Below are 92,643 nucleotides of genomic sequence, written 5' to 3'. Positions count from 1 at the left end.
GGGTGGGGGGGGTCGGCCACCCCCCCCCCCCCCCCCCACCGCCCCTCCCACTTCGAAGGGAAGACATCGATGGTCCATTCGGCCGAACGTCAGATCGCGACGTCGGTACTCGTGATCGGCACCGGCGGCGCGGGCCTGCGTGCGGCGATCGAGCTGGCCGAGCGAGGTGTGGACGTGCTCGTGCTCGGCAAGCGACCGAAGGCGGACGCGCACACCACGCTCGCCGCGGGCGGCATCAACGCCGCACTGTCGACGATCGATGCCGAGGACAGCTGGCAACAACACGCGGCGGACACGATCACGGAGAGCTATCTGCTGGCCCGCCCGGATATCGTGCAGGTCGTCACCGAGAATGCCGCTCGCGGAATCGAAGATCTGGAGCGGTGGGGAATGCCGTTCGCTCGCGAGTCCGACGGGCAGATCTCGCAGCGATTCTTCGGTGCGCACACCTACCCGCGCACCGCGTTCGCAGGCGACGGATGACGAACATCGGCGTGCATCCCGATCCCGCCGGATTCCAGGATCTGCCGCACGCGTTCGATCTGAAATCGTCGGCGATCGCGGCCCGTGCCACGTTGGAGGTTGCCCTGGAACGACGCGAAACACGCGGCTGCCACAACCGCTCCGACTCTACGTCACCGATAACGAACTGGTCGTGATCGCTGTGGGTGGGCACTACGACGACTGACTTCGGTCGTCGTCCCGTGTGTTCGAAGTCATTTGGAGCAATACCTCCAATTCCTTTGCGAGGCCGCCTCATCGGCGTCGTTCGGACTGGCCGGTCGACTCTCTTCAGTCCCCGCGCCTCGGTGCCGCGGCGAGTTCCGAGGCTGTCGAGTTCACCCTGCCTTGCGAAGGCCGAAGGCGTTCGGTGGCAACGATGTTCACTCGGCGGGATGCGCGATGGTAGCTGCTCGGGGAGGTGGGCGCGACATGAATCGTGCATCGTGAGTCTTCCGCATTGTGGGCAACCTAATTACGCAACGCGAAATGACTAAAGTCCATTAACTACCGGTAGGTTTGAAATACCGGAGGGTATTCTTTTCGCGTATCCGGGGGAAATGCGTTGTGTGCTGAGAAATTTCCCGTCGATAGCTGTACACAGCTCCCGGGCCGTGTGTAGCGTCGGGACTCGCTAAAACCCTCACAGACAAGCGGTGGCACGGTGATCGGTATCGAGGGCTGCTTGAAACGCATCATGGACATTCCGGGTGCGCGCAGCGTGACAATGGTGGACGGGGCGAGTGGTCTTGCGATCGCGGCGGCCGGGCAGCACGATCTGGTCGATCAGCACGAAGATGCTGCGGCCACAACGGATGTGGTTCGTACAGTGCTCGGCTGCTCGGCGCTGGCGACCGGTTGGGACGGTGACGATCTCACCGAGATCATCGTGTCCGGGTCCCGTGGATTTCACTTGCTGAATCTGGTGGACGGCGACTTCGACGGCCGGCTTTTCGTGCACGTGCTGTGTGAAGTCGACACCGGCAATCTGGCGATGGCTCGATATCAGCTTCGGGCGATTCTCGCGGAATTCGCCGAGGACGGTTATGGGCGTTGACCTCGCCGTCGAACTGCGGCGGCTGGAAAAGGAAGGGAGTACGGGTGTCTTACGCGCCGGTGATGGCGCATTTCATCTCACCGGTGGCGTGATCGCCTCCGCCGATTGCCGCAGAACGACCGGGCTGGACCGGCTGGTGGTGGAGGCGGGCGTGGCGACAGCGGAGGATTGGCGGCGGGCGGGTGCCGGGGATCCCGGGCAGGTGCTGGCGCGGCCGCGACTGGAAACCCTTGCGCTGCTATCGGTTTACGATGCGGCCTACTTCTTGTTCGCGTCGTCCGCCGTCCCCGAATTCCGGCCTGCGCCACCGCACTGGCTCGCGCCGGTCTGCCACATCACGCCGCGCGCGCTGGTGCAGGAATGCGAGCGGCGCGGCGATCCGGAGTCCGGGCCGTGGCCGGCGGACCTGGTGGACCGCGTCCCGGTGGTGCCGGTGCGCCGCGTCCGGCGCCGCCACGTGGTGCTCACCGCGGGTCAGGCCGAGGTGCTCGCGGCGGCGGATACCCAGCGCAGCATCACGGGTATCGCCCGTGACCTCGGCCGCACCACGTACGGATGTCTGGAGGCGGTGCGGGAATTGACCGCGGCGGGCTTGCTCGAGCCGCCCGGCCCGGCCGTCGTCGAGCCCGGCAGGCACGCCGCCCCGTGGGGCGCGGGATTCGCCCCCCACAGCGGACCGCGAGAGGTCGGGCCTCCCGCGCGCATCGAGTCGCGAAACGGCAAGCACTCCAAGCTGACCGGGCCGCGCGTCACCGAGCCCGCGATGTTCACCGAGCCGGGATCCGCCGACTCGGCCGAGGTGCAGGCCGCGGTGCTCGCCGCGCGCACCGACTCGAGGCTAGCGGAATCCGCTGCGCTCGCGGTGGCCGGACCTGCGGTAATCGCCGATCCCGATGCGCCACGCATGACGCCTGTAGCGCCAGGAGAGCCCACCGTCCCGCCCCTACGCCGTCGGGTGCGTACGGTCCCGCCGCCGTCGGCGGAACAGTGGGAGCCCGTGGACCGCGACGTGCTGGTTCGCCTGCGGGCGGCGTTGGAGGAGCTTGCGTGACCGCGCGAAAGAAATTGTTCGGCGAATGGATGGGAAGGTTGACCAAGGTGGCGATGTCCGGACCCGGACCGACCGCGGCGGTGCTGGCGGAACTGAAGATGCTGCGGGATCGGGTGCCACAGCTGACCGGCGCGCTGGTCGCGTCCGGCGACGGTCTATTGATCGCGCACGACCTGCCCGCACACATCGAACCCGACGGAATGGCAGCGCTGTCGGCTTCGCATCTCGCGCTGTCGTACCGGCTGTCCGCCACCGCCAACGGCGGCGGATTCCACGAGGTCGTGGTGCGCGGCACCGACGGGTACGTGGTGATCTACTCGGCGGGCTGGGCCTCGCTGACCGTACTGGCCGGATCCGAAGTGAACGTCGGCCGGCTCCATCTGGAGTCGCGCCCGGTGGCCCGCGCGATCGCCGACCATCTGGCGGCGATGGCGAACAAGCCCGGCAGGGACCGGGCAACGCACACCCATCGAAAGGAATGAAATGACGAATCTCGATCTGGCTCTGAAGGACATGATGGTGATCGACGGCGCGATCGGCGCCGCCGTCGTCGATTACAACAGCGGTATGGCCCTCGGAATGCTCGGCAGCTCCAAGGCTTTGGACCTCCAAATCGCCGCGGCGGGCAACACCGAGGTGGTGCGCGCCAAGCTTCGCACCATGGAACAACTCAACCTCAAAGAAGACATCGAGGACATCCTCATCACGCTGTCCGGCCAGTACCACATCATCCGGCCGATGACCGGCCGAAAATCCAAAGGCCTGTTCCTCTACCTCGCCTTGGACCGTGGCCGGGCGAACCTCGCGCTGGCCAGGCACCACCTCAGGGGTATCGAAGAGGAATTGGAGGTCTGATCGGCCGCCCAGGGCTCGCGCCGGCCTTGGGCGAGGTCGCGGTGCGGGGTGCAAGTGTCGTTTTCGCAGTTGTCAGCCGAGCATCAGGGGTGGCGGAGGTGTAACTGGCGACCGTACTTGCGCGGGCCCGGCGGGCGGCGAACGATTGACGGTGCGGCGGCGGCGTGTGTGGGCCGTGCGGTTTCACGCGCTCGGTGGACCACTACGCATAGACCCCGCGCCATTCGCGGAGTGATTGCTCCACGCGAGGAGGACCAGATGTTCATCCAGGTGATTCAAGGCAAAGTGTCCGACGCCGACCGGCTCAGTCGGTGCATGGATCGGTGGACAGCAGAACTGGAACCGGGGGCTGTCGGATACCTCGGCACAACGTACGGACTATGCGACGACGGCACATTCATCGCGCTTGCCCGTTTCGAATCCGAGGACGCGGCGCGACGAAACAGCGCGCGCCCGGAGCAGGGCGCCTGGTGGGCCGAGACCGAGCAGTGCTTCGACGGGCCGGTCACCTTCATGGACTGCCCGGAGGTGACGCAGTGGATGAGCGGCGGCTCTGACGAGGCAGGCTTCGTGCAGATCATGGAGGGCCATACAGCCGATGGGCGCCGGATGCGCGAACTGCACACGCAGACGGGTGATCGTCTGCACGAACTGCGCCCAGAGATTCTCGGTGGCACGTTGTCGACCTACGGCGCCGACGGGTACGTCGAGGCGGTGTATTTCAGGTCCGAAGCCGAGGCTCGCGAGCACGAGAAGATCGAGATTCCCGACGATCTTCGGCCGTTGCTCGAGGAGGAGCGCAGGCTCATGGGCGAGGTCACGTACTTCGACCTGCACGAGCCGATGCTGGTGTCGGCGCGGAAGTAGGACAGCTGCGCGACCGGCCATTGCCCAAGGAGCACTGGCTGGCCGCGGCGACCTTACTGATATGCGGACCTCAGCGTTGCTTCCTCGCCACCAGAACGGTGTCGTGAAGCTCGATCTGGTGACTGCCGTGGGTCATCGTGCGAGATCTCGTCTCCGCCACCGTGATTTCCCAGCGGTTGGGTTCCAGCGCTGCCGCCAGATCCTCCGCGCTGACGTGCACGCCCGTCGCGTGGGTGGCGGAGTGCGCGTCCGACGGATGGTGGCCGACGATGAGAAGCGTGCCGCCGGGGGCGACGGCAGGAGCCAGCCGGCGAAGCAAGGTTTCGGCTCCCGTGACGGGGTGGGCGTAATGCGAGCAAACGAGGACGTAGCCGTTCTCCTCGGGCGTCCACTCCGTCAGATCCGCTGCCAGCCAATCGATTCGGCCGGAGATCTCGGGCCCGCGGAGGTCGGCCAGCTCGCGGGCGTGATCCAGGGCGGCGGTGGCGAAATCGACTGCCGTCACACGCCAGCCGTGTGCGGCGAGCCAAACGGCTTCCGCGCCTTCGCCGCAGCCCGCGTCCAGGGCGCGGCCCGGGGTCAGGTTCGCCGCCTCCACCGTGAGGTGTGGATTGGGTTGCGGGTGCGGGGTCGTCGAGTGGGCGCGATAGCGGGCTTCCCAGAAGGCGTGGTCGAGTTGTTCTGGCACGGTGATCCTAATCAGTTCTGGGAGTGAGCCATCGGGCAAACTCCTGGTGGTAGCCGACCGGCAGGTGAGCACTCTGTGTTCCTTCGTGGTTCAGAGGCCGTGGCGGCCGTCGCCTGCCGCCTCGCACAGGAGTGCTTCGATGTCGAGTGCGAACGGATACGCGGCGACCGCGTTTCGGGTGTCCTCGGCGACCAGATCGGCGTTGATGTGCCCGGCCGCGGTGGCGCCCGCGGCGGCGGCCGTGCCGACTTGGGCGGCCAAGTCGGTGACGTTCCCCGCCGCCCACACGCCGGGAACCTCGGTGCGGCCGGTCGGGTCGGCGGCGATGAACTCGCCCATGGGATGTTCGGAGCGGCGCAGCCCGAGCGTCGCGAGGAAATCCGCCCGCGCCACCATCCGCGACCCGACCGCGACGACCTCGCGGTCGATCACCGTTCCGTCGCTCAGGCGCACGCCGGTGATGCGATCCTCGGCGATCTCCAGTCCCGTTACCTCGCCCTCGACCAGCCTGACGCCGCGGGCCGCCAGCTGCACCGTCTCCTCCCGCGTGGGTGACGTGGTGTGGGCGAAGAAGGTGATGTCGGCGCTGAGCTGCCGGAACAGCAGCGCCTGGTGCACCGACATCGGACCCGTGGCGAGCACGCCGATGGCCCGATCGCGCACCTCCCAGCCGTGGCAGTAGGGGCAGTGCACCACGTCCCGGCCCCAGCGTTCGCGCAGGCCGGGAATGTCGGGCAGTTCGTCGACCAAGCCGGTGGTGACCAGCAGCCTGCGGGCGTGAACGGTCCGGCCGTCGGCCAGAGTCGCGACGAAACCGTCGCCGTCGCGGTCCGCGCCGCGCACTTCGCCGGACGCGAGCTGAACGCCATACGCGCGCACCTCGGCGCGGCCGCGTTCCAGCAATTCGGCGGGCGGCGTGCCGTCCCTGGCCAGCAGGCCGTGCACGCCCTCGGCCGGAGCGTTGCGCGGCGCGCCAGCGTCGACCACCAGCACCGAGCGGCGCGATCGGCCGAGCATCAGCGCGCCGCTCAACCCCGCGGCGCCGCCGCCGATCACCACCACGTCGTAGCTGTCTTTCCGCTGATCGGTCACCATGACCACCTCCTGGCGACGACTATGCGAGTACATCCGCGGAGACGGCAACATTCTTTGCCAATCTGGCAAGCTGGTCGCATGGACGACGATCTCGACCAAGCACTCGACGCGGTCGGTCCCCGACTGCGTGCCCTGCGGCGGCAGCGCGAAACCACGCTGGCCGATCTCTCGGCGACCACCGGGATATCCGTGAGCACCCTCTCCCGGCTGGAGTCCGGTGACCGCCGCCCGACGCTGGAACTCCTGCTGCCCCTCGCCAGGGCGCACGGCGTCACACTGGACGAACTCGTGGACGCACCACCCACCGGTGATCCGCGCGTCCACTTGCGGCCGCTCACCCGGCAAGGCATGACCATGGTTCCGCTGACCCGTCGCGCGGGCGGCATCCAGGCCTACAAGATCGTCCTCCAGCCCGCCGACCCCGGCGCGGAACCCCGCCTCCAGACCCACGAGGGCTACGAATGGCTCTACGTGCTGAACGGGCGCCTCCGCGCCATCATCGGCGAGCACGATCTGGTGCTGGTACCCGGCGAAGCGGCCGAATTCGACACCCACATACCCCACTGGTTCGGCGCCGCCGACCGCGAACCCGTCGAATTCCTCAGCCTCTTCGGCAAACAGGGCGAACGCGCCCACCTCCGCGCCCGCTCGAAATCGAAACGCGAGGGGTAACGCTCGGCCGTCGCTCAGTGCGCGGGCCGGCTCGGTCCATGCGACGAATCCACTTCGCCCGCTGCCACGTTGGAACCGGGCAGGGGTGAGTCGAACTCGGCCGGGACCAGTTCGGTTGCCAAGGCCGAATCGACAGCTGGTCGGGTGCCGTTGGCTGCGGCTCGGACGGATTCGGCCCGTGCGTCGACATCGGCTGCGGCAGCGTCGAAAATCGCGGCGGTATCCCTCGATTCGAGCACCGGGCTGCCGGATGCGACCGCTGACGGTGCGGAATCCGTCGCCAACGGAGCGGGATCTGCGGGCATCGGCCCCGAATCGTCCACCGCGAGACGCGTATTCATCCACGCTCCGACCAGCATCAACCCCGCTCCGATCCCTTGCAGTGGTGAGATGGATTCACCGAGGAGCACCCATGCGCACGTCAATCCGAAGGCCGGGACGAGGAACATGGCGGACGTCGCCATGGTGGGGCCGACCTGGCCGACCGCGTGGTAATACAGCACGTAGGCGAGCGCGGTCGGCAGCGCGCCGAGATAGGCCTGGTTGAGCCAGAATTCGGGGCCGAGCTCCGACCAGCGGACGTCGGCGAGCGCGGGGACGGCGAGCAGTCCGAGGGCGGTGGCGCCCGCGGCGGTCGCGTAGACGGTGACGGTGGCTGCGGGCAACCGGCTCAGCAGCGGCGAGCCGAGCAGGGTGTAGGCCGACCAGCAGGCCGCGGCGCCGAGGAAGAGGAGGTCACCGAGCAGGCGGGTGTCGCCGGAGTCGGGAATGCCGAGGAAGAAGACCACACCGCCGACCGCGGCGAGCGTCAGCCCGAGCAGTCGCGCACCGGACAACCGCACGCGCCCGAGCAGGACGCTCACCGCGACCGTGCAGACCGGAGCGGCCATCGGCACGATCACGCTGCCGTCCGCGGCGGGCGCGAGGGAGAGCGCGAGGAAGAACAGCGCGTTGTAGCCGAACACGCCGACCATGCCGAGACCGGCCACGCGCGGCGCTTCCGCGGCGGGCAGCCGGGGCGCGCGCAACACCACGAGCAAGACGAGGGCGCCGATGAGGAAGCGCAGGAAGCCCGCCACCTCGTGTGGGACATCGCCGACGGCCGCCTTGGACGAGGCGAACGCGCTGCCCCACAGGGCCATGACCAGGATCAACAGCAAACGGATACGCACGGTTCGATACTCCGCGCGGGCCGCCCCGAGGTATTGAACGCTGGTGCGGTGAGAATGGAGCCGTGAGCGAATGGGTCGAATATCGGCGGATGCCGGATCGCCCGGTGGAGGTGATGCGCGCCCATTTCGAGCGGCACGTCTATCACCCGCACGCGCACGAGACCTACTCGTTCGGGCTCACCGATTTCGGTGCGCAGAGTTTCGACTGCCGCGGCGCGGCCAGGGTCAGCTCAGCGGGCATGGTGATGGCGTTCAATCCGGACGAACCGCACGACGGGCACAGCGCGACCGAGGCGGGCTTCACCTACCGGATCGTGCACATCGGCACGGAGCTGATCACCGACCTGCTGTCCGACCGGGCGGGTCGTCCGGCGGGCCTGCCGCTCTTTGCCGAACCCGTGCTGCACGACCCGCTGCTGGCGGGCGCGCTCGGCAGGCTGTACGCGAGTCTCACCTCGCACGCCACCGAATTGGCAAGGGACGAGGCGCTATCCGCCACGGTCGCGGCGCTGGTGCAGCGCGGCGCGCGCACCCCGCGCGAGAGAACGGTGATCGGCGGCGGCAACGGCGCGATCGCGCGCCGCGTGCGCGATGTGCTGGACGAGCGCTATCTGGACACGCTGTCGATGGACGATCTCGTCACCTCGACGGGCGCCAGCCGCTTCGCGCTCTACCGGGCCTTTCGCGCGAATTACGGTCTGGCGCCGAGCGATTACCAGCGCATCCTGCGGCTGCGGGCGGCGCGACGGCTGATCGCGGCGGGCCGTCCGGTCGCCGAGGCGGCGGTGGCCGCGGGCTTCGCCGATCAGGCGCACCTGACCCGCTGGTTCCGTCGCTGCTACGGCATCACGCCTGGCGTGTACTCGCGCGCGGGCTGACCGGTCAGGCTGTGGCGCGCGCCCACCGCCGCTTCGCCCAGCGGCGCACGGTCGGGCTCACCAGCAGCGCGGGCAGCAGCAGGATCGAACCGAGCAGCATGCCGACCAGCAGCAGCCCCGCGAGTAGTTCGCCGATCGCCTGCACCGCGGCGGGCGTGGCGAACAGCACCGCGAACGCCGCGACCGCGATGGCGGGCGGATGGTGCCCCGCCTGGGCGAGGATCGCGGCCGCCGTGCCGAACGCGACGGCGAAGGCGAGGCCGACGACGCCGATCAGGTAGTTGTCCCAGGCGAACCAGCTCGGGCGGACCGTGCGGGGGCGCCGGGAATGCCGAAGTTCTCCCATCGTCGGGAGCTTAACGGCCACGCGGCGCCGTGCCGTGGATTCGGCGAAGTCGGTCCAGAAGTCAGCGTGCCGCGGGCGGTCGCGGCCACGGATTGTGCTCCATGTGTTCGATGGACTCGTTGAAGCGGGCGACCAGCACGCCGAGCTGATCGATGTCGTGCTCGGACCATTCGGCGACCACGGCCCCGATGCCGTCGTGGCTCTGGGCGCGGTCGGCGGCGAGCAGATCCATGCCCTTGGCGCTGGTGCGGATCTTGCGGGCGATGCCGCCGTCGGGGTCGGGAACCCGTTCCACCAAGCCTTGTTTCAGCATTGCGCCGACCTGCCGGTTGATGGTGGAGACGTCGAGTCGGAAGGCGTCGGCGAGTTCGCGCAGGCTGAGCGGGTGGTCGATTTCGAGCCTGGTGAGGATCAGGAAGGCCGAGCGGTCCAGCTGGAAGCCGGGGCGGCGCAGCACCGAGGCGGGGAAGTGCCGGGAGAGCAGCGTGAGCTCGAAGACGAGGCGCGTGAGCGCTGCGTGGTCGGCGGGTTCCCGGTCTGACATGGCACTCACTATGTCGCGCGGATCACTCTTCTACCAAATTGTGCAGCATACACACCATGTGTAGCGTACACATCCATGTCCTTAACTGCCGAGGCGTCCTCGATCGTCACGGGCGCCGAGACCCGGCGTCGCCCGACCTCCGCCCTGCTCATCGCGACGCTCGGCATGGTCGGCGTCGTGGTCTCGCTGATGCAGACGCTGGTCATCCCGATCATTCCCGCGCTGCCGACGCTGCTCAGCACCTCCGCGTCCAACGCGTCCTGGGTGATCACCGCGACCTTGCTGGCGGGCGCGGTGTTCACGCCGATCAGCGGCCGCCTCGGCGACATGTTCGGCAAGCGCCGTGTGCTGTTCGCGAACCTGCTCTCCCTCATCGCCGGTTCGGTGGTCTGCGCGAGCTTCTCCTCGCTGCTGCCGGAGATCATCGGTCGGTCGCTGCAAGGCGCCGCCGTCGGCGCGATTCCGTTGGGCATCAGCATCATGCGCGACGAACTGCCCGCCGAGCGGGTCGGCTCGGCCATGGCGATCATGAGCGCGACGCTCGGCGTCGGGGGCGCGGTGGGCCTGCCGGTGGCCGCGGCGATCGCGCAGAACGCGAACTGGCACGTACTGTTCTGGACCTCGGCGGCACTGGGCGTGCTGTGCGCGGCGCTGGTCTTCGTTTTCGTGCCGGAATCGCCGGTGCGCACCCCGGCTCGTTTCGATTTCGGTGGGGCCGTTGGACTGTCGATCGCCCTGTTGGCGCTGCTCGTGGCGATCACCAAGGGCGCGGACTGGGGTTGGTCCAGCGCCTCGATCCTCACGCTGTTCGCGGTCTCGCTGGTGGTCTTCCTCGGCTGGGGCTTCTTCGAATTGCGGCAGCGCGCACCACTGGTCGACCTGCGGGTCTCGGCGCGGCCGCGAGTGCTGTTCACCAACATGGCATCCATCGCCGTCGGCTTCGCGCTGTACGGGATGTCGCTGACCTTCCCGCAATTGCTGATGGCTCCGGAGGAGACCGGCTACGGCTTCGGGCTGTCCATGGTCAACGCCGGATTGGCCCTCGCGCCAACCGGTTTGGTGATGATGGCGCTCTCGCCCGTCTCGGCGCGGCTGTCGGCCGCGCGCGGGCCGAAGCTGACGCTGATGCTCGGATCGGCCGTGATCGCCGTCGGCTACCTGTGCGCGGTGCTGTTGATGAACAGCGTCTGGCAGATCATGCTCGCCGCCGTGATCGTCGCGGGCGGCGTCGGCCTGGCCTACGCGGCGATGCCCGCGCTGATCATGGGCGCCGTGCCGATCACGGAGACGGCCGCGGCCAACGGGCTCAACTCGCTCATGCGCTCGATCGGCACCTCCACCTCCTCGGCGGTGATGAGCGTGGTGCTCGCGCACATGACGATCTCGCTCGGCGCGCACCTGCTGCCTTCCCGCGACGGCTTCCACACCACGTTCTTCATCGCCATGGCGGCCGCGGTGGCGGGCATCGCGCTGACGGCCTGTATTCCGATGGGCAAGAAGGACTGACCCGTCAGACCGGCGCGTCCCGGACCGACTCGGTATAGCGGCGGGCGAGTGTCCGCAGGTGCGCGACGAGTTCCGGCGGGCCGTCGACGCGGAAGTCCATCATCAGCATGCTCAGATAGATGGCGATGGTCTCCAGCGCGTCCGCGCCGGTATGGAGAAGGCAGCTGTTCTCGTCGACCGGCTCGACCACCCCGACCGCGGGATTGATCCTCGCGAGCACGACCTCGGCCGGGGCGAACACCGTGACCTGGGCGTGCACCCGCCACCCGGTACTCGCGACATCGCGCATGACGAAGGCGACGAGGTCGTCGTCGGGCAGTGCGCGGGCGCCGAAACGGCGGCCGGTCGCGGCCGCCCGGCGCACCCCGGCGACGGGTATCGCGCGCCAGGTGTGGGTGTCGAGCACGTAGGCGACCAGGTACCAGCGGCGTTGCCAATTGATCAGCCGATACGGCTCGGCCTCGAGGGGGCCGTCGAATTCCGATGCGGCGGTGACGATGTCGAGCCGCACCGCCGCGCCGTCCCGGATCGCGCCCGCCAGGACGGTGAGCACCTCGGCGGGGACGGGTGCGTCGGGCTCGCGCGAGCCGGTGGTCGCCGGGCCGATCGCGGTGGCGCTGCGCAGCGCGGTCACCTTGCGCTGCAAGCGTTTCGGCAGGATCTGTTCGAGTTTGGCCAGCGCGCGGCCGACGTGCTCGGTGATGTCGGCGATGCCGGTCGCGCCGTCCTCGGCCAGCCCGACCGCCACGGCCACCGCCACGGCCTCGTCGTCGTCGAGCAGCAGCGGCGGCATGGTGGAGCCGCGTCCCAGCCGGTAGCCGCCGATCGCGCCGCGCTCGGCGTGCACGGGATAGCCCAGGTCGCGCAGCCTGCGAATGTCGTTGCGCAGCGTGCGATCCGTGACGCCGAGCCGGTCGGCCAGCTCCCGGCCGGAGTAGGCGCGGTCCTGGAGCAGCGCAAGCAGACGCAGAACACGGGTTGTGGTCTCGGTCACGATCGCCTCTCGAACTATTAGGAACGAAAGCAGCCTAATAGCCCCATAGGCTCGTAGTCAGTACCGAAGAGCACAACCGAAAGGCCCGCCATGCACACCGATATCGCTCTCACCACTGTCTGGCGCGAGACCCTCGCCGCCGCGCACCGCGCGCTCGCCGACGTCGTCGCCGGTATCCGCGACGACCAGTGGAGCCTGACCACGCCGTGCGCGGAATGGGATGTGACGCAGGTGATTCAGCACGCCGCGGGCGATCAGCTCGCCTTCGCCGAGCGCCTCGGCATCGGGAACGGCCCGGCGGCCAATCCCTTCGCCCCGTCGGGGACGATCGACGGCTCGCCCGTCGCCCTGGTGCGCGACGCGATCGAGCAGACCGCCGCCGCGTGGGCGACCGTCACCGACGAGACCCTCGAGGTGCCGACCCCGTTGCCGCACGGCGCACTCCCGACGCCGGTGGCGGCCGTGCTGTGCGCCTTGGACGCGGCGGTGCACGCGTGGGATCTCGCCATCGCCACCGGCCAGGACTCGCCGCTCGACGAGGAGCTGTCCCGTGCCCTGCTTGCCGCGGCGCGCACGACGAATCCCGCGCCGGGCGGTGGGCCGGTGATGGAGATCGTGGAACCGCTGCGTCAGTGGGGTGCTTACGCCGCGGTGGTCGACGGTGCTCCCGAGGACGACGCGGTCGCCGCACTGCTGCGTTATCTGGGGCGCGATCCGGGAACCGTTCGCGGCGGCCGTTCGTCCTAAGGATGAATGGTCGTACAGAATGATTGGGGGGACGGCGTGTCCGTACCGGAAAGAACCCGGGCGCGACTCGGTCTGCTGCTGGCGCTGGGGTCGGTCGTCGTGGCAGCCGTCGTCGCGGGCGCGCTCTGGTGGCGGACGAGCTCCGATCACCCCGCCGTGATCGGAGAGAGTCCCACCGTCTTCCCCGATATCGATCGGTCCGCCCTCGATCCGGCGCAGGCCAGGCTGGTCGAGGTACTGGAGCACGAGTTCGCAAATCCGGGTGGGGGACCGAAGTACGCCGAGGGGCTGGTCGAGCCATGGTGCGCCGATTTCGTGAGCTGGACGATGCGGGAGGCGGGGCGACCGCTGTCGAACCCGAACTCCGGGTCATGGCGGATTCCCGGCGTCTACACCCTCCAGGAGTACTACGAGGGATCCGACAGGTTCGCGCCCGCGGGCAGCGGGTATCGCCCGCGCACCGGTGACGTGCTGCTCTACGGCCCGGAAAGCCCATTCACCCAGCACACGAACATCGTGCTCACGGCGGCCGACGGCGAGGTGACCACGATCGGCGGCAACGAATTCGGCGAGGTGCGCATCCACCGGTTCCGGGTGGCCGACGCGGAGGACGTCGTCGGCTACGGTCGATTCTGAGAATCATTGCCGCTCAGACTGTCCCATTCGGCGCGTGCGATGCTCGGCGCGTCCGCCACCGAGCCTTAGTATGGAGACGGCAGCGCCCGGCAGCGCTGTCGCATAGGGCCCTGTCCTGCTACCCCCTCATCAGCAGGACAGGGTTCCCCGATCGTTCGGATATCCGGAAACTTTCGTCGCGTACCGTGTCGGTAGTCCGTTGAAAGGTGAGGGTTTCGGAATCTCTGATGCAGACGACCGAAGAAACGACGAACGACCCGTCCTGGATCGACTACGCCGACTTCGGCGAACGCTTCGTCACCCACGCGGTGACCGAGGAACGCATCGTGGCCGCGGTGGCCTCCATGGCCGGGCGGGGCGTGGCCATCGGGCCGTTCAACATCGGCCCTCCCGGACTCGCCGGATTCATCGCCGAGGGCAAGGTCGGCGACCCCACGGTGCTCCGTCACGATCCGCACGTTGTCTTCCAGGTGACGGTGCCGCTCACGCTCGCGGTGAAGGTGCGGCTCGGCGGAAGGAAACTGCGGTTGGAGGCGGTCGTCGAGATCGATCTGACGCTGCACGCCCGCACCGCCGACCCGCTGCTGATCGTCATCGACATCTCGCCCATCACCACCCGCGACGTGAGCTTCGTACTGCGCGCCCAGACCGTGGAATCGGCATGGGAATGGTTGCTCGACCCGATCGCGGGACTGGTGCAGCGGGAGGTCGCCAACCGGGTCAACGCCATGCTGGCCGAACCGCAGGCGAGGAGCGGGCGGGTCTTCGACGTCGAGGCCATGGTCGCGGGCACCCGGTCGCAGCACCGCGAGCAGGCGGAATTCGACTGGATCGATTACGGCGAGTTCGGCCACCGATTCTTCGACCGCGTCGTGACGCGGGATCGGGTCTTCGAGGTGGTCGACAAGATGGCCGGGCGCCCGATCGAGGTGGGGCCGCTGAAAACCGGGCCGAAGGACCGGGCCACTGTCACCGTGCAGGGTGCGATTCGGCAGCCGCGCTTGGCCGAGCGGGTCGCGGCGTCGGATGATCTCGTCGCGTTCGACCTGACGCTGCCCGTCGGCCTGGACATCACCGTGCAGGTCTTCAAGGCGAACAAGTACCGCGCCGACGTCGAGATCCCGCTGGTGCTGACCGCTCGGGCGGCCGATCCGCTGCTGATCGTCGTCGACGTGGCGCCGCCCGCGACCGAGGACATCCGGATGCATTTCAAGGCGCAGGGGGTGCGCGCGGCCACCCTCGGCGCGCTGGCCGGAATCAGGAAACAGGTGGTCGCGCAGGTGGAACGGGTGGTGCGCGAGCAACTAGGCGACACCGCTGGGCGAACCATCGACGTGGCGGCGCGGATCGACGGTCTGGCCTGACGCGTAACCCCTGTGGCGAGTGGGAATGCTGAGTCCGATGGGTCTAGCGGTTCACATGTGAAATATGATGAAATGAGTTCACGTTCGAGGCTCCCGGCGCGCGTGTGAACCTTGGGGAAGGTGCGCCGGGCACGCTGCCAGCCAATTGGGGGTTGCGCGAAGGAGTCCTGCGATGCGTTCTTTCGATCTGTCTCGACGCAAGTTGTTCGCCTACACCGCCGCGGCCGCCGCGCTCGGAGTGGCAAGCTCCGCCGGGCCCGCCTCCGCGACGGGCAACCTCGGCACGTTGATCGACTATTCCGGTGGCGTGCCCGCGGCCGAGGCCATTCTCGCGGCCGGGCACGTCGGCGTCATCCGCTACGTCTCCGATCGGCGGCCCGGCGCGGAATGGATGGTGGGCAAGCCGCTGCTCGCCCGCGAGGTCGAGGAACTCACCGCGGCCGGGCTGAAGATCGTGTCCTGCTACCAATTCGGCAAGGGGCCGACCGCCGACTGGCGCGGCGGACTGGAGGCGGGCAAGAGGCATGCCGAACGCGGGCTGGAACTGCACCTGGCCGCGGGCGGCCCCGAGGGCAGGCCCATCTACGCCTCCATCGACGACAACCCGACTCCGGTCGACTTCGCGACCATGATCGCGCCGTACCTGCTCGGCTGGGAAGCGGTGCTCGGCAAGGGGAACGTCGGCGTCTACGCCAACTCGCCGACCATCGACCTCGCACAGGTGGCGGGCTTGGGCTCCTGGTACTGGCAGCACAATTGGGGCACCCCGAAAGGTTTCGTCCACCCGTCCGCGCACCTGCACCAGTTCGAGATCGACAAGCGCGCCGTCGACGGAATCGGCGTCGACCTCAACGACATTCTGAAGCCCGAGTACGGGCAGTGGTGAGTGCGAGCCGAGGGCGCAGCGCCTAGCTCGCCGAGGCGGACGGCGTCGATCGATAGCCTCCGCGCATGGCTGGTACCTCGTTCGGTGGTTGGGCGGAGTCTCTCGGTAGACCCCGCGCATGGCCGGAGTGGAGGCGAAGCTTCTCCCATTGCGCGCAGGCGGACGGAGTGCGCTGATGCCCCGCACATGGCGGGCGGGAATGCGAAGGTACGCCTTGCTCACGCAGTCGGACGGCATCCATCGATAGCCTCCGCGTATGGGTGCTGTCTGGTTCGGGGGTGCGGACGGCGTCCATCGATAGCTGCCGCGCATGGCCGGAGCCTGGTTCAGGTCGTTGGGCGGAGTCCATGGATCGACCCTGCGTATGGCCGGAGCTCAGGGGAGGTACGCCGAGTTTCGCGTGGTCAGGCGGAGTCCGTCGATGCCCGGCGCAAGGCCAGAGCGAGTGCGCAGGGACGCCGAGTTCGCGCGGGCCGGGCGACGTCCGGCGACAGCCCCGCGCATGGATGGAACGAACGCGCAGATACGCCTAGGTCTGGCAGTGGCAGACGGGGGCGACGCGGAGGTCGGGTTCGTCGTCCGGGACGACGCGCAGGTTCGGACGGGTCTCCGGCGCCTCGTGATTGCCCATCCAGGACAGCAGCGACCAGCGTGACAGGCCGGAGAGGGCCGAGCCGATGCTGGCGAAAGAGCCGGAGGAGAGCGCCGAGCCGAACGATCCGACCGACCCGATCGAGAGCACCGAACCGACACTGCCGATCGAGAGAATCGAATAGGCCGATCCGATGGACAGGATCGAGCCCTCGGAACGGATGGACAGGATTGATCGGCGCGAGCGCCAGCTCCGGATCGAGCGGGGTCGTACCGTTCCTTCGGTAGTCGACATGCTTTCGGTCTACCACAACGGAGACAGGGCCGCGAAATATCGCCGCGATTGCGACGGTGTGTCGGTCCGGTCGCGGTCGGCCGAGTCGCGCCGACGTAGACGGCTGGGACGCCGGGCGGGCGGCTCCCGCAGGGTGAGCCGGTCGAGTGGAGCGCTAGTTCGTCGGGGTCGACCGGGTGAAGTGCCGGGCAGGCCGCTCCGGCTGGGTGTGTCGGTCCGGTGGAGCTGGTGGGTCGATCGGGTCCAGCGGCTCCGGACATGCCGAAGCCCGGCGGTCGCGAGCGACCCGCCGGGCTTCGAAACATCAAGCGACGGTGAAGAATCCGAGCGTCGGCAGGAAGGAGCAGGTGCGCGGCTCGGCGTCGGGGGCCTTGGTGGTGAGCGAGCCGCCGACCACCGCGACGATCCGGCCGCGGCCGGTGTTCACGATGGCGGACAGGGTCGCGGGGCCGTCCGGGTTGATCTTCGCCTCGTCGGTCAGCGCCTGCACGCCGGACTGACGGGTGTCGAGGTTCAGCCACTGCACGGTCATCGGCGGGTTCTGCTCCGCCGTCGGCGCCTTGGTGCCGAGCGCGGTGAACACGAAACCGGTCTGACCGGCCTCGGGGCCGGGCGGGGGCAGCGTGGCCGGGCCCGCGACGGCGAGCGCCGTGCCGATCGAGTCGGCGGTCGCGCTGATGCAGCCCTTGCCGATGGTCGGGTACAGGAACTGCGCGATGACCGGGCCGTCCTGCGGTAGCTCGGGACCGCCGCCGCCGCTGCCGTCGAGGAACGTGATGATCCGCTCCAGGGTCGACTTGATCTGCGGCGGCAGATTCAGGGTGTTGAGCAGGATGCGCGCCTGGTCGAGGATCGCGGACTGCGGTCCGGCGACATCGGCAGGGCGGGCGATGGCGCCGACGATGGCGGGGGTGAGCGCGGCGATCGCGTCCACCGGAACGCCCTCGGGCACCATTGGAACGCTGTTCGAAACCGCGGTGTGGGCGGGCGCCGGTGCCGCTACTGCGACCGGCGCGGCGAGCGAAGCGCTCGCCGCCATGGCGAGTGCGGTCAATGCGATCCGCGATCCTCGGGTGCGAAGCACTGGTCTAGCCGTCCTTAACCTCGGGTACATCTGGTCAACGGGTAAAAATCCGTTGTTTCGGGGGTCACTCTAAGGACACGACCGCCAAGTTGTACAGCGGTGGTCGTTATCACGTTGTGCCGTGGACGATCAGTGTTACCAGACGGTAGTGCGGCGGGGTGTTGCCGATGTGAAAGGTGATGCAAACGTTATGGGTGTTGCGTAGCGCGCACGGGATAGATCGGCGCTCCGGTTAATCTAGTCGCAGCCTTCGGCATTTGCCGCCGACACACCGGACACCGGCGGGTCGCGGCCCGTGACCGCATCCCCGACCCGAAAGCCCGCGACTTGAACCGAGACAGCGCTCGGTCGGACCAGCGTCCGGCCGCAGCCCACCTGCGACTGGCGGTGTTGCTGCTCGGTCTTTCCGTTCTGGCCCGGCTGCTGTGGATGCTGGTGTCGCGCAATGGGATGAATCTGGTCGACCTGCACGTCTACGTGGACGGTTCGGCGGCGCTGCTCACCGATCGGCTCTACGACTTCACCTACGCGGAGAAGACGCCGGATTTCCCGCTCCCGTTCACCTATCCGCCGTTCGCCGCGCTGGTTTTCTTCCCAATGCATTTCCTGCCGTTCAAGGTGATCGCGGTCGGCTGGCTGCTGGCCACCGTCGCGGCGCTGTACGGCGTGGTCTGGATCGCGCTGGAATTGATCGTCGGCGAACAGCGGTTGCGCGAACCGGGTTGGCGCGCAGCGGCGATCGGCTGGACGACGGTCGGCGTGTGGCTGGAGCCGGTGCGCACGACGATCGACTACGGACAGGTCAACGTCTTCCTGGTGCTCGGCGCCATGCTCGCGGTGCGCAGTTCGCGGTGGTGGTTGTCGGGCGGGCTGGTCGGCGTCATCGCGGGCATCAAGCTGACGCCCGCGATCACCGGGCTCTACTTCGTCGCGCGGCGGCGCTGGGGGACCGCGCTGTGGTCCGCTGTGGTCTTCGGCGCGACCGTCGGCATCAGCTACCTGATCAACAACCACGAGGCGACCCGCTACTTCGGCACGCTGCTCGGCGACGCGGACCGGATCGGCCCGGTCGGCTCGGTGTGGAATCAGTCGCTGCGCGGAACGCTGAGCCGCATCCTCGGCTACGACGTGGAATCCGGACCGGTGTGGATCGCGGCGGTGCTCGCGGTCGCGGCGCTGGCCTTCTTCGCCTGGCGGGCGCTGGAACCGGACGACCGGATGGGCACGCTGCTCATGGTGCAGCTGTTCGGGTTGTTGATCTCGCCGATCTCGTGGTCGCACCACTGGGTCTGGTTGCTGCCGACGGTGCTCTGGCTGGTCTACGGCCCGCTGCGCGGCGCGCCGGGCGCGCGGATCCTGGCCGGGTACTGGCTGGTGACCATGTTGATCGGCGTGCCGTGGGTGCTGTCGTTCTTCCAGCCGACGATCTGGGAGATCTCCCGGCCGGGCGTGCTGTCCTGGCTGGGCGCGGTGGATGTGCTCGGTGTACTCGTCCTGTTCGCGTGGATCATCTGGTGCGGAGCGCGGCGCGAGCGGTCGGCAGACGAGGCGACGAGCAAGATGGTCGCGGACTCCGCGCGAGCAGGGTAGCTCCGCGTCGTCGCTCACCCGCTCGTGGCGAAGCCGGGCGACCGCGTCGGTCCAACGCGGCGACTCGAAGTGATCGGCGGCTACTCGGACTGCGACGCGAGCAGGTCGATCTCGCGGGCCATGCCGAAGTCCAATGCGGTCAGGCCGCCCACGGCATGGGTGGACAGGGCGAAGGTCACATTCCGCCAGCGAATATCGATATCGGGGTGATGGTTCGCGGCCTCGGCCGCGTCGGCGACCCGGCGCACCAGATCGATGCCCGCCGGAAACGAGGCGGCCTTGACGGTGCGGGTGATGTTGTCGCCGGATCGGCTCCAGTTCGGCAGCCCGGCCAGCGCGTCGGCGATCTCGGCTTCGGTTAGCGGTGGGATGCTCATATACCGGTTGTACCCCGTTTGCCGAACGTGCACCGGAATCTGCGGAACTCAGGCTGCGCGAGCCTGTTTCAGCGCCTTTTTCAGATCCTTGCCGGAGAGGCCCGCGGCCTCGGCCTTCTTCATCCGCATGATGACGACGGGGCATTTGAAGCAGCGCGTCTTCTTTCGACAGCACTTCTTCTTGGGTTTCAGACTCGAAACCTTCTTCGCTTTTACCTTGCCCACGATGGTTAGCATACCCTTACTCGAGCGCCTGATACGTGGGGGTCGCTCGGTAGCCGGTAGTCTGTAGCTGGCCGCGATGCCCGGTGAGTTTTCATTCTCCACCTGTTTGCAGGGGTCGGCCGGTACCAACACCGAACAGCAGGAGGATTCTGGCGTGTCGTCTGCACGCGATTTTCGCAACGTGGCCATCGTGGCTCACGTCGACCACGGTAAGACGACACTGGTCGACGCCATGCTGCGCCAGTCCGGCGCCTTCGCCGAGCGGGCCGAGCCGGTCGACCGTGTGATGGACTCCGGTGACCTGGAGCGCGAGAAGGGCATCACCATTCTCGCCAAGAACACCGCGGTGCACCGGCACCACCAGGACGGTTCGGTCACCGTCATCAACGTCATCGACACCCCCGGCCACGCCGACTTCGGCGGTGAGGTCGAGCGCGGCCTCTCCATGGTCGACGGCGTCGTGCTGCTGGTGGACGCCTCCGAGGGCCCGCTGCCGCAGACCCGCTTCGTGCTGCGCAAGGCGCTGGCCGCGTCGCTGCCGGTGATCCTGGTCGTCAACAAGACCGACCGGCCCGACGCGCGCATCGAGGAGGTCGTCGAGGAGAGCCACGACCTGCTGCTGGACCTGGCCTCCGACCTGGACGACGCCGCGGCCGAGGCCGCCGAGCTGGCCCTCGACCTGCCGGTGCTCTACGCCTCCGGTCGTGAGGGCAAGGCCTCCAAGGAGCGCCCCGAGAACGGCAGCGCGCCCGACGCGGAGAACCTCGACGCGCTGTTCGACGTGCTGATGGAGTGCATCCCGGCGCCGAAGGGCGATCCCGCCGCGCCGCTGCAGGCCCACGTCACCAACCTGGACGCCTCGGCCTTCCTCGGCCGCCTCGCGCTGGTGCGCGTGCACAACGGCGAGCTGCGCAAGGGCCAGAACGTCGCGTGGATGCACGCCGACGGCGTCAAGCACGTCAAGATCACCGAGCTGCTCCAGACCATCGGCGTCGAGCGGCAGCCCGGCGAGGTGGCCGTGGCGGGTGACATCGTCGCCATCGCGGGCATCCCGGAGATCATGATCGGCGACACCCTCGCCGACATCGACAACCCGGTCGCACTGCCCCGCATCACCGTCGACGAGCCTGCGATCTCGGTCACCATCGGCACCAACACCTCGCCGCTGGTCGGCCGGGTGCAGGGCCACAAGCTGACCGCCCGCATGGTGAAGTCGCGCCTGGACCAGGAACTGGTCGGCAACGTCTCGCTGCGGGTGCTCGACATCGGCCGCCCGGACGCCTGGGAGGTGCAGGGCCGCGGTGAGCTGGCGCTGGCCATCCTGGTCGAGCAGATGCGCCGCGAAGGCTTCGAGCTGACCGTCGGCAAGCCGCAGGTGGTCACCAAGCAGGTCGACGGCAAGGTGCACGAGCCCTACGAGGAGCTGACCATCGACTGCCCCGAGGAGTACCTCGGCGCGATCACCCAGCTGCTCGCCGCCCGCAAGGGCAAGATGGTGCAGATGAACAACCACGCCGCGGGCTGGGTGCGGATGGAGTTCATCGTCCCCTCGCGCGGCCTGATCGGCTTCCGCACCGACTTCCTCACCGAGACCCGCGGCACCGGCATCGCCAACGCCGTCGCGCACGGCTACGCGCCGTGGGCGGGCGAGATCCGGGCGCGCCACACCGGTTCGCTGGTCTCCGACCGCGCGGGCAGCGTGACGCCGTTCGCGATGATCCAGCTCGCCGACCGCGGCCAGTTCTTCGTCGAGCCGGGCGCGGACACCTACGAGGGCCACGTGGTGGGCATCAACCCGCGCGCGGAGGATCTCGACATCAACGTCACCCGCGAGAAGAAGCTGACCAACATGCGCAGCTCCACCGCCGACGTGATCGAGACCCTGGCCAAGCCGCTGCAGCTGGACCTGGAGGGCGCGATGGAGTTCTGCGCCGCCGACGAGTGCGTCGAGGTCACCCCCGAGGTGGTCCGGGTGCGCAAGGTCGTCCTCGGCCAGAACGAGCGGGCCCGTGAGCTGTCCAGGCGGAAGGCGCGGGACCGGGCCGCGCTGTAGTGCGGAACCGGACCGGCGAGCGCGGAGCCTCGGCGCCGCCGTGCGAGAGCGCGGCGGCGCCGCGTAGGCGAACGGCGGCGTGGCGAAGTAGAGTGCCGGGCGTGAGCACGGGGGCAAGACGACGCGCGATGGCGCGCGCACTGATGGTTCTGATGGCGGCCTCCGTGACGGTGCTCGCCGGATGCACCGCGAACCCGCCCCCGCCCATCGAGAGCACGGACAGCCCGAAGACGACGCCGGCCAAGCCGGGCAAGAACACCGTCGTCGTCGGGATCGACGACATCGGCATCGGGTTCAACCCGCACCTGCGGTCCGATCAGTCGCCCGCCACCTCGGCGGTGAGCTCGATGGTGCTGCCGAGCCCGTTCCGTCCGGTGCCGAACCCGACGGTGCGCGGCGCCACCGACTGGGTGCCGGACACCGCGCTGGTGACCGCCGCCGAGGTCACCAGCCAGGAACCGTTCACCATCACCTACACGCTGCGCAACCAGGCCAACTGGTCCGACGGCGCGCCGATCGCCGCCGAGGATTTCCGTTTCCTGTGGCAGCAGATGCTGACTCAGCCCGGTGTCGCGGATTCGGCGGCCTACCGGCTGATCTCGGACGTCAACTCCTCCGGCGGCGGCAAGACGGTCACCGTCGTGCTGACCCAGCCGTACCCGGCCTGGCGCGAGCTGTTCGCGAATCTGCTTCCCTCGCACCTGATCAAGGATCAGCCCGGCGGTTTCGCCAACGGTCTCGCGGAGGGAATCCCGGTGTCCGGCGGCAACTTCGCGATCAAGTCGGTGGATCCCGGCCGCGACGAGATCCTGCTGGAACGCAACGACCGCTACTGGGGCACTCCGGCCGGTCCCGATCAGATTCTGTTGCGCCGCGGCGGAACTCCGGCGCAGCTGGCCGAATCGCTGCGCACCGGTGACGCGCAGATGGCGCTGGTGCACGGCGGTGTCGCGACCCAGGCGCAACTGGCCGCGATCCCCTCGGTGCGCACCGCGATCATGGCGCAGTCGCGCGAGCTCCAGTTCGTGTTGAACGGGCGCACCACCGAACTCGCCGATCATCGGGTCCGGCGCGGGGTACTCGCGCTGCTCGATCCCGCGCTGCTGGCCACCGTCGGCGCGCAAACGGGCGGATGGGTCGAGCCGGTGCGCGCGCAGATCCTGACGCCATCGGACCCCGGCTACGCGCCGACCGCGCCGCCGCGCCCCGCCCCGGAAGAAGCGTTCGCGCTGCTGGCCGAGGCTGGTTTCGCCCGCGCGCCCGAACCGCCGCCGGTGGTCTCGCCGACCTCGCCCGCGCCGCAGCCGCGGCCGGTCGCGAAGAACGGCAAGGCGCTCGCCCTTCGTATCGGCGCGGTCACCGGTGACGCGACCGCGCTCGCGGTGGCCAACACCGCCGCCGACCAATTGCGCAGCGCCGGAATCGATGCCAGCGTCCGCAGCGTCGCCGCCGACGCGCTGTACGGCAAGGAGCTGGTCGAGGGCGGCGTGGACGCCATCGTCGGCTGGGAGGTCGCGGGCGCGGATCCGGCCAACGTGCTGGCGTCCCGCTACAGCTGCCTGCCGCCCGAACCCAGCCCGGGCGACGGCGAGACGCAGACCGCGGTGGAGGCGGCCCGGCGCGCGCCGAGCAACCTGTCCGGCGTGTGCGATCCGGCGCTGCAGCCCGCGATCGACGCGGCGCTGCGCGGCATCGACGTCCCCAAGGCGCTCGCCGAGGCCGAGCCCGCGCTGTGGGGGCTTGCCACGGTGCTGCCGATCGTGCAGGACAACGTGGTCGCCGCCGCGGGCCCGCGAGTGGACGGCGTGTCGCTGAGCGGCGCCATCCAGGTGGGCATCTTCGGCGACGCCGCGATGTGGCGCAGGATTCCGTGACCGCCGCCGAAAGGCCGGGCGGCATCGTGCTGGTGCACGCGCACCCGGACGACGAATCCATCACCACCGGCGGCACGATCGCGCACTACCGTCGTCGGGGCGTCCCGGTCACCGTGGTGACCTGCACCCTCGGCGAGGAGGGCGAGGTGATCGGCGAGCAGTGGGCCCAGCTGACCGCGGACGGCGCCGATCAGCTCGGTGGCTACCGCATCGTCGAATTGACAAGGGCGCTGGCCGCTTTGGACGCCGCGCCGCCGCGCTTTCTGGGTGGGGCAGGGCGCTGGCGGGATTCCGGGATGGCGGGCACGCCGTCGGCCGAGCACCCGAGGGCGTTCGTGCGCTCCGGACCCGAGGCGGTGGAGGCGCTCGTCGAGATCCTGCTCGAGCTGCGGCCGCGGGTGGTGATCGGCTACGACCCGCGCGGCGGCTACGGCCACCCCGATCACATCAGGGCACACGAGGTCGCCACGGCCGCCGTGCACGAAGCGGCCGAGCGCGGCTGGGACGTGCCCAAGTTCTACTGGACCGTGACCGACGCCGACATGCTGCGGCTGCACACCGAGGCGCTGGCCCGGCGCACCGTCGAGGGCCTGCCGGGCGCGCTGCCGAAGGGCTGGCGGCTGCCCGCGGCGGGTGAGTTGGCGAGCGTGCCGAGTCAGACCGTCACCACCACCGTCGAGGTGTCCGACGCGCTGGCCGCCAAGCGGGCGGCGCTGCGGGCGCACGCCACCCAGGTGACGGTCGCGCCGTCCGGGCGGGAGTTCGCGCTCTCCAACGACATCGCCCAGCCGGTGCTGCCCGAGGAGCACTACGTGCTGGTCCGCGGCGCGCGGGGCCCGGTAGGGCCGGACGGGCGCGAACACGACTTGTTCGCCGGGATCGGCTGAATCGGACACGGTGCGCGATCCGCGGCCTCGGCCGCGGGGCATAGACTCCTGGACGTGTACAACTGGGATCTCCAGAACGCCATCTCGGCCTTCGTGGACAGCTTGCGGCCCGGCGCGCAGCAGCAACACGAGCTGTACATGTCGGTGCTGTACGCCTTCGTCGACATGCAGAGCCACCTGCTGACCCTCCTCGGCTACCCGCCGGTGCCGTGACGGCGCTCGACAAGCGCGCGGACGCGCCACAGACCGATGATCGAGGGTGGATCGCCGAACCCCTACGGCTGGCGCTGATGGCCGCGCTCGTCCTGAGCGGGTTGTTCACCCTGGCCTTCGAGGTCCTCTATCTGCCCGTCTATCTGGGCGCCTCGCATCTCCCGCCGCCGAAGGAGAACACCCTGGTGGCCGCACCGCTCGCCGCGGCAGCCGGCTCGGGCGCGATCGCCTTCCCGGTGACGGTCCTGCTCGCCGCCGCCCTCAACGTCGTGCTGATCGCGGCCATGCGCACCCTCACCGACAGCGTCCGCGTGGCCCTGCTCCCGGTCATCGTCTGGACCTTCGGTTTCCTGGCCTGCACCGTCGCAGGCCCCGGCGGCGACCTCGTGCTCCTCAGTGACTGGCCGACCCTCCTGCTGCTGCTCTGCGGCCTCGTCCCACCCCTCGTCTACCTCTACCTCCGCCCCGCCCAGCACTGACCTCGCAGAACCCTCCGTACGCCCCGCTGTGGTCGGAACCGCCGCGACGTGTGCGGAGTTGCTGCGAGGACCGCCGTCAGTCGACGCGGATCGGCAGCGTGGCGATGACGGCGTCGGTGCGGGCGCGCAGCGCGGCGGCGAGGACCGGGCCGCGCGGGTTGTGCAGCAGACGGTGGCGCCAGTGGCGGGCTTCGACGTGGGTGACCAGCACGGTGACGTCGCGGCCCCTGGCGGTTTGTTTGCGCACGTAGCCGACCAGGGTGGTGATCAGGTTGCGGTGCGGGCACGGCAGCACGGTGAGCGGGACGCCCGGGTCCCATTCTTTCCAGCGGGCGCTGAGGCGTTTGGTGGCGGCGGGGTCGATCTCGGCGGCGACGGCGACGATTTCGCCGCGCGTGCGCAGCGCGACGGCGAGCGCGCGGGCGGTCGCCTCGCTCACGGCGACCACCGGGATGATGACCAGAGCCCTTGTCGCGGGTGAGATCTCGGGGCGCGGCGGGATCTCACCGAGACGCAGTTCCGCGGCGACCGTGCGGTAGTAGTTCTCGGTCCTGGCGAACAGGATGATCAACAGCGGGATGATCACCAGCAGTAGCCAGGCGCCTTCGGTGAACTTCTCGGCCAGCAACACCACAGCGGCCACGGCGGTCAAGCACGCGCCGAACCCGTTCAGTGCGGCGCGCGGCCCCCACCCGGGGTCGCGCTGCCGTTGCCAGTGCCGGACCAGTCCCCACTGGCTGAGGGTGAAGCCGATGAAGACGCCGATCGCGTACAGCGGAAGCAGGCTGTGCGTCTCGGCGTCGACCAGCATCAGAATCGTGCCCGCGGCCACGGCGAGCGCGGTCACGCCGTACCGGAAAACCGGCCGCTCGGAGCGCAGCGTGAACAGCGAGGGCATCCGGCGGTCCTTCGCCAGCAGCGCGAGCAACACCGGCAGCCCGCCGAAACTCGTGTTGGCCGCCAACCCGAGCGTCACCGCGACGGCCACGTTCACGATGTAGAACGGCCACCCCGTGCCGAACGCGGCCGCGGCGAGCTGGGCCAGAATCGTCACTCCTTCGCGCGGCACCACGTGATGTATGCGGATGAGCAGCGCAAGGCCGAGCAGCATGACGCACAGCAGCATCCCGAGCGCGACCTCGGTGTGCTGGGCGCGGCGGACGGCGGGCGTGCGGAACGACGGCACCGCGTTCGCGATCGCCTCCACACCGGTCAGCGCCGAACAGCCCGCGGCGAAAGCCTTGAGCAGCAACCACACTCCGAGCGCCTCGATCGGGACCAGCGGCCCGGGATCGTCGCCGACCACGGCCACCGGCTCCGGCCGCAGCAAGCCGACGGCGATCACGCCGAGGACGCAGGCGACGAACACCAGCATCGGCGCCATCAGCACCCTGGCGGACTCGGCGACGCCGATCAGATTCACCACGGCGATGAGCGTGAGCGCCGCGAGCGCGACCTCCAGCTCGTGGTCGCGCAATGCGGGAAACGCGCTGGCCAGGCTCGCCGCGCCCGCCGAAAGGCTGACCGCGACCGTCAGCACGTAATCGACCACCAGGCTGGCCGCGGCCAGCAGGCTCGCGCCCCGGCCGAGATCCTTTTTCGCCACCGCGTACGCCCCGCCACCGTCCGGGTGCGCCGCGATCACCTGACGGTAGGAGAGGACGAGCACCAGCAACAGCGCCGCGATCGCCAGCGACACCGGGAGCGTCCACTGGACCGCCGCCGCGCCCGCGCCGACGAGCACGAGCACGATGGCCTCCGGCCCGTAGGCGACGCTGGACAACGCGTCCAGCGAGAGCGCGGCGAGCCCCCCGAACGCGGTGAGCCGGTAGGCATCGCCACGCTGCATCCGGCGCATCCGCCGATCGGCGATCCGGGACTCGTCGCGCGCTACGGTCTCGACCACATCTCCCATTCAACGCCGCCCCCGCACGCCCGCCCTCCAACGACACGTCACCGCTCCGCGCAGGGTCTGCCACAGACCCTCCCTACGCCTTGTGGGGTGTACCGAGGGTCTGCGGGGTATCAGCGGCGTCCGAGGGCGCCGGGAGTGACGGCTTCGATGACGGACCAGGCTTGCGGCAGCGGGATGTCGACGACGTGGTAGCGCTTCTTGCCCGCGGCGGTAGCGGCGACGACGGTGGCGACCCCGGAGCGGCGCTGCCAGAAGGATTGGCGGACGGTCCAGCCGATGACGCCGGGAGCTTCGAGGCAGTCGCGGTCGCGGTCGAGGGAGCCTGCGCGGGTGATGAGCCAGGCGGGGCTGGTCGCGGTGCGGGGGAGGACGGCGTGGCCGAGGCCACGGTAGCGGTCTTCGGCCAGGGCGATCGCGACGACCGCGGTGATGCCGGGCAACAGCCACCACCAAGGCGGAATGGGGCCGTCGAGGGAGAAGGCGAGCACCACGAAGGCGAGGAGGGCGACGGGAGTCAGGGCCCGGGTGTACCGGCGTCGGCGCGCGGCGGGCCCGTGCCTGGTGAGCCGGACGGTCATCTGCGCCACGGGTGCGAATTCGGTTGCGGCACTAGGGCTCGACGCGGAGGGGTGCGTCGGTGGCGGACTCAGCAGTTCCGCGAGCGTGCTTTCGATCGCGGTGCGCGGGGCCTGCGGCAGGATCTTCTGGCGCGGGTTCTCGCCGACCATGATGGCCTCGAGTTCGGCGGCGCCCGAAAGGCGAAGCAGCAGTGGCTCGTTGACGGTAGCGCCGCGGAAACGGGCCAGGTCGAGGGTGATCTGTCTGGTGGTGAACAGGCCGTGGCGCAGGTGCAGGGTGCGGCCGTCGTTCAGGACGCGGAGGCCGAAATACGTGGTCAGGTACCGCGTGCAGGCCGCGAGGCTGACCACGAGCACGATGGCGGCGATCAGGCCGAGCACGACGAGGACGATGGCGACGACCGCGCGATCCCCGATGTCCTGCGCGGCCTCGGATTCGAACAGCCACTGGCCCAGCCCGTACTGGAACGCCACGCCGACCACCGGCGCGATGACGGCGAATCCGGTCAGCGACAGCGGCGCGTATCGCACCCACTGCGGCTGCCAGTGCCCGATCTCGCGCGCCGTCGGTTGTGCTCGAGCCGCTTCGTCGTCGGCGACGCCCGCGGCCGGGATCTCCGGCCCGGCGGCCGGACGGGCCGTGTGCGCGAGCAGCTCGGCGCGCAACGCGGGCACCACCCGCGCGTCGAGCGAGTCGAGCTTGAACTTCTCCCCGGTGTCGGCCTGCTGACCGGTGCCGATGACCACCACGGCCAGCCCCAACGCCCGGTGCAACAGGTCGGATTCGATGTCCACGGATCTGATCCGGCTGCGCGGCACCGAAAGCTTTCTGCGCTGGACCAATCCGGTGCGCAGTTCGACGTGGGTCGGTCCGACCCGGTAGGTCGTGGTGAACCAGCGGGTGATCGCGAATCCGACGACCAGCACCAGCGGGATGACGCTCCACGCGGGATTGCCGCTGCTGGTGCCGAGGATGACGGAACCGATCAGCACCGGGATGAACTTGACCACCTCGGTGACGGGGTGCACCAACAGCATTCGCTGGTCAAGGCGCGCCCACGGCGGTCCGATATCGCCGGGTAGCGGCTCGGTCATGTCGCGTCTCCGCGATGCCGGGCGGCGATCTCGGTCAGCCGCGTCACGGTCTCTTCGGCGACCGGCAGGTCGAGCGCCGAGATCTGCACCGCGCCCGCCGACGAGGCGGTGGTGACCGTGACCGTGGCCAGGCCGAGCAGCCGCTCCAGCGGACCGCGTTCGGTGTCGACCGTCTGCACCCGCGAGATCGGCGCGACCCGGCTCTCCTGGGCCAGCCAGCCGACCCTGGTGTACACGGCCTCGTCGGTGACCTCCCAGCGGTGCACCGCGTAGCGCCACCACGGGACGACGGCGATGCTGAACATCGCGCAGAACAGCCCGATCACCAGCGCGATCAACTGCCAGCCGCGCCGTTGTGAGTCCACCGCGGCCCACACGAGCAGCGCGAGCAACGGCAGCGCCCACGACAACACCGCCTGCACGGTCCACAGCAGTTTCGCCTTGGGGCTCGGGCGCCAGGCCGGGTCGGCCATGATCGTGCGCGGCTGCGACATGCTTGTCATGGTTGCACGAACATTCGCCACCCGCCCCGCGCCGGCGGAATAACCGTGGCGCATGGTGAGGTTGTGAACGCTCACGACGGGTCCCGCGCGGCTCGCCGTGCCCGTGAGCTGTTTACGCTCACACACAAGCACTGGAGGGAGACAGTCCAGGATGGGTAGCGCATGATCGAGGGCGTGACCGAGCTAGCGACCCCGAGCGTCCCGCCCGCCCCGCCCAGCCCGTCGGCCATGCGCCGCGCGCTCCGCCGGGCCCGAGACGGTGTGACGCTGAACGTGGACGAGGCCGCGGTGCTGCTGCATGCGCGCGGTGAGGATCTGGTCGAGCTGTGTCGCAGCGCGGCGCGGGTGCGCGACGCCGGTCTGGAATCCGCGGGCAGGCCGAAGACGATCAGCTATTCGCGCAATGTGTTCATTCCGCTGACCCGGTTGTGCAGGGACAAGTGTCACTACTGCACGTTCGTCACGGTGCCGGGCAAGCTGCGTGCCGAGGGCAAGGGCATGTTCCTGGAGCCCGACGAGGTGCTCGACATCGCTCGCCGCGGCGCCGCGCTCGGCTGCAAGGAGGCGCTGTTCACCCTCGGCGACCGGCCCGAGGCGCGTTGGCCGGAGGCCGCGCAGTGGCTCGACGAGCGCGGTTACGACTCCACGCTGGACTACCTGCGCGCCGTCTCGATCATGGTGCTGGAGGAGACCGGCCTGCTGCCGCACCTGAATCCCGGCGTGATGAGCTGGGAGGAGATCGCGCGCCTCAAGCCGGTCGCCCAGTCCATGGGGATGATGCTGGAGACCACCTCGACGCGGCTGTTCACCGAGAAGGGCCAGTGCCACTACGGCAGTCCCGACAAGGACCCCGCGGTGCGGCTGCGCGCCATCACCGACGCCGGGCGGCTCTCGGTGCCGTACACCACCGGCATCCTGGTCGGCATCGGCGAGACGCTCACCGAGCGTGCCGAGTCCATCATGGCGATTCGCAAGCAGCACAAGGCGTTCGGGCACATCCAGGAAGTCATCATCCAGAACTTCCGCGCCAAGGACGACACCGCCATGCGGGACGCGCCCGACGCCGACCTGGCCGAGTTCCGCGCGACCATCGCGGTGACCCGCCTGCTGCTCGGCCCGGACGTGCCGGTGCAGGCCCCGCCGAACCTGGTGTCGCTGGAGGAATGCCTGGCGTTGATCGACGCGGGCATCGATGACTGGGGCGGCGTCTCGCCGGTGACCCCGGATCACGTGAATCCCGAACGGCCGTGGCCGAATCTGGACACGCTGCGCGAGATCACCGAGGCGGCGGGCTACCAGCTCGTCGAAAGGACCTCGGCGCACCCGAAATACGTGCGCGCGGGCAATCCGTGGGTGGATCCGCGTATAGGCGCGCACGTGGCCGCGCTGACCGATCCCGCGACCGGTCTGGCGAATCCGGACGCGATCCCGGCCGGCCTGCCGTGGCAGGAACCGGACGAATCGTGGGATTCCGCGGGCCGGATCGACCTCAACACGTCCATCGACACCGAGGGCCGCAACACCGAGAGCCGCAGCGACTCCGCGCTGGGCCAGGACGTGGTCGGCGCGTTCGGCGATTGGGACACCATCCGCGAACAGGCGCGCGACCTGGCCAGCTCGGCCCCCGAGCGGCTCGACGCCGACGTGCTGGCCGCGCTGCGCGCCGCCGAACGCGATCCCGCCGCGCTGTCCGACGCCGAGTACCTGGCGCTGGCCACCGCCGAGGGCACCGATCTCGAGGCCGTCGCGGCGTTGGCCGACCAGTTGCGCCGCGACACCGTCGGCGACGACGTCACCTACGTGGTGAACCGGAACATCAACTTCACCAACATCTGCTACACCGGCTGCCGCTTCTGCGCGTTCGCCCAGCGCAAGGGCGACGCCGACGCGTTCACGCTGAGCACCGACGAGGTCGCGGACCGGGCGTGGGAGGCGCATGTCGACGGCGCCACCGAGGTCTGCATGCAGGGCGGCATCGACCCGGATCTGCCGGTCACCGGCTACGCCGACCTGGTGCGCGCGGTGAAGCAGCGGGTGCCGTCCATGCACGTGCACGCCTTCAGCCCGATGGAGATCGTCAACGGCGCCTCGCGCGGCGGGCAGAGCATTCGCGACTGGCTGGTGGCGCTGAAGGAGGCCGGGCTCGACACCATTCCGGGCACCGCCGCGGAGATCCTGGACGACGAGGTGCGCTGGGTGCTCACCAAGGGCAAGCTGCCCACGTCGGCGTGGATCGAGGTGATCACCACCGCGCATCGGATCGGCCTGCGTTCCAGCTCGACGATGATGTACGGGCACGTGGACAGTCCGAAGCACTGGGTCGGACACCTGCGCGTGATTCGCGGAATCCAGGACGAGACAGGCGGTTTCACCGAATTCGTGCTGCTGCCCTTCGTGCACCAGAGCGCCCCGCTGTATCTGGCGGGCGCGGCCAGGCCCGGCCCGACGATCCGCGACAACCGCGCGGCGCACGCGCTGGCCAGGATCATGCTGCACGGTCGCATCGACAACATCCAGACCAGCTGGGTCAAGCTCGGCACGGCGGGCACCAGGATGATGCTCAACGGCGGCGCGAACGACCTCGGCGGCACGCTGATGGAAGAGACCATCTCCCGCATGGCCGGCTCGCAGCACGGCTCGGCGAAGACGGTCGCCGAGCTCGTCGAGATCGCCGACGGCATCGGTCGTCCCGCCAGGGAACGCACGACCACGTACGGCCGGGTGGACCGCAAGCCGGAGCCGTTGTCGCTGTCGGTGCACTAGTCCCGTGGCGCGCGGGCGCGACGTTCCCGCCCGCGCGCGGCGACGGCCGGTGATCGCGCGCGGGCTGTCGGCCGACTTCGCCCCGCTCCGTCCACTACGATCGTGCTTTGGGCCTCGACGTGGACGAGAGCCTCGGCATACCCGCCGCGAGCGGGGGCGGAGCCGGCGAAGTTAGGGCAGGCTGACCAGTAGTAACGTGGGGTGGTCGGGATAGGGTTTCGCGTGGGCGGACCATCCCCGCAGGTGAGGACAGACTAGGAGAGCGGCAGTGCCGTACATCATCGCTGAACCGTGCGTTGACGTGAAGGACAAGGCATGCATCGAGGAATGCCCCGTGGACTGCATCTACGAGGGTGGTCGCATGCTGTACATCCATCCCGACGAGTGCGTGGACTGTGGTGCATGTGAGCCGGTGTGCCCGGTGGAGGCGATCTTCTACGAAGACGACACGCCGGACCAGTGGGGCGGATACGTGAACGCCAACGTCGATTTCTTCGACGAGCTGGGTTCGCCGGGCGGCGCGACCAAGGTCGGCAAGGTCGACTACGACCCGCCGTTCATCAAAGAACTTCCCCCGATGGGCGAGTGAGACCCGAGTGAGTTCGCGCGGCCGGGTCAGCGCTCTGCTACCCGATTTTCCCTGGGACACCATCGCGGCGGTCAAGGCGAGAGCCGCGGCGCATCCCGACGGGATCGTCGATCTGTCGGTCGGCACTCCGGTGGACCCCGTCGCCCCGATCATCAGGGCGGCGCTCAACGCGGTCGCGGAGGTTCCCGGCTACCCGACCACGCACGGCACCCCCGAACTGCGCGCGGCCGCGGTCGACGCGCTGAAGCGCCGGTACGGGATCACGGGTCTGGACCCGGCGGCGGTGCTGCCCGTGATCGGCACCAAGGAGCTGATCGCGGGCCTGCCGAGGCTGCTGGGTCTCGGTTCCGGTGATCTGGTGGTCATTCCCGAGATCGCCTATCCGACCTACGAGGTCGGCGCGCTGCTCGCGGGCACGCAGGTGCTGCGGGCCGACGGGCTCACCCGGCTCGGCCCCCAGTCGCCCGCGCTGATCTACCTCAATTCGCCGTCCAACCCGACCGGCCGCGTGCTCGGCGTCGAGCACCTGCGCAAGGTCGTCGCGTTCGCGCGGGAGCGCGGCGCGATCGTCGCGTCCGACGAGTGCTACCTGGGTCTCTCCTGGGACAGCCGCCCCTTCTCGATCCTGGATCCCGAAGTGTGCGACGGTGACCACACCGGTCTGCTCGCGGTGCATTCGCTCTCGAAGACGTCGAACCTGGCCAGCTACCGCGCCGGTTTCGTGGCGGGCGATCCGGAACTGGTCGCCGAGCTGCTCGAGGTGCGCAAACACTCGGGCATGATGGTGCCCTACCCGATCCAGGCCGCGATGACGGCCGCGCTCGGCGACGACGCGCACGAGGCCAAGCAGCGTGAACGCTACCGCGCCCGGCGCGAGCAGCTGCGAAATGCGCTGCAGGGCGCTGGTTTCCGTATCGATCACTCGGAGGCCGGGCTGTACCTGTGGTCCACTCGCGGCGAGAACTGCCGGACCACGCTGGACTGGCTCGCCGACCGTGGCATCCTCGCCGCGCCCGGCGACTTCTACGGGCCGACCTCGGGCGAGCACGTGCGGATCGCGCTGACCGCGTCCGACGAACGCATCGCCGCCGCGGTGGAGCGCTTGCGCGCGAACTGATTTCGCGGATTTCGGCGACATTGCGCGTCGGCCATGACGGAAGTGCCGCCGTCGTCCGGCGGCGCGACGGGCCGGTCACGAGCTGCGCCGACAGGTGACCGGTTCGCCCGGGCGGACCGCGCTTCGTACACTCGTGACGCTCGATCGGCTCGGTGAAAGGTTGCTGCGATGCAGGGGGTGGGGCTCGCCGTCGGCGAGGTGTTCGCCGGATATCGGATCGAGCGGGTGCTCGGCCGCGGCGGAATGGGCACGGTCTATCTGGCCGGTCATCCGCGGCTGCCGCGCCTGATCGCGCTCAAGCTGCTCGATCGCGACCTCTACGCCGACGAGGAGGCGCGGCGGCGATTCGAACGCGAGGCCGATGTGGTTGCGCGGCTTGATCATCCGAACATCGTGTCGGTGCTGGATCGCGGCGCCGACGAGGGTGTGCTGTGGATTTCCATGCAGTACGTCGACGGCGGCGACGCGGCCGCGTTCCGCGGCGGACCGCTGGACCCGGCGCGCGCCGCCGGGATCGTCGCCCAGACCGCGGCCGCGCTGGACTACGCGCACGACCGCGGCGTGCTGCACCGCGACGTGAAACCGGCCAACATCCTGCTGAGCGCCGCGCACGGCGGCGGCGACCGGGTGCTGCTCAGCGACTTCGGCATCGCGCGCATGCGTGAGGACACCCACCAGCTGACCAGGACCGGCGAACTGCACGCCACCCTGGCTTACGCGGCGCCGGAACAGCTTTCGGGCGGGCCGGTCGACCATCGCGCGGACCAGTACGCGCTCGGCTGCACCCTGTTCGCCCTGTTGACCGGACAACCGCCGTTCACCGGGACGAATCCGGGCGCGATCGTCGCCGCGCACCTCACCCAGCCCGCGCCGCGTGCCGGTGCGTTCGTCCCGGGGCTGCCGTCCGCGGTGGACGAGGCGATCGTCCGCGCGATGGACAAGGACCCGGCCCGGCGCTTCGCCAGTTGCGGCGCCTTCGCCGATGCGGTGACGCGGGCCCTGGCCGGTCGCGCGATCCCGCCGAGTTCCGCGGATCAGGCGGGAGCGTCTGACGATCCGGGCAACTCGGCGCCGCTCACTCCACCGCGGATTCCGCTCTGGACGGACACGGTGGTCGATTCCGGGCCCAGGGCGGCCGGTGCGACCGATCCCCGTTCGGCGGCCGCACACGGCTGGGGAGGCGGTCCTGCCGCGTTCGCCGCGCCGCCCGCGCGGGTCGCAGGACGGCGGGTCTCCTCGGGGTGGCGGACGTTCTCCGTGCTGCTTCTGGTGTTCGCGCTGGTGCTCGGCGTGGGCGGGGTGGCCGCAGTCGGCGTCTACTGGAAGTTCATCCGCCCGAACCGGCCGCAGCCGCTGCCGTGGGGCGCGCAGCATTCCATCGCGATCGCCTTTCCCCAGCTCATCCCGGCGAGCCCGGACGGAACGGGCTGGCGGGGCGCGCGCTGTCACGGCGCCGCGACGGTGGTGACCGCGCCCGGTGACCCGCTGCCGCTGCGCCAGATCGTCTGCACCGACCCGGACGGCGTCACCGCGTGGTACACCGAGTACGAAGGGTTCCGCGAGGTGCAGGCTTACCTCGGCGCGCACGCCACGGTGACCGGCGAACGCGAATTCAGCAGGCCGGGTGGGCTCCAGGTGTTCCGGCCGACCGATCCGGCCGCGCCGTTCACGCTGGCGACGCACGGCTGGGTGAGCCCGTCCACCTCGTCGATCCTGGTCGAGGTCGCCTGGCCGGGGCACACGTTCGACGAGGTCCGCGACCGATGGTGGGCCGAGGCTCCGTTCTGATCCGTGGCCGACACGCGGCGGCGCGAGGGCTCCGTCCAGGCGTGGTTTTGGGGCTAGCCTGAGTTATGGACGCTGTCACGGTTGTCCCTACGCCGAGCAACGAGCCGGTGCATACGTATGCGCCGGGGAGTCGCGAGCGCGAGCTGCTGCTGGCCGAGCTGGCCCAGATCTCCGCCGAATCCGTCGACGTGCCGCTGGTGATCGGCGGCAAGCATCGGCCCGGGATCGGCGAGCGGCACGAGATCGTCGCACCGCACCGCCGTCGGCACGTGCTGGGGACCTACACCGATACCACTCATTCCGAAGCGCACGGCGCCATCGAGGCGGCCATCGCGGCCGCGCCGGGATGGCGCACCATGCCTTTCGACGACCGCGCCGCGGTCTTCCTGCGCGCGGCCGACCTGCTGGCCGGACCGTGGCGGGAGAAGGTGGCCGCCGCGACGATGCTCGGCCAGTCCAAGTCGGTGGCGCAGGCCGAGATCGACGCGCCCTGCGAGTTGGTCGATTTCTGGCGGTTCAACGTGGCGTTCGCGCGCGACATCCAGGCTCAGCAGCCGCAGTCGAGCCCCGGCGTGTGGAACCGGATGGACTACCGGCCGCTGGAGGGGTTCGTCTACGCGATCACGCCGTTCAACTTCACCGCCATCGCGGGCAACCTGCCGACCGCGCCCGCGCTGATGGGCAACACGGTGGTGTGGAAGCCGTCGCCGACGCAGACGCTCGCGGCGTTCCACACGATGCGGCTGCTCGAGGCGGCGGGCCTGCCGCCCGGCGTGATCAACATGGTCACCGGCGACGGTATCCAACTCTCGGAGGTGGCGCTCGCCGACCCGCGCCTGGCAGGCATCCACTTCACCGGCTCCACCCGCACCTTCCAGTCGCTGTGGCAGCAGGTCGGCGCGAATATCGGCCGCTACCATGGCTATCCGCGGCTGGTCGGGGAGACGGGCGGCAAGGATTTCATCGTCGCCCACACGTCGGCCGATCCGGATGCCTTGCGCACCGCGCTGATCCGTGGCGCTTACGAGTACCAGGGTCAGAAGTGCTCGGCCGCTTCGCGGGCCTACATCGCGCGGTCGGTCTGGCGCGCCATCGGCGACGATTTCCTCGCCGCGACCGCCGAGCTCAGCTACGGCGACGTGGCCGATCTGTCGAATTTCGGTGGGGCGCTGATCGATCGGCGCGCCTACGACAAGAACGTGGCGGCCATCGAACGAGCGAGGGACGCGGGCGTCACCATTCCGGTCGGCGGCGCCTACGACGACAGCGAAGGCTGGTTCGTACGCCCGACGGTACTGCTCTCCGACGATCCGCGCGACGAGTCCTTCACCACCGAGTACTTCGGCCCGATCCTCTCGGTGCACGTCTACGACGACGCCGAACCCGGTTCGTACGCCGCGATTCTGGCCGAAGTGGAAGCGGCCGCGCCGTACGCGCTGACCGGCGCGATCTTCGCCGACGATCGCAAGGCCGCCGAACAGGCCTCCGCCGCTCTGCGTTTCGCGGCGGGCAACTTCTACATCAACGACAAACCCACCGGCGCCGTCGTCGGTCAGCAGCCGTTCGGCGGTGCGCGCGCCTCGGGTACCGACGACAAGGCGGGCTCGCCGTTGAATCTGCTGCGCTGGACGGCGCCGCGCACCATCAAGGAGACATTCGTGCCGCCGGTACAGCACCGGTACCCGCACATGGACTCGTGAGACCGGCGGCGCCGCCGCGCCGGCCGGAAGAAGGAGGCGTGATGCGTGACATTCTCGAGGACCGATGAACCCGCTGCGTTTGGTGATTCTCGCGGCCGCCGCCTCGCCGCGGATGAAGCGTGCGCTCACCGGGACGCCGGTCGCCGCGGAGATCGTGCGCCGGTTCGTGCCGGGCGAGTCGCGGGCGGAACTGGCGCCGGTGGTGGACGAGCTGCTCGACAGCGGCAGGTTGGTCAGCGCCGACTTTCTCGGCGAGAACACCACCGACCGGGCCCGCGCCGACGCCACGGTGGCGGAATACCTTTCGCTGATCAACGAGCTCGCCGCCGCCGACCGGTCACCGCGGCCGGGCGGGGCGGCGGCGCGGGTGGAGGTCTCGGTCAAGCTGTCCGCCCTCGGTCAGGCCCTGCCGGGAGACGGTCCGGCCATCGCCACGGACAACCTGCGCACCGTGTGCACCAAGGCCGCCGAGGCGGGCGTGTGGGTGACGGTGGACGCGGAGGACCACACCACCACCGACGCGACCCTGGCCGCCGTGCGCGAGTTGCGCCCGGAATTCCCTTGGCTGGGTGCGGTTCTCCAGTCGTACCTGCACCGCACCCGTGACGACTGCGCCGAGTTCGCCGGTTCCGGTTCTCGAATCCGCCTGTGCAAGGGCGCCTATCGCGAGCCCGCAGCGGTGGCCTACCAGCGGGCGGTCGAGGTGACCGATTCCTACTTGCGCTGTCTGGAAATCCTGATGCGCGGCCATGGGTACCCGATGGTGGCCACCCACGACCCGGCGCTCGTGCTGGCCGCCGAGCGGATGGCCACCGAATCAGGACGCGGCGCAGGGGAATTCGAGCACCAGATGCTGTACGGCGTGCGCGACGCCGAGCAGCTGCGGCTGGCGCAGGCGGGTCACCCGATGCGGGTCTACGTTCCCTACGGCGACGATTGGTACGGCTACCTCACCCGCAGGCTGGCCGAGCGACCCGCGAACCTGGCGTTCTTCCTGCGCGCGCTGGCCGGCGATCGCGATCAGACCAGCGGCTTGCCGAGCCTGCGCCGCCTGCGCAGATCCCACAGGTAGAAGTTCATCGGAAAGAGCCGCAGCCGCTGGGGAAGCCTGCGCTGCACCGCGCCGACCGCGCGCAGCAGCAGGCGCAGCGCGCGGTCCTGGCGGGGCGTCCAGCGCATGCCCATCTCGTCCCGCAGGTACGGCGGCAGCAGGCCGGTGACGATGAAGCGCTGCACCGGCGCGAACAGGCGCAGCGGCGGCGCGACCATCCGCAGGTCGATGAGGCCGTCGAAGTAGGCGCGGGTGCGGGCGTCGATGGTCTTACGGGCCAGGTTGGTGTCCCAGTACTCGGCGAAGGCGGCGCGGTCGGCGGGCCACAGTTCACCGCGCATTTGCAGCGTCGTGCCGAGCCGGGCGGCGTACTGGTAGAACGCGTCCGCACTGGCCTCGTCGAGCGGGCCGTGCAGGCGCTCCTCCAGATCGACGATGCCCCAGTACAGGCAGGCGGCCACCCAGAGCTGGAGGTTCGGGTCGAAGGCGTTGTACTTCACGGGGCTTTCGGCGCCCGACCGAATGGTGCGATGCGAGGTGTTCACCGCATCGCGATAGGCGGCCCGCTCCTCCTCGGTGCCCATCAGAGCGACCGCGAGATAGGTGAGCGTGGTGCGCAGCCGCTTCCACGGGTGCACGGTGACCTTGCCGGATTCGACCGTGCTCTCCAGCACGCCGTAGGCGACCGGCATCAGGCTCAGCTGCATGATCACGTTCGCGGTGCCGCCGAGAATGGCGGCGACACCGCTCCAGAACTCCTCGATGTCGAAGTCCTCGGCGGTGCCGTAGCGGCTGCCGGGCACCGGCTCGGGCGTCGTTGCACGAAGGGGCGCGGTCATCGTCGTCCTCGTCTTTCCGTTCACCGGAGGTGAAGCGATGAGAAGGTTCTGTAGTCACCTTGTCATCTGAGGGCGGGTGCTGTCAAAGGTCACCGGCCGTCCCGGGTGAAGGTATGCGATGCTGACGGTGTCATCGTTTCGCCGACGAGAGGGTGGGAGACATGGCGAGCCTGACCAAATTGCTGCCGCTCGTGCGCAACTCCGGTCCGGAGGACCGCAACCAGGCGCGCGTGCTGGACGCCGCGCTGGTGGCGTTCCTGGATTTCGGCATCAAGCGCACCAGCATGGTCGAGGTGGCCCGGCGCTGCGGCCTGTCACTGGCCACCCTGTACCGGCGCTTCGCCAGCAAATCGGATCTGATCGAGGCGGTCGCGCTGCGCCAGACGCGCGATTTCATCGATGAGGTGGACGGCGTGCTGCAACGCCAAGTCGATCGGGACGCGGGCGCCGAAGAGCAGATCGTCGCGCTGTTCGTCGCGTTCGTGAACGGCCTGCGCGGCAACCAGCTGGTGCACCGGTTGCTGGCCACCGAACCCGAATTGGTGCTGCCGTTCCTCACGGTGAAGGGCGCGCCGATCATCGAGCTCGGGCGCGATTACGTGGCCGAGTTCATCACCCGGCTTCAGGGCGAGGGCAAACTGCCCGCGTACGACCCGGCGCCGCTGGCCGAAATGATCGCGCGCACCGCGCTGTCGCTGGCGCTGACCCCGCAGACGGTGATCCCGTTCGGCGACGACGCCGCCCTGCGCGAGTTCGCCCGCGACCATGTGGTGGTCTCGTTCCGGGTGCGCTGACCGCCGGCCGCCCGGGCGGGCGGGCGCTCAGCGGGGGTTCAACCAGGCGGACACCCCGAGCACGTCGATCACCACAGTGGGCAGCGCGCCGAGCACGTCGCCGGTCTGGTCGTCGGCCGTGCCCCAGGTGAATGCCGCCACGGTGAACCCGGTTCCGTAGGAGGCCGAGCCCACCTCGGGTGCACCGAGATCCGACCATCCCCATTTGGTGCCGAGAACCCCGGGCAGGCGGGCGGTTCCCCAGTCCTGCACGGTGCCGTCGGCGGCCGTGTTACTCGCCGCGGCCATCCATTGGAAGATCGGCGAACTCGGATCCTGAAGTTGCTTGGCGTGCAGGAAGTCGGCGACGTCGGCGCTGCTGGTGATCGCGGTGCTCCAGTCGCCCGTTCCGGACCGAGTGGCGGCGAGCCCGTACTCGGTGGCGATGGCGTCGATGGCCTGCGGGTATTTGCCTTCCATGGCGCTGGCCGCGCCGTCGTCGGAGAAGCGGATCATGCGCTCGCCCAGTTCCCGGTCGGTCGCCGAGCCGTCGCCGTGGCGCAGGGCGTAATCGACGAGGAAGAGCTTGGACAGGGAGAGGGCGCCGCGCGACTCGTACTGGTTCGCGGTTCCCCACGATGCGCCGACGCTCGACCGCATGGCGATCGAGGTGCGCGACGGCGTCTCCTCCGCGCTGGGCTCGGCGTTTGCGGGTGGTGCGCACAATGCGGTGAATCCCAGGGCGTAGAGCGCTCCTGCGGTCAGCGACGCGACGATCTTTCGACGGATCACGATGGCCTCCCGGGGTTTCTACCTCCGATTTTTGGCTGTCATCCAGAAGAAAAAGCGTACGCGGGCGCTAGGTGTCGGCGTGGCGGATTGCGGATGCTGTGAGTTAACTGATATAGGGCGAGCTAGGCGAGCGGGAGTCCGAGGCTGCGGCGAAGGCGCAGATCCCAGAGGAAGGCGTTCACCGGGAAAGCCTTGACGGCCTTGGGCATCCGGTTCTCCACCGCGCCGACGGCGGTGAGCAGCGCGGCCAGGCGGCGGTCGTCGCGTTCGGTCCAGGTCATGCCCATCTGATCGCGCAGTCGCTCGGGCAGCAGTCCGGCGGTCATCCAGCGGTGGAAGCCGCTGAAGGCGAGCTGGACGGGACGCGGGAACATGCGCAGGTTCACCAGGTCCCAGAAATAGTCGCGGACCGGCGGATCGATGACGGTCAGCGCCAGGTTCTCGCGCCAGTACCGGTCGAACGCGGCCCGGTCGGCGGGCCACTGGCCGGGCCGCATCTGCAGCGTGGTGCCGAGCCGTTCGGCGTTGCGGTAGAACGCGTCCGCGGTGGCCTCGTCCATCGGGCCGTGCATGCGCTCGTGCAGATCGCGCCCGCCCCAGTACAGGCAGGCCGCCACCCACAGTTGGAGTTTCGGGTCGAAGGCGTTGTACTTCACCGGGCTGGCCGGGCCGGATCGGACGGCGCGGTGCGAGCGATCGATCGCGGCGCGGTAGGCCGCGCGTTCGTCGTCGGTGCCGAGCAGGGCCACGGCCAGATAGGTCAGCGTGGTGCGGGTCCGCTTCACCGGGTGCAGCATGATCTTGCCGCTGTCGACCGTGCTCTCCAGCACGCCGTAGCCGACCGGGCGGGCGCTGAGCTGCATGATGACGTTCGCGGCGGCGCCGAAGAAGGCGGCGGATCCGTCGAGGTGGCCGCGGATGTCGAAAGCGTCGTCGGATGCCTTGGGCGCGGATGCGCGAAGGGGGCTGGTCATCGTCGACCCCGGTTCTCCTCGGTGAGAAAGATACGGTATGACCTTCTCACTGTGTCGTCGGTGTGTCAACGGTCACACCGTGTCGTCGCCGAGCTGTGACGCGCGGAACGCGCTGTCGGCGGCCGTCGCGCACGCAGTAGGTTGGGCGAATGTCGTTCGGTCCACACCTGCTGCTTCGTTCCCTGAATCCGGCCGCGGTCGCTGCGGGCGCGGACATTCCGGACGCGGTCACCATCGACGGCGTGACGCTCTCGCGCAGCGACCTGCTCGGCGCGGCGACCTCGGTGGCCGAGCGCATCGCACGCGCCGATCGGGTGGCGGTGCTGGCCAGGCCGACGGCGCGAACCGTCCTCGCCGTGGTCGGCTGCCTCATCGCGGGCGTCACGGTGGTGCCGGTGCCCCCGGATTCCGGTGCCGCCGAACTCGCGCACATCCTGGCCGATTCCGGCGCGCAGGCGTGGCTCGGTGACGCGCCGGAGGGCACCGAACTGCCGGTGGTCCCGGTCCGGCTGCACGCCAGGTCGTGGCACAGCTATCCCGAACCCGACTCGGCCACACCGGCTTTCGTGCTCTACACCTCCGGAACCACGGGTCCGCCGAAGGGTGTCGTGCTCACTCGCGGCGCGATCGCCGCCGGGCTGGACGCGCTCGCCGAGGCGTGGGACTGGACCGCGAACGACGTTCTGGTGCACGGGCTTCCGCTGTTCCACGTGCACGGGCTGATCCTCGGCGTGCTCGGCCCGCTGCGGGTGGGCAGCAGGCTGATCCACACCGGGAAGCCGACACCGCAGGCGTACGCCGAGGCGAACGGCACGCTGTACTTCGGCGTGCCGACCGTCTGGTCGCGCGTCGTCGACGACCCCGACGCGGCACGGAGACTGGCGGGTGCGCGGCTGCTGGTGTCCGGGAGCGCGCCGCTGCCGGTGCCGGTGTTCGAGCGGCTGCGCGAGCTCACCGGCCACGCCCCGATCGAGCGATACGGCATGAGCGAAACCATGATCACGCTGTCCACGCGCGCGGACGGCGAACGGCGCCCCGGCTGGGTCGGCACGCCGGTGCGTGGCGTGGAGACCAGGCTGCGGGACGAGACCGGAGCGCCGGTGCCGAACGACGGTGAGAGCATCGGCGGCTTGCAGGTGCGCGGGCCGATGCTGTTCGACGGCTACCTGAACCGGCCAGACGCCACCGCGCAGAGCTGGACCGAGGACGGGTGGTTCAAGACGGGTGACGTCGCGGCCATCGACGCCGAGGGCTTCCACCGCATCGTCGGCCGGGAATCGGTCGACCTGATCAAGTCCGGCGGCTACCGGATCGGTGCGGGGGAGATCGAAACGGCGCTGCTCGGGCATCCCGAGGTCGCCGAGGCGGCGGTCGTGGGCCTGCCCGACGACGACCTCGGACAGCGCGTGGTCGCTTTCGTCGTGCTGCGCGGCGAGGCGGGCGTCGCGATCGAGAAGGAGCTGATCGACCATGTCGCCGAACAGCTCTCGGTGCACAAGCGGCCGCGGGAGGTCCGCGTGGTCGCGGCGCTGCCACGCAACGCGATGGGCAAGGTGCAGAAGAAGCAGCTCGGCTGACGCCTCGGGCCCGCCGGGGGTTGACCTCGAGCTGACTCGAGGTTCTACCGTCGCAGCATGACCGCAACGTTGACCAAGGACCAGATCGACTATCTGCGCACCCAGCGCCTCGGCCGCCTCGCCACGGTGCGCCAGGACGGGTCGCCGCAGAACAATCCGGTCGGCTTCCGCTACAACGCCGAACTCGGCACCATCGACATCGCGGGCTGGAACATGGGCGCCTCCCACAAATTCCGCAACCTGGCCACGAACGATCGCGTGGCGTTCGTCGTCGACGACATCGCCTCGGTGCAGCCGTGGCGGGTGCGCTGCCTGGAAATCCGCGGCACCGCCGAGGCGCTGACGGATGTCGACCCCTACATCGCGGGCGTCTCGAGGGAGATGATCCGCATACACCCGGAACGGATCATCGCCTTCGGCATCGTGCCCGAGGCCGCGGCAACCGCCTGAGCGTTAGCTCCCTCAATCGTTCGCGTGCAGGTCCGCGTTGAGTTCGATGCCGGTGCCCTTGCGCGGGACGACCTCGACGGCGCCGGTCTGGGAGTTGCGGCGGAACAGCAGGTTGTTCTGACCGCTCAGCTGGGCGGCCTTCACGACGGTGCCGTCCGGGGTGGCGACCTTGGTGCCCGCGGTGAGGTACAGACCGGCCTCGAGCACGCAGTCGTCGCCGAGCGGGATGCCGAGGCCCGCGTTGGCGCCGAGCAGGGAGCGCTGGCCGATCGAGATGATGGTGGTGCCGCCGCCCGAGAGGGTGCCCATGGTGGAGGCGCCGCCGCCGATGTCGGAACCGTCGCCGACCACGACGCCGGCGGAGATCCGGCCCTCGACCATGGAGGCGCCGAGGGTGCCGGCGTTGAAGTTGACGAAGCCCTCGTGCATCACGGTGGTGCCGGAGGCCAGGTGTGCGCCGAGGCGGACCCGGTCGGCGTCGCCGATGCGCACGCCGGAGGGCACCACGTAGTCGACCATGCGCGGGAACTTGTCGATGCTGTACACGGTGACCGGACCGCGGGCGCGCAGCTTGGCGCGGGTGGCCTCGAAGCCCTCGACGGCGGCCGGGCCGTGGTTGGTCCACACGACATTGCTGAGCAGGCCGAACTGGCCGTCCAGGCTCACCTCGTGCGGCTTCACCAGCCGGTGCGAGAGCAGGTGCAGGCGCAGGTAGACGTCGTGCGCGTCGACCGGGGCGGCGGACAGGTCGGCGATGACGGTGCGCACCGCGACCACGTCGACACCGCGCGCCTCGTCGAAGCCGAGCAGCGCGGCGTATTCGGCGGGCGCCTCGTCCAGGCGTTTGGTGCCGGTGTCGCCGAACTCGCCGAGCTCCGGGTTCGGGTACCAGGTGTCCAGGACGGTTCCGTCCGCGGTCACGTTGGCGATACCGACTGCTGCTGCTCCCTGAATGCTCACGTCATTAGAGGTTACCGACCGATCGCCGCCAGCGGTGCGCCACCTCCGGCCTGCTCGTCCCACAGACCACGCACCGAGCTTCTGTGGTTCGCCGAAAGCAGGGCGCGAGGCTGTCGTGCTCTGCTGTCGGGCGCGAGGCTGTCGTGCTCCGCTTTCGGCCCGACGCTGCCGCTCCCAGCTCTCGGGCTCGCCGCTGTCGCCCCACGGACCGGCGCGGTGTCCGCGGTCGATGCGCCCCGCTCGTAGGCTGAGGGGCGTGACCATCGACCTGTCTGCCGATCCCATCGCTCTCACCGCCGCGCTCGTCGACATCCCGAGCGTGTCACTCGGCGAGAAGGCGATCGCCGACGTCGTCGAGCGTGCGCTGCGGGAGCAGACCAGCGGCTTCGAGGTGGTGCGGCGCGGGAATGTGGTGCTGGCCCGCACGAACCGGGGGCTGCCGACGCGGGTGGTCCTGGCCGGACACCTGGACACGGTGCCGATCGCGGACAACGTGCCGAGCCGGTTCGACGAGGACGAGGACGGGCAGGAGGTGCTCCACGGGTGCGGCACCGTCGACATGAAGTCGGGTGACGCGGTCTTCCTGCATCTCGCCGCGACGGTCGCCGATCCGGTCCACGACCTGACGCTGATCTTCTACGACGGCGAGGAGATCGCCGAAGAGCACAACGGCCTCGGTCACATCGAGCGCGACCTGCCCGAGTGGCTCGACGGCGACCTGGCGATCCTCGGCGAACCCTCGGGCGGCTGGATCGAGGCCGGTTGCCAGGGCACCCTGCGGGCCCGGCTCGCCACCAAGGGTGTGCGCGCGCATTCGGCGCGAGCGTGGATGGGCGACAACGCGATTCATCGGCTGGCCCCGGTGCTGCAACGGTTGGCCGACTACCGGCCGCGGCAGGTCGACATCGATGGGTGCGTCTACCGCGAGGGCCTCTCGGCGACCCGCCTCTCCGCGGGGGTGGCGGGCAATGTCATCCCCGACGCCGCGGAGCTGGAAGTGAATTTCCGCTTCGCCCCCGACCGCACCATCGACCAGGCCATCGCCCACGTGCGCGAGGTCTTCGACGGACTCGACCTCACGATCGACGTGGTCGACTCGGCGCCGGGAGCCCTGCCCGGTCTCACCGCGCCTGCCGCCGCCGACCTGATCGCCTCGGTGAACGGCCACGGCGGGGGCGGGGTGCGCGCCAAGTACGGCTGGACCGACGTGTCCCGCTTCGCCGCCCGCGGCATCCCCGCCGTCAACTTCGGCCCCGGCGACCCCAACCTCGCCCACAAGCGCGACGAGCACGTGCCGACCGCCCAGATCACCGCGGTCGCCGCCATGCTGCGCGACTATCTGACCGGCAAAGCCTGACCTCCGGCCGCGCAGCCGGCTCGTCGGAACCACCGGCGATCGACCACCCTCACCCGGCGAACTGCTCGTCGAGGAACTCCGCCCAGGTGCGCTTGCCGTGCTCCGCGGTGTCCAGGTTCAAGTTCGCCCCCGCGCGGTAGGCGCGGCCGACCTTGCCGGGGACGCGGACCGGCAGCAACGGACGGCGCTTGCCCGCGGCCCGCAGGTAGTCGCGGATCATGTCGCCCAGCGTGAGCACCTCCGGTCCGGCCAGGTCGGGGACGCGTCCGGCGGGCGCCGCGGTGGTCAGGTCGACCAGCCGAGCGGCCACCTCGCGCGAATCCACCGGCTGCCACCGCAGGCCGCCCGGCGCGGGGGCCACGGGCAGCTTGCCCATGGCGCGCACGGTTTTCAGCGCCAGGTCGTGGAACTGCGCCGCGCGCAGGATGGTGTGCGGCAGACCCGAATCGATGATGGCCCTTTCCGAGTCGGCCTTGGCGCGGAAGTAGCCGAGCGGCAGCTCTTCCGCGGCGATGACGCCGATGTAGACGATGTGCCGCGCCTCCGCGGCCGCGCGGACCAGATTGCGGGTTGCTACGTCGTCGCCCTTGGGTCCGCCCGCCAGGTGCAGGATGGTGTCCGCACCCGCGACGGCCGCTTCGATGCCCTCGCCGCGCAGCAGATCGCCGGTGACGTATTCGATGCCGTCGACGGCCGGGCGGGGCGAGCGGCTGAGCACCCGCAGATCGTGGCCCGCGGCCCGCAGCAGCGGGACTACGTGGTTGCCGAGGGTGCCGGTGCCGCCGGTGACGAGAACGGTCATGATGGTCTCCGATCGTCGGAATCGCTGCGCCGGTGTCGTTCCCGGCGTCTCGATCGGATGACGACGCCCGCGCCGGGAGTGTGACATCCCGGCCCGACACCGCGAGTGTGCCGCGAGTTCACCGCCTTGCGCCGCCCGCGCCGCCTACGGCCCGGTAGCGTGGAACGCATGTCCACCGACGCCGCCGACCACGAGATCGCAAGCAAGCCGAAGTCGACAGCCAAATTCCGCGGACCGATAATGTTCCGCCGCGATCGCAAACCAGGCGCCGGTACCGCCGACCGGAACCTCTTGGACCACCGCGGGGACAGCGACTGGGTGCACACCGACCCGTGGCGGGTGCTGCGCATTCAGGCCGAGTTCGTCGAGGGTTTCGGCGCGCTGGCCGAGGTGCCGCGCGCGGTCACGGTCTTCGGTTCCGCGCGGACGCCCGTCGACCACCCCGAATACCAGGCGGGCCTGGCCATCGGCGGCGCGCTGGCCAGGGCCGGGTTCGCGGTGATCACCGGCGGCGGCCCCGGCGCGATGGAGGCCGCCAACCGGGGCGCGTGCGAGGCGGGCGGCTACTCGATCGGCCTCGGCATCGAGCTGCCGTTCGAGCAGAGCCTCAACGATTGGGTCGATCTCGGCATCAACTTCCGCTACTTCTTCGTCCGCAAGACGATGTTCGTGAAGTACTCCGAGGCATTCCTCTGCCTGCCTGGCGGTTTCGGCACCCTGGACGAGCTGTTCGAGGCGCTCACCCTGGTGCAGACGCACAAGATCACCCGTTTCCCGATCATCCTGTTCGGCACCAGATACTGGGCGGGACTGGTGGATTGGCTGCGCGGTTCGTTGCAGGGCTTCGGCAAGATCTCGCCGGGTGACCTCGACCTGATCCACGTCACCGACGACGTGGAGGAGGTCGTCGAGATCATCATGCGGGCGGCCGCCGAGCGCGCCGACATCGACACCCTGGGCACGGAGGACCAGTGGTGACGGTGGATCCGGCCGACGTCACCGCCCCGTACGCCGTCTGCGTCTACTGCTCGGCGAGCACCGCCGACACCGACGCGCTGGGGCTGGCCGCCCGCGTCGGCACCGAGATCGCCCGGCGCGGCTGGCAATTGGTATCCGGCGGCGGCCACGTCTCGATGATGGGCGCGGTGGCCACGGCGGCTCGGGCCGGTGGCGCCAACACCATCGGCGTGATCCCGAAACACCTGGTGCACAAGGAAGTCGCCGACGTCGACGCCGACGAGCTGGTGGTCACCGACACCATGCGCCAGCGCAAACAGGTCATGGAGGATCGCGCCGACGCCTTCCTCACGCTGCCCGGCGGCATCGGCACGCTCGAGGAGTTCTTCGAGACCTGGACCGGCGGCTACCTCGGCCAGCACGACAAACCGGTGGTCGTGCTCGACCCGAACGGCTTCTACGACGGGCTGTTCCGTTGGGTCGACGAACTCTACGAGCGGAAGTTCGTCTCCCGATTCGCCATGGAGCGGATTACCGTGGTCAACGATCTGCACGCCGCGTTCGCCGCGCTGAAACCCGAACAGACACTCGGCGCGGCCCAAGGCTAGGAGAACCGCGTTGAGTACCGACACCCGCGCGACGGTGCGCCTCGTCGACCTGGCCAAAGCGCTGCCGGGAATGGCACTCGACGCGCCCGGCATAGTGCGCAACGCGCGTGGCTTGCTGGTGCGGCCCGGCGACAAGGCGTCGGTCGGCCTGTTCTTCCAGCGCAACGCGCACCGTCATCCGGACCGCGTGTTCCTGCGTTTCGAGGGCAGGGCCTACCGCTACGGCGAGGCCAACGCCGAGGTGAACCGCTACGCGAACGTTCTCGCCGAGCGCGGGGTGCGGCGCGGCGACGTGGTCGGCGTGCTGATGACCAACCGGCCCGAGACGCTGTTCACGGTGCTGGCCACCGTCAAGCTCGGCGCCACCGTCGGACTGCTCAACCACAACCAGCGCGACCAAGTGCTCGCGCACAGCTTCGGGCTGCTCGGCAGCGTGCTGAACGTGGTCGGCGAGGAATGCCGGGAGGCGCTGGATTCGCTCGCCGAACCGTTGCCGAACGTGTTGTACGGCAACGATCTCGCGCGGGCCGCCCGCACCGCCGACGCCGCCGATCCCGCCGTGTGCGCGCAGGTGACCGCCCGCGAACGCGCGTTCCTGATCTTCACCTCGGGCACCACCGGCCTGCCCAAGGCCAGCGTGATGACCCACCTGCGCTGGACCAAGAGCATGGCCGGGCTCGGCGGGCTCGGAATTCGCCTGCGCGGCAACGACACCCTGTACTGCTGCCTGCCGCTCTATCACAACAACGCGCTCACCGTCGCGCTGTCGTCGGTGCTGGCGGGCGGGTCCGCCTACGCGCTCGGCCGCAAGTTCTCCGCCTCGGGATTCTGGGACGAGATCATCCGGGAACAGGCCACCGCGTTCATCTACATCGGCGAGCTGTGCCGGTACCTGCTGAATCAGCCCGCGCGCCCGGCCGATCGGCAGCATCGGGTGCGGTTGGTCGTCGGCAACGGGCTGCGTCCCGAGCTGTGGAAGGAGTTCACCCGGCGGTTCGGGATCGGCCGGGTGGTGGAGTTCTACGGGGCGAGCGAGGCGCCGATCGCGTTCGTCAACGTGTTCGGGGTGGACCGTACCGCGGGGTTCGGGCCGCTGCCCTACGCGATCGTCGAGTTCGACGACGCCACCGGCAAGGCGAAGCGCGGCCCCGACGGCAGGCTGCGCCGGGTCGGCTCCGGCGGGGTCGGTCTGCTGCTGGCCAAGGTGGACAAGCGACAGCCGTTCGACGGTTACACCGACAGGGACGCCTCGGAGTCCAAGCTGATCCGCGACGCTTTCAAACCGTGCGACGTGTGGTTCGACACCGGTGATCTGGTGCGTGATCAGGGTTGGTGGCACATCGCGTTCGTGGACCGACTCGGCGACACCTTCCGCTGGAAGGGCGAGAACGTGGCCACCACAGAGGTCGAGGGCGCGCTCGGCGAGCACGAGACCGTGGCGCAGGCGGTGGTGTTCGGCGTCGACATCCCCGGCTCCGACGGCAAGGCGGGCATGGCGGCGATCACGCTGCACCCGGGCGCGGAATTCGACGGCGCCGAGCTGGCCGAAGTGGCCTACCGCCTGTTGCCGGGATACGCGGTGCCGCTGTTCGTGCGGGTGGTCGCCGAGCTGGAGCAGACCTCCACGTTCAAGAGCCGCAAGGTCGAACTGCGCAAGCAGGGATACGCGCCGGACGCCGGGAGCGCGCTCTACGTTCTCGCGGGCCGCGCCGAGGGGTACGTCCCCGCGTACGACGACTATGCCGCCGACGTCGCGGCGGGCCGCGCGCCGAGGAGCTGAGCCGCTACAGTCGAGGGCATGTTCAGCCCGATCACCGTGCCGTCTCCCACGCTGTGCGGCAAGCCGGTGGCGACCGATCGGGCGCTCGTGATGGCGATCGTGAATCGCACCCCCGACTCCTTCTACGACCGGGGCGCGACGTTCACCGACGCCGCGGCCATGGACGCGGTGTCGCGCGCGGTCGATCAGGGCGCCGATCTCGTCGACATCGGGGGAGTGAAGGCTGGGCCGGGCACGACGGTCGATGCCGCCGAGGAGACGCAGCGAGTGGTGCCGTTCGTCGCGGCGATCCGCGCGGCGTATCCCGAGCTGCTGATCAGCGTCGACACCTGGCGATCGGAAGTTGCGCGGGCCGCGGTGGCCGAAGGCGCCGACCTGATCAACGACACCTGGGCGGGCGCGGACCCGGACCTGGTCGCGGTGGCCGCGGAACTGGGCGTCGGCATCGTGTGCAGCCACACCGGGGGCGCGGTGCCGCGCACCCGGCCGCATCGGGTCAGGTACACCGACGTGGTGAGCGAGGTCACCGACACCGTGGTCAGGGCCGCCGAGGACGCGCTCGCCGCGGGCGTGCGCAAGGATTCGATCCTGATCGATCCCACCCACGATTTCGGCAAGAACACCTATCACGGGCTCGAACTGTTGCGGGGAATCGACGTTCTTGTAAATACCGGATGGCCGGTCTTGATGGCGCTGAGCAACAAGGATTTCATCGGGGAGACTCTTGGTGTCGGGCTCTCCGAACGGTTGGAGGGCACGTTGGCGGCAACAGCGTGGTCCGCCGCCGCGGGCGCCCGAGTCTTCCGCGTCCACGAGGTCGCCGAAACGCGGCGCGTCGTGGACATGATCGCCGCGATCCAGGGCATCCGGCCCCCCGCACGAACCCTGCGAGGTCTGGTATGAAAATCCAACACCGCGAGTCCGCCTGGGCAAGCACGAATACCTGGGACAACCCCGAATGGACGGTCGACGATCTCGTCGCCGCCAAGGACGGGCGCACCGTGTCGGTGGTGCTGCCCGCGCTGAACGAGGAACGCACCGTCGCCGAGGTGGTGGCCAGCATCCGGCCGCTGCTCGGAACCCTCGTCGACGAACTGGTTGTACTCGATTCCGGATCCACCGACGCTACCGCCGAACGAGCCCGCGCGGCGGGCGCCGAGGTCATCACCCGCGAGCAGGCGGTGCCTGAGCTGGAGCCGATACCGGGTAAGGGCGAGGTGCTGTGGCGCTCGCTCGCGGTCACCGGCGGTGACCTGATCGCGTTCGTCGACTCCGATCTCATCGACCCCGACCCGGCCTTCGTGCCGAAGCTGCTCGGCCCACTGCTGCTGAACGACGACATGCACCTGGTCAAGGCCTACTACCGCCGCCCGCTGCGGCAGGGCGGCACCGTGGACGCGCACGGCGGCGGGCGCGTCACGGAGCTGGTCGCGCGTCCGCTGCTCGCCGCGCTGCGCCCGGAACTGTGCGCGGTGCTGCAACCGCTCAGCGGCGAATACGCCGGCACCCGCGAACTGCTCACCTCGGTGCCCTTCGCGCCCGGCTACGGCGTGGAGATCGGCCTGCTCCTCGACACCTACGACCGCGTCGGCCTGTCCGCCATCGGCCAGGTCAATCTGGGCGTGCGCACCCACCGCAACCGCCCGCTCGGCGACCTCGGCGTGATGAGCCGCCAGATCCTCGGTACCGTTCTCGGCCGCAGCGGAGTCGCCGACTCCGGCGCCGCCCTCACCCAGTTCCCCCTCATCGGTGACGCTTTCACGGCACACAGCACGGAAGTCTCGCTCACCGACCGCCCGCCGATGAACACGTTGCGCCCGTCCCAGGCAGCGGCCTGACTCCGCAGACCTGCCACACGCTTCGCAGGGACCACACCCACTGCGAAGCGTGCATTGCCTGTGCGAGGTGCTTGGATCCGGTCGTGCCACACACGGTTTGGACGCTTCACAGCGCCGGTGCCTGTGTGTGGGGTGTGAGCGCTGTGTGGCGTGCGGTTACTTCGTTGCCCCGCGCCGCTAGGACTTCTCGCGCCCCTTCGGCTCACCGCTTGCCACTTCGGCGCTCGCCAACTCTCCATCCTCGCGCGACTCCGCATCCGCGTCGCCGGGCTGCCCGCTTCCCTCATCGGCGAGCCGTGCCTGGATCGCGGCGACGGTCAGCTGCCCCGACGAATTCGGCTTGCGCAGCACCCCGACCAGAACGCCGACGGTGATGGCGACGAAGACGATCCCGCCTACGACCACGATGGTGTTCATCGCGTCCTCCCCGAATGAGTGCTCGTCCCACCGTGATTCGTCGCGCGCATCACGAGCTGCCGGAATGCGCGGCTGTCGGACATGGAAGACATGGAGAACTCACCTACTCGAGAAATAGTTATCTACTAGCTATCTAAACATCGAGTGGGTATCTGTTACCCGCAGGGTCACGTGACATGTGACACACTGCGGAAATAGTCCGGGCATTTCGTACGAACCCGGCAGTGGTGAGAAGTGATGTGTCTCTCAGCTATCGATCCGCATCAGCGCCGCAGGCGAGTGCCGATGGGACGTGGGTCGGCGTCGTGCCGGTAGACGGGCGTGAGTAGATCGACGTCCACCGGCTCGCCGTTGGCGCGGTCGTAGCGGACCGCGATGAGTACCGAGAACAGGTGGTTGGCTGCCCGCTCGTGCAGCGTGGCCAAGCGGGTGGCGAGCAGGCGTACCGCGCCGAGCGACCCGGGTGGGTGCAGGCCGTCGATGATCAGGCAGGTGCCGCGGCCGTCGGGGCGGGGGAGGCGGGCCAGGTAGGCGATGTCGTGCGGTTCCGGGCCGCCCGGCCGGTACACGCGGCGCGCGGCCCTGTCCTCGATGCCGCGGCGCGCGTCGCCCGCTCTGGCCACCGCGCGCCGCAGCCGGGGATCGGCGGCGATGAGCTGGCGCACGCTGGGGGACAATTCGGGACCGCCGACCACGATCAGCCCGTCCCGGTTCAGGTCCACCGGTCTTCCTGGCAGGAATCTTTCGATCCCTGCGGCGAACCCGAGTTCGCGCAGCAGCTCGACGAGCCGGTGTGCGGCACCGGGATCCGGCGCGCCGAGCACGCGACCGGCGCGCACCTCGGGGACGAGCACCGTGAGCGTCCCGTGGCCGAAGAACAGTCCCTCCGGCGCCGGGCCCTGGGTGCTCACCTGATGGATGCGGGCGCGGGAAAGACCCGCCGCCGCACCGATTCTGGCGAAGGTCCAGCCCTCGGCATGAAGTTCCCGGATGACCGCCCTGCGGATCCTGGTGAGTTCGTTGATCGTCTGCTGCGCCGCCGCCACCCCGTCGGTGGCCGCCTTGAGTCTCTCGACCTTGTCCTCGATTGCGAAGACTCGCGCCACGTCATCGGCCGACATGTGCGAAGTTTAGACAGCTCGACAGCCTTACGGGTCTAGTCTGCTTGACATTGTGGACTTCCAGACAGCCCAGTCTGTTTCGGCTCGACGGCGTTTCTCGCCGACTCGCCGGGCGGAAGACGACGATTCGCCTGATCGCCGCCGAACGAAGTTCGTCCTCGAATCACCCATGGCCGGAGCGACGAGTTAGGTGTGGATGGTGGGTGCCGCCAATGGTTTTCGTCCCCGGCGCGGGCGCCCCGCCCGATCAGGTGGCGTCGAAATCGATCGGCGGACGTTCGTTGCGCTCCAACGGCTTTTCCAGCTTCGGCATCGGATAGTCCGGCATGCCGCTGCTCGTCCCGTACAGATCGTCCTTGGTGGGCACGACCTTCTCCAGGCTGCGCAGCATCGAATCGTCGCCGTTCAGAAGGTGCTTGGTGACCATCGAGCGCGGCGTCATTCCGCGCAGCTCGTTCAGCTCGGCCAGGGGCTTGCGGATGTCCTCGAAATCAGGACCCAGCTCTTCCTTCAGCTGGGCGGTGGCTCCGCTCGCGTAGTCGCGCAGCTGACGCAGGCTGTTCGTGGTCCAGCGCACGGCGCCGGGCAGACGCTCCGGACCGAGGATGACGAGGGCGGCGACGAGCAGGATCATCATCTCGCTCCAGCCGATGTTGCTGAACACGAATCCAGGCTACCCGTGCTTCCGACCAGCGGGTCAGTCGGATTCCAACGTCACAGGCACGTCCACCTGCCTGCCGTCCCGAATCAACTGCACGTTCACCGTCTCGCCGATCGCGCGGGACTGCACCGCGACGGTCAGCTCCTCCGGCCCGGTGACCTCCCGATCGCCGACCCGGACGATCACGTCGCCCTCGACGATCCCCGCCTTGGCCGCGGGACCGTTCGGCGCCACGTCGGCCACCGCCGCGCCGCTCATCACCTCGTTGGCGACGGTCTTGGTGCGGGCCGAGATGCCGATCATCGGGTGGTTCATCTTGCCGGTGTGGATCAGGCTCTGCGCGACCTCGGTCACGGTGTCGACCGGGATGGCGAAGCCGAGGCCGACCGAGCCGCCCGTCTCGCTGCGGATCGCGGTGTTGATGCCGATGACCCGCCCGTCCATGTCGACCAGCGCGCCACCGGAGTTACCCGGGTTGATCGAGGCATCGGTCTGCACGGCGTCGATCACCGCGTTGGTGTCGCTGCCCTCGCCGGAGAGCTTCACCGGGCGGTGCAGCGCGCTGACGATGCCGGAGGTGACGGTCTTGCTCAGGCCGAGCGGCGAACCGATGGCCAGCACGTCGTCGCCCACCTGCACATCGCCGGACTTGCCGAGCCTGGCCACCGTGAGATTCTTCACGTCGACCTTGAGCACCGCGAGGTCGGTCTTGGGATCGCGGCCGACGATGTTCGCGGGCACCCGGCTGCCGTCGGAGAAGGTGACCTGGATGGCGGCCCGGTTGCTCTTGTCCTGAGCGGCCATCGAGATGACGTGGTTGTTGGTCACCACGTAGCCCGCGCCGTCGATGACAACGCCCGAGCCGGTGGCGCCGTTGTCGCCCACGGTGACCCGGATGGAGACCACCGAGGGCAGCACCGCGTTGGCGACCTCGGCGATCAGACCGTGCGGACGCTCGATGCTGTCGGTCTGCTCCAGGGTCACCTTGCGCGAGGTGAGGTTGGTGGTCTGCTCGGCGGTGAGCCTGCCGATCAGGCCGCCGAGGACGCCGATACCGAGCGCGATCACGGCGAGCAGGGCCAGCGCCTTGGGCGCGATCCTGGATCCGAAGAGCACCTCGCGCACGCTCAGCTTGTGCGACTGGGGCAGCGGCGCGGGCTGCGGTGTCGGCACCGCGGGGGCGCCGAGGCGGGCGCCGGCGGTCGGATCGCGCCACGGGTCCGCCGGACCCGCGGCCACGGGGGCGGCTTCGGCCGCGTCGGGGTCGCGCTGGAGCAGCTCGTCGGAGCCTTCGGGCCTGCCGAACGCTTCGGCGAGCACCGCGTCGGGCGGCCGGTTGTGCAGCTCAGGGCCGAGCACGGGCGCGCCTGCGCCTGTGCTCGGCGGGGTGTCGTCGGCGAACGAACCGGAAATGCCCGACGGACGGCGGAAGGCGCGCGCGGTGTGGGTGTCGACGTGGGGTCTGACGACCGGTCGCGGCCCGAGCACGGGCGCGTCCGACGGCCTCAGGTTCCCCCTGTTGGCCGCCGAATCGGAGGTGTCACTGGCGGTGGGCCGCGAGTCCGACACAGATCCGGTGTTCGTCGATTCGGTGGTCACGCGCCAAACTCTACTTGCGCCACCACGTGGTCCACCGGGTCGCGGTGAACGAATCCGGCAGAAAACCGAAAACTGCCTCGCTGCGGGCGTTCCCGGACGGCTGACCCGGGTTGTTCGACGCGCCGCCGGGCAACTCGGCGAGCGGAATACGGGTCAGGCTGTCGTGCAAGCCGGTGGGGATGGAGATGGGGCCGGACTGGCGCAGCGCGATCCGCGCCTGCTGCTGCGCGTCCACCTCGGCCGCGCACTCCGGACAGACCGAAAGATGCTGGGCGGCGCGCAGATACGCGTTCATGCGCAGCTCGCCGTCGACGAAGGCGACGATCGCCTCGCTGGCCAGGTGTTCGGTGGGCGCGAAGCGCGGTGACCTGCCTGGCGTCCGGCGGTCCGCCCCATTCGTGGGACGACCGGACGTGCTGGACTCGCCACTCATGCGGTGCTCACCCTTCCAACGACATCCTCTGGCCCGGGCGTCGCCGGTGCCCGGCGAATCACCCGATGTTCGCGTCAGCGGCGAACCGCTGCTGAGATCCATTATGCGCAAGGTGCTCGCGCAGTGCCTGACGGCCGCGGTGGATCCGGCTGCGCACGGTGCCCAGCTTCACGCCGAGCGTAGCGCCGATCTCCTCGTACGACAGACCCTCGATGTCACACAGCACGACGGCGGCGCGGAACTCCGGCGCCAGCGCGTCGAGGGCGGATTGCAGGTCGGGATCGAGGCGCGCGTCGTGATAGGCCTGCTCGGGGCCGGGGCCCTCGGCGGGCACGCGGTCGTAGTCCTCCGGCAGCGACTCCATGCGGATGCGATTGCGACGGCGCACCATGTCCAGGAACAGGTTGGTCGTGATGCGGTGCAGCCAGCCCTCGAAGGTGCCCGGCTGGTAGTTCGACAGCGAACGGAACACGCGGATGAAGGTCTCCTGGGTGAGATCCTCGGCGTCCTGCGCGTCGCCGGACAGGCGGTAGGCCAGCCGGTAGACCCGGTCGGCGTGTTCGCGGACCAGCTCGTCCCAGGACGGCATCACCGAGCGATCGCCGGTCGCGTCGAACGCGGCGGTGCCGGTCAGCTCGATATCGAGGTCCTCGGCCTGCTCGGCCTCGAACGGCATGATGTGGTCGGGGAGGGTGGCGTACTCGGAGTGCCCATGCGGAGCCGCAAACGAACCTTTGACCATGTGGATGGGGCTACCTCCTGCTCGGGACCGTAAACTCGGGACTCCCGTTTCGGTTCGGGTCTCGAACCGTCGCGTACGGAATACAACCGACACCTGTATGTCGTTGTTCCCGCGTCCCGCGTATCGCGGTCGGCTGGTCTTGCGTGCCCTTACTCTTTCCTGTCCCGATATGGCGGGGATATGGAGATCCTGAGGGACACCTGAGAAAACGGATCCCTGGAGAAAGCGTGTTGTCGGAACGCCGAGACAACCCGCCCCGCATTAGCCTCTTAGGCGTGGCATCGAACCTGGAGCGAAATCTCTCCTACGTGGAAGAATCCGTCGTGGAGGACGAGATCCTCGTCAGCGCGCGCGAACGGGCCACCGAGCTGGGCGCGGCACCGGTGCCGCCGTCGGTCGGGGCCCTGCTGAGCATGTACGCCCAGCTGCTCGGTGCGCGCGCGGTGGTCGAGGTCGGGACCGGCGCGGGCATCAGCGGACTGTGGCTGCTCGACGGCATGCGCGAGGACGGCACGCTGACCACGATCGATTCCGAGCCGGAGCATCAGCGCGCGGCCAAGGACGCGTTCCGCGCCGCCGACATCCCGCCCGCGCGGACCAGGCTGATCAACGGGCGCGCGCTCGACGTGCTACCCCGCCTCGCCGACGGCGCCTACGATCTGGTCTTCATCGATGCCGCGCCGCTCGAGCATCCGCAGTACGTCGCCCAAGCCGTGCGGCTGCTGCGCGACGGCGGCGCCATCATCCTGCACAACGCGCTGCTCGGCGGCCGCGTCCCCGACCCGAGCCAGCGCGACCCGGCGACCCAGGCGGTGCGCGCGGCCACCCGCGCCATCGCGGAGGATCCGGAACTGACTTGTGTGCTGATCCCCGTCGGCGACGGATTGCTCTGCGCCTCACGCGGATAGCGCGCACGCGCGCGATGCCGTTCGCGGCGCGACGACAGAACAGCATGCCGCCGTGGCGAATCCGATCGACCACGAACGCCGCCTGATCCACCGGCATTCGATGATTCAGCGCGTCCGTCCCGGGTATCCGGAGATCAGCCGGGGTGCGGGCGACCCCGTGCGTCATCGCGCGACTCGCGTCCGAAAACCCCCGGCGCCGCAAGCGAATTCGGAGGTCTGGCGATGTGGGATCACGCCGCGGAAATCGTCCATTACGGCCATGTCGGACATGTGGTCAAGGAAAAGGGTTCGGTGAATTGGGTTCTGGCCGGGTTGGGCTTTTTCGCGGTCGCGATTCTGCTCGTCGTGCTGGTACTGCTCGTGGTGAGCAATGCCGATTTCGACACCGGTCCCGCGAAGGTGGTGCCGACCACCGGACCCTGTGAGCCATTCTGCCCGGCGACGCCGCCCCCGCCCGCGCCCTGACGCGCGGGCCCGAATGCTCTGACTCACAGCGCCGAATGCCCTGACGCGCAGCGTCGAATTCCGCGTGCTGTTCGCGATTTCGATAGCCGAGCGGCCCGCGGTGTGTTTGGGTGAGCCCGGGGCAGCGCGGAGGACGAGCCGATGTTCTGGAACGACGACGACGACCGACCGAGGAATCGCACGGAGGAGTGGGCGGGCGCGACGGTGGTGTTCGGCATCCTGCTCGTGCTGGCGATCGTGCTCGCGATCCTGGTCAACACCGCCGATTTCGGCGACCGGTCGCGGCCGACGACACCGCGCACGCCCGGTTCCTGTCAGCCGTTCTGCACCGCACCGCCCACGTCACCGTGAACCGGAGCCGCGCCGCGTGAACCGGAGCCGCGGGCCTCGCATCGCCGCCGGTCATCGCAAATCACCTGCGTTCGCAGGGAATCTCAGACCCAGACGCCCTTGCCGACGGTCACCACGCCGCGTTTGCTCACCGCGAAACGATCGCGGTCGCGGTCCAGATCGACGCCGATGATCTCGCCCTCGCCGACCACCACGTTCTTGTCGAGGATGGCGCGGCGCACCACCGCGCCACGGCCGATGCGCACGCCCGGCATCAGCACGCTGCCCTCGACGGTGGCGCCGTCGTCGACCATCACATTGGAGCTCAGCACGGAATTGCGCACCGTCGCGGCGGACAGGATGCTGCCCGAGCCGACGATGCACTCCTGGGCCAGCCCGCCCTGGGCGAACTTGGCGGGCGGCAGGTTCTCGGCGGCGCCGCGGATCGGCCAGTGCTTGTTGTAGAGGTTGAACACCGGGTGCACCGAGACCAGGTCCATGTGCGCGTCGTAGAAGGCGTCGATGGTCCCGACATCGCGCCAGTAGCCGCGGTCGCGTTGGGTGGCGCCGGGCACCTCGTTGTCGGCGAAGTCGTAGACCGCGGCCTGGCCCGCCGCGACCAGCGCGGGGATGATGTCGCCGCCCATGTCGTGATCGGAATCGGAGTTCTCGGCGTCCGCGCGGATCGAATCGACCAGCACCTTGGTGGTGAAGACGTAATTGCCCATCGACGCGAAGGTCACGTTCGGGTCGTCCGGCGTGCCGGGCGGATGGGCGGGCTTCTCCAGGAACTGGATGATGCGACCGGACTCGTCGGAATCGATGCAGCCGAACGCGCTGGCCTCGCTGCGCGGCACCCGGATGCCGGCCACGGTCACGCCAGCGCCGGAATCGATGTGGTGGGAGACCATCTGCTCCGGGTCCATCCGGTACACGTGGTCGGCGCCGAAGACCACGATGTAGTCCGGGTCCTCGTCGTAGATCAGGTTCAGCGACTGCATGATCGCGTCGGCGCTGCCGGTGTACCAGCGCGGGCCGAGGCGCTGCTGGGCGGGCACCGGGGTGATGTACTCGCCCGCGAATCCCGACAGTCGCCAGGTCTGGGAGATGTGCCGGTCCAGCGAATGCGATTTGTACTGGGTGAGCACGCACAGGCGCAGGTAACCCGCGTTCACCAGGTTGCTGAGTACGAAGTCGATCAGGCGGTAGGCGCCGCCGAAGGGGACCGCTGGCTTGGCGCGGTCCGCGGTGAGTGGAAACAGGCGCTTTCCCTCGCCACCGGCGAGCACGATCCCGAGTACGTGCGGCTGGCTCCTCACAGTGCCCAAACTACCGTGAAGTCATGGCGCGGGTGGCTCCCGCCGAGCCGAGCGTCTAGTTTGGATCGGTGAGTTTCGGCACGGACGACGGGCGCTCGGCGACGGGATCCGGCGAGCCGGAGGACATCCGGGACCGGTTGCGCGTCGCGATGTTGACCCGCGAATACCCACCCGAGGTGTACGGCGGCGCGGGCGTACACGTCACCCAGCTGACCGCCGAATTGCGCAGGCTCTGCGAGGTGACCGTGCACTGTATGGGCGCCGAGCGCACCGACGCCGTCGTGCACCAGCCGGACTCGACGCTCTACGCCGCCAACGCCGCGTTGCAGATGATGTCGGCGCAGCTGCGAATGGCCGACGCGGCGGGCGATGTGGACGTGGTGCACTCACACACCTGGTACACCGGTCTCGCCGGACACTTGGCCGCCACCTTGTACGGCGTTCCGCACGTGCTCACCGCGCACTCGCTCGAGCCGCGGCGGCCGTGGAAGGCCGAACAGCTCGGCGGCGGCTATCGGCTGTCCTCGTGGTCGGAGCGCAACGCCATGGAGCATGCCGACGCCGTCATCGCGGTGAGCGAGGGCATGCGCCAAGACGTGCTCGACGCCTACCCGGCGATCGACCCGAGCCGGGTGCACGTGGTGCACAACGGCATCGACGCGACGCTGTGGCGGCCGAGTCCGCCCGCCACCGGCGAACGTCCGATCCTCGACGAGCTCGGGGTGGCGGCCGACCGGCCGATCGTCGCCTTCGTCGGCCGCATCACCCGGCAGAAGGGCGTCGGCCACCTGCTCGCCGCCGCGCGCGAGTTCGCGTCGGAGATCCAGCTGGTGCTCTGCGCGGGCGCGCCCGACACCAAGGAACTGGAGGACGAGACGGCCGCCGCGGTCGCCGAGTTGCAGCGGCAGCGCGGGAACGTCTTCTGGGTGCGGGAAATGCTGCCCACCGAGCAGATCAGGCAGATACTCGCGGCCGCGACCGTGTTCGTCTGCCCGTCGGTGTACGAGCCGCTCGGCATCGTGAACCTGGAGGCCATGGCCTGCGCGACCGCGGTCGTCGCCTCCGACGTCGGCGGCATCCCCGAGGTCGTCGTCGACGGCGGCACCGGCAGGCTCGTGCACTACGACGCAGGCGCGGCCGAGGAGTACGAGCGGGGCTTGGCGGCCGCGGTCAACGAGGTCGCGGGCGACCCGATCCTCGCCGCCGAGTTCGGCGCGACCGGACGGGCAAGAGCCATCGCGGAATTCGACTGGTCGCGGATCGCGGAACGCACCGTCGAGGTGTACGAGCACGTGCTCAAGCCGTGAAACGGGCTGTGGCGCGTGGTCAGCGACGGCGACGATAGGTCGACACCGTGACCGAAGCGGTGACCTCCATGTGCTCCGGCAGCGCCGCGAGGCGGGGATCGCGGGCCTGTTCGGCGTGATGCGCCGAGGGACCCATTCCGACGACATCGGCCACCTCGGCGCGTTCGAGCTTCATCGAATACTCGACGACGGCCCGATCGACTTCTTCGAACAAGCCCGACATGGACTCGGTGATGCGGCGATCCTTGTCCGGGTCGACGGTGACCATCCCTAGCGGATCGATCAACTCGGCCAGATGACGGGCGGTCGGCGCGGCGACGACGAAGCGGCCGTCCGCGTCGAGCACCCTGGCCGCTTCCGCCGGATTGCGTGGCGCGAACACCGAAAGCACTCCTGCCAGCACACCGTCACGAACCGGTAGGCCGCGCCAGGCGTCGGCGAGCACCGCTGCGGCGCGAGGATGGGTGCGCGCACAGCGGCGGGCGGCGGGTTTGGCCACGTCCAGCGCGATGCCACGGGCCCCGGGTGCGGCGTCGAGCGCCGCGGCCAGGTAGTAGCCGGTGCCCGCGCCGACCTCCAGCAGGGTCGCGGCCCGATCGCCGACCGGGCCGACCGCGGTGGCCACCGCGGCGGCGATGGCCGCGAAATGCCCCTCGCCCTGGAAGGCGGCGCGGGCGTCCAGCATGGCCGCGGTGTCGCCCGACATCTTGGTCGACGCACCGGTCAGCAAGCTGACGTAGCCCTGTTTGGCGATGTCGAAACTGTGGCCGCGACCGCAGCGCAGCGCCCGGTCCACCGCCTCCAGCGGGAGACGGCATTCCGGGCAGGCCAGCAGACCTGCCACATCAGCGAGTGCCGAGGGACTAGCTGGTGACACTCTTCAATTCGTCACCAAGCGCCGCTGCTTCATCCGGCGTGAGTTCGACGACCAGACGCCCGCCACCCTCGAGTGGAACCCGCATAACGATTCCACGCCCTTCCTTGGTTGCCTCGAGGGGACCGTCCCCGGTGCGGGGCTTCATGGCCGCCATCCTCTGCTCCCTCCAGATCTGCGCGGTTTTCTGCGCACTTTCTTGGAACTACAGTTGTCACCAACCAGGTAGCTCACCGGCATTTGGCGAGCTACACCGGTCCTATTCTTCCCTATCGCCGTTGTGGACGGATACCTGAGTTCGAAATGTGACCGCTCGAGCGGTGTTGTGCGGGTCACTTCCGACCCAGCAATCGGCTAGGTGATCGTCGACCATTCCGGTTGCCTGCATCAGCGCATAGGCGGTCGTCGGCCCGACGAAACGGAACCCGCGCCGCTTCAATTCTTTTGCCAGAGCTATGGATTCGGGACTCGTCGCGGGCACGTCGGCGATGGTCCGCGGACGCGGGCGCGGCGGCGGCGCGAACGACCAGATCAACTCGTCGAGGCCGCGGTCGAGCGCCTGGGCTGCCCTCGCGTTGGCGATCGCCGCTTCGATCTTGGCGCGGTTGCGGACGATGCCTGCGTCGGCGAGCAGGCGGGCGACGTCCGCGTCGCCGAACGCGGCGACGCGGTCGATCGAGAATTCGGCGAACGCGGAACGGAAGGCCGGGCGCTTGCGCAGGATCGTGATCCAGGACAGGCCCGACTGGAACGCCTCGAGGCAGACCCGCTCGAACATGGCGTCGGGGCCGCGCAGCGGTTCGCCCCATTCGAAGTCGTGGTAGTCGCGATAGAGCTGAGACGATTCCGCCCACGGGCAGCGGATCATGCCGTCGTCGGCGAGCGGGGTGGTCACGGCTGTTCGGGGGTGCTCGGGGCGGGCCATGGCGACGCCGTGCGCCCGGTGTCGTGGCGAGGCGCCGCGGCGGTGTCCTGGCGCGCCGCGCTGTCCGCGCTTTTCTCGACGGTCAGGCCGCGGGCCGCCGCGTCACCGCGAGCATGGGCGAGTTCCAGCTGGAGCTCGTCGATCCGGGCGGCGAGCCTGGCCAGCGCCCAGTCCACCTCGCCGGCCTTGTAGCCACGCACCACCTGCTGGAAGCGCAAGGCGCGCACATCGGCTCCGGTGATGCCCTCGGCGGGCAGCACGGTGGCCGTCGTGCCCTCGGGCAGTGGGCCGAGTTCCTCGCCGCGCCCGAAGATCGCACTCGCGAGCAGGAACAGCACCGCGGCCACCAGGCCGACGATCAGCACGTACAACAGCAGCGTGAGCATGACACGAGCTTATTCCGCCCCTCCGACATGCTTGTTCACGACCGAGCACAGGCGATCGCCCGGGCGGGAACCGATTTCGCGAGGACGCTACAGATGCCGCGTGGTGTCGATGCCGAGCGACATGCCCGCCAGGCCGCGGCGGCGTACCGCGAGCTTGTCGGCCACCTCGACCAGCGCCTTGGCCGACGCGCTCGCCGGATCGCGCAGCACGATCGGCGTGCCCTCGTCGCCCGACTCGCGCACCGCCTGCTCGATCGGGATCTGACCGAGCAGCGGCACGGTCGCGCCGACCGCGCGGGTCAGGCTGTCGGCGACTCGCTGACCGCCGCCCGAGCCGTAGAGCTCCATCCGGCTGCCGTCGGGCAGGTCCAGCCAGGACATGTTCTCCACCACGCCCGCGATCCGCTGACGGGTCTGCAGCGCGATCGACCCCGCCCGCTCGGCCACCTCCGCGGCGGCGAGCTGCGGGGTGGTGACGACCAGGATCTCCGCATTGGGGATCAGCTGGGCGATGGAGATGGCCACATCGCCGGTGCCGGGCGGCAGGTCGAGCAGCAGGACGTCCAGATCGCCCCAGAACACGTCGGCGAGGAACTGCTGGAGCGCGCGGTGCAGCATCGGGCCGCGCCACACCACGGGCGTGTTGCCCTGGGTGAACATGGCGATCGAGATGACCTTCACCTCGTGCGCGACGGGCGGCATGATCATCCGCTCGACCTGGGTCGGCCTGGCCGCGGTGCCGAGCATGCGCGGCACCGAATGGCCGTAGATGTCGGCGTCGAGCACGCCGACGGACAGGCCGCGCGCGGCCATGGCGGCCGCGAGATTGACGGTGACCGAGGATTTTCCGACGCCGCCCTTGCCCGAGGCGACCGCGTACACGCGGGTCAGCGAGCCCGGCTGAGCGAAGGGGATCACCGGGTCGGCCGAGTCGCCGCGCAGCTGCTTGCGCAGGCTGGTGCGCTGCTCGTCGTTCATCACGTCGAGGTCGACGGAGATGGCGCCGACGCCGGGGACGTCCGCCACCGCCTTGGTGACCCGTTGGGTGATCTCGGTACGCAGCGGGCAGCCCGCCGTCGTCAGGTAGACCTCGATGTGGACATTGCTTCCGGCGTCGATCGCGACGCTTTTCACCATGCCCAGTTCGGTGATCGGCTTCCGGATCTCCGGGTCGTCGACCTTCGCGAGCGCACCCCGCACGTCCGATTCCGTTACCACTGGCATAACGGAAATTTTAGGCGGATCAGATCCGCGGCAGCTGCGCGGGCTTGGGTGCGACCCCGTTGCCGTAGGAATTCGACCATGCCATGACGTTCGCCACATAGGCCATGGAGTTGTTGTAGCGCAGAATGGCGCGCGACTGCTGAGCCAGGTCACGCATGTTCAATCCGCCGTCGCACAGATACTTACCGGCCGTCAGCGCGGCGTCGAAGAGGTTCTGCGGGTCGGCGATGCCGTCGCCGTTGCCGTCGGCGGCGTAGCGCTTCCAGGTCTGGGGCAGGAACTGCATCGGGCCGACGGCGCGGTCGTAGCCCGCGAGTCCGTCGAGCGCGCCGTCGTCGCTGTCGTTGATGACGTTGTTGCCCGCGAGCGAGCCGTCCAGGACCGGGCCGTAGACCGGGCTCAGCGGGTTGCCGTCGGCGTCGGCCTTGCCGCCGAAGGCATGCGTGGACTCGACGCGCCCGATGCCCGCCAGCAGCGTCCACGGCATCTCGCAGACCGGGTTCTCCGCGTCCAGCCTGCGCTCGGCGTTCTGATAGGCGGCGATCGCGACGCCGGGCACGCCGAGCTGTCCGGCGGGCAGGTCGGACTTCACCCGATCGGCGGGCAGCGCAACGGTTTTCACGACCGGCGGGACGGCCGTGCGCTGCTCGGCCATGGCGTGCGCGACGAACTCGATCGAATCGGCGGATCTGACGCCGAGCGCGTCCTGATCGTCGCCGGGGAGCAGTTGAACGGCGGCCTGATCGGAATCCAGATCGGACGCCGCGGCGCAGGCCACGAATCCGGCGGGAACCAATCCGGTCAGTGCGATTACGGAGCCGCGCTTGATAGGAGCAGGCGATTGCTTGCGGTGACGCCCCACGGTGTGGTGACCCTCCTCGTTGCACAAAGGCCCGCTGACGAGCCCTTCGTGGACGAAGGAGAGATTACCGCATTCGAGATCTTTTTGTTACTGCTTCGTGATCTGTCCCGAGGTTTGGTCTCAGCCTTGTGGCGGAGCAGGCGGCAACGGGATGACGATGCCGAACGGCAGTGTGATGCCGGGCTGTTGGGTCGGGGCGGGAGCGACGGTCGGCTGCTCGGCGGGCGCGGGTTCGGGGGTCTTGGCGACCTCCGGCTCCGGGTTCGGCTGCTCCTCGGCGGGAGCAGGCGCGGGCGCGGGCTGGCCCGCTTGGGGCGCGGGCTGACCCGCCTGGGGTTGACTCGCCTGGGGTGCGGGCTGGCCCTGCGCTTGCGGCGTGCACACCGGATTCGGCTGCGGTTTCTCGACGCGGACGGGATCGTTCGGGTCGAGCGGTTCCCTGGCCTCGGCCGGGGCGTTCGGGTCGCGAGGCTCCGCACCGAATTCCTGGCCAGGCCCGAGCGGGCGCCCTGGCTCGCCCGGCCGCGGCATCGGCGCGGGCACCGCGACCTGTTCGCACGGGTTGGCGGGCGGCGGCGGTGCCGGGCAGAAGATGCCGCACGGGATCGGCGGCAATCCGGGGATGGTGATCATCACCTGGGTCGGCGCCGGAGCCAGCGGAATCGGCGCCGACGGCCGATCCGCGGGCGACGTGGTGGTGGGCAGGGTCGTCTGCACCGCGGACACGTCCGGGCCCACCGTGATCATCGGCGCCGAGCCGGGCGGGATGAGTTCCGGGGAGATGTTGACCTGGCTCGGGCTGCCGCCGGTGCGGTAGGCCGCCGACCAACTCAACACGTTGGCCGCGTAGGACATCGAGTTGTTGTAACGCAGCACCGCGCGGAGCTCCTGCGCGGGATCGCGGAGGTTCAGGCCGCCCGAGCACAGGTATTTGCCCGCGGCCAGGGTGGCGTCGAAGACGTTGTGCGGATCGGCGACGCCGTCGCCGTTGCCGTCGGCGGCGTAGAGACCCCAGGTGCCGGGCAGGAACTGCATCGGGCCGATCGCCCGCACGTACCTGCCGTCCGCGGCCTTGATGATCTCGTTGCCGGGCAACGTGCCGTCCAGCGCGGGGCCGAAGATCGGGGTCACCGTCGTGCCCGCCGCGTCGGTGCGACCGTTGCCCGCGTGCGCGGACTCGATCCGCCCGATGCCCGCCAGCAGATTCCACGGCAAGCCGCACCCGGGCATCGAAGACTCCAGCGCCAGCTCCGCGTTCCGGTACGCGGCCAGCACGATCTCGGGAATGCCGAGCGCCCCGCCGACCGAGGGCAACGTGACGTCGTGCAGGGGGACCCTCCCGCCGAAAAGCGGCATCCCATCGGTTGGCGGAGTCATAGCTCGAAGTTTGCGGGGAGAGTCCGGCGCGACCGGTAGCAGCCCTACTGTCCGAGACAAAGTGTCTTCGGGTCCGGTGTCCGTGCCGTTGCCCGTGCCGCCGCGCCCGGCGGACGCGGCCAGCAGCGCTTCCGGGGCCTGTGGCGGCGCGCTCGAGGTAGTGCTGTGCGCCGCCGATCCGGTAGCGACCAGACCAGCGACAACGAGGGCCGACATGGTTATCGGAGCGGAAACTCGCATTCGGCCACACCAATCCTCTACGTCGTGGGAACGGTGTCCGGGACGTACTGAGCCCGGGCCCCGCTCAGGACAACGTTGTCCAGGTTACCCAGCGGTCAGTAGGTTGTTGAGCATTTCCGGTCAATCGTCAGCAACGGGCGGTGAAACCTGAAGGTGGGACTGCTTTCCACCGGAGGATTTCTTGCGATTCGCCTTGCCCGGCTTGACCTCACGCGGCGTGTCGACTTCCGGGCCTGTCGCCGCCTCGATGCGGTCGAGAACCTCACGCATCTCCTCCAATTCGCGGCGCAGATAGTCGCGAGTCGCCACCTCGCCGACCGCGAGGCGGAGCGCTGCGAGTTCGCGGGCCAGAAATTCGGTGTCGGCCTTGGTTTGTGCCGCGCGCATCCGATCCTCTTCCAGCGCCACCCGGTCGCGGTTGTCCTGACGGTTCTGCGCCAACAGGATCAGCGGCGCGGCGTACGCGGCCTGAGTGGAGAAAGCGAGGTTCAACAGGATGAACGGATACGGGTCCCAGCGCAGCGCCACCACGAAGACGTTGAGAAAGATCCAGACGATCACCAGAACCGTCTGCAGCGCGAGATACCTTCCGGTACCGAGGAATCGGGCCACCCGCTCCGAGCTGCGCGCCAATGCCTCTGCGTCCCAGTCGAATCGGAACCGGGACTCGACCGGCATCTCCAATCGCTGCCGGGCGGAGCTCATCCCGACCCTGCTGACGCCCGCCGCCGGATTCTTGTCAGTCATGCGCCGGAATCCCTTCGGGCTGCTCTTCTTCGCGCCAGTCCTCCGGCAGCAGATGGTCGAGCACGTCGTCGACGCTGACCGCGCCGAGTAGATGGTTCTCGTTGTCCACCACCGGCCCGCACACCAGGTTGTAGGTGGCGAAGTACCTGGTCACCGTGGACAGCGGCACCTCGGCCCGCAGCGGCGCGAGATCGGCATCGATGATGCCGCCGACCAGGTGCGCCGGTGGTTCGCGGAGTAGTTGCTGGATGTGCACGCAGCCGAGATAGGGCCCGGTGGGCGTCGCGGTCGGCGGGCGGACCACGAACACCATGGAGGCGAGCGCGGGCGTGAGATCCGGGTTGCGCACCCTGGCCAGCGCCTCCGCGACCGTGGTCGACGGGGTCAGCACCACGGGCTTGGTCGTCATCAGGCCGCCTGCGGTGTCGGGGGAGTGCGCGAGCAGCCTGCGCACCGGTTCGGATTCCTCGGGGTCCATCATCGCGAGCAGCGATTCGCGTTCCCCGGTCGGGAGTTCGCCGAGCAGGTCGGCCGCGTCGTCGGGGTCCATCGCCTCGAGTACGTCGGCGGCGCGGCGCACCTCGAGGTGGCCGAGCAGGTCGATCTGATCGTCGTCGGGGAGTTCCTGCACCACGTCGGCGAGCCGCTCGTCGTCGAGGGCCTCGGCGACCTCGATGCGGCGCTTCTCCGGCAGTTCGCGCAGCAGGTGCGCCACGTCGGCGGGGCGCAGACCCTCGAACTGTTCGAGCAGCTGGGTGACGTCCTGGCCGGGCCTGCCGATCTCGTACGGGGTCAGCCCCGACACCGTGGTCCAGTCGACGACGTGCACCGTGCGCCGCCGCCCGATCCGCCGGTGCCCCCGCACCGCGACGCGGGAGACCCGCCAATCCCTGGTTCTGGTCAGTTCGATGCCGAGATCGACGACGAACAGGTCGACGTCCACGAGGTCGGGCAGGTCCGGATCGTCCACGCGCACCTTGGAATCCACGATCTGTGCCAGCGCCAGCATTTCGCCCGGTCGTTGCTGGAAACGGCGCAGGCTCACGGTGCCGGTGTTGAGCGTCACCATGCCCGGTTCGACCGAGGTCACCCGCAACATCGGCACGAAAATCCGGCGCCTGCTCGGCAATTCGACGACCAGGCCGTGCACGCGCGGTACCTGACGGTCGTAGCGGATCGCCACGACCGCGTCGCGCACGCGGCCGATAGACTCCCCGTCCGGTCCCAGCACCGCCAGGCCGGCGAGCCTGGCGACGTACACCCTGGTAGCTGCCATGCTTGCCAGACTAGACAGGAGGCTCCATGAAGCCGCGCCGATCTGTGCTCGCCGTGCCAGGCAGCAACCCCAAGATGATCGAGAAAGCCAAGGGGTTGCCGGTCGACGAGGTCTTCCTCGATCTGGAGGACGCGGTGGCGCCGGTGGCCAAGGCCGCGGCGCGGGCCAACATCGTGGCCGCGCTGAACCAGCCGGGCTGGGGTTCGCAACTGCGCGTGGTGCGGGTCAACGACTGGACGACCGCGTGGACCTACGCCGACGTGATCACCGTCGTCGAGGGAGCAGGCCGCGAGATCGACGCGATCCTGCTGCCGAAGGTCACCGACGCGGGCCAGGTGCGTGCGCTGGATCTGCTGCTCACCCAGGTCGAGAGGGCCAACGGGCTCGAGGTCGGGCGGATCGGCATCGAACCGCAGCTGGAAAACGCCATGGGCCTGCGCAACATCGACGAGATCGCCACCGCGAGCCCGCGGGTCCAGGCGCTGGTCTTCGGCCCGGCCGATTTCATGGCCAGCATCAACATGCGCACCCTCGTGGTCGGCGAACAGCCGGAGGGGTACGACACCGGCGACGCCTACCACCACATCCTGATGACCATCCTGCTCGCCGCGCGCGCCCACGGCCTCCAGGCGATCGACGGCCCCTACTTGCAGATTCGCGACGTCGACGGTTTCCGCAGGGCCGCCGCGCGCACCGCGGCGCTCGGCTTCGACGGCAAATGGGTGCTGCACCCCGGCCAGATCGACGCGGCCAACGAGATCTTCAGCCCGCGCCAGGCCGACTACGACCGGGCCGAGGAAATCCTGGACGCCTACGCCTTCCACACCTCCGCCGAGGGCGGCGCGCGCGGCGCGGTCATGCTCGGCGACGAGATGATCGACGAGGCCAGCGCGAAGATGGCGCAGGTGGTGGCGGACAAGGGCCGGGCCGCGGGCATGACGCGCACCACGCGTTTCACAGCACCGAACGGCCGCGCGGAATAGCAGAATGGAGTCATGACGAATCCCTTGGGGAATCCCAACCGTGCCCGCCAGGGGTTGCCGACCCCGCCGTCGGGCTGGCCGGTGGGCTCCTACCCGACCTACGCCGAGGCGCAGCGGGCGGTCGACTACCTGGCCGACAACCAGTTTCCGGTGCAGGACGTGACGATCGTCGGTGTCGACCTGATGCAGGTCGAGCGCGTGCTCTACCGCCTGAACTGGGGCAAGGTGATCGGCGGCGGCGTGGTCTCCGGCGCCTGGCTCGGTCTGTTCCTCGGTCTGCTGCTGAGCCTGTTCACCACCAGCGGCGCGTTCGGTCCGCTGCTGGTCGGCCTGGTCGGCGGCATCATCTTCGGCGTCATCTCGACCTCGATTCCGTACGCGGCCACCAGGGGGCAGCGCGATTTCGCCTCCACCATGCAGCTGGTGGCGGGCCGCTACGACGTGCTGTGCGACCCGAAGTCGGCCGAGCAGGCGCGGGACATGCTCGCGCGGTTGGCGATCTGACCGCATGGACATGATGGACACCGTCCGCACCGGGGTGCTGGACCACTACGGTGTGCCCGCGACGGGCGTGGATTCGGCCTCGGTGACTTTCCTCGGGCTGGAGCCGATCGAGATCCTGCGGATCGTCGACGGCGACGTCGTGCACTACGTGACGCTCGGCGGCTCGCGTCATCCGATGGGCGATCCCGGTGACCTGCACGCCGATCCGGTGCGCGGCCCGCGCGCGGAGCTGGTGCTGACGCTGCGCTCCGGCACCGCCATGCCCGGCCTGCCCAAAGCGCTGGGCATTCTGGTCGCCACGCCCTCCGTGGAAGGCGTTGTGCTGCAAGCCGACGCGTTGCTCGATCTCGGCGAGCCGCTGTGGCAGGGCGCGGCGTTCACCGCGGCGCTGCTCGGCGACAGCGAGATTCCGGAGATTCCGCTGCCCGACCCCGCCGAGCCGGTCAGGTATCTGACGGTGACGCCGGTGACCGCCACCGAAGCGGCGTGGGTGCGGGTGCGCGGCGCGCAGGCGCTGCGCGAGGCGTGGACGGAAGCGGGCATCGACGTGCGCGACCCCGGTCGCGGGGCGGCCACGCTGTAGCGCCGGTGCCGCGTGGCGTTTCAGAGCCAGTCGTTGCGGCGGAACGTGATGAACAGGCCGGCGCACACCGTCGCGATGAACAGCAGAACCCCGCCGTAGCCGTAGGTCCACTTCAGTTCCGGCATGTGCTCGAAGTTCATCCCGTAGATGCCTGCGACCATGGTCGGGACCGCCGCGATGGCCACCCACGCGGAGATCTTCCGCATATCGGTGTTCTGCTGCACGCTGATCTTGGCCAGTGCCGCGCTGACCAGCTCGCTGAGCGACTCGTCGAAATCGGAGATGCGCTCGGCCACCGCGGTGTGGTGGTCGGCCACGTCGCGCAGATAGCGCTGAATCTCCTTGGGCACCGGCAGATCCGGTTTGTGCCCGAGCAATTGCAGCGGCACCGCGAGCGGATTGACCGCGCGCCGCAGTTCCACCACCTCGCGCTTGAGCTGATAGATCGACTCGATGGTGACGTGATTGCGCGGGGTGAAGACCTGCTCTTCCATCTCGTCGATGTCGTTCTCCACCAGCGTGGCCACCTCGATGTAGGAGTCGACGACGTGGTCGGCCACCGCGTGCAGCACGGCGTACGGGCCGTGCCTCAACTGCTCGGGACGTTCCTCGAGTTCGCGGCGCACCCCCGCCAGACCGGTGTGCTCGCCGTGCCGGACAGTCACCGCGAAGTCGGCCCCGGTGAACACCATGATGTCGCCCGTCTCGACTATCTCGCTGACGCTGTCCATCTCGTGCGGGACATAGGACACCGTTCGCAGCACCAGGAACAGCGTGTCGTCGTAGCGTTCCAGCTTGGGCCGCTGGTGGGCCTTGACCGCGTCCTCGGCGGCGAGCGGATGCAAGTCGAAGGTCGAGGCGATGTCGGCCATCTGCGTCTCGTCCGGATCGTGCAGCCCGATCCAGACGAAGCCCGTCCCGCGCGAGCGGACCTCGGCGAGCGCTTCGGAGTGGGTGAATCGACCGGGCAGCCGGAGCCCGTCGACGTAGACGGCACAGTCGACCACGGCTCGCGCGGTGGGAACCGGAATGCGTGGGCGCGGGAGCGTCGCGCGGCCCTGCCCGCGGAAAGACGGCAACGGCGGTATGGACGGCACGACGACGATGCTAGATGCCGTCGCCGGACCGAGCCGTCGGCTGCCGTGCCGACCGGAGATCGCGCACTGTAAGACTGGAGGACGTGCGCATCGACCTGCATACCCACTCGACCGCGTCGGACGGCACCGACACCCCCGCCGAGCTGGTGCGAAACGCGGCGGCCTCCGGTCTCGACATCGTCGCGATCACCGATCACGACACCACGGCCGGGTGGGCGGAGGCGGTCGACGCGCTACCGAAGGGCATGACCCTGGTGCGCGGGATGGAGATGTCGTGCGTCGGGCTCGGCGAGGACGGCTGGCCGGTGCCGGTGCATCTGCTCGCCTACCTGTTCGATCCGGCCGACCGCGGTTTCGCCGAGGAGCGCGAGCGGCTGCGCGCCGAGCGGGTGGACCGGCTGCGCGCGATGGCCGAGCTGATGGCCGCCGACGGACTGCCGATCGACCCGGACGCGGTGCTCGCCTCCGCCGGACCGTCGGCCGGGCGGCCGCACCTGGCGCGGGCGTTGGTCGAGGCCGGGGTGGTGCCGAGCGTGGACGCCGCCTTCGTCGAGCTGCTCGCACCGCGCGGTCCGTACTACGCGGAGAAGGCCGACACGCCGCTGCACCGCGCGGTCGAGATGATCGCGGGCGCGGGCGGGGTCAGCGTGCTCGCCCACACCAGGGCGCGCAAGCGGGGACGGCTGCTCGCCGTGGACGACATCAGGGAACTGGCCACCCTCGGATTGGGCGGACTGGAAGTCGACCACCCCGACCATTCCGCCTCCGATCGCGCCGTGCTCACCGCTCTGGCGGACGAACTGGGTCTGCTCACCACCGGCTCGTCGGACTACCACGGCGCCAACAAGACCATCCGCCTCGGCGAGTTCACCACCGACCCGGCGCAATTCGAGGAGCTCGCGGGTAAGGCGACGGGTGTGCCCGTGATCGTCTCGTGAGATACCTGCGCGCGCTCAGCGGCGTGGTGGCGGCGGGCACGGTGCTGTTGACGCTCGTCGTCGTCGGCGCGGCGGCGATCGGCGCGCGGCGTGGTTTCCCCGGTCCGGGCGCGGAGTCGGTGGCCTGGCATCTGGTGGCCTCGGCGACTGTCGTTGGGGCGCAAATCTTTTCGGACAGGCATCGGGGTTTTCTCGCCTTTTCCGGATCCGCGGTTGTTTTCTTCGTCACCGGTGTATTGCTCTGGACACAGTGGTGGGGTTGATCGTCCGGTACTGGTTGCGGCCGGGTGAATTGTGGACGAACATCTTTTCTTGTGATCGACATCGAGACGGATGTGCTGGTTCTAGGCGGCGGCCCCGCCGGAACCTGGGCGGCCGTCTCGGCTGCCGCCGGAGGGGCGAGGGTGGTGCTCGTCGACAAGGCCCGCTGCGGGAGCAGCGGGCCTTGTGCGTTCGGGAGCACGACGGTGTGGAACATCCCGCCCGGCGCGGCCAGGAACGAGGCGGTGCGCCGATCGCACGCCGACGGCGGATACCTCGGCGATCCGGACTGGATGCACCGCGTGCTCGACGAGACGCATCGGCGGATCGAGCAGCTGGTGGGCTGGGGCTACCGGTTCCCCGACGACTCGCGATCCGGCTCGCAGCGGGTCCGCCTGGACGGCGCGGGCTACCTGCGCCGGATGCGGCGGACCGTGATCGAGGCGGGGGTGCGCGTCCTCGATCACCATCCCGCGTTGCAGCTGCTGCGTGACGGCGACGGTGTGGTCTCCGGCGCGGCCGGGGTGCAGCAGCACGATGGCTTTCGCGCGTGGATGGTCCGCGCGGGCGCGGTGGTGGTGGCCACCGGCGGCTGTGCCTTCCTCTCCGGCGGCGCGGGCACCGACGTGGCGACCGGCGACGGTCTGCTGCTCGCCGCCGAGGCGGGTGCGCGGCTGTCCGGCATGGAATTCTCCAGCGCCTACGGCCTCGCGCCCGCGCTGCACGCGATGACTCCGGCGATGCATCCGAGTTTCGCGCCTGGCCTCGCGCTGCGCGGCGCGGCGCTCTACGACGAGAGCGCCGCCGTCTTCGAGGGCGATCGGCACTCGGTGTTCGCAGCCATCGCCGACGGGCGGCGGGTGTCCGCGTCCGTGGCCGACATGCCGGAAGTCGTCCGGCACTGGCTCACCAGGCAGGGCGCGGTCGATCGATCCGGGCGGGTGCCGCTGCGACCGGTGCTCGAGGGGACGGTGCGTGGCACAGGCGGATTGGCGCTTGCCGGTCCGGACGGCGCGACCACGGTGGCCGGGCTGTTCGGCGCTGGCGACGCGGTGAGCCGCGAGCCGATCACGGGCGCGGCGAGCGGCTTCGGCGGGCAGAGCGGAGCCTGGGCCATCGCGTCCGGCGTCTGGGCGGGGAAGAGCGCTGCCCGCTTCGCGCGGACGAGAGGCGCGGTGGGCCCGGTGCGTCCGGTGCCCGGCGCCGGCCTCGCCGCGCGGGCGCGCATCGATCCCCGCGCGATCGTCGGACTCGTGCAGGAGCACACCCTGCCGCTGCGGCGCAGCTACTGGCGCAGTGCGGGCAGCCTGCGCGACAGCATCGCCGAACTCGACGCCCTGTGGCCGGGCGCGGCGTTCGCCCTCGGCGGCGTCGGCGCCGAGCGTCTACGCGCCAGGCAGGCGGCGGCTCTGCTCGCGGTGGCCAGATGGACCAAGCACAGCGCGCTGGCGCGCACCGAGACCCGTGGCATGCATCGGCGCACCGATCACCCCGACGCGGGGGACGAGTGGCGGGTCCGCCTGACCACGGGCGGGCTGGACAGCGTCTGGGTGGGCACCGAGCGATTGCGGCGGGTAACGTCGGAACCGCCACCCGCCGTGCGCGGCCCGTCCGTCGCGCGCGGCCAGGTGCCGGTCGGATTGGAGCCCGCGCCCACGGTGCGGGAGACCCCTAGAATCGTGCCCGACCGGCAAGACCCGGACCTCACACCACCGGACCGCCTGGCGATGTGAGAACTCACCGCCGTGCGATGTGCGGATGCGAGTTTCCCCTAACTTCGGGGTAATTCCGGGGACCTACCCTCGGAATATGACGCGCAACCGGGATCCGACACACCGGTTTGGCAAGTCATCGGACCGGCTGGCAGAATGTTGCGGATTCCCCTCCTACGCCACCGCCGGGTTCGGGAATAACGGTGCTCCGCGCCGCGCAACGTACCGTCGCGCCCCCGAGGATCGCCCCGCATGTTCTGTCCGGACCCACCCGTCCGGCCCCCGCTCTGCGGATCAGTGCAGCGCCACGTCTAGAGCTCATCGTCGGGTTTCGACACACCCGCCCCGACTCGAAACGTCCATGTCAGCGCACTCGATGAGCGGTACGAATCACCTATTACGAATTACCCGGCGGTAACCGTCCCCCGGTTCAGCCCGACCCGAGCAGGAGTGAAATCGTGTCACCTGTGACTGACGCACCGAATGCCACCGCGAGTTTGTCCGAGATCACAAACGACGAAATCTTCGCTGGACACCTCGGCGGCAAGCTCTCGGTCGAGCTCTCGGCTCCGCTGGACACTCAGCGTGACCTCTCGATCGCGTACACCCCCGGCGTCGCTCAGGTCAGCCGTGCGATCGCTCAGGACGAGACGCTGGCCAAGCGCTACACCTGGACCGACCGCCTGGTGGTCGTGGTCAGCGACGGCACCGCCGTCCTCGGCCTCGGCGACATCGGCCCGCGCGCCTCGCTGCCGGTGATGGAGGGCAAGGCCGCGCTGTTCAAGAAGTTCGCCGGCCTGGATTCCATCCCGATCGTGCTGGACACCAAGGACGTCGACGAGATCGTCGAGACCCTGATCCGGCTGCGCCCGAGCTTCGGCGCGGTCAACCTGGAGGACATCTCCGCGCCGCGCTGCTTCGAGATCGAGAAGCGTGTCATCGAGGCGCTGGACTGCCCGGTCATGCACGACGACCAGCACGGCACCGCGATCGTGGTGCTCGCCGCCCTGAACGGCGCGGCCCGGGTGCAGGGTCGTGACATCGACGGACTGAAGGTCGTGGTGTCGGGTGCGGGCGCGGCCGGTGTCGCGTGCACCAACATCCTGCTCGCCGCGGGCGTCCGCGATGTCACCGTGCTCGACTCGAAGGGCATCGTGAGCCGCGATCGCGCCGACCTGAACGAGGTGAAGTCCGAACTGGCCGAGCGCACCAACCCGCGCGGCCTCACCGGCGCCGCCGCCGAGGCGCTCGCGGGCGCGGACGTGTTCCTCGGTCTGTCGGCGGGCCTGATCGCCGAGGAGCTCATCGCCTCGATGGCGCCGGAGGCGATCGTGTTCGCCATGTCCAACCCGGACCCGGAGATCCACCCGGACGTGGCGCGCAAGTACGCCTCGATCGTCGCGACCGGCCGCAGCGACTTCCCGAACCAGATCAACAACGTGCTCGCCTTCCCCGGTGTGTTCAAGGGCGCGCTCGACGCGGGCGCCCGGCGCATCACCGAGGGCATGAAGATCGCCGCGGCGAACGCCATCCTGGGCGTGGTCGCCGACGAGCTCGGCCCTGAGAAGATCGTCCCCAGCCCGCTCGATCCGCGGGTCGCCCCGGCCGTCGCCGAGGCTGTCGCCGCCGCCGCGCGTGCGGAGGGCGTTGCGTAACAACTGATTACGCAATAGACAGGGCGCCCCGTTCAACGACGAACGAGGCGCCCTGCGTCGTTCCCGTAGCGGGAGCGGCGGTCAGTGCGGCACGGAGACGGCCGAGATGAACTCGGCCAGCTGGGCGTCGGTGACGTTCTTGGCCAGATCGGATTCGCAGATCATGCCGATGAGGCGCTTGTTCTCGATGACCGGCAGTCGCTTGATCTGGTTCTGCTCCATCAGTTCCAGCACCTGCTGAAGGTCGGCGTCGGCGTCGACCCAGCGCGGTGTGCCTTTGGCGAGATCGCCCGCGCGGATGCGGCCCGGGTTGTGTCCCTCGGCGATGCAGCGCACAACGATGTCACGGTCGGTCAGCATGCCGACAAGGCGGTCGTTGTGGCAGATCGGCAGCGCACCCACGTCCATGTTGCGCATCATCTGAGCGGCGCGGTCGATCGTCTCGTCCGCGGGGATGCACGTGGCATCGGCGTGCATGATGTCACGTGCCTTCATCGGTGCGTTCATGCTCGCAATCCTCCTTGTCTCGGGTTCGGTGCCCGCAGGACTCGAGGATGCGCAGGTCTCGACACGGCGTGCCACAGTTGCGTCGAGCGCGCACGGCTGACGACTCCTACGGCCACTTGCAATAGTGACCTAGATCACACCAGTGGTCAATGGGCGTGGACGGGCCGAGTGGAGCGGACGAGGTCAGCGCGCGGCTTGCGGTACGTCGACCGGAGCCGACGACCGGCGCAGCCTGCCGGTGCCCGGCGTCGTCGCCCACACGACGAGTGCGAGCAGTCCATCCAGCAGCATCGCCAGCGCCGCCACCAGCAGCGCGCCCACCAGCACCCGGTCGTAGCGGTGCAGCCCGAGGCCGTCGAAGATATAGCGGCCGAGCCCGCCGAGGTTCACGTACGCCGCGATGGTCGCGGTGGCCACCACCTGGAGGGTGGCGCCGCGCAGGCCGTTCACCAGGATCGGCATGGCATTGGGCACTTCCACCCGGAACAGGATCTGCTGCTCGGTCATACCCACGGCCCTGGAGGCGTCGACCACGTCGGCGGGCACGTTGGCCACCCCCGCGTACGCGCCCGCCAGCAGCGGCGGGACGCCGACGGTGAGCAGCGCGAGCAGCGGCGGGATCAGCCCTAGCCCGAGCAACAGCACCAGGAACGTGAGCAGGCCGAGGGTGGGCAGCGCGCGCATCGCGTTGGCGAAACCGACCAGCGCCGCGGCGCCGCGCCGTCGGTGGCCGATGGCCAGGCCGAGCGGCACCGCGATCACGGCCGACCCGGCCACCGCCAGCACGGTGTACCAAAGGTGTTGCGCCAGTCGGTATTCGATGCCGGTGGGCCCGCCCCAATTGGCGCTGTCGGTGAAATAACGCCAAGCGTCGACGAAGAGGTTCACGCGCTCGCTCCTCGTCGTGTTCGCTCGTCGGCCCTGGTCCATGGCGTCGCCCACCGGCCGAGCAGGTACACCAGCCGGTCGAAGAGCAGCGCGAGCGCCAGCGTCACGATGATGCCCGCGACGATCTCGTCCGGGTAGTCGCGCTGATAGCCCTGGGTGAACAGCTTGCCGAGTCCGCCGACGCCGATCAGCGCGCCGACCGACACCATGGCGATGTCGGTGACCACCACGACGCGCAGGTTCGACACGAAAACCGGTATGGCCAAAGGCATGTCGACGGTCAGTGTGCGCCGCAGCGGTCCGAAACCGACGGCGTCGGCGGCGTCGACCACGGCGGCGGGGACCGAATCCAGCGCCACCGGCACCGCGATCACCAGCAGCGCGGTCGAGTAGATGGTCAAGGCGATGATCACGTTCCACGGATCGATCGTCGAAATGCCCACCAGCGGAGGGATGATCACGAACAGCGCGAGCGAGGGCACCGTGTAGGCCAGGCTCGCCACGGTCACGGTGATGCGCCGCAGCCACGGGATTCGCCGGATCATCGCGCCCGCCGGAATCGCGATCACCAGGCCGAACAGCAAGGGCGTCAACGCCAGATACAGGTGCGTCCTGGTGATGGCGAGGATGTCGGAGAGGTTGTCGATCAGGTATCGCACGCGGTCTCCCGCCCGTCGCGGCGCGGCGCCGTGGCGGAGCCGCCCCCGATCACGAACCGGCCCCGTCGCCGTCGGAGCGGCCCTGTTCACCAGCGAGCCGGTTGCGCTCGGCGTCTTCCGCGCCGCGTTGCTCGGCCAGCTGGGCGATCACCTCGGTGGCCAGCACGCCGCCCCGCACGCGTCCGGAATCGTCCACGGCCACACCGATTCCGGATGGCGAGGAGATCGCGGCGTCCAATGCCTGGCGCAGGTCGCCCGCGGGTGTGAACAGTGATCCGCCCGCCGCCATGCAGTCCTCCAGCGGCCAGCCCGCGCGCCGGGATGCCACGCCGGTCGCGTCGACCCACCCGAGCGGCTTGACCGTATCGTCCACCACCAGAATCCACTCGCCCTGCTTCAACCGCAGCGCACCCACCGCGCCCGCGGTAGCGGTCGGAATCTCGTGCAGCGGAACGTCATCGGCGGAGCGAAAGGAGAGGCCGCGATAGCCGCGATCGCGCCCGACGAACTCGGCGACGAAATTCGTCGCGGGCCCGGACAGGACGCGCTGCGGCGCATCGTACTGCTGGAGCACGCCCGCGCGGCCGAACACCGCGACCCGGTCGCCGAGGGTGACCGCCTCGTCGATGTCGTGGGTGACGAAGACGATGGTCTTGTGCAATTCCGCTTGCAGCCGCTGCATTTCGATCTGTAACTCGGCCCGCACCACCGGGTCGACGGCGCTGAACGGCTCGTCCATCAGCAGGATCGGCGGGTCGGCGGCCAGCGCCCGCGCCACGCCCACCCGCTGCTGCTGACCGCCCGACAACTGGGCGGGGTAGCGAGCGGCCAGACCACGATCCAGGCCCACTCGGTCCAGGACTTCCAGCGCCGCCTTGCGCGCCGCGCGCCGCGAATCGCCACGCAGTACCGGCACGGTCGCGACATTGTCGAGCACGGTGCGGTGCGGAAGCAGGCCGCCGCTCTGGATCACGTAGCCGATGCCGAGCCGCAGCCGGACCGGATCCACCGTCGAGATGTCTTGTCCGGCAATGGTGATCGTGCCCGAGGTGGGCCGGATCATCCGGTTGATCATCCGCATCGACGTGGTCTTTCCGCAGCCGGACGGACCGACGAACACGGTGAACGAACCGGACTCGATGCGCAGATCCAGATCGGTGACGGCGTGCGTGCCGTCCGGATAGGTCTTGCTGATTGCGTGGAACTCGATGTCCGACACCGCTGCCCTCCCTGCGATCACCCGCGCCGGATCACCCGACCGGCGTGTTCAACCCCTGTGCCGCGACCCACGCCTTGGCGGCCGCCGCGGGCTCGGTCTTGCTGCTGCCCGACACCGCTTTGTTCAGCTCGATCAGCTGCTCGGTGGTGAGCTTCGCCGAGACCGCGTTCAGTGCGGCGATCGCCTTGTCGGACTTCTTGGCGGCGTTGAACAGCGGAATCACGTTCTGCGCCGGGAAGTTGTGCTTCGGGTCCGCGAGTACGACGAGATCGTTCTCGGCGATGGCGGGGGAGGTGGTGAAGATGTTGGCGGCGGTGACCTGGCCCTCCACCAGCGCGCGTACGGTGGCCGGACCGCCGCCGTCGGCGAGCGGGACGAAGTTGGCGGCGGCGATGTCCAGGCCGTAGTTCTCCTTCAGGCCGGGCAGTCCGCCCTGGCGCTCCTGGAATTCCGCGGGCGCGCCGAGCTTCACCTCGGCCGAATGCGGCGCGAGATCGGCGATGGTGCGCAGGTTCCAGCGCTCGGCGGTGGCACGGGTGACCACCACCGCGTCGGAGTCCTGGCCGGGTGCGGGCGCCGCGGTGGCCAATTGGGAGCCGAGCGCGCCCGCCAGCGCGGCCTCGACGTCGGCGCCGCTGGTCGCGGTCGCGTCGTTGTCCAGGTACTGCAACAGATTGCCGGTGTACTCCGGGATCACCGAGATCGCGCACTTGCGTAGCGCCGGGATGTAGGCCTCCCGGCTGCCGATGTTGAGCCGGGTGTCCACCTGGAAGCCGTTGACCCGCAACACCTCCGCGTATATGTTGGCGACCGTCTCGGACTCCGGGAAGTTCGCCGAGCCGACGATCAGGCTCTCACCCGCACAGTCGCCGTCCGCGGCGAGTGGATCGGAATTGCCGCAGGCCGACAGGATCATGCCGACGGCGAGCAGTGTCGCGGCGGCGAGGAGCCGGGAGGCGCGCAGTGCGAGCCGCAGCGCCGACCGCCCGGCAGCGGGGGTGATCGTGGTCTTCACGGGGGTCCTTCCGGCGGATGCGGACGGTGCGTGCGGCCGAGGCCGAAGCGGCACCGGTACATTCTGGTTGTCCATACTGCCCGCAACTGGGTATTTCTGTCGGCTGTAGTCGTCTTCGGAGAGTTGGTGTCGCCGGATGGTGTTGGCCGCGTCTAGGCGGGTGCTGGCCGGGATATTGGTCGCCGCGGCCGCGGCAGCGGTCGTGTCCTGCGGAAACGACGATCCCGGCCCCGCCTTCGTGGTCGGCGCGGGCGACGCGATCGAATCGCGGGTGCTCGCGGAGGTCTACGCGGGCGCGCTGGCCAGGACCGGGCTGCGGGTCGCCGTGCAGCCGGAGCTCGGGCAGCGGGCCGACTATCTGGCCGCGCTCGACGCGGGCCGGGTCGCGCTGGTCGGCGAGCACACCGGCGCACTGCTGGCCTTCTACGACAGCCGGTCCGCGGCGCGCACGCCATCCGCCGTGGTCCAGGATCTGAACCGCTCGCTGCCGGAGGGGCTGGTCGTCTCGGATCCGGCCGACGGCACCGATCTGCGGCCACGGGTGCTGGTCACCGCCGAGGCCGCGCGCCGGGACGATCTGGATTCGGTCGCCGAACTCGCCCCGCGCTGCGGAGAACTCCGCGCCGGACTGGCTCCCGCGCCGGACGCGCTCCGTGCCCCCGGCGCCGCACCGGTGACCGGCTGCGACTTCGCGGGGGAGACGCCGTTGCCCGATACCGCCGCGCTGCGGAATGCCCTGCTGGACAAATCGGTTCAAGCCGGAGTGATCGGCGGTCCTTCCGCGCTCACCTCCTCGGCCGCCGAGGGGCTCACGGTGCTGACCGACCGTGAGTACGCGTTGCGCGCCGAGAACGTGATCCCGGTGTTCCGCAAGGGGCTGCTCGACGACCAGCGAATCCGGAAGCTGAATTACGTTGCGGGCGAACTGACGACGGACGATTTGGTCGAGATGATCCGCCGCGTCCGCGACGGCGCCGCGGCCGGTGAGGTCGCGCGCGCCTGGCTGGACACGCACGGATTGTAGGTTCCGAGGCGAGGTCGTCCATCGGCGCGCCACGTGCGGACGATGCCGGAGCCTGCCGCGTCCGGCGGTGTTCCGAACGTCGCGTTCCTCTGGGGTGATCCGCTGTCGACCGGATATGCCGTCCGGTTCGCTTGCCGCCACGGGCTGCCGATCGCGATGCCGGACGAGCCTCGGCCTCGGCCTGAGCCGGGTCGGTGGTCGCGAGAGCTGTTCGGACGCAATGCCGTTCGGTCCGCATAGCGCCGGGTCGGTGCCCGGAAGTCGAAGGTGCGTCGAAGGGTTCGTGATTGCCATGGGGTCCTGATGGTGGTGCTCGTCACGCGCTGACTGCACACCCTTGTCCCGCCGCCATTCTGAGCCGTATATTCCACGTGGAGTATTTGGTACGGAGTATGTCGGTACCCGCGACTACCGTTTCGCGGTCGAAGGGGTACGGCAACCCGGCTCCCGCGGTGTGGCGGGGGTGATTTCCACGGGAGGTGATTGCATGGGGCAGGCGCGTCCGGCGTTGACCGCGTTGGCGGTCTCCGTACTCGCGCTGCTCGAGGAGCGGCCGATGCATCCGTACGAGATGTTTCAGCTGCTGCTGCGGCGGGGCGAGGATCTGCTGGTCAAGCTGCGGCCCGGCTCGCTCTACCACACCGTCACCCGGCTGGCCGATCAAGAACTGGTGCGCGCCGAGGGCGTCGACCGCGCGGGCAACCGCCCCGAACGCACCACCTACCGGATCACCGCGTCCGGTAGGGACGCGCTGCGGGCCAGGCTCGCCGAGCTCCTGCGCTATCCGCAGCGGGAATACCCGCTGTTCCCCGTCGCGCTGGCCGAAGCGCACAACCTGCCGAAGGAGGACGTGCTCGCGCTGGTGCGCGAACGCGTCGCCCACCTCGAGCGCGATCTCGAAGACCTCGACACGATGACCGACTGGGCCCACACCCACGAGGTGGAACGCCGCTACTGGGTCGTATTGACCTATCTGCGCACCACATTCGCGGCCGAGCTCACCTGGTTGACCGGGTTCCTCGACGAATTGGCAAGCGGCGCACTGGAGTGGGAGGAGTTCGACCCGCACACCGGCATCCGGCTGGCCGGACCCGAACATCCCTGGGCCGACGACGACCACCCGGAGCCGCCGCCCATGCCGCGCCGCTCGACGGCAGCGGCGCCGTGACCGCCTCCGATCACTCACACCGATCTTCTCGGATAGGAACGACATCCCTATGCCCACCCAACGCAATCCGTGGCTAGCGCTGTCCGCGCTGGTCGTCGGCTTCTTCATGATCCTGCTCGACATGACCATCGTCGCGGTCGCCAACCCCGCGATCATGCGGGACCTGCAGGCCGATATCTCCCAGGTCATCTGGGTCACCAGCGCCTACCTGCTCACCTATGCCGTTCCGCTGCTCGTCACCGGCAGGCTCGGTGATCGCTACGGCCCCAAGAACATCTACCTCATCGGTCTCGCGGTCTTCACCGCCGCGTCGCTGTGGTGCGGGCTGTCGCAGAGCATCGGCATGCTGATCGCCGCGCGCGCCGTGCAGGGCCTCGGCGCCGCGCTCATGACGCCGCAGACCATGGCGGTGATCACCCGCACCTTCCCGCCGGACCGGCGCGGCGCGGCCATGGGTCTGTGGGGCGGCGTGGCGGGTCTGGCCACCCTGGTCGGCCCGATCCTGGGCGGCGTGCTGGTCGACGGGCTGAGCTGGGAGTGGATCTTCATCGTCAACGTGCCGGTCGGCATCGTCGCCTTCGCGCTGGCGGTCTGGCTGGTGCCCGCGCTGCCCACGCACCCGCACAAGTTCGACATCCCCGGCGTGGTGCTCAGCGGCATCGGCATGTTCCTGCTGGTGTTCGGCATTCAGGAGGGCAACAGCTACGACTGGTCGGCGCGCATCTGGCTGATGATCGCCGCGGGTCTGGTCGTGCTCGGCGTGTTCGTGGTGAACCAGGCGCGCAACACCGGTGAGCCGCTGGTGCCGCTCGGTCTGTTCCGCGACCGCAACTTCGCGCTGTCGAACGTGGCCATCGCCGCGATGGGCGCCACGGTCACCTCGGTGATGGTGCCCTCGTACTTCTATCTGCAAGCGGTGCGCGAGCTGTCGCCGACCAGGTCGGCACTGGTGTTCGCGCCGATGGCGATCGTCACCGGTTTCGCCGCGCCGCTCGTCGGCAAGTTCGCCGATCGGCTGCATCCGCGCATCGTCCCGACCACCGGCTTCGCGCTGTTCGCGGTGTCGATCTTCTGGTGGTCGGCGATCATGACGCCGGATTCCAACATCGCGTGGTTCCTGGCGTCCGCGGCGCTGGCCGGTTTCGCCAACGCCTGCATCTGGGCGCCGCTGGCCTCCACCGCCACCCACAACCTGGCCGTGCACCAGGCGGGTGCGGGCGCGGGCGTCTACAACACCACCCGTCAGGTCGGTTCGGTGCTGGGCAGCGCGGCCATCAGCGCGCTGATCGCCTCTCGGATGTCCGCCAACGGTCTCGTGGGCGGCGCACCCACCGGGGAAGGCGTCGGCCAAGGCCCCCTCCCGCCGCAGATCCTCGGCGAATTCAGCACCGCCCTCGGCGAATCCATCCTGCTGCCCGCCGCCATCCTGCTGATCGGCGTCGTAGCCTCGGCCCTCTTCGTCCGCCACGGCACCCCCACCCCCGCGGGCCCCGCCGACAAACTCGCCAAGGCCGACAGCGTCTCGGCCTGATCGCCGCCCGGCCGCATCCCCACCCGGGGATGCGGCCTCAGCGCACGAGTCCGGAGAGCCGGTCCCAATCGACCTTCAACCGCACCGGCATATCGACGATCTCGGCCCCGCCCGGCTCGAGCACAACGTGCGGACGGTACTGCGTCAGTGCGTGATCGAGTACGAAGACTTCGATCGAATCGACGCGGTTGTCGGCGATCCAGACGATCCAGTACCAGGGAATTCCCGCCAGCGCGTAATCGGCCTTCTTCTGAGCGATGTCGATCTTCTCGCTGCCCGGTGACACGACTTCGACCGCGATGAGCAGCATGGACGCCGGTCGCGGCCGCAATTCATCGGGGGCGCATTCGTAGAGGGCAACATCGGGCCGGCGGACCGTAGCCTTCGGAAGCTCCCACAGCACGACATCGAAGTCGGTGTCCACATCGAGGCAGCCGTCCTGGTATCGGTCCATGTGCTGTTCGGCGGCCGTTTCGAGCAGTTCGGCCAGTCGTCGAGCGGCCTTCTGGTGCTGCCGATTCGGCGATTCGGCGCGCACCGCCTCGCCGTTGACCAATTCGACCTGGCGGCAGAAGTCTTCGGGCAGTTCGCGCCAGATGTCCAGCGTGATCGGCTCCGGCTGCAGGTTCTCGGACTTCGCCCAGTCGAAGATCGCGGACATGTGCGCTCCTTGGGATCGGGCCAACTACCTGCTCAGACCCTATCCGGATGCATTCGGCGAACGCTATCGCATTCGATGAATATCCCGGGCGTCGTGCCCGGCGTCAGCCGATTTGGATGGTGAGGGTGGGGTGGCCGGTGGCGCCGTCGGGGATGACGTCGCGGCGTTCGGCGGTTTGGGTTTCGCCGGTGCCGTCGGTGGCGCGGGCGCGGAGGGTGTGGGTGCCGGGGGTGGCGTCCCAGTCGTAGACCCATTGGCGCCAGGTGTCGATGGACTGTTCGGTGGACAGGCGGGCCGGACGCCAGTCGCCGTCGTCGATCTGCACCTCGACGGCGGTGATGCCGCGGTGCTGGGCCCAGGCCACGCCCGCGACGGGGATGCGGCCGGGTGGTCTGCGGACCCGGCCGCGCGGGGTGTCGATGCGGGTGCCGGTCTTGATCGGGCCGAGGGCCGACCAACCGCGCCGGGTCCAGTAGGCGGTGGCGCGGTCGAACCGGGTGACCTCCAGTTCGGTCACCCATTTGGTGGCCGAGACATAGCCGTACAGGCCGGGCACCACCAGCCGGGCCGGATAACCGTGCGCCACCGGCAGCGGTTCGCCGTTCATGCCCACCGCGAGCAGGGCGTCGCGGCCGTCGGTGAGAACGGCCAGCGGGGTTCCCGACGTCCAGCCGTCCTTGCTGCGGGAGAGCACCATATCGGCGTCGGGATGCGGTCCGGCCTCGGCGAGCAGCTCGTCGAGACGGTAGCCGCGCCACAGCGCGTTGCCGATGAGATCGCCGCCCACGGGATTCGACACGCAGGCCAGCGTCACGAGCCGTTCCACCACTGGCCGCCGCGCGAGATCGGCCCAGCCGATGGTGATCTCGCGATCCACCATGCCGTGGATGCGCAGCGACCAGTCGTCGATCGAGACCTGCGGCAGGAAGAGCGCGGTATCGATCCGGTAGAAGTCGTCGTTGGCAGTGAGATACGGCGTCAGCCCCGGCACCCGCAGATCGGCATCGGGCAGCAACGAGATCGCGGGCTCGGTCGGCTGCGGCAGCGTGACCGCCGCGCGCTCGCCCGAGACGTCCCCGCGCCGCGCACCCCACAGCCGCCCACCCGCGCCGGCCAGCACGGCCACGCCGCTCGTGATCGCCATGCCCCGCAACAGATCTCGCCGCTGCGGGCCCGCCGCGATCCCCCCTGAGCCGGTCGAACCCGTCCCCGCATCCACTTCGGTCCGCAGGTCGGCGGCGCTTCGGGATGATTCCGCGGTCGCGTCGGCGCCGGTCCGCGGCTCGATGGCAGTGTCGGCGCGCGCAGCGGTGTCGGCTTCGGGATGCGTCGAACCATCCGCCTGCACTCGATCGGCGCGACTACTTGCGTCCGCACCCGAGTGAGGCTGCGCGCCAGGGGTTTCCGGTGCAACAGGGGAGTCGGCGGGGTGAACCTGTGCCGATGCCGTGGCGGGAGTCGTGTGATCGGAAGGCGGCGTGTTCGGTGGCGGCTGTTCGGATGCTGTGCCGGGAAACGCTTCGGTGATCTGCTCGGTCAGTACGCGGAGCGCGTATATCCCTGCGGCGACGCCGATTACGGTGGGAATCGCGGCGAGGACGCCGTAGCGTTCGGCGGCCAGGAACGCGGCGAGCAAGCCGAAGAAGACGAGCAGGGTGGAGCCCGTCGCGCGGTCGACGCGTTCGAGGGCGCCCGCGAGACCCGCGACGAAGACCGCGACGACAGCCATGCAGAGGAACAGCACCGTCTTGTCGGCCGTGCCGAACGTGCTGATCGCCCATTCGCGCAGGCCGTCGGGGGTGTGGTCGATGACCGCCGCACCGAGCACGTAGATCGGCGCGCTCTCGGACCGGATGAACGCGGCAAGCAGCTGCGCCACCCCGAGCGCCAGCCCGGCGGACACGATTCCAGCCCCCACCCGCCACCGCAGTACGGCCATGTCGCGAGCCTACTGCGCCCACCCGGCCCGCGCCCGCCCCGAAGTGCAAACCACCATTTCTCTCCCGTCGATTCCCTCTCGCGTCCGCTTACTCCTTGTGCTTCCGGTAGTAGCGCGCCACGCGGACCCGGTTGCCGCAGCGTTCGGGGGAGCACCAGCGGCGTTTGGGGTGGGCGGGCAGGAAGAGGAGCACGCAGTCGTCGGCCTCGCAGCGTTTGAGTTTGGCGAGGGCAGGGTCGGTGAGCAGGTCGGCCGCGGCTTCGGCGAGGACGGCCGACAGGCATGTGGCGGACGGGCCGTCGCGGTGCGGGGTGGCGACGACGGCGGCGCCGTCCCAGCGCAGGTGGCGGACGGCAGGGGCGGCGGCCTGCGCCGTGGTGAGCGCGCGCAGCGCCGCGGCGGGCGGGGGTTGGCCGTGCAGCACCGCGTCGAGGGCGGCGGCGATGTGGTCGCGCACGTCGTGCACGGCGGCCAGGTCAGCGCGAGCGGGTCGGTCCAGCGCCAGCTCGGGGTGGCGGTCGGATTGGCGGGCGAGCCAGTCCGCCAACTGTTCGGTGGTGGCGAGCAGATCCGTGCCGAGCGGTCGGGTGTTGACCAGGTCCAGCGCCAAGGGCTCGCCGATCAGCGGGGTCGTATCGGTCACCTTCTAATGGTACATCTCCGAGTTGACACATTAGAAGACGATGCGCTAGAACTAATGCATCACCACGTAGATAAGGCATGTGAAATGTTCGAGCTGCCCCGCGTTCAGCACCGCACCGTCGAGGTCGACGGCGTCGAGGTCTTCTACCGCGAATCGATCCCGGCGCGCCCCGACGCGCCGATCCTGTTGCTGCTGCACGGTTTTCCCTCGGGTTCACACCAGTTCCGTGCGCTGCTGCAGGCGCTCGGCGGCCACTACCGGCTGATCGCCCCCGACTACCCTGGCTTCGGACGCACCAGCGCCCCCGCCGATTTCGAGTACAGCTTCGATCGCCTCGCCGATGTGGTGGAGGGTTTCGTCCAGGCCCTCGATCTGCGCCGGTTCGCGATGTACGTCTTCGACTTCGGCGCCCCGATCGGCTTTCGGCTGGCCCTGCGCCACCCCGAATGGATCGCCGGGTTGGTGGTGCAGAACGGCAACGCCTACGAGGCCGGACTTTCCGAGGGCGCCAAGGAATTCGTCGCGCTGCGTCCGGAACAGGAGGGCGCCGAGGACACCATCCGCGGACTGCTCACCCTCGAGGGCACCCGCGGCCAGTACGAGCACGGCGTGCCCGATCCGTCGGTGCTCGCGCCCGAGAGCTGGCTGCTCGATCAGCACTTCCTCGAGCTGCCCGGCCGCAAGGAGGCGCAGGTCGCGCTGGCCTTCGACTACCAGTCGAACGTCGACGCCTACCCGGAATGGCAGCGGTGGCTGCGCGAGCACACCCCGCCCACGCTCGTCGTGTGGGGCGCCGAAGACCCGTTCTTCCCCGAGCCGGGCGCCCACGCCTACCTCGCCGACGTCCCCGACGCCGAACTGCACCTCTTCGACACCGGCCACTTCGCCCTGGAAACCCACCTGCCGGAGATTGCTCCGCTCATCGCGAAGTTCCTCGACCGGCTCTGAGCCGGCTGCGAACCGAGCCGCCGTAAGAGGAAGCCGCAGGTGCGCGTGCAAGCTGCGCGCAGGACCTGGCACGCGAATGGTGCGGACAGGCGCGACCGCTCTCTACCGAGCCGCCACTCGTCGGAGCCCCGACCGCGTGCGCAGGCTGCGTCCAGGACCTGATACGCGAATGGCGCAGCCGGGCGAGAATCCGCAGAAACGCGAAAGGCGCTGCCCGCGAAACGAACCCGCGGACAGCGCCTTTCGACCAGCTACTAGCTGTAGATCTTCTCCACCTCGGAGGCGTACTGCTTCATCACGACGGCGCGCTTGAGCGACATCTTCGGGGTGAGCTCGCCGCCCTCCTGGGTCCAGTCGACCGCGAGGATGCGGATCTTCTTGATCTGCTCGGCGTGCGAGACCTTCTTGTTGGTGTCGGCGATGGCGGCATCGATCTCGGCGACCAGGTCGGCGTGCTCGATGAGCTTCTCGATCGCGGTCTCGGCGGGCAGCCCTTTGCGTTCCTTCCAGCCGGGCAGCGCCTCCGGGTCGAGGGTGATCAGCGCGCCGACGAACGGCTGACCGTCGCCGACCACCATCACCTGGCTGATCAGCGGGTGCGACCGCAGCGAGTCCTCGAGCAGCGCGGGCGAGACGTTCTTGCCGCCCGCGGTGACGATGATTTCCTTCTTGCGGCCGGTGATGGTGACGAAGCCGTCGGCGTCGATGGCGCCGAGGTCGCCGGTCTTGAACCAGCCGTCGTCGAAGGCGTCCTCGGTGGCTTCCGCGTTGCCCCAGTAGCCGCCGAACACGACCGAGCCGCGCAGCAGCAGCTCGCCGTCCTCGGCGATCTTGACGGCGTGGCCCTCGATCGGGCGGCCGACCGAACCGACTCGAATCTTCTCCGGGGTGTTCACGGTGATGGCCGCGGTGGTCTCGGTGAGGCCGTAGCCCTCGTAGATGGTCACGCCGACGCCGCGGAAGAAGTGGCCGAGGCGCGCGCCGAGCGGGCCGCCGCCGGAGACGGCCGCCTCGCACTGACCGCCGAGCGCGACCCGCAGCTTGCTGTAGACCAGCTTGTCGAACACCGTGTGCTTGAGCTTGAGCACGAGGCCGGGGCCGCCGTTGTCCAGCGCCTCGCTGTAGGCGATGGCGGTGTCGGCAGCGGCGTCGAAGATCTTGCCCTTGCCGCCGTCGTGCGCCTTCTGCTTCGACGCGTTGAACACCTTCTCGAACACGCGCGGTACCGAGAGGATGAAGTGCGGCTTGTAGCTGCCGAACTGGTCGACCAGGGTGGACCAGTCGGAGGTGTGCGCGACGATCACCTTGGCGTCGAAGGCCGCCAGCGCCACCGCGCGCGCGAACACGTGCGCCAGCGGCAGGAACATCAGGGTCTTCTTGCCCTCGGTGACGTACTTGCTCAGCGCGATCCGGTCGGACTTCGACTCCGCGTAGAGGTTCGCGTGGCTGAGCATGACGCCCTTGGGGCGGCCCGTGGTGCCCGAGGTGTAGATCAGGGTGGCGGGCGAGGCGGCGCCGACCTGCGCGCGGCGGTCGTGCACGGCCTGATCGTCCAGCTCGGCGCCGCGGGCGAGCAGCTCGTCGATGGCGCCCTTGTCGATCTGGATGGTTTCCTTCAGCTCGGGCAGCGAGCCCGCCTCGATCTCGTCGATCGTGGCGCGGTGCTTGTCGTTTTCGACGACGAGCAGCTTGGTCGCAGAGTCCTGCAGGATCCACTTGGCCTGCTCGGCGGCGGAGCTGTCGTAGATGGCGACGGTGCAGGCGCCCGCCGCCCAGATGGCGAAGTCGAGCACAGCCCACTCGTAGCGGGTGGGGGCCATGATGGCGACGCGGTCGCCGAGTTCGATGCCGGAGGCGATGATGCCCTTGGCCACGCCCGTGACGGTTTCGGCGAACTCCGCCGCCGTGACGTCCCGCCAACCGCCGCTGCCGTTCGGCACGTTGAACAGCACCGCGTTCGGCGCCTGCTCGGCGTGGCGGAAGACGTTGTCGGAATTGTTCGCGTCATCCGGGATGGTGTAGGAAGCCGGGACTTCGAACTCTCGCATCAGTGCCCTTCCACGTGGGTTTACTCGCCAGTAATCTACGACACCTTGTGCCGGTCCGTGCGATCGACTACCGAAAATCTCGCCGCTCGGTAATCGGCCGCCCGATCCGGACTCGTTTGCCATCTTTCTGCACGGCCGGAGCGCAGGCGGAGGTACGCACTCATCCTAGGTCGCTCGCGCGCACCGGCTGGACGGCATCGCGCAGGAAATCGGAGAGTTCGCGCAGCGCCACCGCGGCGGGGCGGAACAATCCGGCCTGCAACTGGGCGACGTGCCATAGGCCCCGGCTCTCGGTGAACTGCACGTGCACTCCCGCGCCGCGCAGCGCCGCGACCAGTGCGACGCACTGGGCGTGCAGCAGCTCGCTGACGTCGACCTGGACATAGGTCGGCGGCAGTCCGTGCAGGACCCCGCGCAGCGGCGCGTAGCCGGGATCGTTCCCGTCGCCCTCGCCGAGGTAGGCGGCGGCGCAGGCGCGCGACCACGGCTTGTTGATCACCGTGTCGCTGTCGCGATCGGGGATCTCGTTGGGATCGCTCCACGGTGCGATCAGGCCGAGCGCCGCAGGGGTGATCCCGTGCTCGGCGATCAGCCGCTGCGCAGTGGCCAAGCTCAGGCCGCCGCCCGCCGAGTCGCCCGCGACGGCGATCTGATCGGGCCGGAAGCCCTTCTCGGACACCAGTTCCAGGAACGCGGCGACGGCGTCGTCCAGACCCGAGGGGAACGGGTGCTCCGGCGCCATCCGATAGTCGACGACGTACACCGCGCTGCCGGTGTCGCGGGCCAGCCGCGCCGCGAGCGAGCGGTGGGTGGCCATCGACCCGACCGCGTAGCCACCGCCGTGCAGGTAGAGCACGGCGGTGGTGGGGTTGGTCGAGTCCGCGATGTGCAGTTCGGCCGGACGAGCGCCGAGTCGCGTCTTGCGCACCGTGACGCCGGAGGGCATCGGTTGCAGCGGCGCGCCGAGATCCATCAGCTTGCGCTGCACCGTGAACGGCAGTCGAGCGTTGAGCATCAACCGGAACACCGGCTTCAGCAGCACGCGGCCGACGGGCAGCGGAATGTCGAATTCACGCATGGTCGTTCAGGGGAGGAAGGGCCGGTTGACCGCGGC

The 92,643-nt window shown here is 69.5% G+C and carries 96 protein-coding genes (1 of these 96 running past the window's edge); 50 read left to right on the top strand and 46 right to left on the bottom strand.

The features are described from left to right. Window positions 1-69 precede the first annotated feature (69 nt). The 7 genes from AC3EO7_RS10755 (at window position 70) to AC3EO7_RS10725 (ending at window position 4,331) form a co-directional block, all read left to right on the top strand. The gene (locus tag AC3EO7_RS10755) at window positions 70-483 is read left to right on the top strand and encodes an FAD-dependent oxidoreductase (protein WP_435591090.1); all 414 of its coding nucleotides are present in this window, start codon (window positions 70-72) and stop codon (window positions 481-483) included. Further along, window positions 480-659 carry a hypothetical protein gene (locus AC3EO7_RS10750; protein WP_431967460.1) on the top strand — a complete coding sequence of 60 codons (180 nt, stop codon included), beginning with the start codon at window positions 480-482 and terminating at the stop codon, window positions 657-659. The genes AC3EO7_RS10755 and AC3EO7_RS10750 overlap by 4 nt, the downstream gene beginning before the upstream one ends. 506 nt (window positions 660-1,165) lie before the next feature. Continuing rightward, window positions 1,166-1,558, top strand: coding sequence for a hypothetical protein (locus AC3EO7_RS10745; protein ID WP_431967462.1), 393 nt, complete (start codon window positions 1,166-1,168; stop codon window positions 1,556-1,558). Next, window positions 1,548-2,609 carry a hypothetical protein gene (locus AC3EO7_RS10740; protein ID WP_431967464.1) on the top strand — a complete coding sequence of 354 codons (1,062 nt, stop codon included), beginning with the start codon at window positions 1,548-1,550 and terminating at the stop codon, window positions 2,607-2,609. Before AC3EO7_RS10745 ends, AC3EO7_RS10740 begins: the two co-directional genes overlap by 11 nt. After that, the gene (locus AC3EO7_RS10735; protein WP_431967466.1) at window positions 2,606-3,091 is read left to right on the top strand and encodes a roadblock/LC7 domain-containing protein; all 486 of its coding nucleotides are present in this window, start codon (window positions 2,606-2,608) and stop codon (window positions 3,089-3,091) included. The genes AC3EO7_RS10740 and AC3EO7_RS10735 overlap by 4 nt, the downstream gene beginning before the upstream one ends. A gap of 1 nt (window position 3,092) precedes the next feature. Then, the gene (locus AC3EO7_RS10730) at window positions 3,093-3,464 is read left to right on the top strand and encodes a hypothetical protein (protein WP_435591089.1); all 372 of its coding nucleotides are present in this window, start codon (window positions 3,093-3,095) and stop codon (window positions 3,462-3,464) included. A gap of 258 nt (window positions 3,465-3,722) precedes the next feature. Beyond that, window positions 3,723-4,331, top strand: a complete 609-nt coding sequence (locus AC3EO7_RS10725; RefSeq protein WP_431967470.1) for a hypothetical protein — start codon at window positions 3,723-3,725, stop codon at window positions 4,329-4,331. 70 nt (window positions 4,332-4,401) lie between these two features. Here AC3EO7_RS10725 and AC3EO7_RS10720 read toward each other — a convergent pair whose 3' ends face one another. Both AC3EO7_RS10720 and AC3EO7_RS10715 read right to left on the bottom strand, forming a co-directional pair. Further along, window positions 4,402-5,058, bottom strand: coding sequence for a class I SAM-dependent methyltransferase (locus tag AC3EO7_RS10720; protein WP_435591088.1), 657 nt, complete (start codon window positions 5,056-5,058; stop codon window positions 4,402-4,404). Window positions 5,059-5,109: 51 nt separating this feature from the next. Further along, window positions 5,110-6,114, bottom strand: a complete 1,005-nt coding sequence (locus AC3EO7_RS10715; RefSeq protein ID WP_431967474.1) for an NAD(P)/FAD-dependent oxidoreductase — start codon at window positions 6,112-6,114, stop codon at window positions 5,110-5,112. A 78-nt stretch (window positions 6,115-6,192) separates the two neighbouring features. Here AC3EO7_RS10715 and AC3EO7_RS10710 point away from each other — a divergent pair, with 78 nt between their 5' ends. Beyond that, entirely contained in the window at window positions 6,193-6,786 is a 594-nt protein-coding gene (locus AC3EO7_RS10710; protein WP_435591087.1) for a helix-turn-helix domain-containing protein, read from the top strand. 14 nt (window positions 6,787-6,800) lie between these two features. On the opposite strand, the gene AC3EO7_RS10705 is transcribed toward AC3EO7_RS10710, so the two are convergent. Further along, window positions 6,801-7,958, bottom strand: a complete 1,158-nt coding sequence (locus AC3EO7_RS10705; RefSeq protein WP_435591086.1) for a DMT family transporter — start codon at window positions 7,956-7,958, stop codon at window positions 6,801-6,803. Window positions 7,959-8,020: 62 nt separating this feature from the next. Between AC3EO7_RS10705 and AC3EO7_RS10700 the strand changes: the two genes are divergently transcribed. Further along, window positions 8,021-8,836, top strand: coding sequence for an AraC family ligand binding domain-containing protein (locus AC3EO7_RS10700; RefSeq protein WP_435591085.1), 816 nt, complete (start codon window positions 8,021-8,023; stop codon window positions 8,834-8,836). Window positions 8,837-8,840: 4 nt separating this feature from the next. Here the strand turns inward: AC3EO7_RS10700 and AC3EO7_RS10695 are convergent, their stop codons facing one another. Together AC3EO7_RS10695 and AC3EO7_RS10690 are read right to left on the bottom strand one after the other, a co-directional pair. Beyond that, complete coding sequence (locus AC3EO7_RS10695) at window positions 8,841-9,182, bottom strand: hypothetical protein (RefSeq protein WP_431967482.1); 342 nt, start codon at window positions 9,180-9,182, stop codon at window positions 8,841-8,843. Window positions 9,183-9,243: 61 nt separating this feature from the next. Next, complete coding sequence (locus AC3EO7_RS10690) at window positions 9,244-9,726, bottom strand: MarR family winged helix-turn-helix transcriptional regulator (protein WP_431967484.1); 483 nt, start codon at window positions 9,724-9,726, stop codon at window positions 9,244-9,246. Between the two features lie 75 nt (window positions 9,727-9,801). On the opposite strand from AC3EO7_RS10690, the gene AC3EO7_RS10685 reads away from it, so the two are divergent. Then, complete coding sequence (locus AC3EO7_RS10685; protein ID WP_431967486.1) at window positions 9,802-11,232, top strand: MFS transporter; 1,431 nt, start codon at window positions 9,802-9,804, stop codon at window positions 11,230-11,232. Window positions 11,233-11,236: 4 nt separating this feature from the next. Here the strand turns inward: AC3EO7_RS10685 and AC3EO7_RS10680 are convergent, their stop codons facing one another. Further along, window positions 11,237-12,226, bottom strand: coding sequence for a helix-turn-helix transcriptional regulator (locus AC3EO7_RS10680; protein ID WP_435591084.1), 990 nt, complete (start codon window positions 12,224-12,226; stop codon window positions 11,237-11,239). Window positions 12,227-12,316: 90 nt separating this feature from the next. Here AC3EO7_RS10680 and AC3EO7_RS10675 point away from each other — a divergent pair, with 90 nt between their 5' ends. From AC3EO7_RS10675 to AC3EO7_RS10660, 4 genes are all read left to right on the top strand, one after another. Continuing rightward, complete coding sequence (locus AC3EO7_RS10675; RefSeq protein ID WP_431967490.1) at window positions 12,317-12,973, top strand: TIGR03086 family metal-binding protein; 657 nt, start codon at window positions 12,317-12,319, stop codon at window positions 12,971-12,973. 6 nt (window positions 12,974-12,979) lie between these two features. Continuing rightward, window positions 12,980-13,609, top strand: coding sequence for a CHAP domain-containing protein (locus tag AC3EO7_RS10670; RefSeq protein WP_431967492.1), 630 nt, complete (start codon window positions 12,980-12,982; stop codon window positions 13,607-13,609). A gap of 227 nt (window positions 13,610-13,836) precedes the next feature. Continuing rightward, complete coding sequence (locus tag AC3EO7_RS10665; protein ID WP_435591083.1) at window positions 13,837-14,973, top strand: hypothetical protein; 1,137 nt, start codon at window positions 13,837-13,839, stop codon at window positions 14,971-14,973. Window positions 14,974-15,145: 172 nt separating this feature from the next. Further along, complete coding sequence (locus AC3EO7_RS10660) at window positions 15,146-15,859, top strand: DUF1906 domain-containing protein (protein WP_435591082.1); 714 nt, start codon at window positions 15,146-15,148, stop codon at window positions 15,857-15,859. Between the two features lie 529 nt (window positions 15,860-16,388). Here the strand turns inward: AC3EO7_RS10660 and AC3EO7_RS10655 are convergent. Further along, a complete protein-coding gene (locus tag AC3EO7_RS10655) occupies window positions 16,389-16,745 on the bottom strand; it encodes a hypothetical protein (RefSeq protein ID WP_431967496.1) in 357 nt (118 codons plus the stop codon). Window positions 16,746-17,049: 304 nt separating this feature from the next. Then, on the bottom strand, window positions 17,050-17,784 hold the full coding sequence (locus tag AC3EO7_RS10650; RefSeq protein ID WP_431967963.1) for an Rv1157c family protein: 735 nt from the start codon (window positions 17,782-17,784) through the stop codon (window positions 17,050-17,052). Window positions 17,785-18,084: 300 nt separating this feature from the next. Between AC3EO7_RS10650 and AC3EO7_RS10645 the strand changes: the two genes are divergently transcribed. Continuing rightward, window positions 18,085-19,419, top strand: a complete 1,335-nt coding sequence (locus AC3EO7_RS10645; RefSeq protein ID WP_431967965.1) for a mannosyltransferase — start codon at window positions 18,085-18,087, stop codon at window positions 19,417-19,419. 80 nt (window positions 19,420-19,499) lie between these two features. Here AC3EO7_RS10645 and AC3EO7_RS10640 read toward each other — a convergent pair whose 3' ends face one another. After that, window positions 19,500-19,796, bottom strand: a complete 297-nt coding sequence (locus AC3EO7_RS10640; RefSeq protein ID WP_435591081.1) for a 4a-hydroxytetrahydrobiopterin dehydratase — start codon at window positions 19,794-19,796, stop codon at window positions 19,500-19,502. Window positions 19,797-19,844: 48 nt separating this feature from the next. Then, on the bottom strand, window positions 19,845-20,021 hold the full coding sequence (locus AC3EO7_RS10635) for a hypothetical protein (protein WP_166655726.1): 177 nt from the start codon (window positions 20,019-20,021) through the stop codon (window positions 19,845-19,847). A gap of 154 nt (window positions 20,022-20,175) precedes the next feature. Here AC3EO7_RS10635 and typA point away from each other — a divergent pair, with 154 nt between their 5' ends. The 5 genes from typA to AC3EO7_RS10610 all read left to right on the top strand — a co-directional run bounded on the left by typA (window position 20,176) and on the right by AC3EO7_RS10610 (window position 25,527). Beyond that, window positions 20,176-22,074, top strand: a complete 1,899-nt coding sequence (gene typA / locus AC3EO7_RS10630; protein ID WP_431967500.1) for a translational GTPase TypA — start codon at window positions 20,176-20,178, stop codon at window positions 22,072-22,074. A 128-nt stretch (window positions 22,075-22,202) separates the two neighbouring features. Further along, entirely contained in the window at window positions 22,203-23,948 is a 1,746-nt protein-coding gene (locus AC3EO7_RS10625) for an ABC transporter family substrate-binding protein (protein ID WP_435591098.1), read from the top strand. Beyond that, complete coding sequence (gene mshB / locus AC3EO7_RS10620; RefSeq protein WP_431967502.1) at window positions 23,945-24,835, top strand: N-acetyl-1-D-myo-inositol-2-amino-2-deoxy-alpha-D-glucopyranoside deacetylase; 891 nt, start codon at window positions 23,945-23,947, stop codon at window positions 24,833-24,835. The genes AC3EO7_RS10625 and mshB overlap by 4 nt, the downstream gene beginning before the upstream one ends. A gap of 54 nt (window positions 24,836-24,889) precedes the next feature. Continuing rightward, window positions 24,890-25,048, top strand: a complete 159-nt coding sequence (locus tag AC3EO7_RS10615; protein WP_431967504.1) for a hypothetical protein — start codon at window positions 24,890-24,892, stop codon at window positions 25,046-25,048. Beyond that, window positions 25,045-25,527 (top strand): hypothetical protein, encoded by a 483-nt coding sequence (locus AC3EO7_RS10610; RefSeq protein WP_431967506.1) that lies wholly within the window; start codon window positions 25,045-25,047, stop codon window positions 25,525-25,527. The genes AC3EO7_RS10615 and AC3EO7_RS10610 overlap by 4 nt, the downstream gene beginning before the upstream one ends. A 76-nt stretch (window positions 25,528-25,603) precedes the next feature. Here the strand turns inward: AC3EO7_RS10610 and AC3EO7_RS10605 are convergent, their stop codons facing one another. From AC3EO7_RS10605 to AC3EO7_RS10595, 3 genes are all read right to left on the bottom strand, one after another. Beyond that, the gene (locus AC3EO7_RS10605) at window positions 25,604-27,385 is read right to left on the bottom strand and encodes an APC family permease (RefSeq protein ID WP_431967969.1); all 1,782 of its coding nucleotides are present in this window, start codon (window positions 27,383-27,385) and stop codon (window positions 25,604-25,606) included. A gap of 167 nt (window positions 27,386-27,552) precedes the next feature. After that, window positions 27,553-29,115 (bottom strand): PH domain-containing protein, encoded by a 1,563-nt coding sequence (locus AC3EO7_RS10600; RefSeq protein ID WP_431967508.1) that lies wholly within the window; start codon window positions 29,113-29,115, stop codon window positions 27,553-27,555. Continuing rightward, window positions 29,112-29,609, bottom strand: coding sequence for a PH domain-containing protein (locus AC3EO7_RS10595; RefSeq protein ID WP_431967510.1), 498 nt, complete (start codon window positions 29,607-29,609; stop codon window positions 29,112-29,114). The genes AC3EO7_RS10600 and AC3EO7_RS10595 overlap by 4 nt, the downstream gene beginning before the upstream one ends. Window positions 29,610-29,780: 171 nt before the next feature. On the opposite strand from AC3EO7_RS10595, the gene AC3EO7_RS10590 reads away from it, so the two are divergent. From AC3EO7_RS10590 to AC3EO7_RS10565, 6 genes are all read left to right on the top strand, one after another. Beyond that, entirely contained in the window at window positions 29,781-32,381 is a 2,601-nt protein-coding gene (locus AC3EO7_RS10590; RefSeq protein WP_431967512.1) for a bifunctional FO biosynthesis protein CofGH, read from the top strand. A 268-nt stretch (window positions 32,382-32,649) separates the two neighbouring features. After that, window positions 32,650-32,970, top strand: a complete 321-nt coding sequence (gene fdxA, locus AC3EO7_RS10585; RefSeq protein WP_196148215.1) for a ferredoxin — start codon at window positions 32,650-32,652, stop codon at window positions 32,968-32,970. A 7-nt stretch (window positions 32,971-32,977) separates the two neighbouring features. Continuing rightward, on the top strand, window positions 32,978-34,087 hold the full coding sequence (gene dapC / locus AC3EO7_RS10580) for a succinyldiaminopimelate transaminase (protein ID WP_435591080.1): 1,110 nt from the start codon (window positions 32,978-32,980) through the stop codon (window positions 34,085-34,087). Window positions 34,088-34,255: 168 nt separating this feature from the next. Then, the gene (locus tag AC3EO7_RS10575) at window positions 34,256-35,875 is read left to right on the top strand and encodes a serine/threonine-protein kinase (RefSeq protein ID WP_435591079.1); all 1,620 of its coding nucleotides are present in this window, start codon (window positions 34,256-34,258) and stop codon (window positions 35,873-35,875) included. A 65-nt stretch (window positions 35,876-35,940) separates the two neighbouring features. Next, a complete protein-coding gene (pruA, locus tag AC3EO7_RS10570; RefSeq protein WP_431967519.1) occupies window positions 35,941-37,575 on the top strand; it encodes an L-glutamate gamma-semialdehyde dehydrogenase in 1,635 nt (544 codons plus the stop codon). Between the two features lie 64 nt (window positions 37,576-37,639). After that, complete coding sequence (locus AC3EO7_RS10565) at window positions 37,640-38,647, top strand: proline dehydrogenase family protein (protein ID WP_431967521.1); 1,008 nt, start codon at window positions 37,640-37,642, stop codon at window positions 38,645-38,647. On the opposite strand, the gene AC3EO7_RS10560 is transcribed toward AC3EO7_RS10565, so the two are convergent. Beyond that, complete coding sequence (locus tag AC3EO7_RS10560; protein WP_435591078.1) at window positions 38,596-39,465, bottom strand: oxygenase MpaB family protein; 870 nt, start codon at window positions 39,463-39,465, stop codon at window positions 38,596-38,598. The two genes, AC3EO7_RS10565 and AC3EO7_RS10560, sit on opposite strands and share 52 nt — an antisense overlap. A 161-nt stretch (window positions 39,466-39,626) precedes the next feature. Between AC3EO7_RS10560 and AC3EO7_RS10555 the strand changes: the two genes are divergently transcribed. Further along, window positions 39,627-40,259, top strand: a complete 633-nt coding sequence (locus AC3EO7_RS10555) for a TetR/AcrR family transcriptional regulator (protein WP_431967524.1) — start codon at window positions 39,627-39,629, stop codon at window positions 40,257-40,259. A 27-nt stretch (window positions 40,260-40,286) separates the two neighbouring features. Here AC3EO7_RS10555 and AC3EO7_RS10550 read toward each other — a convergent pair whose 3' ends face one another. Both AC3EO7_RS10550 and AC3EO7_RS10545 read right to left on the bottom strand, forming a co-directional pair. Next, a complete protein-coding gene (locus tag AC3EO7_RS10550) occupies window positions 40,287-41,030 on the bottom strand; it encodes a hypothetical protein (protein ID WP_431967526.1) in 744 nt (247 codons plus the stop codon). Window positions 41,031-41,152: 122 nt separating this feature from the next. Continuing rightward, window positions 41,153-42,004 carry an oxygenase MpaB family protein gene (locus AC3EO7_RS10545; protein WP_431967528.1) on the bottom strand — a complete coding sequence of 284 codons (852 nt, stop codon included), beginning with the start codon at window positions 42,002-42,004 and terminating at the stop codon, window positions 41,153-41,155. A 149-nt stretch (window positions 42,005-42,153) separates the two neighbouring features. Here AC3EO7_RS10545 and AC3EO7_RS10540 point away from each other — a divergent pair, with 149 nt between their 5' ends. Next, window positions 42,154-43,581, top strand: a complete 1,428-nt coding sequence (locus AC3EO7_RS10540) for an acyl-CoA synthetase (protein ID WP_435591077.1) — start codon at window positions 42,154-42,156, stop codon at window positions 43,579-43,581. A 57-nt stretch (window positions 43,582-43,638) separates the two neighbouring features. After that, the gene (locus AC3EO7_RS10535; protein WP_431967532.1) at window positions 43,639-44,031 is read left to right on the top strand and encodes a PPOX class F420-dependent oxidoreductase; all 393 of its coding nucleotides are present in this window, start codon (window positions 43,639-43,641) and stop codon (window positions 44,029-44,031) included. Between the two features lie 12 nt (window positions 44,032-44,043). Here the strand turns inward: AC3EO7_RS10535 and dapD are convergent, their stop codons facing one another. Then, window positions 44,044-44,991 (bottom strand): 2,3,4,5-tetrahydropyridine-2,6-dicarboxylate N-succinyltransferase, encoded by a 948-nt coding sequence (gene dapD, locus AC3EO7_RS10530; protein WP_435591076.1) that lies wholly within the window; start codon window positions 44,989-44,991, stop codon window positions 44,044-44,046. A 256-nt stretch (window positions 44,992-45,247) separates the two neighbouring features. On the opposite strand from dapD, the gene dapE reads away from it, so the two are divergent. Then, the gene (gene dapE / locus AC3EO7_RS10525; protein WP_435591075.1) at window positions 45,248-46,348 is read left to right on the top strand and encodes a succinyl-diaminopimelate desuccinylase; all 1,101 of its coding nucleotides are present in this window, start codon (window positions 45,248-45,250) and stop codon (window positions 46,346-46,348) included. Between the two features lie 49 nt (window positions 46,349-46,397). Here dapE and AC3EO7_RS10520 read toward each other — a convergent pair whose 3' ends face one another. Further along, window positions 46,398-47,150 (bottom strand): SDR family oxidoreductase, encoded by a 753-nt coding sequence (locus AC3EO7_RS10520; protein ID WP_435591074.1) that lies wholly within the window; start codon window positions 47,148-47,150, stop codon window positions 46,398-46,400. 168 nt (window positions 47,151-47,318) lie between these two features. Between AC3EO7_RS10520 and AC3EO7_RS10515 the strand changes: the two genes are divergently transcribed. From AC3EO7_RS10515 to AC3EO7_RS10495, 5 genes are read left to right on the top strand one after another with little or no spacing between them, the layout of a single operon-like run. Continuing rightward, window positions 47,319-48,128: an LOG family protein gene (locus AC3EO7_RS10515; RefSeq protein ID WP_431967540.1), complete on the top strand. Its 810-nt coding sequence runs from the start codon at window positions 47,319-47,321 to the stop codon at window positions 48,126-48,128. Then, on the top strand, window positions 48,125-48,715 hold the full coding sequence (locus AC3EO7_RS10510) for an LOG family protein (protein ID WP_435591073.1): 591 nt from the start codon (window positions 48,125-48,127) through the stop codon (window positions 48,713-48,715). The genes AC3EO7_RS10515 and AC3EO7_RS10510 overlap by 4 nt, the downstream gene beginning before the upstream one ends. A 10-nt stretch (window positions 48,716-48,725) precedes the next feature. Beyond that, window positions 48,726-50,495 (top strand): long-chain-acyl-CoA synthetase, encoded by a 1,770-nt coding sequence (locus AC3EO7_RS10505; RefSeq protein WP_435591072.1) that lies wholly within the window; start codon window positions 48,726-48,728, stop codon window positions 50,493-50,495. Window positions 50,496-50,513: 18 nt separating this feature from the next. After that, window positions 50,514-51,398 carry a dihydropteroate synthase gene (gene folP / locus AC3EO7_RS10500; protein WP_431967546.1) on the top strand — a complete coding sequence of 295 codons (885 nt, stop codon included), beginning with the start codon at window positions 50,514-50,516 and terminating at the stop codon, window positions 51,396-51,398. After that, window positions 51,395-52,333 carry a glucosyl-3-phosphoglycerate synthase gene (locus AC3EO7_RS10495; protein ID WP_431967548.1) on the top strand — a complete coding sequence of 313 codons (939 nt, stop codon included), beginning with the start codon at window positions 51,395-51,397 and terminating at the stop codon, window positions 52,331-52,333. Before folP ends, AC3EO7_RS10495 begins: the two co-directional genes overlap by 4 nt. A 177-nt stretch (window positions 52,334-52,510) precedes the next feature. Here the strand turns inward: AC3EO7_RS10495 and AC3EO7_RS10490 are convergent, their stop codons facing one another. The 6 genes from AC3EO7_RS10490 to sigE all read right to left on the bottom strand — a co-directional run bounded on the left by AC3EO7_RS10490 (window position 52,511) and on the right by sigE (window position 57,240). Further along, complete coding sequence (locus AC3EO7_RS10490) at window positions 52,511-52,750, bottom strand: hypothetical protein (RefSeq protein ID WP_431967550.1); 240 nt, start codon at window positions 52,748-52,750, stop codon at window positions 52,511-52,513. A gap of 263 nt (window positions 52,751-53,013) precedes the next feature. Continuing rightward, window positions 53,014-53,871, bottom strand: a complete 858-nt coding sequence (locus AC3EO7_RS10485; RefSeq protein ID WP_431967552.1) for a hypothetical protein — start codon at window positions 53,869-53,871, stop codon at window positions 53,014-53,016. Between the two features lie 247 nt (window positions 53,872-54,118). Beyond that, on the bottom strand, window positions 54,119-54,535 hold the full coding sequence (gene tatB / locus AC3EO7_RS10480; RefSeq protein WP_431967554.1) for a Sec-independent protein translocase protein TatB: 417 nt from the start codon (window positions 54,533-54,535) through the stop codon (window positions 54,119-54,121). Window positions 54,536-54,568: 33 nt separating this feature from the next. Continuing rightward, window positions 54,569-56,131 (bottom strand): S1C family serine protease, encoded by a 1,563-nt coding sequence (locus AC3EO7_RS10475; protein ID WP_431967555.1) that lies wholly within the window; start codon window positions 56,129-56,131, stop codon window positions 54,569-54,571. 10 nt (window positions 56,132-56,141) lie between these two features. Next, on the bottom strand, window positions 56,142-56,564 hold the full coding sequence (locus tag AC3EO7_RS10470) for a hypothetical protein (protein WP_431967557.1): 423 nt from the start codon (window positions 56,562-56,564) through the stop codon (window positions 56,142-56,144). A gap of 58 nt (window positions 56,565-56,622) precedes the next feature. Continuing rightward, window positions 56,623-57,240, bottom strand: coding sequence for an RNA polymerase sigma factor SigE (gene sigE, locus AC3EO7_RS10465; RefSeq protein ID WP_431967971.1), 618 nt, complete (start codon window positions 57,238-57,240; stop codon window positions 56,623-56,625). Window positions 57,241-57,581: 341 nt separating this feature from the next. On the opposite strand from sigE, the gene AC3EO7_RS10460 reads away from it, so the two are divergent. From AC3EO7_RS10460 to AC3EO7_RS10450, 3 genes are all read left to right on the top strand, one after another. Next, window positions 57,582-58,214, top strand: a complete 633-nt coding sequence (locus tag AC3EO7_RS10460; protein ID WP_067845300.1) for an O-methyltransferase — start codon at window positions 57,582-57,584, stop codon at window positions 58,212-58,214. A gap of 222 nt (window positions 58,215-58,436) precedes the next feature. Then, on the top strand, window positions 58,437-58,679 hold the full coding sequence (locus AC3EO7_RS10455; protein WP_431967559.1) for a hypothetical protein: 243 nt from the start codon (window positions 58,437-58,439) through the stop codon (window positions 58,677-58,679). Between the two features lie 141 nt (window positions 58,680-58,820). Then, window positions 58,821-59,030, top strand: coding sequence for a hypothetical protein (locus AC3EO7_RS10450; protein ID WP_431967561.1), 210 nt, complete (start codon window positions 58,821-58,823; stop codon window positions 59,028-59,030). 83 nt (window positions 59,031-59,113) lie between these two features. On the opposite strand, the gene glgC is transcribed toward AC3EO7_RS10450, so the two are convergent. Next, window positions 59,114-60,328 (bottom strand): glucose-1-phosphate adenylyltransferase, encoded by a 1,215-nt coding sequence (gene glgC / locus AC3EO7_RS10445; protein ID WP_431967563.1) that lies wholly within the window; start codon window positions 60,326-60,328, stop codon window positions 59,114-59,116. 137 nt (window positions 60,329-60,465) lie between these two features. On the opposite strand from glgC, the gene glgA reads away from it, so the two are divergent. Next, window positions 60,466-61,635: a glycogen synthase gene (gene glgA / locus AC3EO7_RS10440; RefSeq protein WP_431967973.1), complete on the top strand. Its 1,170-nt coding sequence runs from the start codon at window positions 60,466-60,468 to the stop codon at window positions 61,633-61,635. A gap of 19 nt (window positions 61,636-61,654) precedes the next feature. Here glgA and AC3EO7_RS10435 read toward each other — a convergent pair whose 3' ends face one another. From AC3EO7_RS10435 to AC3EO7_RS10395, 9 genes are all read right to left on the bottom strand, one after another. Continuing rightward, window positions 61,655-62,479: a putative RNA methyltransferase gene (locus AC3EO7_RS10435; RefSeq protein ID WP_431967565.1), complete on the bottom strand. Its 825-nt coding sequence runs from the start codon at window positions 62,477-62,479 to the stop codon at window positions 61,655-61,657. Window positions 62,480-62,498: 19 nt separating this feature from the next. Continuing rightward, window positions 62,499-62,666, bottom strand: coding sequence for a DUF3117 domain-containing protein (locus AC3EO7_RS10430; protein ID WP_011211259.1), 168 nt, complete (start codon window positions 62,664-62,666; stop codon window positions 62,499-62,501). A gap of 102 nt (window positions 62,667-62,768) precedes the next feature. Beyond that, entirely contained in the window at window positions 62,769-63,434 is a 666-nt protein-coding gene (locus AC3EO7_RS10425; protein WP_431967567.1) for a DNA-3-methyladenine glycosylase I, read from the bottom strand. Further along, the gene (locus tag AC3EO7_RS10420) at window positions 63,401-63,820 is read right to left on the bottom strand and encodes a DivIVA domain-containing protein (protein ID WP_431967569.1); all 420 of its coding nucleotides are present in this window, start codon (window positions 63,818-63,820) and stop codon (window positions 63,401-63,403) included. The genes AC3EO7_RS10425 and AC3EO7_RS10420 overlap by 34 nt, the downstream gene beginning before the upstream one ends. Window positions 63,821-63,907: 87 nt before the next feature. Then, the gene (locus AC3EO7_RS10415; protein ID WP_431967571.1) at window positions 63,908-65,044 is read right to left on the bottom strand and encodes an Mrp/NBP35 family ATP-binding protein; all 1,137 of its coding nucleotides are present in this window, start codon (window positions 65,042-65,044) and stop codon (window positions 63,908-63,910) included. A 19-nt stretch (window positions 65,045-65,063) separates the two neighbouring features. Next, the gene (locus AC3EO7_RS10410; RefSeq protein WP_431967573.1) at window positions 65,064-65,906 is read right to left on the bottom strand and encodes a lytic transglycosylase domain-containing protein; all 843 of its coding nucleotides are present in this window, start codon (window positions 65,904-65,906) and stop codon (window positions 65,064-65,066) included. Between the two features lie 120 nt (window positions 65,907-66,026). Then, complete coding sequence (locus AC3EO7_RS10405; protein ID WP_431967575.1) at window positions 66,027-67,523, bottom strand: lytic transglycosylase domain-containing protein; 1,497 nt, start codon at window positions 67,521-67,523, stop codon at window positions 66,027-66,029. A 120-nt stretch (window positions 67,524-67,643) separates the two neighbouring features. Further along, a complete protein-coding gene (locus tag AC3EO7_RS10400) occupies window positions 67,644-68,270 on the bottom strand; it encodes a DUF1003 domain-containing protein (protein ID WP_431967577.1) in 627 nt (208 codons plus the stop codon). Then, window positions 68,263-69,546, bottom strand: coding sequence for a magnesium transporter MgtE N-terminal domain-containing protein (locus AC3EO7_RS10395; RefSeq protein ID WP_431967579.1), 1,284 nt, complete (start codon window positions 69,544-69,546; stop codon window positions 68,263-68,265). The genes AC3EO7_RS10400 and AC3EO7_RS10395 overlap by 8 nt, the downstream gene beginning before the upstream one ends. 26 nt (window positions 69,547-69,572) lie before the next feature. On the opposite strand from AC3EO7_RS10395, the gene AC3EO7_RS10390 reads away from it, so the two are divergent. Genes AC3EO7_RS10390 through AC3EO7_RS10380 form a run of 3 tightly spaced genes read left to right on the top strand, consistent with a single transcriptional unit; the run spans window position 69,573 to window position 71,616 of the window. Then, complete coding sequence (locus AC3EO7_RS10390) at window positions 69,573-70,529, top strand: HpcH/HpaI aldolase/citrate lyase family protein (protein WP_431967581.1); 957 nt, start codon at window positions 69,573-69,575, stop codon at window positions 70,527-70,529. A 12-nt stretch (window positions 70,530-70,541) separates the two neighbouring features. After that, window positions 70,542-71,033 carry a YflT domain-containing protein gene (locus AC3EO7_RS10385; protein WP_431967583.1) on the top strand — a complete coding sequence of 164 codons (492 nt, stop codon included), beginning with the start codon at window positions 70,542-70,544 and terminating at the stop codon, window positions 71,031-71,033. A 4-nt stretch (window positions 71,034-71,037) separates the two neighbouring features. Next, window positions 71,038-71,616 carry a suppressor of fused domain protein gene (locus AC3EO7_RS10380; RefSeq protein ID WP_431967585.1) on the top strand — a complete coding sequence of 193 codons (579 nt, stop codon included), beginning with the start codon at window positions 71,038-71,040 and terminating at the stop codon, window positions 71,614-71,616. A gap of 20 nt (window positions 71,617-71,636) precedes the next feature. Here AC3EO7_RS10380 and AC3EO7_RS10375 read toward each other — a convergent pair whose 3' ends face one another. Next, window positions 71,637-72,713 (bottom strand): magnesium and cobalt transport protein CorA, encoded by a 1,077-nt coding sequence (locus tag AC3EO7_RS10375; protein ID WP_435591071.1) that lies wholly within the window; start codon window positions 72,711-72,713, stop codon window positions 71,637-71,639. An 83-nt stretch (window positions 72,714-72,796) separates the two neighbouring features. Between AC3EO7_RS10375 and AC3EO7_RS10370 the strand changes: the two genes are divergently transcribed. From AC3EO7_RS10370 to AC3EO7_RS10355, 4 genes are all read left to right on the top strand, one after another. Then, window positions 72,797-73,651: a PHP domain-containing protein gene (locus AC3EO7_RS10370; protein ID WP_431967589.1), complete on the top strand. Its 855-nt coding sequence runs from the start codon at window positions 72,797-72,799 to the stop codon at window positions 73,649-73,651. After that, window positions 73,648-73,914 (top strand): hypothetical protein, encoded by a 267-nt coding sequence (locus tag AC3EO7_RS10365; RefSeq protein WP_435591070.1) that lies wholly within the window; start codon window positions 73,648-73,650, stop codon window positions 73,912-73,914. The genes AC3EO7_RS10370 and AC3EO7_RS10365 overlap by 4 nt, the downstream gene beginning before the upstream one ends. 51 nt (window positions 73,915-73,965) lie before the next feature. Beyond that, the gene (locus AC3EO7_RS10360) at window positions 73,966-75,645 is read left to right on the top strand and encodes an FAD-binding protein (RefSeq protein ID WP_431967593.1); all 1,680 of its coding nucleotides are present in this window, start codon (window positions 73,966-73,968) and stop codon (window positions 75,643-75,645) included. A 437-nt stretch (window positions 75,646-76,082) separates the two neighbouring features. Next, window positions 76,083-77,279, top strand: coding sequence for an NAD(P)-dependent malic enzyme (locus tag AC3EO7_RS10355; protein ID WP_431967595.1), 1,197 nt, complete (start codon window positions 76,083-76,085; stop codon window positions 77,277-77,279). Window positions 77,280-77,360: 81 nt separating this feature from the next. Here the strand turns inward: AC3EO7_RS10355 and AC3EO7_RS10350 are convergent, their stop codons facing one another. The 5 genes from AC3EO7_RS10350 to AC3EO7_RS10330 form a co-directional block, all read right to left on the bottom strand. Beyond that, window positions 77,361-77,786 (bottom strand): CBS domain-containing protein, encoded by a 426-nt coding sequence (locus AC3EO7_RS10350; protein ID WP_431967596.1) that lies wholly within the window; start codon window positions 77,784-77,786, stop codon window positions 77,361-77,363. Window positions 77,787-77,969: 183 nt separating this feature from the next. Beyond that, on the bottom strand, window positions 77,970-78,674 hold the full coding sequence (locus tag AC3EO7_RS10345; RefSeq protein ID WP_431967598.1) for an ABC transporter permease: 705 nt from the start codon (window positions 78,672-78,674) through the stop codon (window positions 77,970-77,972). After that, window positions 78,671-79,333 (bottom strand): ABC transporter permease, encoded by a 663-nt coding sequence (locus AC3EO7_RS10340; protein WP_431967600.1) that lies wholly within the window; start codon window positions 79,331-79,333, stop codon window positions 78,671-78,673. Before AC3EO7_RS10340 ends, AC3EO7_RS10345 begins: the two co-directional genes overlap by 4 nt. A 49-nt stretch (window positions 79,334-79,382) precedes the next feature. Next, complete coding sequence (locus AC3EO7_RS10335; RefSeq protein WP_431967602.1) at window positions 79,383-80,552, bottom strand: ABC transporter ATP-binding protein; 1,170 nt, start codon at window positions 80,550-80,552, stop codon at window positions 79,383-79,385. Between the two features lie 31 nt (window positions 80,553-80,583). Then, complete coding sequence (locus AC3EO7_RS10330; protein ID WP_431967975.1) at window positions 80,584-81,516, bottom strand: ABC transporter substrate-binding protein; 933 nt, start codon at window positions 81,514-81,516, stop codon at window positions 80,584-80,586. A gap of 187 nt (window positions 81,517-81,703) precedes the next feature. On the opposite strand from AC3EO7_RS10330, the gene AC3EO7_RS10325 reads away from it, so the two are divergent. The 3 genes from AC3EO7_RS10325 (at window position 81,704) to AC3EO7_RS10315 (ending at window position 85,290) form a co-directional block, all read left to right on the top strand. After that, window positions 81,704-82,591 (top strand): glycine betaine ABC transporter substrate-binding protein, encoded by an 888-nt coding sequence (locus AC3EO7_RS10325; RefSeq protein WP_435591069.1) that lies wholly within the window; start codon window positions 81,704-81,706, stop codon window positions 82,589-82,591. Window positions 82,592-83,078: 487 nt separating this feature from the next. Next, window positions 83,079-83,759, top strand: coding sequence for a PadR family transcriptional regulator (locus AC3EO7_RS10320; protein WP_435591068.1), 681 nt, complete (start codon window positions 83,079-83,081; stop codon window positions 83,757-83,759). 49 nt (window positions 83,760-83,808) lie between these two features. Next, on the top strand, window positions 83,809-85,290 hold the full coding sequence (locus AC3EO7_RS10315) for an MFS transporter (RefSeq protein ID WP_435591067.1): 1,482 nt from the start codon (window positions 83,809-83,811) through the stop codon (window positions 85,288-85,290). A 37-nt stretch (window positions 85,291-85,327) separates the two neighbouring features. Here AC3EO7_RS10315 and AC3EO7_RS10310 read toward each other — a convergent pair whose 3' ends face one another. From AC3EO7_RS10310 to AC3EO7_RS10300, 3 genes are all read right to left on the bottom strand, one after another. Then, window positions 85,328-85,951 carry a Uma2 family endonuclease gene (locus tag AC3EO7_RS10310; protein ID WP_435591066.1) on the bottom strand — a complete coding sequence of 208 codons (624 nt, stop codon included), beginning with the start codon at window positions 85,949-85,951 and terminating at the stop codon, window positions 85,328-85,330. Window positions 85,952-86,054: 103 nt separating this feature from the next. After that, on the bottom strand, window positions 86,055-87,890 hold the full coding sequence (locus AC3EO7_RS10305) for a molybdopterin-dependent oxidoreductase (protein WP_435591065.1): 1,836 nt from the start codon (window positions 87,888-87,890) through the stop codon (window positions 86,055-86,057). An 88-nt stretch (window positions 87,891-87,978) separates the two neighbouring features. Beyond that, window positions 87,979-88,533 (bottom strand): CGNR zinc finger domain-containing protein, encoded by a 555-nt coding sequence (locus tag AC3EO7_RS10300; protein WP_435591064.1) that lies wholly within the window; start codon window positions 88,531-88,533, stop codon window positions 87,979-87,981. An 84-nt stretch (window positions 88,534-88,617) separates the two neighbouring features. Here AC3EO7_RS10300 and AC3EO7_RS10295 point away from each other — a divergent pair, with 84 nt between their 5' ends. Next, window positions 88,618-89,481 carry an alpha/beta fold hydrolase gene (locus AC3EO7_RS10295; protein WP_431967617.1) on the top strand — a complete coding sequence of 288 codons (864 nt, stop codon included), beginning with the start codon at window positions 88,618-88,620 and terminating at the stop codon, window positions 89,479-89,481. A gap of 254 nt (window positions 89,482-89,735) precedes the next feature. Here AC3EO7_RS10295 and AC3EO7_RS10290 read toward each other — a convergent pair whose 3' ends face one another. The 3 genes from AC3EO7_RS10290 to AC3EO7_RS10280 all read right to left on the bottom strand — a co-directional run. Beyond that, the gene (locus tag AC3EO7_RS10290) at window positions 89,736-91,529 is read right to left on the bottom strand and encodes an AMP-dependent synthetase/ligase (protein WP_431967619.1); all 1,794 of its coding nucleotides are present in this window, start codon (window positions 91,527-91,529) and stop codon (window positions 89,736-89,738) included. A gap of 160 nt (window positions 91,530-91,689) precedes the next feature. Next, a complete protein-coding gene (locus AC3EO7_RS10285; protein ID WP_431967621.1) occupies window positions 91,690-92,607 on the bottom strand; it encodes an alpha/beta hydrolase in 918 nt (305 codons plus the stop codon). 6 nt (window positions 92,608-92,613) lie between these two features. After that, a protein-coding gene (locus tag AC3EO7_RS10280) for an SDR family NAD(P)-dependent oxidoreductase (RefSeq protein ID WP_431967623.1) crosses the window boundary here: on the bottom strand, window positions 92,614-92,643 show its final stretch. Its footprint extends 801 nt past the window's final position; 30 of the gene's 831 nt are visible here — the last part of the coding sequence; its start codon lies off the right edge, out of view; it ends in the stop codon at window positions 92,614-92,616.

The sequence above is a fragment of the Nocardia sp. bgisy118 genome (genome assembly GCF_057708605.1).
The sequence above is the reverse complement of the archived record's forward strand: the minus strand, read 5'-3'. Positions and strand labels throughout refer to the sequence as shown.

Coding starts and splice junctions, on each gene's coding strand:
- AC3EO7_RS10755 (WP_435591090.1), top strand. CDS start 70: ATGGTCCATTCGGCCGAACGTCAGATCGCGACGTCGGTACTCGTGATC.
- AC3EO7_RS10750 (WP_431967460.1), top strand. CDS start 480: ATGACGAACATCGGCGTGCATCCCGATCCCGCCGGATTCCAGGATCTG.
- AC3EO7_RS10740 (WP_431967464.1), top strand. CDS start 1,548: ATGGGCGTTGACCTCGCCGTCGAACTGCGGCGGCTGGAAAAGGAAGGG.
- AC3EO7_RS10730 (WP_435591089.1), top strand. CDS start 3,093: ATGACGAATCTCGATCTGGCTCTGAAGGACATGATGGTGATCGACGGC.
- AC3EO7_RS10725 (WP_431967470.1), top strand. CDS start 3,723: ATGTTCATCCAGGTGATTCAAGGCAAAGTGTCCGACGCCGACCGGCTC.
- AC3EO7_RS10715 (WP_431967474.1), bottom strand. CDS start 6,114: ATGGTGACCGATCAGCGGAAAGACAGCTACGACGTGGTGGTGATCGGC.
- AC3EO7_RS10710 (WP_435591087.1), top strand. CDS start 6,193: ATGGACGACGATCTCGACCAAGCACTCGACGCGGTCGGTCCCCGACTG.
- AC3EO7_RS10695 (WP_431967482.1), bottom strand. CDS start 9,182: ATGGGAGAACTTCGGCATTCCCGGCGCCCCCGCACGGTCCGCCCGAGC.
- AC3EO7_RS10690 (WP_431967484.1), bottom strand. CDS start 9,726: ATGTCAGACCGGGAACCCGCCGACCACGCAGCGCTCACGCGCCTCGTC.
- AC3EO7_RS10685 (WP_431967486.1), top strand. CDS start 9,802: ATGTCCTTAACTGCCGAGGCGTCCTCGATCGTCACGGGCGCCGAGACC.
- AC3EO7_RS10675 (WP_431967490.1), top strand. CDS start 12,317: ATGCACACCGATATCGCTCTCACCACTGTCTGGCGCGAGACCCTCGCC.
- AC3EO7_RS10670 (WP_431967492.1), top strand. CDS start 12,980: ATGGTCGTACAGAATGATTGGGGGGACGGCGTGTCCGTACCGGAAAGA.
- AC3EO7_RS10665 (WP_435591083.1), top strand. CDS start 13,837: ATGCAGACGACCGAAGAAACGACGAACGACCCGTCCTGGATCGACTAC.
- AC3EO7_RS10660 (WP_435591082.1), top strand. CDS start 15,146: ATGCGTTCTTTCGATCTGTCTCGACGCAAGTTGTTCGCCTACACCGCC.
- AC3EO7_RS10655 (WP_431967496.1), bottom strand. CDS start 16,745: ATGTCGACTACCGAAGGAACGGTACGACCCCGCTCGATCCGGAGCTGG.
- AC3EO7_RS10650 (WP_431967963.1), bottom strand. CDS start 17,784: ATGGCGGCGAGCGCTTCGCTCGCCGCGCCGGTCGCAGTAGCGGCACCG.
- AC3EO7_RS10640 (WP_435591081.1), bottom strand. CDS start 19,796: ATGAGCATCCCACCGCTAACCGAAGCCGAGATCGCCGACGCGCTGGCC.
- AC3EO7_RS10625 (WP_435591098.1), top strand. CDS start 22,203: ATGGCGCGCGCACTGATGGTTCTGATGGCGGCCTCCGTGACGGTGCTC.
- AC3EO7_RS10605 (WP_431967969.1), bottom strand. CDS start 27,385: ATGCGCCGGATGCAGCGTGGCGATGCCTACCGGCTCACCGCGTTCGGG.
- AC3EO7_RS10600 (WP_431967508.1), bottom strand. CDS start 29,115: ATGACCGAGCCGCTACCCGGCGATATCGGACCGCCGTGGGCGCGCCTT.
- AC3EO7_RS10595 (WP_431967510.1), bottom strand. CDS start 29,609: ATGTCGCAGCCGCGCACGATCATGGCCGACCCGGCCTGGCGCCCGAGC.
- AC3EO7_RS10590 (WP_431967512.1), top strand. CDS start 29,781: ATGATCGAGGGCGTGACCGAGCTAGCGACCCCGAGCGTCCCGCCCGCC.
- AC3EO7_RS10575 (WP_435591079.1), top strand. CDS start 34,256: ATGCAGGGGGTGGGGCTCGCCGTCGGCGAGGTGTTCGCCGGATATCGG.
- pruA (WP_431967519.1), top strand. CDS start 35,941: ATGGACGCTGTCACGGTTGTCCCTACGCCGAGCAACGAGCCGGTGCAT.
- AC3EO7_RS10565 (WP_431967521.1), top strand. CDS start 37,640: ATGAACCCGCTGCGTTTGGTGATTCTCGCGGCCGCCGCCTCGCCGCGG.
- AC3EO7_RS10560 (WP_435591078.1), bottom strand. CDS start 39,465: ATGACCGCGCCCCTTCGTGCAACGACGCCCGAGCCGGTGCCCGGCAGC.
- AC3EO7_RS10555 (WP_431967524.1), top strand. CDS start 39,627: ATGGCGAGCCTGACCAAATTGCTGCCGCTCGTGCGCAACTCCGGTCCG.
- AC3EO7_RS10545 (WP_431967528.1), bottom strand. CDS start 42,004: ATGACCAGCCCCCTTCGCGCATCCGCGCCCAAGGCATCCGACGACGCT.
- AC3EO7_RS10540 (WP_435591077.1), top strand. CDS start 42,154: ATGTCGTTCGGTCCACACCTGCTGCTTCGTTCCCTGAATCCGGCCGCG.
- AC3EO7_RS10535 (WP_431967532.1), top strand. CDS start 43,639: ATGACCGCAACGTTGACCAAGGACCAGATCGACTATCTGCGCACCCAG.
- AC3EO7_RS10520 (WP_435591074.1), bottom strand. CDS start 47,150: ATGACCGTTCTCGTCACCGGCGGCACCGGCACCCTCGGCAACCACGTA.
- AC3EO7_RS10515 (WP_431967540.1), top strand. CDS start 47,319: ATGTCCACCGACGCCGCCGACCACGAGATCGCAAGCAAGCCGAAGTCG.
- folP (WP_431967546.1), top strand. CDS start 50,514: ATGTTCAGCCCGATCACCGTGCCGTCTCCCACGCTGTGCGGCAAGCCG.
- AC3EO7_RS10495 (WP_431967548.1), top strand. CDS start 51,395: ATGAAAATCCAACACCGCGAGTCCGCCTGGGCAAGCACGAATACCTGG.
- AC3EO7_RS10490 (WP_431967550.1), bottom strand. CDS start 52,750: ATGAACACCATCGTGGTCGTAGGCGGGATCGTCTTCGTCGCCATCACC.
- AC3EO7_RS10485 (WP_431967552.1), bottom strand. CDS start 53,871: ATGTCGGCCGATGACGTGGCGCGAGTCTTCGCAATCGAGGACAAGGTC.
- AC3EO7_RS10470 (WP_431967557.1), bottom strand. CDS start 56,564: ATGAGTGGCGAGTCCAGCACGTCCGGTCGTCCCACGAATGGGGCGGAC.
- sigE (WP_431967971.1), bottom strand. CDS start 57,240: ATGCCGTTCGAGGCCGAGCAGGCCGAGGACCTCGATATCGAGCTGACC.
- AC3EO7_RS10455 (WP_431967559.1), top strand. CDS start 58,437: ATGTGGGATCACGCCGCGGAAATCGTCCATTACGGCCATGTCGGACAT.
- AC3EO7_RS10450 (WP_431967561.1), top strand. CDS start 58,821: ATGTTCTGGAACGACGACGACGACCGACCGAGGAATCGCACGGAGGAG.
- AC3EO7_RS10430 (WP_011211259.1), bottom strand. CDS start 62,666: ATGGCGGCCATGAAGCCCCGCACCGGGGACGGTCCCCTCGAGGCAACC.
- AC3EO7_RS10425 (WP_431967567.1), bottom strand. CDS start 63,434: ATGGCCCGCCCCGAGCACCCCCGAACAGCCGTGACCACCCCGCTCGCC.
- AC3EO7_RS10420 (WP_431967569.1), bottom strand. CDS start 63,820: ATGCTCACGCTGCTGTTGTACGTGCTGATCGTCGGCCTGGTGGCCGCG.
- AC3EO7_RS10415 (WP_431967571.1), bottom strand. CDS start 65,044: ATGCCAGTGGTAACGGAATCGGACGTGCGGGGTGCGCTCGCGAAGGTC.
- AC3EO7_RS10405 (WP_431967575.1), bottom strand. CDS start 67,523: ATGCGAGTTTCCGCTCCGATAACCATGTCGGCCCTCGTTGTCGCTGGT.
- AC3EO7_RS10400 (WP_431967577.1), bottom strand. CDS start 68,270: ATGACTGACAAGAATCCGGCGGCGGGCGTCAGCAGGGTCGGGATGAGC.
- AC3EO7_RS10395 (WP_431967579.1), bottom strand. CDS start 69,546: ATGGCAGCTACCAGGGTGTACGTCGCCAGGCTCGCCGGCCTGGCGGTG.
- AC3EO7_RS10390 (WP_431967581.1), top strand. CDS start 69,573: ATGAAGCCGCGCCGATCTGTGCTCGCCGTGCCAGGCAGCAACCCCAAG.
- AC3EO7_RS10385 (WP_431967583.1), top strand. CDS start 70,542: ATGACGAATCCCTTGGGGAATCCCAACCGTGCCCGCCAGGGGTTGCCG.
- AC3EO7_RS10380 (WP_431967585.1), top strand. CDS start 71,038: ATGGACATGATGGACACCGTCCGCACCGGGGTGCTGGACCACTACGGT.
- AC3EO7_RS10350 (WP_431967596.1), bottom strand. CDS start 77,786: ATGAACGCACCGATGAAGGCACGTGACATCATGCACGCCGATGCCACG.
- AC3EO7_RS10325 (WP_435591069.1), top strand. CDS start 81,704: ATGGTGTTGGCCGCGTCTAGGCGGGTGCTGGCCGGGATATTGGTCGCC.
- AC3EO7_RS10320 (WP_435591068.1), top strand. CDS start 83,079: ATGGGGCAGGCGCGTCCGGCGTTGACCGCGTTGGCGGTCTCCGTACTC.
- AC3EO7_RS10315 (WP_435591067.1), top strand. CDS start 83,809: ATGCCCACCCAACGCAATCCGTGGCTAGCGCTGTCCGCGCTGGTCGTC.
- AC3EO7_RS10310 (WP_435591066.1), bottom strand. CDS start 85,951: ATGTCCGCGATCTTCGACTGGGCGAAGTCCGAGAACCTGCAGCCGGAG.
- AC3EO7_RS10305 (WP_435591065.1), bottom strand. CDS start 87,890: ATGGCCGTACTGCGGTGGCGGGTGGGGGCTGGAATCGTGTCCGCCGGG.
- AC3EO7_RS10295 (WP_431967617.1), top strand. CDS start 88,618: ATGTTCGAGCTGCCCCGCGTTCAGCACCGCACCGTCGAGGTCGACGGC.
- AC3EO7_RS10290 (WP_431967619.1), bottom strand. CDS start 91,529: ATGCGAGAGTTCGAAGTCCCGGCTTCCTACACCATCCCGGATGACGCG.
- AC3EO7_RS10285 (WP_431967621.1), bottom strand. CDS start 92,607: ATGCGTGAATTCGACATTCCGCTGCCCGTCGGCCGCGTGCTGCTGAAG.